This is a genomic window from Rhodanobacter sp. G2-10, from assembly GCF_055809185.1.
The window spans coordinates 172329-287671 of record NZ_CM147900.1 but is presented as its reverse complement, the minus strand read 5'-3'; the positions used below and the strand labels follow the sequence as shown (position 1 = coordinate 287671).

At 63.9% G+C, this 115343-nt stretch carries 98 protein-coding genes (1 of these 98 only partly in view); 45 read left to right on the top strand and 53 right to left on the bottom strand.

What is annotated here, in order from left to right; all coding sequences use genetic code 11:
• Nucleotides 1-138 precede the first annotated feature (138 nt).
• The 5 genes from prmA to AC0L58_RS01230 all read left to right on the top strand — a co-directional run bounded on the left by prmA (nucleotide 139) and on the right by AC0L58_RS01230 (nucleotide 5141).
• Nucleotides 139-1038, top strand: a complete 900-nt coding sequence (prmA, locus tag AC0L58_RS01250) for a 50S ribosomal protein L11 methyltransferase (protein WP_473685893.1) — start codon at nucleotides 139-141, stop codon at nucleotides 1036-1038.
• A gap of 109 nt (nucleotides 1039-1147) precedes the next feature.
• Nucleotides 1148-2005, top strand: coding sequence for a zinc-ribbon and DUF3426 domain-containing protein (locus AC0L58_RS01245; protein ID WP_473685891.1), 858 nt, complete (start codon nucleotides 1148-1150; stop codon nucleotides 2003-2005).
• Nucleotides 2006-2167: 162 nt separating this feature from the next.
• Nucleotides 2168-2464: a helix-turn-helix domain-containing protein gene (locus AC0L58_RS01240; RefSeq protein WP_473685889.1), complete on the top strand. Its 297-nt coding sequence runs from the start codon at nucleotides 2168-2170 to the stop codon at nucleotides 2462-2464.
• Between the two features lie 107 nt (nucleotides 2465-2571).
• Nucleotides 2572-4182 carry a bifunctional phosphoribosylaminoimidazolecarboxamide formyltransferase/IMP cyclohydrolase gene (gene purH, locus AC0L58_RS01235; RefSeq protein WP_473685887.1) on the top strand — a complete coding sequence of 537 codons (1611 nt, stop codon included), beginning with the start codon at nucleotides 2572-2574 and terminating at the stop codon, nucleotides 4180-4182.
• A gap of 248 nt (nucleotides 4183-4430) precedes the next feature.
• A complete protein-coding gene (locus tag AC0L58_RS01230; RefSeq protein WP_473685886.1) occupies nucleotides 4431-5141 on the top strand; it encodes a glutathione S-transferase in 711 nt (236 codons plus the stop codon).
• A 111-nt stretch (nucleotides 5142-5252) separates the two neighbouring features.
• Here AC0L58_RS01230 and AC0L58_RS01225 read toward each other — a convergent pair whose 3' ends face one another.
• Nucleotides 5253-5762: a DUF2782 domain-containing protein gene (locus AC0L58_RS01225; protein WP_473685884.1), complete on the bottom strand. Its 510-nt coding sequence runs from the start codon at nucleotides 5760-5762 to the stop codon at nucleotides 5253-5255.
• Between the two features lie 150 nt (nucleotides 5763-5912).
• On the opposite strand from AC0L58_RS01225, the gene polA reads away from it, so the two are divergent.
• From polA to AC0L58_RS01205, 4 genes are all read left to right on the top strand, one after another.
• Complete coding sequence (gene polA, locus AC0L58_RS01220) at nucleotides 5913-8666, top strand: DNA polymerase I (RefSeq protein ID WP_473685882.1); 2754 nt, start codon at nucleotides 5913-5915, stop codon at nucleotides 8664-8666.
• A 370-nt stretch (nucleotides 8667-9036) separates the two neighbouring features.
• Nucleotides 9037-9255, top strand: a complete 219-nt coding sequence (locus AC0L58_RS01215; RefSeq protein WP_473685880.1) for a hypothetical protein — start codon at nucleotides 9037-9039, stop codon at nucleotides 9253-9255.
• A 90-nt stretch (nucleotides 9256-9345) separates the two neighbouring features.
• A complete protein-coding gene (locus tag AC0L58_RS01210; RefSeq protein WP_473685878.1) occupies nucleotides 9346-11694 on the top strand; it encodes a 3'-5' exonuclease in 2349 nt (782 codons plus the stop codon).
• A gap of 172 nt (nucleotides 11695-11866) precedes the next feature.
• Nucleotides 11867-13891, top strand: a complete 2025-nt coding sequence (locus tag AC0L58_RS01205; RefSeq protein WP_473685876.1) for a S1 family peptidase — start codon at nucleotides 11867-11869, stop codon at nucleotides 13889-13891.
• A 171-nt stretch (nucleotides 13892-14062) separates the two neighbouring features.
• On the opposite strand, the gene AC0L58_RS01200 is transcribed toward AC0L58_RS01205, so the two are convergent.
• The 5 genes from AC0L58_RS01200 to AC0L58_RS01180 form a co-directional block, all read right to left on the bottom strand.
• Nucleotides 14063-14989: an alpha/beta fold hydrolase gene (locus AC0L58_RS01200; RefSeq protein WP_473685874.1), complete on the bottom strand. Its 927-nt coding sequence runs from the start codon at nucleotides 14987-14989 to the stop codon at nucleotides 14063-14065.
• Nucleotides 14990-15365: 376 nt separating this feature from the next.
• Nucleotides 15366-17384 carry a multicopper oxidase domain-containing protein gene (locus AC0L58_RS01195; RefSeq protein WP_473685872.1) on the bottom strand — a complete coding sequence of 673 codons (2019 nt, stop codon included), beginning with the start codon at nucleotides 17382-17384 and terminating at the stop codon, nucleotides 15366-15368.
• A 209-nt stretch (nucleotides 17385-17593) separates the two neighbouring features.
• On the bottom strand, nucleotides 17594-18850 hold the full coding sequence (locus AC0L58_RS01190; RefSeq protein ID WP_473685870.1) for a heme biosynthesis HemY N-terminal domain-containing protein: 1257 nt from the start codon (nucleotides 18848-18850) through the stop codon (nucleotides 17594-17596).
• Nucleotides 18847-20025, bottom strand: a complete 1179-nt coding sequence (locus tag AC0L58_RS01185) for a uroporphyrinogen-III C-methyltransferase (RefSeq protein ID WP_473685868.1) — start codon at nucleotides 20023-20025, stop codon at nucleotides 18847-18849. The genes AC0L58_RS01190 and AC0L58_RS01185 overlap by 4 nt, the downstream gene beginning before the upstream one ends.
• Before the next feature lie 95 nt (nucleotides 20026-20120).
• A complete protein-coding gene (locus AC0L58_RS01180; protein WP_473685866.1) occupies nucleotides 20121-20867 on the bottom strand; it encodes a uroporphyrinogen-III synthase in 747 nt (248 codons plus the stop codon).
• A 104-nt stretch (nucleotides 20868-20971) separates the two neighbouring features.
• Here AC0L58_RS01180 and AC0L58_RS01175 point away from each other — a divergent pair, with 104 nt between their 5' ends.
• From AC0L58_RS01175 to AC0L58_RS01165, 3 genes are all read left to right on the top strand, one after another.
• Nucleotides 20972-21469 carry a YiiD C-terminal domain-containing protein gene (locus AC0L58_RS01175; RefSeq protein ID WP_473685864.1) on the top strand — a complete coding sequence of 166 codons (498 nt, stop codon included), beginning with the start codon at nucleotides 20972-20974 and terminating at the stop codon, nucleotides 21467-21469.
• A gap of 41 nt (nucleotides 21470-21510) precedes the next feature.
• Entirely contained in the window at nucleotides 21511-21924 is a 414-nt protein-coding gene (locus AC0L58_RS01170) for a hypothetical protein (RefSeq protein WP_473685862.1), read from the top strand.
• A 93-nt stretch (nucleotides 21925-22017) separates the two neighbouring features.
• Nucleotides 22018-22464, top strand: a complete 447-nt coding sequence (locus tag AC0L58_RS01165; protein ID WP_473685860.1) for a rhodanese-like domain-containing protein — start codon at nucleotides 22018-22020, stop codon at nucleotides 22462-22464.
• A gap of 29 nt (nucleotides 22465-22493) precedes the next feature.
• Here AC0L58_RS01165 and AC0L58_RS01160 read toward each other — a convergent pair whose 3' ends face one another.
• A complete protein-coding gene (locus AC0L58_RS01160) occupies nucleotides 22494-23609 on the bottom strand; it encodes a 2Fe-2S iron-sulfur cluster-binding protein (protein ID WP_473685859.1) in 1116 nt (371 codons plus the stop codon).
• A 20-nt stretch (nucleotides 23610-23629) separates the two neighbouring features.
• On the opposite strand from AC0L58_RS01160, the gene AC0L58_RS01155 reads away from it, so the two are divergent.
• The 5 genes from AC0L58_RS01155 (at nucleotide 23630) to AC0L58_RS01135 (ending at nucleotide 28250) form a co-directional block, all read left to right on the top strand.
• Entirely contained in the window at nucleotides 23630-24070 is a 441-nt protein-coding gene (locus AC0L58_RS01155; protein WP_473685857.1) for a hotdog fold thioesterase, read from the top strand.
• A 70-nt stretch (nucleotides 24071-24140) separates the two neighbouring features.
• Nucleotides 24141-25091 (top strand): serine/threonine protein kinase, encoded by a 951-nt coding sequence (locus AC0L58_RS01150; protein WP_473685855.1) that lies wholly within the window; start codon nucleotides 24141-24143, stop codon nucleotides 25089-25091.
• Between the two features lie 107 nt (nucleotides 25092-25198).
• Nucleotides 25199-25636, top strand: coding sequence for a hypothetical protein (locus AC0L58_RS01145; RefSeq protein ID WP_473685853.1), 438 nt, complete (start codon nucleotides 25199-25201; stop codon nucleotides 25634-25636).
• Between the two features lie 179 nt (nucleotides 25637-25815).
• The gene (locus AC0L58_RS01140) at nucleotides 25816-26988 is read left to right on the top strand and encodes a class I SAM-dependent rRNA methyltransferase (protein ID WP_473685851.1); all 1173 of its coding nucleotides are present in this window, start codon (nucleotides 25816-25818) and stop codon (nucleotides 26986-26988) included.
• 152 nt (nucleotides 26989-27140) lie between these two features.
• Nucleotides 27141-28250, top strand: coding sequence for a DNA topoisomerase IB (locus tag AC0L58_RS01135; protein WP_473685849.1), 1110 nt, complete (start codon nucleotides 27141-27143; stop codon nucleotides 28248-28250).
• Nucleotides 28251-28263: 13 nt separating this feature from the next.
• Here the strand turns inward: AC0L58_RS01135 and AC0L58_RS01130 are convergent, their stop codons facing one another.
• Nucleotides 28264-29457, bottom strand: a complete 1194-nt coding sequence (locus AC0L58_RS01130; protein WP_473685847.1) for an NAD(P)/FAD-dependent oxidoreductase — start codon at nucleotides 29455-29457, stop codon at nucleotides 28264-28266.
• 125 nt (nucleotides 29458-29582) lie between these two features.
• Here AC0L58_RS01130 and AC0L58_RS01125 point away from each other — a divergent pair, with 125 nt between their 5' ends.
• The 3 genes from AC0L58_RS01125 (at nucleotide 29583) to AC0L58_RS01115 (ending at nucleotide 32193) form a co-directional block, all read left to right on the top strand.
• Nucleotides 29583-31028: a DNA recombination protein RmuC gene (locus AC0L58_RS01125; protein WP_473685845.1), complete on the top strand. Its 1446-nt coding sequence runs from the start codon at nucleotides 29583-29585 to the stop codon at nucleotides 31026-31028.
• A gap of 224 nt (nucleotides 31029-31252) precedes the next feature.
• The gene (gene folE / locus AC0L58_RS01120) at nucleotides 31253-31855 is read left to right on the top strand and encodes a GTP cyclohydrolase I FolE (protein WP_473685843.1); all 603 of its coding nucleotides are present in this window, start codon (nucleotides 31253-31255) and stop codon (nucleotides 31853-31855) included.
• Nucleotides 31856-31881: 26 nt separating this feature from the next.
• Nucleotides 31882-32193 carry an EF-hand domain-containing protein gene (locus AC0L58_RS01115; RefSeq protein WP_473685841.1) on the top strand — a complete coding sequence of 104 codons (312 nt, stop codon included), beginning with the start codon at nucleotides 31882-31884 and terminating at the stop codon, nucleotides 32191-32193.
• Between the two features lie 27 nt (nucleotides 32194-32220).
• Here the strand turns inward: AC0L58_RS01115 and AC0L58_RS01110 are convergent, their stop codons facing one another.
• The 6 genes from AC0L58_RS01110 to AC0L58_RS01085 are packed head-to-tail and all read right to left on the bottom strand — an operon-like array spanning nucleotide 32221 to nucleotide 37643.
• A complete protein-coding gene (locus tag AC0L58_RS01110) occupies nucleotides 32221-33426 on the bottom strand; it encodes an ABC transporter permease (RefSeq protein ID WP_473685839.1) in 1206 nt (401 codons plus the stop codon).
• Nucleotides 33423-34157 carry an ABC transporter ATP-binding protein gene (locus AC0L58_RS01105; RefSeq protein WP_473685837.1) on the bottom strand — a complete coding sequence of 245 codons (735 nt, stop codon included), beginning with the start codon at nucleotides 34155-34157 and terminating at the stop codon, nucleotides 33423-33425. Before AC0L58_RS01105 ends, AC0L58_RS01110 begins: the two co-directional genes overlap by 4 nt.
• Nucleotides 34154-35683 carry an alpha/beta hydrolase gene (locus AC0L58_RS01100; protein WP_473688520.1) on the bottom strand — a complete coding sequence of 510 codons (1530 nt, stop codon included), beginning with the start codon at nucleotides 35681-35683 and terminating at the stop codon, nucleotides 34154-34156. Before AC0L58_RS01100 ends, AC0L58_RS01105 begins: the two co-directional genes overlap by 4 nt.
• A gap of 51 nt (nucleotides 35684-35734) precedes the next feature.
• Nucleotides 35735-35932, bottom strand: coding sequence for a helix-turn-helix transcriptional regulator (locus AC0L58_RS01095; protein WP_473685835.1), 198 nt, complete (start codon nucleotides 35930-35932; stop codon nucleotides 35735-35737).
• Between the two features lie 50 nt (nucleotides 35933-35982).
• The gene (locus tag AC0L58_RS01090) at nucleotides 35983-36573 is read right to left on the bottom strand and encodes a hypothetical protein (RefSeq protein ID WP_473685833.1); all 591 of its coding nucleotides are present in this window, start codon (nucleotides 36571-36573) and stop codon (nucleotides 35983-35985) included.
• A gap of 59 nt (nucleotides 36574-36632) precedes the next feature.
• Nucleotides 36633-37643, bottom strand: a complete 1011-nt coding sequence (locus tag AC0L58_RS01085) for an alpha/beta fold hydrolase (RefSeq protein WP_473685831.1) — start codon at nucleotides 37641-37643, stop codon at nucleotides 36633-36635.
• A 386-nt stretch (nucleotides 37644-38029) separates the two neighbouring features.
• Here AC0L58_RS01085 and AC0L58_RS01080 point away from each other — a divergent pair, with 386 nt between their 5' ends.
• The 5 genes from AC0L58_RS01080 to AC0L58_RS01060 all read left to right on the top strand — a co-directional run bounded on the left by AC0L58_RS01080 (nucleotide 38030) and on the right by AC0L58_RS01060 (nucleotide 44292).
• Nucleotides 38030-38560, top strand: coding sequence for a fimbrial protein (locus AC0L58_RS01080; protein WP_473685829.1), 531 nt, complete (start codon nucleotides 38030-38032; stop codon nucleotides 38558-38560).
• Between the two features lie 92 nt (nucleotides 38561-38652).
• Nucleotides 38653-39396: a fimbrial biogenesis chaperone gene (locus tag AC0L58_RS01075; RefSeq protein WP_473685827.1), complete on the top strand. Its 744-nt coding sequence runs from the start codon at nucleotides 38653-38655 to the stop codon at nucleotides 39394-39396.
• Nucleotides 39393-42176 carry a fimbria/pilus outer membrane usher protein gene (locus tag AC0L58_RS01070; protein WP_473685825.1) on the top strand — a complete coding sequence of 928 codons (2784 nt, stop codon included), beginning with the start codon at nucleotides 39393-39395 and terminating at the stop codon, nucleotides 42174-42176. Before AC0L58_RS01075 ends, AC0L58_RS01070 begins: the two co-directional genes overlap by 4 nt.
• The gene (locus AC0L58_RS01065; RefSeq protein WP_473685823.1) at nucleotides 42169-43164 is read left to right on the top strand and encodes a fimbrial protein; all 996 of its coding nucleotides are present in this window, start codon (nucleotides 42169-42171) and stop codon (nucleotides 43162-43164) included. The genes AC0L58_RS01070 and AC0L58_RS01065 overlap by 8 nt, the downstream gene beginning before the upstream one ends.
• 195 nt (nucleotides 43165-43359) lie before the next feature.
• Nucleotides 43360-44292, top strand: coding sequence for a fimbrial protein (locus AC0L58_RS01060; protein ID WP_473685821.1), 933 nt, complete (start codon nucleotides 43360-43362; stop codon nucleotides 44290-44292).
• Nucleotides 44293-44307: 15 nt separating this feature from the next.
• Here the strand turns inward: AC0L58_RS01060 and AC0L58_RS01055 are convergent, their stop codons facing one another.
• Both AC0L58_RS01055 and AC0L58_RS01050 read right to left on the bottom strand, forming a co-directional pair.
• Entirely contained in the window at nucleotides 44308-44667 is a 360-nt protein-coding gene (locus tag AC0L58_RS01055) for a hypothetical protein (RefSeq protein WP_473685819.1), read from the bottom strand.
• A 262-nt stretch (nucleotides 44668-44929) separates the two neighbouring features.
• A complete protein-coding gene (locus AC0L58_RS01050) occupies nucleotides 44930-45691 on the bottom strand; it encodes a ferredoxin--NADP reductase (RefSeq protein ID WP_473685817.1) in 762 nt (253 codons plus the stop codon).
• A 91-nt stretch (nucleotides 45692-45782) separates the two neighbouring features.
• Between AC0L58_RS01050 and AC0L58_RS01045 the strand changes: the two genes are divergently transcribed.
• From AC0L58_RS01045 to AC0L58_RS01035, 3 genes are all read left to right on the top strand, one after another.
• A complete protein-coding gene (locus AC0L58_RS01045) occupies nucleotides 45783-46745 on the top strand; it encodes an ABC transporter ATP-binding protein (RefSeq protein WP_473685815.1) in 963 nt (320 codons plus the stop codon).
• Complete coding sequence (locus tag AC0L58_RS01040) at nucleotides 46745-47518, top strand: ABC transporter permease (protein WP_473688519.1); 774 nt, start codon at nucleotides 46745-46747, stop codon at nucleotides 47516-47518. The genes AC0L58_RS01045 and AC0L58_RS01040 overlap by 1 nt, the downstream gene beginning before the upstream one ends.
• 394 nt (nucleotides 47519-47912) lie before the next feature.
• Nucleotides 47913-48632, top strand: coding sequence for a pseudouridine synthase (locus AC0L58_RS01035; protein WP_473685813.1), 720 nt, complete (start codon nucleotides 47913-47915; stop codon nucleotides 48630-48632).
• Between the two features lie 7 nt (nucleotides 48633-48639).
• Here the strand turns inward: AC0L58_RS01035 and AC0L58_RS01030 are convergent, their stop codons facing one another.
• Together AC0L58_RS01030 and tsaD are read right to left on the bottom strand one after the other, a co-directional pair.
• Entirely contained in the window at nucleotides 48640-49347 is a 708-nt protein-coding gene (locus AC0L58_RS01030) for an MgtC/SapB family protein (RefSeq protein ID WP_473685811.1), read from the bottom strand.
• Between the two features lie 124 nt (nucleotides 49348-49471).
• The gene (gene tsaD / locus AC0L58_RS01025) at nucleotides 49472-50503 is read right to left on the bottom strand and encodes a tRNA (adenosine(37)-N6)-threonylcarbamoyltransferase complex transferase subunit TsaD (protein ID WP_473685809.1); all 1032 of its coding nucleotides are present in this window, start codon (nucleotides 50501-50503) and stop codon (nucleotides 49472-49474) included.
• Nucleotides 50504-50604: 101 nt separating this feature from the next.
• On the opposite strand from tsaD, the gene rpsU reads away from it, so the two are divergent.
• Nucleotides 50605-50820 carry a 30S ribosomal protein S21 gene (gene rpsU / locus AC0L58_RS01020; protein WP_007081639.1) on the top strand — a complete coding sequence of 72 codons (216 nt, stop codon included), beginning with the start codon at nucleotides 50605-50607 and terminating at the stop codon, nucleotides 50818-50820.
• Nucleotides 50821-51016: 196 nt separating this feature from the next.
• Nucleotides 51017-51463 (top strand): GatB/YqeY domain-containing protein, encoded by a 447-nt coding sequence (locus tag AC0L58_RS01015; RefSeq protein ID WP_473685805.1) that lies wholly within the window; start codon nucleotides 51017-51019, stop codon nucleotides 51461-51463.
• Between the two features lie 19 nt (nucleotides 51464-51482).
• Here AC0L58_RS01015 and AC0L58_RS01010 read toward each other — a convergent pair whose 3' ends face one another.
• Nucleotides 51483-51842 carry a hypothetical protein gene (locus AC0L58_RS01010; RefSeq protein WP_473685803.1) on the bottom strand — a complete coding sequence of 120 codons (360 nt, stop codon included), beginning with the start codon at nucleotides 51840-51842 and terminating at the stop codon, nucleotides 51483-51485.
• A gap of 75 nt (nucleotides 51843-51917) precedes the next feature.
• On the opposite strand from AC0L58_RS01010, the gene AC0L58_RS01005 reads away from it, so the two are divergent.
• The 4 genes from AC0L58_RS01005 to AC0L58_RS00990 all read left to right on the top strand — a co-directional run bounded on the left by AC0L58_RS01005 (nucleotide 51918) and on the right by AC0L58_RS00990 (nucleotide 55807).
• Nucleotides 51918-52079 carry a DUF1328 domain-containing protein gene (locus tag AC0L58_RS01005; protein WP_473685801.1) on the top strand — a complete coding sequence of 54 codons (162 nt, stop codon included), beginning with the start codon at nucleotides 51918-51920 and terminating at the stop codon, nucleotides 52077-52079.
• 233 nt (nucleotides 52080-52312) lie between these two features.
• A complete protein-coding gene (dnaG, locus tag AC0L58_RS01000) occupies nucleotides 52313-54046 on the top strand; it encodes a DNA primase (protein WP_473685799.1) in 1734 nt (577 codons plus the stop codon).
• A 130-nt stretch (nucleotides 54047-54176) separates the two neighbouring features.
• Nucleotides 54177-54797 carry a DedA family protein gene (locus AC0L58_RS00995; protein WP_473685797.1) on the top strand — a complete coding sequence of 207 codons (621 nt, stop codon included), beginning with the start codon at nucleotides 54177-54179 and terminating at the stop codon, nucleotides 54795-54797.
• An 8-nt stretch (nucleotides 54798-54805) separates the two neighbouring features.
• Nucleotides 54806-55807 (top strand): bile acid:sodium symporter family protein, encoded by a 1002-nt coding sequence (locus AC0L58_RS00990; protein WP_473685795.1) that lies wholly within the window; start codon nucleotides 54806-54808, stop codon nucleotides 55805-55807.
• A gap of 2087 nt (nucleotides 55808-57894) precedes the next feature.
• Here AC0L58_RS00990 and AC0L58_RS00985 read toward each other — a convergent pair.
• From AC0L58_RS00985 to AC0L58_RS00940, 10 genes are all read right to left on the bottom strand, one after another.
• Entirely contained in the window at nucleotides 57895-58602 is a 708-nt protein-coding gene (locus tag AC0L58_RS00985; protein WP_473685793.1) for a DUF4336 domain-containing protein, read from the bottom strand.
• A gap of 961 nt (nucleotides 58603-59563) precedes the next feature.
• Complete coding sequence (locus AC0L58_RS00980; protein WP_473685791.1) at nucleotides 59564-59803, bottom strand: hypothetical protein; 240 nt, start codon at nucleotides 59801-59803, stop codon at nucleotides 59564-59566.
• Nucleotides 59804-59876: 73 nt separating this feature from the next.
• Nucleotides 59877-60191 carry an energy transducer TonB gene (locus AC0L58_RS00975; protein WP_473685789.1) on the bottom strand — a complete coding sequence of 105 codons (315 nt, stop codon included), beginning with the start codon at nucleotides 60189-60191 and terminating at the stop codon, nucleotides 59877-59879.
• 905 nt (nucleotides 60192-61096) lie between these two features.
• Nucleotides 61097-63712 (bottom strand): magnesium-translocating P-type ATPase, encoded by a 2616-nt coding sequence (gene mgtA, locus AC0L58_RS00970; RefSeq protein ID WP_473688518.1) that lies wholly within the window; start codon nucleotides 63710-63712, stop codon nucleotides 61097-61099.
• 147 nt (nucleotides 63713-63859) lie between these two features.
• Entirely contained in the window at nucleotides 63860-64093 is a 234-nt protein-coding gene (locus tag AC0L58_RS00965) for a hypothetical protein (protein ID WP_473685787.1), read from the bottom strand.
• A gap of 53 nt (nucleotides 64094-64146) precedes the next feature.
• The gene (locus AC0L58_RS00960; protein WP_473685785.1) at nucleotides 64147-64272 is read right to left on the bottom strand and encodes a hypothetical protein; all 126 of its coding nucleotides are present in this window, start codon (nucleotides 64270-64272) and stop codon (nucleotides 64147-64149) included.
• 126 nt (nucleotides 64273-64398) lie between these two features.
• Nucleotides 64399-65301: a heme o synthase gene (gene cyoE / locus AC0L58_RS00955; protein WP_473685783.1), complete on the bottom strand. Its 903-nt coding sequence runs from the start codon at nucleotides 65299-65301 to the stop codon at nucleotides 64399-64401.
• Nucleotide 65302: 1 nt separating this feature from the next.
• The gene (locus AC0L58_RS00950) at nucleotides 65303-66466 is read right to left on the bottom strand and encodes a COX15/CtaA family protein (protein ID WP_473685781.1); all 1164 of its coding nucleotides are present in this window, start codon (nucleotides 66464-66466) and stop codon (nucleotides 65303-65305) included.
• Complete coding sequence (locus AC0L58_RS00945; protein WP_473685779.1) at nucleotides 66466-67038, bottom strand: hypothetical protein; 573 nt, start codon at nucleotides 67036-67038, stop codon at nucleotides 66466-66468. Before AC0L58_RS00945 ends, AC0L58_RS00950 begins: the two co-directional genes overlap by 1 nt.
• Before the next feature lie 32 nt (nucleotides 67039-67070).
• Nucleotides 67071-67802, bottom strand: coding sequence for an SURF1 family protein (locus AC0L58_RS00940; protein WP_473685777.1), 732 nt, complete (start codon nucleotides 67800-67802; stop codon nucleotides 67071-67073).
• A 59-nt stretch (nucleotides 67803-67861) separates the two neighbouring features.
• Between AC0L58_RS00940 and AC0L58_RS00935 the strand changes: the two genes are divergently transcribed.
• The gene (locus AC0L58_RS00935; protein ID WP_473685775.1) at nucleotides 67862-68077 is read left to right on the top strand and encodes a twin transmembrane helix small protein; all 216 of its coding nucleotides are present in this window, start codon (nucleotides 67862-67864) and stop codon (nucleotides 68075-68077) included.
• Between the two features lie 77 nt (nucleotides 68078-68154).
• Here the strand turns inward: AC0L58_RS00935 and AC0L58_RS00930 are convergent, their stop codons facing one another.
• Both AC0L58_RS00930 and tviB read right to left on the bottom strand, forming a co-directional pair.
• Nucleotides 68155-69171, bottom strand: coding sequence for an NAD-dependent epimerase (locus AC0L58_RS00930; protein ID WP_473685773.1), 1017 nt, complete (start codon nucleotides 69169-69171; stop codon nucleotides 68155-68157).
• Between the two features lie 178 nt (nucleotides 69172-69349).
• The gene (gene tviB / locus AC0L58_RS00925; protein ID WP_473685771.1) at nucleotides 69350-70660 is read right to left on the bottom strand and encodes a Vi polysaccharide biosynthesis UDP-N-acetylglucosamine C-6 dehydrogenase TviB; all 1311 of its coding nucleotides are present in this window, start codon (nucleotides 70658-70660) and stop codon (nucleotides 69350-69352) included.
• A gap of 489 nt (nucleotides 70661-71149) precedes the next feature.
• On the opposite strand from tviB, the gene AC0L58_RS00920 reads away from it, so the two are divergent.
• A complete protein-coding gene (locus AC0L58_RS00920; RefSeq protein ID WP_473685769.1) occupies nucleotides 71150-71773 on the top strand; it encodes a hypothetical protein in 624 nt (207 codons plus the stop codon).
• Nucleotides 71774-71816: 43 nt separating this feature from the next.
• Here the strand turns inward: AC0L58_RS00920 and AC0L58_RS00915 are convergent, their stop codons facing one another.
• The 3 genes from AC0L58_RS00915 to AC0L58_RS00905 form a co-directional block, all read right to left on the bottom strand.
• Complete coding sequence (locus AC0L58_RS00915; protein WP_473685767.1) at nucleotides 71817-72698, bottom strand: ThiF family adenylyltransferase; 882 nt, start codon at nucleotides 72696-72698, stop codon at nucleotides 71817-71819.
• Nucleotides 72699-73029: 331 nt separating this feature from the next.
• Nucleotides 73030-73842, bottom strand: coding sequence for a PEP-CTERM sorting domain-containing protein (locus AC0L58_RS00910; RefSeq protein ID WP_473685765.1), 813 nt, complete (start codon nucleotides 73840-73842; stop codon nucleotides 73030-73032).
• A 455-nt stretch (nucleotides 73843-74297) separates the two neighbouring features.
• Entirely contained in the window at nucleotides 74298-75353 is a 1056-nt protein-coding gene (locus AC0L58_RS00905) for a nitroreductase family protein (RefSeq protein WP_473685763.1), read from the bottom strand.
• Between the two features lie 497 nt (nucleotides 75354-75850).
• Here AC0L58_RS00905 and AC0L58_RS00900 point away from each other — a divergent pair, with 497 nt between their 5' ends.
• Nucleotides 75851-76666 (top strand): N-acyl amino acid synthase FeeM domain-containing protein, encoded by an 816-nt coding sequence (locus AC0L58_RS00900; RefSeq protein WP_473685761.1) that lies wholly within the window; start codon nucleotides 75851-75853, stop codon nucleotides 76664-76666.
• 150 nt (nucleotides 76667-76816) lie between these two features.
• On the opposite strand, the gene AC0L58_RS00895 is transcribed toward AC0L58_RS00900, so the two are convergent.
• Both AC0L58_RS00895 and AC0L58_RS00890 read right to left on the bottom strand, forming a co-directional pair.
• Nucleotides 76817-77674 carry a PEP-CTERM sorting domain-containing protein gene (locus AC0L58_RS00895; RefSeq protein ID WP_473685759.1) on the bottom strand — a complete coding sequence of 286 codons (858 nt, stop codon included), beginning with the start codon at nucleotides 77672-77674 and terminating at the stop codon, nucleotides 76817-76819.
• Between the two features lie 39 nt (nucleotides 77675-77713).
• Complete coding sequence (locus AC0L58_RS00890; protein ID WP_473685757.1) at nucleotides 77714-79546, bottom strand: hypothetical protein; 1833 nt, start codon at nucleotides 79544-79546, stop codon at nucleotides 77714-77716.
• A 205-nt stretch (nucleotides 79547-79751) separates the two neighbouring features.
• Between AC0L58_RS00890 and wecB the strand changes: the two genes are divergently transcribed.
• From wecB to AC0L58_RS00865, 5 genes are all read left to right on the top strand, one after another.
• Nucleotides 79752-80921, top strand: coding sequence for a non-hydrolyzing UDP-N-acetylglucosamine 2-epimerase (gene wecB, locus AC0L58_RS00885; protein ID WP_473685755.1), 1170 nt, complete (start codon nucleotides 79752-79754; stop codon nucleotides 80919-80921).
• 65 nt (nucleotides 80922-80986) lie between these two features.
• Nucleotides 80987-83068, top strand: coding sequence for an XrtA/PEP-CTERM system histidine kinase PrsK (gene prsK, locus AC0L58_RS00880; RefSeq protein ID WP_473685753.1), 2082 nt, complete (start codon nucleotides 80987-80989; stop codon nucleotides 83066-83068).
• Entirely contained in the window at nucleotides 83065-84429 is a 1365-nt protein-coding gene (gene prsR / locus AC0L58_RS00875) for a PEP-CTERM-box response regulator transcription factor (RefSeq protein ID WP_473685751.1), read from the top strand. The genes prsK and prsR overlap by 4 nt, the downstream gene beginning before the upstream one ends.
• A 40-nt stretch (nucleotides 84430-84469) precedes the next feature.
• Nucleotides 84470-87304 carry an XrtA/PEP-CTERM system TPR-repeat protein PrsT gene (gene prsT / locus AC0L58_RS00870; RefSeq protein ID WP_473685749.1) on the top strand — a complete coding sequence of 945 codons (2835 nt, stop codon included), beginning with the start codon at nucleotides 84470-84472 and terminating at the stop codon, nucleotides 87302-87304.
• 393 nt (nucleotides 87305-87697) lie between these two features.
• Nucleotides 87698-90445, top strand: coding sequence for a hypothetical protein (locus tag AC0L58_RS00865; RefSeq protein ID WP_473685747.1), 2748 nt, complete (start codon nucleotides 87698-87700; stop codon nucleotides 90443-90445).
• Nucleotides 90446-90450: 5 nt separating this feature from the next.
• On the opposite strand, the gene AC0L58_RS00860 is transcribed toward AC0L58_RS00865, so the two are convergent.
• Nucleotides 90451-90654 carry a hypothetical protein gene (locus AC0L58_RS00860; RefSeq protein ID WP_473685745.1) on the bottom strand — a complete coding sequence of 68 codons (204 nt, stop codon included), beginning with the start codon at nucleotides 90652-90654 and terminating at the stop codon, nucleotides 90451-90453.
• Nucleotides 90651-91340, bottom strand: coding sequence for a phosphatidylserine decarboxylase (locus tag AC0L58_RS00855; RefSeq protein ID WP_473685743.1), 690 nt, complete (start codon nucleotides 91338-91340; stop codon nucleotides 90651-90653). The genes AC0L58_RS00860 and AC0L58_RS00855 overlap by 4 nt, the downstream gene beginning before the upstream one ends.
• 283 nt (nucleotides 91341-91623) lie before the next feature.
• Here AC0L58_RS00855 and AC0L58_RS00850 point away from each other — a divergent pair, with 283 nt between their 5' ends.
• Entirely contained in the window at nucleotides 91624-93879 is a 2256-nt protein-coding gene (locus tag AC0L58_RS00850; protein ID WP_473685741.1) for a hypothetical protein, read from the top strand.
• A 45-nt stretch (nucleotides 93880-93924) separates the two neighbouring features.
• Here AC0L58_RS00850 and AC0L58_RS00845 read toward each other — a convergent pair whose 3' ends face one another.
• Entirely contained in the window at nucleotides 93925-94647 is a 723-nt protein-coding gene (locus AC0L58_RS00845; protein ID WP_473685739.1) for an FkbM family methyltransferase, read from the bottom strand.
• A gap of 277 nt (nucleotides 94648-94924) precedes the next feature.
• On the opposite strand from AC0L58_RS00845, the gene AC0L58_RS00840 reads away from it, so the two are divergent.
• The gene (locus tag AC0L58_RS00840) at nucleotides 94925-96979 is read left to right on the top strand and encodes an acyltransferase family protein (RefSeq protein WP_473685737.1); all 2055 of its coding nucleotides are present in this window, start codon (nucleotides 94925-94927) and stop codon (nucleotides 96977-96979) included.
• A 125-nt stretch (nucleotides 96980-97104) separates the two neighbouring features.
• Here AC0L58_RS00840 and AC0L58_RS00835 read toward each other — a convergent pair whose 3' ends face one another.
• From AC0L58_RS00835 to AC0L58_RS00790, 10 genes are all read right to left on the bottom strand, one after another.
• Nucleotides 97105-98847: an asparagine synthase gene (locus AC0L58_RS00835; protein WP_473685735.1), complete on the bottom strand. Its 1743-nt coding sequence runs from the start codon at nucleotides 98845-98847 to the stop codon at nucleotides 97105-97107.
• Between the two features lie 106 nt (nucleotides 98848-98953).
• Nucleotides 98954-99928 carry a phosphotransferase family protein gene (locus AC0L58_RS00830; RefSeq protein ID WP_473685733.1) on the bottom strand — a complete coding sequence of 325 codons (975 nt, stop codon included), beginning with the start codon at nucleotides 99926-99928 and terminating at the stop codon, nucleotides 98954-98956.
• Between the two features lie 3 nt (nucleotides 99929-99931).
• Nucleotides 99932-101416, bottom strand: coding sequence for a lipopolysaccharide biosynthesis protein (locus AC0L58_RS00825; protein WP_473685731.1), 1485 nt, complete (start codon nucleotides 101414-101416; stop codon nucleotides 99932-99934).
• Nucleotides 101413-102114 (bottom strand): class I SAM-dependent methyltransferase, encoded by a 702-nt coding sequence (locus AC0L58_RS00820; protein WP_473685729.1) that lies wholly within the window; start codon nucleotides 102112-102114, stop codon nucleotides 101413-101415. The genes AC0L58_RS00825 and AC0L58_RS00820 overlap by 4 nt, the downstream gene beginning before the upstream one ends.
• A 99-nt stretch (nucleotides 102115-102213) precedes the next feature.
• Nucleotides 102214-103449, bottom strand: coding sequence for a glycosyltransferase family protein (locus AC0L58_RS00815; RefSeq protein ID WP_473685727.1), 1236 nt, complete (start codon nucleotides 103447-103449; stop codon nucleotides 102214-102216).
• Nucleotides 103442-104776 carry a putative O-glycosylation ligase, exosortase A system-associated gene (locus AC0L58_RS00810; RefSeq protein ID WP_473685725.1) on the bottom strand — a complete coding sequence of 445 codons (1335 nt, stop codon included), beginning with the start codon at nucleotides 104774-104776 and terminating at the stop codon, nucleotides 103442-103444. Before AC0L58_RS00810 ends, AC0L58_RS00815 begins: the two co-directional genes overlap by 8 nt.
• A gap of 4 nt (nucleotides 104777-104780) precedes the next feature.
• Entirely contained in the window at nucleotides 104781-105893 is a 1113-nt protein-coding gene (locus tag AC0L58_RS00805) for a hypothetical protein (protein ID WP_473685723.1), read from the bottom strand.
• Nucleotides 105890-107095, bottom strand: a complete 1206-nt coding sequence (locus AC0L58_RS00800; RefSeq protein ID WP_473685721.1) for a carboxylate--amine ligase — start codon at nucleotides 107093-107095, stop codon at nucleotides 105890-105892. Before AC0L58_RS00800 ends, AC0L58_RS00805 begins: the two co-directional genes overlap by 4 nt.
• Nucleotides 107095-108387 carry a TIGR04063 family PEP-CTERM/XrtA system glycosyltransferase gene (locus AC0L58_RS00795; RefSeq protein WP_473685719.1) on the bottom strand — a complete coding sequence of 431 codons (1293 nt, stop codon included), beginning with the start codon at nucleotides 108385-108387 and terminating at the stop codon, nucleotides 107095-107097. Before AC0L58_RS00795 ends, AC0L58_RS00800 begins: the two co-directional genes overlap by 1 nt.
• Nucleotides 108384-109460 (bottom strand): glycosyltransferase, encoded by a 1077-nt coding sequence (locus tag AC0L58_RS00790; protein WP_473685717.1) that lies wholly within the window; start codon nucleotides 109458-109460, stop codon nucleotides 108384-108386. The genes AC0L58_RS00795 and AC0L58_RS00790 overlap by 4 nt, the downstream gene beginning before the upstream one ends.
• Nucleotides 109461-109523: 63 nt before the next feature.
• On the opposite strand from AC0L58_RS00790, the gene AC0L58_RS00785 reads away from it, so the two are divergent.
• Nucleotides 109524-109646, top strand: a complete 123-nt coding sequence (locus AC0L58_RS00785) for a hypothetical protein (protein ID WP_473685715.1) — start codon at nucleotides 109524-109526, stop codon at nucleotides 109644-109646.
• A 41-nt stretch (nucleotides 109647-109687) separates the two neighbouring features.
• Here the strand turns inward: AC0L58_RS00785 and AC0L58_RS00780 are convergent, their stop codons facing one another.
• The 4 genes in view from AC0L58_RS00780 to AC0L58_RS00765 are tightly spaced (at most 1 nt apart) and all read right to left on the bottom strand, a layout consistent with a single transcriptional unit that may run on beyond the window.
• Nucleotides 109688-111631, bottom strand: a complete 1944-nt coding sequence (locus AC0L58_RS00780) for an XrtA/PEP-CTERM system amidotransferase (RefSeq protein WP_473685713.1) — start codon at nucleotides 111629-111631, stop codon at nucleotides 109688-109690.
• A 1-nt stretch (nucleotide 111632) separates the two neighbouring features.
• Entirely contained in the window at nucleotides 111633-112823 is a 1191-nt protein-coding gene (locus AC0L58_RS00775; RefSeq protein ID WP_473685711.1) for a TIGR03088 family PEP-CTERM/XrtA system glycosyltransferase, read from the bottom strand.
• Nucleotides 112820-114388: an exosortase A gene (xrtA, locus tag AC0L58_RS00770; protein ID WP_473685709.1), complete on the bottom strand. Its 1569-nt coding sequence runs from the start codon at nucleotides 114386-114388 to the stop codon at nucleotides 112820-112822. The genes AC0L58_RS00775 and xrtA overlap by 4 nt, the downstream gene beginning before the upstream one ends.
• On the bottom strand, nucleotides 114388-115343 hold the 3' portion of the coding sequence (locus AC0L58_RS00765; protein ID WP_473685707.1) for a TIGR03087 family PEP-CTERM/XrtA system glycosyltransferase. It continues 292 nt past the right edge of the window; the window shows 956 of its 1248 coding nt (coding positions 293-1248); the start codon falls outside the window, past its right edge; the stop codon is at nucleotides 114388-114390. The genes xrtA and AC0L58_RS00765 overlap by 1 nt, the downstream gene beginning before the upstream one ends.

Here is a 115343-nt window from a genome sequence, read left to right as displayed (position 1 = left end):
CAGGAGTGAGGGAAGAGGAGTGAGGAGTGAGAGAGGGCCGGCGGTTCGGCTCGTCAGCCGAGCCCCCACTCCGCAAACCATTCCCCACGCTTCTGCTGTTCTCTCTCTACTCACTCCTCTCCCCTCACTACTCGCCTTATGCCTTTCCTCGAACTCTCCTTGATCGTCCGCACCGAACAGCAGCCGCGTGCGGAAGAGGCGCTGGAAGACCTCGGTGCAATTTCGATCACGCTGCAGGATGCGGACGCCCAGACGCCGGATGAACAGGCGATCTTCGAGCCGGGCGTGGGGGAGTTGCCGCTGTGGCCGACGATCACCCTGAAGGCGCTGTTCGAGGAACACGCGGATCGGCGCGGATTGGCCGAGGCGCTGGGTGAACTGCTGCCGTGGCTGGAGCCGGACCGGCTCGGCTTCCAGGAGGTCGCCGACCAGGACTGGGAACGTGCCTGGATGGATCAATTCAAGCCAATGCAGTTCGGCCGACGCTTGTGGATCTATCCGTGGAATATCGAGCCACCAGCGGAAGATGGCATGGTGGTGGTGCGACTCGACCCGGGTCTGGCCTTCGGCAGCGGCACCCATCCGACCACCGCGTTGTGCCTGGAGTGGCTGGACCGCCTCCACCTCGCCGGCAAGACGATCACCGACTACGGCTGCGGCTCGGGGATCCTGGCGATCGCCGCGCTGAAGCTTGGTGCCGCCAGCGCGATCGGCGTGGACAATGATCCACAGGCGCTCATCGCATCCGCCGACAACGCCCAACGCAATGGCATCGCCGAAGCGTTGACGCTGTTCCTGCCCCAGGATGCCGACAACGTGGCAACGGATGTCTTCATCGCCAATATTCTCGCCGGCCCGCTCGGCGAACTCGCGCCCACCTTCGCCGCCGCCGCCAAACCCGGCGCACCGTTCGCCATCTCGGGCATTCTCGACGGTCAACAGGACGAACTGCTGCAGCGCTATCACGAATGGTTCGACGAGTTGCGGGTGGATAGGCGCGAGGACTGGGTCCGCATCAGCGGCCGGCGGCGCGCCTGAAAACAGTCAACCGAAGGTCGCCTTCTCGTGTTGACCGATGGTCACCGCGACACGGGCTGGCGCGTGCAGGCTGCTAAGCTTGCCGCCATATCGATTGACAGCGGCCCGCATGTATACCCAGTGTCCTGAATGCCTGTCCGTCTTTTCGCTGGACGCGCAGATGCTTGCGCGAGCCCATGGCCACGTCATCTGCGGCCATTGCCACGCCAGCTTCGACAGCGTTGCCACCCTCACGGACCAACTGCCGCCCGAACCCTTCATCGAACTGCCGGTGAACGAGCCTGCGTTCGAGCCACCATGCGTCGACCTGGTGGTCTATCGCCCACCGCCTGAACCCGCGGTGGTGGTGACATCCGACGATGCGACGGCGCCCGTGGCGGCAGCCACCGATGATTTCTCGCAATTGGTGTTCGCACCACGCTTCGCCCGGGAACCGCGCCGAAAGCGCGCGCGCAAACAAGTGCGTGAACAGCCACGGCGCCCGCGCGCAGCGTCGGGCGAACGACAGTGGCCATGGGTGCTCGCCTGCGTGCTGCTCTCGTCGCTGCTGTTGTGTCAGCTGGGGTGGGCAAAGCGCGATGCCCTGATCCGCGACCCGGTCGTGGGTGGCTGGTTGCGCAGCAGCTGCGCGGTGCTGCGGTGCCAGCTGCCGCTGGTGGCAGCGCCGGGCAGACTGCGCCTGCTCGCCAGCAATGTGCAGGCGCACCCCAGCGTCTCCGATGCTCTGATGATCAGCGCCAGCGTGCGCAACGATGCCATCTTCGCCCAACCCTATCCGGTGCTGACCATCACCCTCCTCAACGCACAGGGGCAGCGGCTGGCCATGCGCCGCCTGCAGCCGGATGAATACCTGGACGACAGCGAGGTGCTGCAGCACGGCCTGGCCCCGGGGGATACCGCCGTGCTGCTGCTGGAGGTGGAGGACCCCGGCGACAAGGCAGTGGCGTTCGAATTCGGTTTTGAATGAACGCAATGCCACGGGGACTTAAAATCGTCGGCGCACACGGGTAGACTCGACCTCTCGCGCTGGATGCCTTGCGGTATCCGAATCATCCCGCGAGTACACACTGAATCATCACAATCGCAGCGGCCCATGTAGCCGCCGTATCGTAGGCGAGGGAAACTATCCGTGAATGCCGCAAGACTGCCTGCTACCGAGGCCGCCGTTTCGTCCTCGTCGCATGCTGCCGGCTCTCATAGTGCGTTGAGCGAATGCGTGACTCGCACGGTACGCCGCTACCTGGCGGACATTGGTGACACCGAATGCACCGAAGGCCTGCATGCGCTGGTGTTGCGCGAGGTTGAAATGCCCTTGCTGCGCGAGGTGCTGGCGTTCCACGACGGCAACCAGAGTCGCGCCGCCGTCGCGCTGGGCATCAATCGCGCCACCTTGCGCAAGAAGCTGGCCACGCACGGGTTGCTTTGAGAGCGGATTCGGGATTGGGGATTCGGGATTTGCAAGAGCCGAAACCGCCAGCTTGATCGCCGCGCCGCTGCAGCCACGAATTTCCCATCCCGAGTCCCGGAGCCAACATGTCCGCCCCTGCCGTCGTTCCCGTTCGCCGCGCGCTGCTCAGCGTTTCCGACAAGACGGGGTTGATCGAGTTGGCGCGGCGACTTGCCGCGAACGGGATTGAGCTGCTTTCCACTGGCGGCAGTGCGAAGGCGCTGCGCGAGGCGGGCATCGCGGTGACCGAGGTCAGCGACGTCACCGGCTTCCCGGAAATCATGGACGGTCGCGTCAAGACGCTGCACCCGAAGGTCCACGGCGGGTTGCTGGGTCGGCGCGGCATCGACGACGCGGTGATGACTGAACTGGGCATTGCGCCGATCGACCTGCTGGTGCTCAACCTCTACCCGTTCGAAGCCACCGTTGCCAAGCCGGACTGCACGCTCGAGGACGCCATCGAGAATATCGACATCGGCGGCCCGGCGATGCTGCGCTCGGCAGCGAAGAACTGGAATGACGTGGGCGTGCTGACCTCGCCCGATCAATACGAAGAGGCGCTGGCCGAGATCGAGCAGAACGGCGGACTGAGCCGCGCCACGCGCTTCAAGCTGGCGGTGAGCGCGTTCAATCGCGTGGCCAATTACGGTGGCGCGATCAGCGACTACCTGTCCGGCCTGGAACTCAACGACACGCACGACGCGATCGCCGGCCACGCCACGTTCCCGGCGCAGGTCAACGGCCGCTTCACCAAGCTGATGGACCTGCGCTACGGCGAGAATCCGCACCAACAGGCTGCGTTCTACCGCGACCTGTATCCGCATCCCGGCACGCTGGCCTGCTTCAACCAGTTGCAGGGCAAGGAGCTGTCGTTCAACAACATCGCCGATGCCGACGCCGCGTGGGAATGCGTTCGCAGCTTCGTCAAACCTGCCTGCGTGATCGTCAAGCATGCCAACCCGTGCGGCGTGGCGGTGAGCCTTGACGGTATCGGCAAGGCCTACGAGCTGGCCTTCCAGACCGATCCCACCTCGTCGTTCGGCGGCATCATCGCCTTCAATCGCGAGGTGGACGGCGCCACGGCGAAAGCCATCGTCGAGCGGCAATTCGTGGAAGTGGTGCTGGCGCCGGCCTATGCCGATGACGCGCTGAAGGCCTTCACCAAGAAGGGCAACGTGCGCGTCCTCGAGATCCCGCTGCCGGCCGATGGCAGTCTGGTCGATGCGCATCCCGGCAACCATTCCCGGCGCGTGGGTTCGGGGCTGCTGATCCAGACTGCCGACACCGGCATGATCACGGCCGCCGACCTCAAGGTGGTCACCCGCAAGGCACCGACCGAGGCGCAGATCCACGACCTGATCTTCGCCTGGAAGGTGGCCAAGTTCGTCAAGTCCAACGCCATCGTCTACGCACGCGATCGCCGCACCATCGGTATCGGCGCCGGCCAGATGAGCCGCGTCTACAGCGCAAAAATCGCCGGCATCAAGGCCGCCGACGAAAAACTCGAAGTACGCGGATCGGTGATGGCCAGTGACGCGTTCTTCCCGTTCCGCGATGGTATCGATGCCGCCGCAGCCGCGGGCATCAGCGCGGTGATCCAGCCGGGCGGTTCGATGCGCGACAGCGAGGTGATTGCCGCCGCCGACGAGCACGACATGGCGATGGTCTTCACCGGGATGCGCCACTTCCGTCACTGACGGATGTCCGTCCAGGCCCCTGCTCGCCACGCAAGCAAGAGGCTTTTCAACAACCGGAAGCTGATCAGGCTGGAATGGTTTTTCAGCAGATGACTGTCCGATCATCCCGCGTCTCAAACCATTGCGAAGGCACTGGATCCCGGCTTTCGCCGGGATGACGGCGTGGGATTGCGGCGTGTCCGGATCGTCATTGAGTCTCCACGCACACAGGCGCACGCTGGGCGTCCACCCGCACACGGGAGGCTGCCATGCACTATCACCTGTTCTACTGGACCGGCATCCAGGGCCGCGGCGAGTTTGTCCGGCTGGCACTCGAGGATGCTGGCGCCAGCTATGAAGACGTCGCCCGTGAACGGGGCAACGACGCGATGATGCAATACCTCGACGGCGTACACGAGGGCCCGCTGCCGTTTGCGCCGCCGTTCCTCAAGGCCGGCCGCCTGCTGATCGCACAGACGGCAAACATCCTGCAGTATCTCGGGCCGCCACTCGAACTGGTGCCGGCCAGCGAACAACGACGCCTGTATGCACACCAACTGCAACTGACCATCGCCGACCTGGTCGCCGAAGTGCACGACACCCATCACCCGATCGCCGGCAGTCTGTACTACGAGGATCAGCGCACCGAAGCGTGCCGCCGTGCCACCGGCCTGCGCGGAACACGACTGTCGAAATATCTCGACTACTTCGAGCAGTCCATCGAGCGCGCGGGAGGCCATCATGTCCTTCATGCGCATTCATACGTCGACCTGTCGTTGTTCCAGGTGATGAGTGGGCTGGAGTACGCATTCCCACGCGCCATGCAGCGGCTGGGGCGCGGCTTGCCGTTGCTGCAGACACTGAAGGAGCGCGTGGCACAACGACCACGCATCGCTGCCTACCTGGCATCGTCGCGACGCCTGCCATTCAACGAGAGCGGCATCTTCCGGCACTACCCGGAGCTGGATGATCCGGCCTGAATCAGGCTCGCAACAACGCGACGGCCAGCGCGGCCATGAGGTTCATGCCAACCGAAGGATCGGCTTCCACCAGGCCGGACCCGGCAGCCGGCAACCCGCCGTCAGCTCGACTCAACGACTGCTGCTGGACGCAGGCGCGTCGGACTCCGCCGCCGGCGGCCTGCTCTTGCCCCACTCCAGCACCTTGTAGAGTGTCGGTGTAGCGCGTCGCTGGCCGTGCTCGTCCACCAGTCGGCCTTGCGGATCGACCATGTAGGTCTGCTGCAGCCCGTGCTTGGGCGTGACCACCACCATGTAAACGCGTCCGTTGCGGCTGTATTCCTGCACAGTGTTTTCGCCTTGCTGCCGAATCTCCACCGTCGGTTCCGACGCCGGGCGTCCCATCCGGCTGTCACCGCTCTTCATCGCCGGCAAGGTCAACGGATGCAGGTCCGGCTTGGGCGTGGCCGCCGGCGCGGGTGCCGCGGCGCTGGCGGCGGGGGCGGTGGCCTGCACGCCCGGATCGTTCATTCCCGGCGGCGGCGGTGCCTGGCCCGGCGTATAGGCCTGGGCGTGGGCGACCGAGGCCATCATGGCGGCGGACGCGATGGTGACGGCAACCAGCAGATGGGCGGTTTTCATGGCGGCAACCTCGATCGGGAGTTCGAGCATAACAGGGGCATGCACCAGTCATTCGTGAAACGCGATGCGTTATCGCCCATGCGAGAATGTTCGGGGTGCGCGTACCACCCGTTCCCGGCGCAACCTGCTTCGCATAGGTCAACCCACTCCATGCCCAAACTCATCCTGATCGACGGCTCGTCCTATCTCTACCGTGCATTCCACGCGCTGCCGCCGCTGAGCAACGCCCGGGGTGAACCGACCGGTGCGCTGTTCGGCGTGGTCAACATGCTGCGCGCCACGCTGAAGGCCAAACCGGACTATCTGGCCTTCGTCAGCGATGCGCCAGGCCCGACCTTCCGCGATGAGCTGTATGACCAGTACAAGGCGAACCGCCCGCCGATGCCGGACGACCTGCGCGCCCAGGTCGAACCCATGCTTGCCATCGTCGGCGCGCTGGGCTTTCCGATCCTGCGCGTGGCGGGCGTCGAGGCCGATGACGTGATCGGCACCCTGGCGGTGCAGGCGCGCGAGCTGGGCATCGAGGTCGAGGTTTCCACCGGCGACAAGGACATGGCCCAACTGGTCGGCCCGCGCGTCACCCTGGTCAACACCATGAGCAACACGGTGATGGACAGCGCCGGCGTGATGGAAAAGTTTGGCGTGCGGCCGGAGCAGATCATCGACTTCCTCGCGCTCACCGGTGACACGGTGGACAACGTGCCGGGCGTGCCCAAGTGCGGCCCCAAGACCGCCGCCAAGTGGCTGGCCCAATTCGACACGCTCGATGGCGTGATGGCGAACGCCGACAAGATTGGCGGCAAGATCGGCGAGAGCCTGCGTGCCGCGCTGCCACAGCTGCCGCTGTCGCGCGAGCTGGTGACGATCAAGACCGACGTGGCGCTGGATGTCGGCCCCACCGGGCTGGCCCAGCGCGAGGCGGACGTGGAGCAGCTGCGCGAGTTGTATGCACGTTACGAGTTCAAGGCGGCGCTGAAGGAGTTGGATGGCGTTGAGCCGGGAACCGGGAACCGGGAATCGGGAATCGGGGCGACGTCGGCTGGCGCGCCAGTCAACGAGGCCACGGCCGGCGACACGCCCGATGCCGCGCTGGCTGCATCCGGCGAGTACGAGTTGATCGTCACCCAGCCAGCGTTGGACGGCTGGCTGAAAAAGTTGCGGGATGCACCGCTGATCGCCTTCGACACCGAGACCACCAGCATCGACGCGATGCGCGCCGACATTGTCGGCCTCAGCCTCGCAGTCGAGCCAGGCAAGGCTTGCTACATCCCGCTTGGCCACGACTATCCGGGGGTGCCGAAGCAGCTCGATCGGGATGCGGTGCTGGCTGCGCTGAAACCGATCTTCGAGGATCCGTCGCGGCCCAAGCTGGGCCAGCACGCGAAGTACGACATCAACATCCTGTCGCACTACGACATCGCGGTGCATGGACTTGCACACGATTCGATGCTGGAGTCCTACGTGTGGAACGCCACCGCCACGCGCCACGACATGGACTCGCTGGCCAAGATGTACCTGGGCTACGAAACCGTGAAGTACGCGGAAGTCGCCGGCAAGGGCGCCAGGCAGATTTCCTTCTCGCAGGTGGATCTCGACACCGCCTGCCGCTATGCCGCCGAGGATGCGGACGTCACCCTGCGCCTGCACCATGCGCTGTGGCCGAAACTGGAGGGCGTGCCGGCATTGCGCGACGTGTATCAGGACATCGAGATTCCGCTGGTGCCGGTACTGGCCGAGATGGAGCGTCGTGGCGTGCTGATCGATGGCGACGAGCTGCGTGCGCAGAGCCAGCAACTGGGCAAGCGGATGGTGGAGTTGCAGCAGCAGGCCTATGCGCTGGCCGGACACGAGTTCAACCTCGACTCGCCCAAGCAATTGCAGGCCGTGCTGTTCGATGAACTCGGCCTGGCGGCAAAACTGAAAACGCCCAAGGGCCAGCCCTCGACCAACGAAGAAGCCCTGGAGGCCATTGCCGACACCCACGAACTGCCGCGCCTGATCCTCGACTACCGCGGGCTGGCCAAGCTGCGTTCCACCTACACCGACAAGCTCTCCGGCATCGTCAATCCGCGCACCGGCCGCGTGCACACCAGTTACCACCAGGGCTCGGTCGCCACCGGACGGATCTCCTCCTCCGATCCGAACCTGCAGAACATCCCGGTGCGCACCGCGGAGGGCCGACGCATCCGCCAGGCCTTCATCGCGCCCGCCGGCTGGCGAGTGATGGCGGCGGACTATTCGCAGATCGAGCTGCGCATCATGGCGCACCTGTCCGGCGACGAAGGCTTGCTCAAGGCCTTCCACGAAGGCGGCGACATCCACCGCGCCACCGCCGCCGAAGTGTTCGGCCTGAAGCCCGAGGACGTCAGCGCCAACCAGCGGCGTGCCGCCAAGGCGATCAACTTCGGCCTCATGTACGGCATGAGCGCGTTCGGCCTGGCCAGACAACTGGGTGTGGACCGTGGCGAGGCCAGCGACTACATGGCGCGCTACTTCGCCCGCTATCCCGGCGTGCACGCGTTCATGGAGGCGACCCGCGAACAGGCGCATCGCGACGGCTATGTCGAGACCATCTTCGGTCGCCGGCTGTATCTGGAGAACCTCGATTCGCGCAACCACGGCCTGCGCCAGGGTGCCGAACGGGCGGCGGTGAATGCGCCGATGCAAGGCAGCGCGGCGGACATCATCAAGCGCGCGATGATCGCGGTGGCTGCGTGGCTGAAGGAGCGCGACGACGCCCACATGCTGATGCAGGTGCACGACGAACTGGTGTTCGAAGTGCGCGCGGACGCCGTCGATGCCATCCGTGCCGGCGTGATCGAACGGATGTCCGGGGCCGCGGAGCTGGCCGTGCCGTTGCTGGTCGACGTGGGCGTGGGTGCCAACTGGGACGAGGCGCATTGAGCCGGGGCGGGGCGGCTCCTTGCAAGTCAGGGCCGGCGACCCTTCGCCCGGATCTGAATGCGTCGTGAACTTTTTTGCCGGAGCCGGCAACTTTTCTCCGAAAGCGCGTTCCAATCCATCGGATGCACGCAACGGCATCCACGGCGGGTCCACCTCCCTGGACTGCCACGGTCGCGCACCACTCCCCTGGGTTCACGCGTCCGGCCCCGGCTCCGAAGGTTCCCCCTAACCTTCGGAGCCTTTTTTTGGCCGTCGATTCGGCATCGGTCACGCCGCAAAACCCCGGAAGACGCCGCACCGGCCCAATCTGTACATTTTGTGCACACCGGTTCGGGCCATACTTGGCGCACATTCACCCAGGGGGTACACCATGCGAGCAGGCTTGATCATCATTGGCATCATTTTGCTGGCCGCCGGCATCTGGATCGTGGCAGGCCATGCCTTCTACCAGGATACCGATACGCTGGTGCAGGTGGGCTCGGCCAAACTCACCGCCACCCATGACAAGGGCGTGCCGCAATGGATCGGCATCGTCGGCATCGTGGTAGGTGCGTTGCTGGCCATTGGCGGGTTCATGCGCAAGCGCTGAGCTACCCCGGCCACACCCGAAAACCGCCGCTTGCGGCGGTTTTCTCTTGTCCGACAGCCCGCTTGAGCCGCGCCCGCTACAATGGGTCGGATGGATGTCTCGTACCTGATCGATCCGCTCAATTCCGCCCAACGTGAAGCGGTCTGCGCTCCACCCGGCCACAATCTGGTGCTGGCCGGTGCCGGCTCCGGCAAGACCCGCGTGCTCACCCACCGGATCGGCTGGCTGACCCAGGCTGAAGGTGTGCCGCCCTGGGCGATTCTCGCCGTCACCTTCACCAACAAGGCCGCCGGCGAGATGCGCGCACGACTGGCGGCGCTGATTCCCGGCGGCACCCAGGGCCTCACCGTGGGCACCTTCCACGGCATCGCTCACCGCCTGTTGCGCCGTCACTGGCGCGAGGCCGGGCTGACCGAAACCTTCCAGATTCTTGATGCCGATGACCAGTTGCGCATGGTCAAGCGCGTGGTCGCCGGACTGGGGCTGGACGACGCGAAATTCCCGCCGCGCCAGGTCTGCTGGCAGATCAACCAGTGGAAGGACGAAGGCAAGCGTCCGGACAGCGTCGAACACCGCGACCATCCGGTCACCCACACCTTCGTCAACATCTACAAGGCTTACGAAGACGCCTGCCGCCGTGCCAGCCTGGTCGATTTCGCCGAGCTGCTGCTGCGCGCGCACGAGCTGTGGCTGAAGAATCCGGCCGTGCTGCAGCACTACCAGCAGCGCTGGCGCTATCTGCTGGTCGACGAGTTCCAGGACACCAACACTCTGCAGTACGCGTGGATTCGGGTGCTTTCCGGGGCGGGAGCCGGGAATCGGGAATCGGGAATCGCAAGCGCCGGGCATGCCAGCTCCGAAATGCCGGGCGCTTCTCCCATTGCCGATTCCCGATTCCCTGCTCCCGCCCAAGTCTTCGTCGTGGGCGACGACGATCAGGCGATCTACGGCTGGCGTGGCGCCAAGGTGGAGAACGTGCAGCAATTCCTGCGCGACTTTCCCGGCGCCAAGACGATCAAGCTCGAACAGAACTACCGCTCCACCTCGACCATCCTCAAAGCCGCCAATCACGTGATCCAGCGCAACGGCAGCCGCCTCGGCAAGGAGTTGTGGACCGCCGGCGACGACGGCGAGCGCATCGCGTTGTACGCGGCGTACAACGAGCAGGACGAGGCGCGCTTCGTGATCGAGCGCATCCGCGAATACATCGACGAACACGGCAACGCACGCGATTGCGCGATCCTGTATCGCTCCAACGCACAATCGCGCAACTTCGAGGAACAACTCGTGCAGCGCCGTATCGGCTACCGCGTCTACGGCGGCCAGCGCTTCTTCGAGCGCGCCGAGGTGAAGGACGCGCTGGCCTATCTTCGCCTCACCGCCAACCGCCACGACGACGCCGCCTTCGAGCGCGCGGTGAACACCCCGCCGCGCGGGATCGGCGACCGCACCCTGGACGTGCTGCGCCGTCGCGCCCGACTCGACAACGTCTCGATGTGGGAAGCGGCACTGGCGGAGCTCACCGGCAGCGAACTGGCCGGGCGGGCGAAGAACGCGGTGAAGGCGTTCCTGGCGCTGGTGGACGGCATGGCGCGGGGCTTCGCGGGCATCGGGACTCGGGACTCGGGAATCGAAGCAGCGGAGGCAGGCGCGACGCCACACACCGACGCCCCCCTCCATCCCGCCCTCACTCTCGCCGAACAGATCGACCACGCCATCACCCACACCGGCTTGCGCGACTTCTACGAGAAGGACAGTCGCGGCAACGCCGAGACGCGGGTGGAAAACCTGGACGAACTGGTCAACGTGGCAAGCCGCTTCGAGCGCAGCCAGGAGGACATCGACGCCGGCCTGAGCGAACTCAACGCTTTCCTCTCCAACGCGGCACTGGAAGCAGGCGAGAACCAGGGCGAGGAAGGCGACGACTGCGTGCAATTGATGACCTTGCACTCGGCCAAGGGGCTGGAGTTTCCGGTGGTATTCCTGGTCGGCATGGAGGAAGGCCTGTTCCCGAGCCAGCGCTCGGTCAACGACGAAGGCCGCCTGGAAGAGGAGCGCCGGCTGGCCTACGTCGGCATCACCCGCGCCCGCGAGCGGCTGTTTCTGAGCCACGCCGAATCACGCCGCATGCACGGCACCGAAATGCTGGCGCGTCCTTCACGCTTCCTCGCCGAGATGCCCGCCGAACTGATCGATGAAGTCCGTCCGCGCGTGCACGTCACGCGTCCGCTGTACGCCGGCCGCCCCGCGCAGGCCTCCGCGTCGCTGGAAGAGAGCTTGCCGGTGAAGCTCGGCCAGCGCGTCAGCCACCCCAAGTTCGGCGAAGGCGTGGTGCTCAGCGCCGAAGGTAGCGGTGCCCATGCGCGGCTGCAGGTCAATTTCGAGGAAGCAGGCAGCAAGTGGCTGGTGGCGGCCTACGCCAACCTGACGACGCTCTGAAAGACGCTATCGAGCGTCCTGCTCATCCTCGCTGCCACCCGCGGGAAGCAGCGATTTCCCGCAACGTCGGCACAATGCAAACCCGCCCACCTCATGGCACTATCGGCGGCAGCAGTGCCGATCAGCGTTCATGGGGCATACTCAGGTAGCGGTGCCGAACCCAGGGGAATCTATGTACAGCAAGCACGGAGTGGCTCGCCGGATTGGCGCCAGCGGGAAAATCATCGCACGCTGGATTCTTGTCTTCGCTATCGCCCAGGGTGGTCTGACGATCGCACAGGCTGCCACCCTGGACCCGGCCACGCTCCCGAAGATCGAATCGGCGACCTTCGAGGTGGTGCAGGCCAAGCCGACTACCGATCCGTTGACTTACGAAAAGCCGCTGCCGCTGGAACTGCTGCCGTACCAGGAACGCACCGACAAGTACTACTCGATCGGTACCGCGTTTGCGATCGGTCACAACCGCTACGTCACCGCAGGTCACGTGCTGCTCGCCGGGATGGACAGCCTGTGGGGCGCGCCCGAACTGCGCGACGCCAAAGGCCATGTCTACGCGATCGACAAGATCGAGAAGTTCTCGCTGCGCAAGGACTTCGTGGTGTTCTCGCTGGTCTCTCCACCGCGCGGAAGCATGCTGGTGCCGAATACCCGTCCCGCCTTGAACCAGGTGGTGTACGCCGTCGGCAACGCGCTGGGTACCGGCATCGTGATCCGCGACGGCCTGTATACCTCCGACACCCCCGAGCAGCAGGATGGCCGCTGGAAGTGGATGCGTTTCTCCGCCGCCGCCTCGCCCGGCAACAGTGGTGGTCCGCTGCTGGATGCCAGCGGCAAGCTCATCGGCGTGGTGCTGATGAAGTCCGCCAACGAGAATCTCAATTACGCGCTGCCGATCAGCCTGGTCCTGGACGCCCCCGACAATCAGGCCATCATCGATACCCGTTCGGCTTATCAGCTCGATATCTTTGACGCACGCCAGAATGGTCACTTCAAGGCTCAGTTCAGCCTGCCGATGACGCTCGGCGATTTCTATCAAAACCTGCAACAGCGCGCCCAAGCAAACTCCACGGCCGAGCTGAAGGCACTGCTGTCCAGGGAATCAGCCGACCTGTTCCCCAACGGCGATGGTTCCTTGCGTTTGCTGTACCAGCAGACACGACTCGATGGGTTTCCCACGCTGATCGTGCGCGGCAGCAACGGCGAATGGAACCGCGTTGGCAACCGTTCGAAACACTACTCACTCGGTGGCAACGGTTATGTCGATGTCGGCGCCGTGGGTCGCAATGGCCTGGCTCACCTGCGCCGGCCGGACGACATCGATGCCGCCAGATTTTATGGCGATGCCAGGACGCGGATGGATCTGCTCGCGCAAACCGGCACGTTCCAGCGCCAGGTTGCCGGAGAAAAGATCAAGATCACCTCACTGGGCAAGCCGACCCTCGACACCGTGCACATCGACCGCTGGCAACGCTCATGGCACGTCGAGGTCTGGGCGTTGCCCTACGCCAACCGGCTCGGGGTGGTGTATTCGCTCCCGGTACCCGATGGCAGCGTGATCCTGACCCGGATGACGGCCCCCTCGGGCCTGCACGACACCAAGCTGGACATGGACGAGCTCAGCAGCTTCATTCACGTGACCTACGAAGGAACCTTGCAGCAGTGGACCGACTATCTGAAGTTGTCCGCGCTGCAACCGGCCGCGTTCAAGCGTATCCATCTCGACTTCGACTATGGGCGCCGCTTCAGTTACGCATCGAACCGAGTCTCCTTCTCCTACGGCCCCAAAGTGCAGAAGATCACGCCGGACAACCTGTTGTGGCTTGGCTTCCGGTTTTTCATGGACAACGGGAAAGCGGTGTGGGACGTCAGCGATATCGACATCTGGAAGGACTCGACGTCCAGCAACCGCGACAACGTCAACATCCAGCGCTACGCGGCGCCGCCGCCCGGGCTCGACAAGGACTTGAGCAGCCACTGGCAGCAACTGGCGCAACGCCAGTTTCCCTACAACGGCGTGGCGCGCCCGGATGGTGACCTGATGAAAATCGATGCCGTGGCGACACCGGCTCACGTTGACGGCAAGACGCCCACGGTGTTGTACACCGCGTTCTACGGTTCCACCGGTACGCACACGCAGGCCGAGATGAAACGCAAGCTTGGCTTGCTGATGAAGGACCTGCAGGTCAGGGAGCCTTGACGACGCCTCGGGTCACGCAGGTCTTGTCGGTATGCGCTCTGCGCTGACGGGCCGTTGCGTCGCTGGTTGCTGGCAGGGATCTGCCTGCCGTGATTGCGACACGATGATCACTCGTGATGCATGGCGCCGATCCTCTGCGCCTACGCGATGGCGAGGCAACGGTCGCGGCGATCAACCGCGAGCGGGCGCCAGTTCCTTCAGCACCTGCATGACCGCATCGACTACCGCGCGGGGTTGGTCCAGTTCGATGTCGTGCGAGGACTCGGCCACCGTTCGCAGCAGGCCGCGACTGGAAGTCTCCACGATGCGCCGCTGGGTCGCGTCACGTGCTGCTTCCAGTTGCTTGCGCACGTTGGCCGGAGCGTCGGCATAGGTGCCTTCAGCCTTCAGCACGACCAACGGCATGTCGCCATGCGATTCGCTCGCCGGTACCGCTAGCGCGAACACGCCCGCGTTCTGCGCCAGTTCCGAGCGCAGGGTGTGCCAGAACGCCGGATGCAGCTTGCGTGCGTGATTGGCGGCAGCCACCGCCTCACTCTCCCACGGCGGCGCCCCGCCGATGCACTGCGCAAGTTCCGGCGAGGGCTTGGCCAGGTCGCCGTGCTCGGCGGCCTGCTCGCAGCGCCCGATGAATGCATCGCGTTGCGTGGTCAGCTTCGCGTCGTCCTTCATCCATGAAGCGGGCAGATAGCGAGCCAGATCCTGCGCGGGCGGGTCGACCAGGACCATCCCCGCAACGTCGCCGGGATGGTCGCTGGCATAGCGACGCACGATGTTGGTGCCCAACGAATGACCCACAAGAACCAACGGCCTGCGCAAGCCGGCCGCCTCGATCAGCGCGTGCAAGTCGGACACGTCGGCATCGAGCCCACGCGGCAGCGGTCCTTCGTCGCTGAAACCGTAGCCCGCACGGTCATAGGAGCAAACCCGCGCGCGCGCCGACAGCAACGGCTGCACCCGGAACCAGCTGCCTGAATCGGCATGCGAGCCGGACTCCAGCAGCACGGTCATCGGCCCACTGCCGCTGCAGCGCAAGTTCAGATGGCGACCGGCGCCGATGGCCACGAGCTCGCCCGGCTTCGCATAACTGTCCGGCATGGTCGCCGGGGGCGGCGGTGACGCCGTCGCCACCGCTGTCACTGCAAAAAAAAGCCCCACGCCGACTATGCCAAAAATTCCACACTGCCTCGCTTCCATGCTCGTCTCCGGCTCGGATTCGTGCTTGGACAACGGCTCGAATCTTCAAGTTCAAGCGCGGATCGTCCGGACCATCACGCGATCGATCCGGCAACTCCGGTGTCGCGTGCCGGATGGCTCGACGCTACCGTATCGCCCCCTTGCCGTGAATTCCCGAGACGAGCGGGATGCAGCAACCGCATAGTTGGAACGATGCAAAGGGAACGTTTCGCCGCAACGCAATCCGCCGAAAAGACGATCCTTGTCGATTCTCGGCGAGTTGTCTGCGCGAGACCACTCAATGAGTGGCGCCCGCGGAGCTGGCGGCCCGTCGCGCCTTCACGTCGCTGGCCGCGATCTGCTTGCTGTGATTGCCCCACGAGGAGCGCTCGTGGTTGATGATGTCGGCGATTTCCGCATCATTGAGCACGCTGCCAAACGGAGGCATGGGGGTGGCATAGACGGTACCCGCGATGGTCTCACCCTGCAGACCGTTGAGCACCACGTCGATCTGTTTGGTGGGGTCGGCATCGAGTACCGCGGGATTGTCTTTCAGCGGCGGAAACGCCCCGGCGATGCCCATCCCGGTGGGTTGGTGGCACGCGGCGCAAGTGGTGTTGTACAGCTCGGTGCCTTTGGCCGCGTCCACGTGGTACGGACCCAGCGCCGCGGAGGCAGCCGCCATGTCGGCGGCAGGCGCCGCAGAGGCTGGCGGCGGCGTGGCGGTGGCCTCCACCGGTACCTCGCCATCCTTGCCGCGCACCTGAAGCACACCGATCGCACCGACCGTGGCGTGCGCCATGTCGTGGTCCACGAACGGGTAATCGCCCGCCTCGGGCAGGATCAGATCGAACACCGCTCCCGCTCCCGGCCCGATCGAATAAGTGGAAACGCCGCTCTGCGCATGCGCGGCATCACCGTCGGGATAGACCTTGTCGAAGATGCCGCCGATGACGTGGAACGAGCTCCACAGATCCGGGCCGGCATCGACCACGTACAGGCGCACGCGCTTGCCGGCGTGGGCGATCAACGGATGATCGCGATACTGGAAGGCCGAGCCGTTGAACACCACCTCGTCGGGGCGCTCTTCCTTCATGCGCTCGAAGTTCGGCCCCATCAGATGATCGGCAACCTGTTGCGTGTACCACTCGCTCTGCACGATCACATAGCTGTCCGCCGCGGGCGGCAACGGCTTGGCCGGGTCCACGATCAAGGCACCGAACATGCCGTTGGCGATGTGCAGCAATACCGGCGGCGTGCCGCAGTGATAGAGGAACGCGCCGGGCACGTTGGCGACGAAGGAGAACTTGATCGACTTGCCGGGCTGGACTTCCACGTAGTGCATGCTGGGCGGCGTGATCGCCGCATGGAAGTCGATCGAGTGCTGCATGGTGCCGTGGTTGGTGAAGGTCACGTTGACCGTCTGCCCCTGGCGCACATGGATGATCGGCGCGGGCACCGTGCCGCCGAAGGTCCAGGCCTGGTAGTCGACGCCGCTGGCGATGCTCACCTTCTCGTCCGAGGCCACCAGATTCACCTCGACGCTGTCACCGGTGCCGATCAGTGGCGGCAGCCGCGCATCACGCGGCTGTTCGACCGGGGTGCTGGCGGCCAGCGAAAGTGGCGACACCGCGGCAGCCGCCGCGGCAGGCGACGGTGATTTGACATCCAGTGAGCTGTGCAGACCGCCGACCAGCAGGATCACCAGCACCGCGACGCCGATCATGGCCGGGATCTGCACGCCCAGCGGCAACCGTTGTGGCTCCTGCGCAAGCGTGTCCCTGGCGCCCCACTCGGCGACGTGTCGCCAGCGTGGCCAGCGCTTCTCGATGAAATAGTCGAGGCTGTAGGGGCTGCGACCGCCGCGAACGTTGATCGCGATCAGCGCCACGAAGATCAGCACATAGGTGATCGCCGTGCCCATGTTGTTGGCGCCGACGGTGTACGGCCCGCCAAAACCCTCGGCGGTGCTCCACACCAGCAAGCTGAAGAGCGCGCCGGCCACGTACACCGTCTTGCGCGCAAAACCGGTAAGCAAGGCCAGCGCAATCGTGGTCTCGATGATGCGCGTGAGCCAGGTGAACAACATCGCATGCGGGGTCACCAGCGCGATCCACATCGCGAACCAGCCCTGCAACCATGCCGGCTGACCCTGCGCCGCGTTGTGCAGGTAACCCACGTAATGGACCGCAAAATCCGATTGCCAGGTGAGGGCCGCGCCGACCGCCCAGATGACACCAAAAGCGACACGCAGAGCGGCCGCCGCCACCGCCGGCCAAGCCTTCACGGCTGGGGCGTTGTCCTGGATTCGTGACATGGAGTGATCCTTGCTGATTGATTCGGATCCACCACCCGAATCGTCGGCGGCAGTTTATGCCGGTGACCGCGAGCCGGGTTGTGGTGTGGTGTCGCACTCGGCTGGTGGTCGCCGCGTGTCATGTTGGCATGCGGCAAGAGCCGTCCTTCGCCGGCACCCGTCTGCAAGGCCGTCGATGCGTGGCGATCCCCGGTGCAGGTGTCCGAGGCTTACTCGCGCAAGCGCGGCATGCCGTGCGCGTCGCGCTCCTCGACAGCTATCGGGTGCGTATCCGGCTGGCCGGCTTGCGCACGCTGCGCCAACGGCACGATGGCGTCGCCGCGGCCGAAGGCCAGCGCGTTGCGGTAGCAGCGCTGCGCCTGGGCAGCGTCGCCCTCGCCCGCAAACGCATCGCCCAGCGACTCCCAGGCGGCGGCGCTGGGCACAAGTGCCAGCGAGCGCCGCAGGTATTGGTGGGCCTTGCCCCATATCTTCAGGCGCACGCACATGCGGCCCAGTGTGAGCAGCAGGTTGGCGTCATTCGGGTGCGCGTCGAGCCAGCCTTCGGCGCGGCGCAGGCGCGCCTCCACGTCATTGCCGGGGAGGCTGCCGTAAGTCTCGATCAACCGCGGCGACCATTCGCGGCGCAACGCGGATTCCACCTCGTCCATCGCGGGCAGGACCAGGCCAAACCCGGACGCGCGGCGGGCATAGGCATCGATCACGTCGGGAACCCGGCGCTGCGCCTTGGGCAGTTGCGACCACAAGGTGTTGAGAGCCACGCCATCCGGTGCGGCACGGAGCGCCGCGGCCAGCACCCGTGCCTCCAGCACGGCGTAGGCACGACTGCCCAGCGCGCCGCTTTTGTGCAGCGGTTCGAGCGCGCCGCGCGCGCGGCCAGGATCGCCGCTTTCCAACGCCGCCTGCACCAGCTCACGCCAGCCACCGGGGGTGAGCGTGCCCTTGTCCGATTCAGGCGCCAGCAAGGCCAATGCTTCGTCAGGCTTGCCTTCACGCCGCAACAGGCGCGCGCGAAGCACGCGTGCGGCGCGCGGCGCCGACTGCGAGGCCTGATCCAGGGATTCCAGCGCGCGACCATACTCGCCGCGGCGTGATGCCGCCTCGGCCGAGGCCAGCAGTGCCGGGCCACGCAGGCTGGCCAGCCGCGCGGCCCGATTGAGGTCGCGCTCGGCATCGCCGTGACGGCCTTCGATCAGGGCGACCAGGCCTTCGCCCAGACGCTGCTGGCTGAGCCGCCGATGTCGCCGCGACAGTGCGCCGAAGGGCCAGCGCAGCAAACGCCAGAGCAGGGTAAGCAGTGCCCAGCCCAGCAGCAGGATCACGATGGCGGCCACCACCGTCGTCTCGACCCGCCAGCCGCGCAGGCGCAGCAGCACATAGCCCGGGTCTTCCGCCACCCAATGCCAACCAAACGCGGCAAGCGCCGCCACGATCACCAGCAGCAACAGCCAGCGCCACAGCTTCATGACCGGGCTCCGTCCTTGCGCGACGCCGTGCTGGACGCCGCAGCCGGACCCGACGATCCCGTCGGCGCGAGTGCATGCACCGCGCGCAGATTGCGCAGCTCGCTCAAGGCGGCACCCAACTGCACCGGCGCCGTCGCCGGCAGCTGGCTCTCCAGTTGCTTCAGGCTGGCACGCGCCTGCTGCACGGACTCGGCACTTTCGTCGAACTGACTGGTCAGGCCCGCGTCCACGCGTTTGAGCGCTGCCGCATAGCCGTCAACATCATGCGCGAGCAGGGCCGCCTGGGCCTGTGCCAGATCCAGCGCCGCCAATTCACGGGCGAAGCGTGCGTCGGCCACCGCCAACGGGGCGCCGTTGTCGCGCCGCACGCTGACCACGCTGGCCAGCGCACGACGGATACGCGACCACGCATCGGTGGCCTGCCCGGCCGCTGGAACATCGAGGGGTTTCAGCGGCAGTTCGGCCATCGCTGCACGCAGCTGCTGCAACTGTTGCAGCACAGTGGCCTGGCTGGCCGGCTGGCTCTTCAGCAAGGCCTCACGCTCGGCCTGGATGCTCTGGCGCACTCCGCTGAATGCACCGTCGTTGACCGCAGCGAGCGTCTGGTCAGCCAGCCCGTAGGCTGCGGCGGCGCCCTGCGCGTCATGGAAAAGCGTGTAGCGTTCGGCGCCCATGCGCAGCAGCGAGTCGGTTTCATCCAGCAGCATGGCGTCATGTCCGGACAGGCTCTTTTCCGCCAGCTTGGCCACGGCATCTTCCAGATTGCGGATGCGCTCGCCCTGGCCCAGCAGTTCCTCGCGCAACGAGCGGTTGACCGACGCCGCGTCATCCAGTCGCTGATCGAGGCTGGCACGCTGATCGCTCAGACCGCCCAGCCGGGTTTCCAGCGTGTCCACGCGCTGTTGCAGGCTGGCCACGCCCTGACTCTCCGCCACACTGCCACGCTGCTGCTGCCATTGCTGAAAACCCACATAGCCTGCCGCCGCCAGCGCCACCAACGACAGCAGCAAGGCAAGCGCCAGGCTGCCACCGCCGCGTGGTCGGGGTGCGGGGCGAGTTGTGGCGGGACGCGCCGACCGGGTCGGCGCCGGATCGACCACCACGGGGTCGGGGCGCGCGTCCGCAGACGGATCTGGTGCTTTCGGCTGCTCAGCCGGCTGGTCTGGATGGCTCATAGCCTCATGCTAGCAGCCTGTCGGACCTTGGTGGTCGAGGCGGGAAGGCGGCCATGCGCCTGCGTGGGAAGCACGTGGGCGTGAAAAAGGCCGGGTCAGCGCGCGGCGGCGGCCAGCAAATCATCGGCCAACGCCGACGAAGCCAGTGCGACCTGCCGGAAACCGGCATCGCGCGCCGCCGTGGCAAGCCGTTCGCTGCTGACCACGGCGACCGCCGCACACAGCCGCGTCAGCGCCGACGGTGGCAGCAGCCGACACAGGTTCTGCAGCGCCTCGTTGCTGGACAGCAGCACCCGCGCCGAGCCGGGCAAGCCGAGCGCCGCCTCGACGTGGCGCCGGTCCAGTCGTGGCGGCACCCGGCGATATACATGGACTTCGCCCAGCCGGGCGCCGCGCGCAACCAACTGGCTGCGCAGCACACCGCGCCCGCCGGGCGCGCCGACCAGGGTCACCTGGCGATGGCGCAAGTCCTTCAACATCGGGTGATCCAGCAGACCTTCGCTGTCCTGCCGGTGGGGTGCCAAGGGTTCCGCCACACCGTGCCGGCGCAAGGCGTGCGCGGTTCCCCGGCCTACCGCCAGCACGATCGCATTAGTATCCAGCTGACTGAGCGCCGCGGCATGGCGTACGGCTGCCGGGCTTGTGAAGATCACCAGGTCTGCGGCCAGGCCCTGGCGCAGCGCTGCGCGTGCCGCCGCGGCATCATCCGGCCCGCGCAGGGCCAATCCCGGCAGCAAAACGGGGGTGCCACCGAGCGTACGCACCCGTCTTGCCAGTGCACCCGCCGTGCCCACCGGACGGGTAATCACCAGCACGCGTCCACGCAGGGCGCCTGCGCGCATTGATGGATTTCGTTGCATCTGCCTACCACGTTCAGCCACCCGGCATGGCCCCAGTGTAGCGTCCGCCCTACACTGTGGAGTTTCCCCGACTATTGCCGAGCCTCGTGAGCACCATTGACGACAACCTGCTTGCCAGCGACCAGGCGAGACGACTGATCCAGTTCATCCGCAACGAGATACCGCTGGCCAAGGCCATGGACCTGCAACTGGGCGCCTACGACGGTGACATGCTGAGCCTGCGGGCACCGCTGCCGCCGAACGTCAACGACAAGGGCTGCGCCTTCGGCGGCAGTCTGGTCAGCCTGATGACACTCAGCGGCTGGGCACTGGTGGAAATGGCCTTGCGACTGGAAGGTCTCGATTGCGACGTGTTCGTGGCCGAATCCGGCGTGCGTTACCTGACGCCGGTATGGATGGACTTCCGCAGCGAGGCGCGACTGGCCGACGGCGCCAGTTGGAGCACGTTCTTCGCCACCCTGGCCGCGCGTGGCCGCGCCCGGATCAACGTGGAGTGCGTGGTGCCGGGCGAGGACGGGCAGCCCGCTGCCGTCGTCAGCGCGCGCTTCGTGGCCAAGCGACGCGGGCGGACCCCGGCGGCGTGATTGAGGCAGAATGGCCCGGTACCCGTCGAGGAGGAACGCCCATGCGCCGTATTCCGAGCATTGCGCTGATGCTGTTGATCCTGCTGCTGGCCGCTTGCGCCACGCAGGAGCGCAGCAATTCGCTGACCACCACGCTGTCGGCCTATGGCGGCGTCTTGCGCTGGGGTGACTTCGCCAGTGCGGTGCAATTCATCGATCCGGAAGAGCGCGCGAAGCATCCGATCTCCGACCTGGACCTTGCCCGCTACAAGCAGGTGCGGGTCACCGAGTATGACGACGGCGCCGGTCCCGTGCCGATCAGTCCGACCGAGGTGCAGCAGACCGTGAAGATCAGCCTGGTCAATATCCACACCCAGGCCGAACGCAGTGTCATCGATCGCCAGACCTGGCATTACGATGAAAAAGCCAAACACTGGTGGCTTACCAGCGGATTGCCGGACATCACCCGGGAATGATCCCCGCGGGAAGCGGTCACGCGATGGCTGCGCTACCCGTATAATCACGGGTTTACCCGGATCGGCGCGCGCGGCGTGCGAAGTGGACTTGAGATGAATGATTTCCTGCACAAGCTGCCACAATTCGTCGGCAATCATGGTGCCTTGTCGGCGCTGTTCGCCATTCTGCTGGTGGCGTTGATCGTCACCCAGGCCAGGATGATGTTCAGCAAGATCAAGGAACTGAGCCCGGCCGGCCTGACCGCGCTGATCAACCGCGACAATCCCTTGCTGATCGACCTCTCCGCGTTGTCCGATTTCGAGAAGATGCACGTCCCCGGCGCGAAACACGTGGCAATGAGCCAGTTCGACCCGGAGAAGAAGGACCTGGCCAAGGCCAAATCCCTGCCCGTGGTTTTGATGGACAAGGACGGCCGGGGCAACTCGGCCAAGGCAGCGCAGCGCCTGCTGAAGGCGGGCTTCGAGAAGGTCTACACGCTGGGCGGCGGGGTGCTGGGTTGGCAGGCAGCACAATTGCCGGTGGCCAAAGGCAACCGCTGAGAAGCAGGCGCCATGGCTGAAGCGGGTTTTCACTCGCCGCCACTCACCTCCACTCGCTCGTGAATGCCGGCGCGACCGGCGATGATCTGGGCCAGCACGTCCGGTGCGTACTCGAACGAGTCGTAGTACAGGCGATCTTCCGGCAAGCCGCGTTGCAGGAACGCCTGCAGCGCCACGTCAACCATGGCGGGTGGCCCGCTCATGTAAACATCGTGACCGGACAGATCAGGATGGTCGGCCAGCACGGCGTCGTGGACCAGGCCCCGACGCAGACCCGCAGTCCCGTCCGGCTCCATCACCACTGCCTGGAACTTCAGATGCGGCAGCTCGCGCACCCACAGTTCCGCCAGCTCGCGCAAATACAGATCCGACGCACGGCGCGCGCCCCAGTACAAATCGATCGGACGACGCGTGCCCAGGGCAATGAAGTGCTCGGTGATCGCCTTGATCGGGGCAAATCCGGTACCCCCGGCCATGAAGATCATCGGACGCTCCGAATCCTCCCGCGGCACAAAGGTTCCCAGCGGACCCTCGATCCGCAGATGATCGCCCGGCTGCAAGACATCGCTGACCCGCGACGTGAAGCCGCCGCCGGTGACGTGGCGCACGTGCATTTCGATCATGCCGTCGGCCTGCGGGCTGTTGGCGATCGAGAACGGACGCCGCTTGCCGTCTTCCAGCAGCACGTCTACATACTGGCCGGGCAGGCGTTTCAGACGACGCTCGCCGCGCGCCGGCAGCAGACGCAAGCCGGTGACATCCTGCGCCAGCGGCCACTTCTCGGTCACCACCATCGCCAACTGGCGGCGGGCAATGTCCTCCACCGAGGTGACTTCACGCGCTTCCAGCAACAGGTCACTGGTTGGCACTGCCTGGCACAGCAGCACGGCATGATGCGCCTGTTCGTTGGCGTCCAACGCCAATGGCGGGTTGCGCGGATACTCGCAACGCCCGTCCAGCAAGCTGGCCTTGCAGCTGCCGCAGACGCCGGCGCGGCACGAGTAGGGCAAGGCGACGCCGGCCCGCTGCGCCGCCTCCAGCACGGTTTCGCCTGCAGCCACCGAAAACTGGCGGCCGGAAGTTTTGAGGGTAACGTTGAACACCCATGCATTGTCGCTGCGAAAACCACGGACGACAATGCGCACTCGACACACCGGAATCGACGATGAGCATCTGGCAGCAACCGACCGACCTGGCCCGCATCAACGGCTGGAGCAAGAACACCATGATGGAGACGCTGGGCATCCGCGTCACGGCGATCGGCGAGGACTGGCTGCAGGGAACGATGCCAGTCGACCACCGCACCCACCAGCCTTACGGCCTGCTGCACGGCGGGGCTTCGGTGGTGCTTGCCGAGACGCTGGGCAGCACGGCGGCGATGCTGACGCTCGACCCTGAAAAGGAACTCGCGGTCGGCCTGGACATCAACGCCAACCACATCCGCGGCGTGCGCGGCGGCACGGTCACCGGCACCGCCAGGATGCTGCACCTGGGCCGTAACACCCAGGTGTGGGAGATCCGCATCGAGAACGACGAGGGTGCCCTGGTCTGCATTTCACGCATCACCATGGCGGTGGTGCCGGCGCGCGTCGTGGGAGCACGTTGAGCGTGATCCGCCTGGCTCCAACCCTCTCCACCTGCCCTCTTTCCAGACGAGAGAGGGTGGCGGCGGCGTCATGACATCGGTCGGGAAGCCGTATGAGCGATTGAGTCCGGACCTGGTGCTGGATGCCGTGGGCGCATGCGGCCTGTGGCCGGATGGCCGGCTGCTGGCACTGAACAGCTACGAGAACCGGGTGTGGCAGATCGGGCTGGAAGACGCCGCACCGGTGATCGCCAAGTTCTACCGCCCGGGTCGCTGGTCGGACGCGGCCATCGTCGAGGAACACCGCTTTGCGCGGGAACTGGCCGATGCCGAGCTGCCGGTGGTCGCGCCGCTGGCGTTCGAGGGTCACACGCTGCTGCGGCACGAGGGCTTTCGTTACTCGCTGTCACCGCGCCACGGCGGACGTGCGCCGGAACTCGAGGCGATCGACCAACTGCAGTGGCTGGGCCGGCTGATTGCGCGCATGCATCTGATCGGTGCACGCCAGCCCTTCGCGCATCGCACGCGACTTGATCGCGACACGATGGTGCAGCAGCCGATGCAAGCCGTTCTCGATTCGTCGCTGCTGCCGGACACGCTGCAAACCAACTATCGCGCTGCGGCCACGCGGCTCGACGTTGCCATCGCCGCACGCCTCGACGCGGTCGGCCCGGTACATCAGCTGCGTCTGCATGGCGACTGCCATCCCGGCAACGTGCTGTGGACGGACGCCGGCCCGCATTTCGTCGACCTCGACGATGCACGCACTGGTCCGGCGGTACAGGATTTGTGGATGCTGGCCAACGACGATCGCGCGATGAAGGCCGTACTGGAGGGCTATCAGCAATTTCGCGACTTCGACTACGCCGAGCTGGCGCTGATCCCCGCCCTGCGCGCGATGCGCCAGCTGCACTACGCCGGCTGGATTGCCGCACGCTGGCGCGATCCCGCCTTCCCCGCCGCCTTCCCCTTCGCCGCCGAATCACGCTGGTGGGCGCAACACATCGCCGACCTGCACGAACTCTCCGACGAACTGGAATAAGCCCCCCAACCACGCATCACCGAACACCGAACACCGAACACTGAACACCGAAAACCGAAAACCAGCTTTTCCACCCCCGCCCGTCACCGTTCCCCCCGGAGTCCTCCATGCGCACCATCCTGTTCCGCCTGATCGGCGTCTTCGAAGTGGCCGGCGGCCTGTACGGCGTCGCCGCGATGCTGCGCCGCCTGCTGCCGCTGGGCTCGACCCAGGACAGCGTGGTCGCGCTGATCGGGCTGGCGCTGTTCGGCTTCGTGCTGGCTGCCGGCGTGCAATTGATCGATGGCAGCGAGCGCGGCATCCGCATGTCGCGGTGGGCGCAGTTGCTGCAAGTGCCGCTAATCGCCACGCCGGTGTTCAGCTACGCACTGCACAGTGGCGCCTTCGTCAACGTGTTCGCCATCCTGCACAGCACGCCGCGACTTGGCATCGACTGGCGCCTGGGTAGCCAGGGCTTCGTGCTGGCAGTGGCCGGCCCGTCCGTGTCGCGGCTGGGCATCAACCTGTTGGCGCTGTTGTCATGGCTGGTGTTGCGATTCCGCTAGGCTGCCGCAAATGCGGCGGGCAAAGCCCGCCCTGCACCCGATGACCGTAACGGTCTCACCAACCGCGTAGGGCGGGCTCTGCCCGCCGGCTGTTGCCTTTTTCGCTAACACCGGAGGCGGGCAGAGCCCGCCCTACAAATGCAGGAGGGAAAGTCATCGTCAGCAGCTATCATGCGCGGATGAATTCACCCGCCGAGCTACCCGTCATCCGCCTGAAGTCTGACCGCAGCCCCGGCCACCCGTGGGTATGGTCGGCGCAGATCCACAAGCCGGAATCGAAGCTGCCGCCCGGCAGCGTGGTCGAGGTGCAGGATGCCAGGGGCCGTTTCGTGGGTCGCGCGTTCTGGAATGGCCATGCGCGGATCGCGCTGCGCCTGCTCGACACGCACCCGGATGCCAGCATCGACGCGGGCTGGATCGCGGCGCGCATCGGTCGCGCGGTGCAGCTGCGCCGTGCCTGGCTGCAATTGGACCAGGTCAGCGATGCGTGGCGCGTGGTGCACAGCGAAGGCGATGACCTGTCCGGCTTGATCGTCGATCGCTATGCCAACACCCTGGTGATCGAGTACTTTGCCGCCGGCATGTGGAAGTTCCGCGACGCCATCCATGCCGCGCTGCTCGACCATTTTCCCGGTGCGCAGCTGTACTGGTTTGCCGAATCGCACGTGCAGAAGCAGGAATCCTTCGACTGCCGCAGCCCCGACGTGCCGGCTGCGTTCGAGGTGCGCGAGCATGGTCTGCGCTTTCACGCCGCGCCGGGTTCCGGTCACAAGACCGGCTTCTTCGCCGACCAGCGTGACAACCGCAAGCGCTTCGCCGAACTGGCCAAGGGCCGTCGTGTGCTCGACCTGTGCTGCAACGCTGGCGGTTTCGCCGTGCATGCGATGGCGGCTGGCGCGAGCGAGGCGGTCGGCGTGGATCTCGATGCGGGAATCCTTGAAGTGGCCCGCGCCAACGCCGCCGCCAACAACGTGGAAGTCAACTTCGAGCAAGCCGACATCTTCGACTGGGTGCGCGCGGCGGTGGCGCGCGGGGAACGCTACGACGCCGTGGTCCTCGACCCCGCCAAGCTCACCCGCGATCGCAACCGGGTCATGGATGCACTGAAGAAATACTTCGCGATGAACCGCATGGCGCTGGACATCATCCCGCCCGGCGGCCTGCTGCTGACCTGCTCGTGCACCGGCCTGGTCGGTGAGGGCGAGTTCCTGGAAATGTTGCGCCGGGTCGCCCTGAACGCGGGCCGCGCCATCCAGGTGCTGGAAGTGCGCGGCGCGGGCGCTGATCACCCGTTCCGCACCGACGTATCGGAAGGGCGCTATCTCAAGGCAGTGTTCTGTCGCGTCGAATAAGGCGCTGCCGGTAGCCGGTCGAAGCGTTCGGGCGACGGCACGTCTGCCGATGGGTTGGGCGCGCATGCGTTCCGTCCCCGTGACCGCACGGCACCAAGCCCGTGCGGTGCCATGCACGCGTCCTTGACCCCGGATCGGCACACTGCGAGGCCATGCCCTCACGCCGTTCGCCAACCGCCCCTGCAGCTGCCGTTGCGGCGCCAGATCCGGAGCCGTCACTGCGCGCCAGCCTGCGCACAGCCGGCTTGGTCTATGTCAGCGACGACCAACCCGGCATCCGCCGGCGCCGGCATGGCAAGGGGTTCAGCTACCACGACGCGGACAACCACCGCATCGCCGACAAGCCGGAACTGCAACACATCCGGGCGCTGGCTATTCCGCCGGCTTATGTGGACGTCTGGATCTGCGCCCGGAGCAACGGCCATCTGCAAGCTACTGGCTATGACGCGCGCAGGCGCAAGCAATATCGCTACCATCCCGACTGGCGCGTGGTACGGGACAGCGGAAAATTCGATCACGTCATCGAATTTGGTGCGGCGCTGCCGCGACTGCGTCGGCGGGTCCGCCACGACCTGGCACGCAAGGGGCTGCCGCAGGCCAAGGTGTTGGCCTTGCTCGTGCGCCTGCTCGATGAAACCCTGATACGCATCGGCCACGACGTGTACACGCGCGACAATCGCAGCTACGGCCTGACCACCCTGCGCTCACGCCACGTCCGGGCACAGCGTGACCGCCTGCGTTTCACCTTTCGCGGCAAGAGCGGGCAGGAGCGCGAGGTGGAACTGAGCGACAAGCGACTGGCCCGGATAGTGCGCAAGGTGCAGCAACTGCCAGGCCAGCGCCTGTTCCAGTACATCGATGACGAAGGGAAGCGCCAACCGGTCGACTCGGAGATGGTGAACGGCTATCTGCGCGATCGCGACGAGGACGCGGCCATCTTCACTGCCAAGGACTTTCGCACCTGGGGCGGCACCGTGCGTGCCGCGAGCGTGCTCTGCGCGACACCACTGCCAGAAAGCGGCGGCGAACGCGCGATTCGCAGCGCCCTGGCCGGTGCCATCAAGCAGGTGGCTGCGGCGCTGGGCAACACGCCAGCCGTGTGCCGCGCTTCCTATATTCATCCTGCCATTATCCAGGGGTGGCAGGACGGCAGCCTGCAGCGCGCCATCCCGGCCACGGCAGCGTCACACCGCCGCCAGATGGAGCAGCTCACATTGCGTTACCTGCGAAAGCAGCCGCTGGCAACGCGACGCCGCAAATGAACTTGACCTGGAATCAGGATGTCGCAGGCAGCCGTCCGCGCAGACTGGCGGCATCGAACGGTCCCGCTTCGGCGATCAGTGCGCGCGCCGCGTCCACCTGGTCCCAGACGTTCCACAACAGCACGCCACGCACCCTTCCACCTTCCAGGTAATACACGACACCTTCGCGATACGGTTCGGTCCAGTCCTCGACCACCTCAAGCCGGGTGTCGAGCAGCCCGACCGCCTCGTAACCCAGGTCGAACAGATCGGAGTAGAAATACGGCAACTCTGCGTAATCGCCCGCCATGCCGGCCATCGAACGTCCCGCATGCCGGCCCATGCTGAGGGCAGCATCTTCGTGTTCCACGCGCAGACGACGATCCAGCGCCGGATTGTGAAAATTGGCGACGTCGCCTGCTGCCCAGATGTCCGCGTCGCTGCTGCGCAGCTGCGCGTCGACCACGATGCCGTTGTCCACCGCCAGGCCCGCCTGTTCGGCCAGCGCCGTGTTCGGCGTCACGCCCAGACCGGCCACTGCGGCCTGCAATTGCATCAGCTTGCCGCCGGGCAACTCGAGTTTCACGCCGTCCTCGGTGGGGCGGCTGCCCTCGACCCGCACGCCGCTGCGCACATCCACGCCGTGCCTGCGAAAGTAGTCGTCGAGATAGCGAGCCAGGCCCTCCGGATAGCGGCCGGCGCCAATCGTCTCGCCCGGGAACAACAGGGTCACGTTGCAGCCCAGCGTGGCCAGCGATGCCGCCAGTTCGCACCCGATGAAGCCGCCGCCGATGACGCCGATGTAGGCTCCCGGCTGGGCGAAGCCATGCAAGGCCTGGTAATCGGCCACGGTGCGGTAGTGGATGATCCGCTCACCACCCTCGGACGGCAGCCGCCGGGGCGCAGCGCCAGTGGCCAGCAAGAGCCGGCGGTAGCGGTAACTGTCGCCGCGGTCGTCGCGCGCCAGATGTGCTGCCCGATCCAGCGATGCGATCCGCCGACCCAGATGCAGGGTTGCTCCCGTCGCGGCAGTCCCAAGGTCGATGTCTGCCGGCGATTTGTCGCCCTTCCACAAGCCCTTGCTCAACGGCGGACGCTGGTACGGCGCCGAGGTTTCCTCGCCCACGATGCCGATGTCCGCGTCGGATTTCACCTCCCGGATGGCCTTGGCAGCGGCATCCGCTGCCATCCCCGCGCCGATGATCAGGTAATCGTGCTTGTGTTCCATGCCGTTCTCCCGAGCTGACGTATCGCGCCATCATGCACGAGCCCGGCTATGGCAACGTGAAATCGCGGCGCAACCCATGAGACGGCACGACGTACACTGGTCGCCAGTCTCCGGGAAAGCGTTTCATGGCACTCAATCAACTGTTGCTGATCATTCTCGTCGCACTCGCCGTGCTGGTGCTGATGCTGCAGCTGGCCACGCTGCTGCGTCGGCGCGATGACCCTTCCCTCGCAGCAAAGCTGGATGCGCTCAAGGAAGACAGCGCACGCGTGGAACGCATCCTGCGCGAAGAGCAGCGCGCCGGACGCGAGGAACTTCAGCAGGGCTTCGATCGCTTCCGCAGCCTGCTCGGCGAACAGCTCGATGGCATGTCGAAACAGCAGGCCGAGCGCATCGACGGCTTCGGCCAGCGCCTGGCCTTGCTGACCGAACGTACCGACGCCGGTTTGCAGTCGCTGGCGCGACAATTGACCGAGGATGCGCGCAAGAGTCGGGAGGAAACGACGCTGGCGCTGGGTCGCTTCGGCGAGCAGCAACAGCAGCGCCTGGCCGCCCTCGGCGCCGAGCACGAAAAACGCATGGGCGAAGTGCGCGCCACTCTGGAAGCCAAGCTCGGCGCGATCCAGCAGGACAACGCCGCCAAGCTCGAACAGATGCGCGCCACCGTCGACGAGAAGCTGCACGCCACCCTGGAAACGCGTCTGGGCGAGTCGTTCAAGCTGGTCTCCGAGCGACTCGAGGCGGTGCAGCGCGGCTTGGGCGAAATGCAGAACCTCGCCACCGGCGTAGGCGACCTGAAACGCGTGCTGACCAACGTGAAGAAGCGCGGCATCTTCGGCGAGGTTCAGCTTGGCGCGCTGCTGGAGGACATGCTTACCGCCGAGCAGTACCACTCCAACGTGATTACCGTGCCTGGCAGCAACGAGCGCGTGGAATTCGCCATCCGCATGCCCGGCCAGGAAGAGGGCGAGCAGGTCTACCTGCCGATCGACGCCAAGTTCCCGGTGGAGGACTACCAGCGCCTGCTCGACGCCCAGGAATCGGCCGATGCCGAGGCTGCCCATGCCGCCGGCCGCGCGCTGGAAGTTCGCGTGCGGGAGGAAGCCAAGCGCATCCACGGCAAATACGTGGCGCCGCCGCACACCACCGATTTCGCGGTGCTGTACCTGCCCACCGAAGGCCTGTACGCGGAAGTGATCCGCCGCCCCGGCCTGTTCGAGACGCTGCAGCGCGAGCACCGCGTCACCGTGGCCGGCCCGACCACGCTGAGCGCCCTGCTCAACAGCCTGCAGATGGGCTTCCGCACCTTGGCCATCGCCAAGCGCTCGAGCGAGGTATGGAAGATCCTCGGCGCGGTGAAGAGCGAGTTCGGCAAGTTCGGCCTGGTGCTGGACAAGACCCGCAAGCAATTGGACGCCGCACGCAACAGCATCGACAGCGCCGGCGTGCGCACCCGCGCGATCGAGCGCAAGCTGCGCGACGTCGAATCCTTGTCCGGCGAGGCCAGCTCGCTGCTGCTCGACGATGTGCCGGCGCTCGATGACGACACCGACGAGAGCAGCGAAACGTAGGGCGGGCTCTGCCCGCCGTCGATGCCCAAGGCCAACAGCCGGCGGGCAGAGCCCGCCCTACGCAACATGACGCCGCGTCGTGATGTGGTTCTTGCATCCGGATTGCACGGTTGGCCATAAACAGGATTCGATGACGAGCTGCGAGGCTCGCCTCCCTGCCCCGATCAACCAGTCCGAGGCGGGTTGCGGGTAGACTTTCAGTTTGATCAAACCGAGGACCCGGCATGAGCAACGATGCCCAGCGACCCGAAGTCACGCGCGAACAGGCCGAGGAGGCCGTGCGCACTCTCCTGCGCTGGGCTGGCGACGACCCGGCACGCGAAGGCCTGATTGACACCCCCAAGCGGGTGGTGAAGGCGTATGGCGACTGGTTCTCCGGCTATGAATCCGACCCGGCGGATTTCCTGCGCCGGACCTTCGAGGAAGTCGCCGGCTACGACCAGATGGTGGTGTTGCGCGATATCCAGTTCGAAAGTCACTGCGAGCATCACCTGGCGCCGATCATCGGCCGTGCGCACGTCGGCTACATGCCGACCAACCGCGTGGTCGGCATCAGCAAGCTGGCCCGCGTGGTCGACGGCTTTGCGCGCCGCCTGCAAGTGCAGGAGAAGCTCACCGCGCAAATCGCCCACTGCATTCAGGAAACCCTGCAGCCAGCGGGCGTGGCGGTGGTGATCGACGCCAGCCACGAATGCATGACGACGCGTGGCGTGCACAAGCGCGGCGTGTCGATGGTGACCAGCCAGATGCTGGGCAGTTTCCGCGACGACGCGCGCACGCGCACCGAGTTCCTGCAGTTCATCGGCATCCAGGGTGGTCACCGCTGAGCGCGCGTCCGCACGGTTGGATTCTGGTGCTGCCCTGGCTGCTTGCCGCGCCCATGCTGCATGCGCAGGCCACGCGGGCGGACTACCTCGATCAGTTCGACCGCGATGGTGACGGCAAGGTCAGCCAGACCGAGTACGTGATCTACATGAGCCGCGGCTTCGAGCGCATGGACCGGAACGGCGACGGCGTGATTTCGGTCGATGAGCTCCCCGGTGGTCGCGGCCAGCCGATCACGCTGAAGGCATTCCAGCGCAACCTGCGCATCCAGTTCCGGCGGCACGACCGCAATCACGACGGCTATCTCGACGCACGCGAGCTGACCGCGCCGCCCGGTTGACTGGCGCGCACTGAGCACGCTACCGGATCAGGCCAAGATCGCCAGCTTCTCCGAGCGATACAGCTGGATCGTCGCCAGCACCGCCAGCAGCGCTGCCGCGCTGCCGCCGGCCAGACACAAGCCCAATTGTCCAGCGGTGACGCCGTCGCCGCGCAACAGCTGCATGATGCCCAGATTCTGGCCCAGCAAGGGGACGGCATACATCCACGCCTGCGCCTTGACCGGCATGAACGACAGCAGCGCCGTGGGGATGAGCGGCACCAGCATCAGCAGCGAGATGTAGGTCTGCGCCTCGCGGTAGCTCTTGGCGAATGCCGCCACCATCGACTGCAAGGCAGCCAGCAGCAGCACCAGCGGCAACATCAGCAGCAGCACGAAGGACGCGAAGTGCAGACCCAGGTCCAGTTCCATGCCGATCTTCCCGGCAGGAATGAATCGGCCGACCACGGCAAACGCCAACAAGGCAATCAGCAGGCTGGCGATCGAGAACAGGCAGATCGCGGCCAGCTTGCCGCACAGGATCTGCCAGCGCGGCACCGGGTTGGCGAACAGCGGCTCCAGCGACTGGCGTTCGCGCTCGCCTGCCGTCAGGTCGATCGCCAGATACATGCCGCCCATGAACAAGGTGATCACCAGGAAGTACGGCAACATCGCGAACAGCAGCACGGCACGCGACTGCGGAGTGGCCTGATCGCGTCGCGCCACCCGCAGCGGCCACGCGGTAGCTGGCGACAGCCCGCGTGCCAGCAGGCGCATCGCGCCTTGTTGTCTCGCGTATGCCTCGACCAGTGTGCTGATCCGCTCCACCGCGGCGCCGGTGTCGCGGCGCGAGGAGTCATAGAACAACTCCACCTGCACCGGTTCGCCGCGTCGCCACGCCTTGCCGTAGCCGGGAGCGATGCGCAGCACCACATCGGCATCCTGCTGCCGCACGCTCTGCTGCGGATCGGCGACTGCCGGGCCGGGCACCACGCCGCCGGCCTTGAGCGCGTTCACCAGGTTCGGTGCGTAGGAAGCGCCGATCACGGGCACCGCCAGTGGCTTGTCAGCCTTGTCCAGATCGCGGTTGAGCGTGGTGCTGATCAACATCGCGAACAGCAACGGCCCGAGCAGCGGACCGACAAGAAAGGCACTGATCAGGGTGCGGCGATCGCGCAGGTTCTCCTTCACCTCTTTCAGGAACACCGTCAGGAAGGCGCGCCGGTGTCGGATGGCGGTCTGCGATCCTTTCATGCGGCCAGCCCCTCTTCGCTGCCGATGATCTTCACGAAGGCATCCTCCAGGTTCGCTTCGCCGGTCTGCTCGCGCAGCGCCTGCGGCGTTTCGGCGGCCACCACGCGGCCGCAGGCGATCACCACGATGCGGTCACACAGCGCAGCGACCTCCTGCATGATGTGGCTGGAGAACAGCACGCAGCGACCCTCGGCCTTCAACCTGGTCATGAACTGGCGCAGCGCGCGGGTAGCCATCACATCCAGTCCGTTGGTGGGTTCGTCGAGAATCACATGGCGCGGGTCGTGCACCAGCGCCCGTGCAATCGCCGTCTTCACCCGCTGCCCCTGCGAGAAGCCTTCGGCGCGACGATCGGCGATGTCACCCATCTCCAGCGCGGTGATCAGGGTTTCGCGGCGGTGCTGCAGAAGGTCTTCAGGCAGACCCTGCAGTCGGCCGAAATAGTCGATGTTCTCGCGCGCGGTAAGCCGCTTGTACAGGCCACGAGCATCGGGCAGCACGCCCAGCTGCCGGCGCACCGCCAGTGGCTCGACTGCCGCGTCGACCCCGTCGACCAGGACCTGGCCGCGGTCAGGTGCCATCAGCGTGTACAGCATGCGCAGCGTGGTGGTCTTGCCGGCGCCATTGGGGCCGAGCAGACCGGTGATCTCGCCGTCGCGCGCCACGAAGCTCACGCCGTCGACAGCCCTCACCGCGCCGAACGCCTTGTGCAAATCCCTCACCTCGATCATGGCGTGGCTCCGTTGAAATCGATGAAGATCGGCGTGGGTTGCAGGCGGTCGAGGCAACCGGCATCCAGCGCCTTGGGATCGAGCGTGTCGACGAATTGCCGGACCAGCTGCGGCGTGCAGCCGACCGCCATCTCGCCATGCGCCTGCCCTTTCAGCACCAGCACGCGGGAGTTCGGCAGGTGTCTGGCCACTGCTCGCGCATAGCGTGGCGGCGTCACCGGATCGTACTGGCCCGCCAGCAGCAGGACCGGCTTGGTGGATTTCAACGGCTGATGGAAATCCGCCGGCCGCATGCCCTTCGGCCACACCGAGCAGACCGCCTTGAGCGCGTCGATCATGCGCGTGCCGAGAATGGTGTCGGCATCCTGCGGGCGCGGCGTGAGCAGGTCGGCGTCCTCGCTGCAGATCACCGAGTACTGCATGCCACTGCCGGCCAGTTCGGACAGCTCGCCGGAAAGTATCTTCGCCTGGCCCAGCAAGGGACCGACATCCCCATGCGCCGCCGCGTCGATCGACAGCGGAAGCAGTGCAGCGGTCTGCGGGGTATAGGCAAACATGCGCACCACGCTGGCCAACGCGTTCTCGTTCAACACCCGGGTGACGGTCTGCCAGCTCTGCGGGTCGCGAAAGCTGACCTGGTGCGGATTGGCGCGCAGCGCATCGCGCAGCTGATACAGGGTCTGGCCCGGATCACCGAATTGCTTCCTGCAGGCCGGCTCGGCGGTGCAGCGGGCGAACTGCGCCTTGAGCGCATCATGCAGGTTGCGCGCGAAATCCTCGCCCAGCACCAGGGTGTTCGGGACCACGCTGTCCAACACCACGCTGCGCACCGCATCCGGATAATGCATCAGGTACTGCTGCGCCACCCGCGTGCCGTAGGAAACCCCGAGCAGATCGAAGCGGGGCGAGCCGAGCGCCTTGCGTATGTCCTCCAGGTCCTGCACCGCGATGCTGGTGGTGTAGTAGCGCGGGTCGGCGCGCGTGGCCAATTGCTTGAGGCAGTCCGAGGCGTCCCGACGCACCTGATCGACATCGAGGCTGCTGTCATCGTCGCCGGGGCGCGGCTGGTCCGCATTCTTGCAGGTCAGTGCATTCGAACCACCGGTGCCGCGCTGGTCCACCAGCAACACGTTGCGATGGGCGCGCAGGGCGTCGAGCGCGGGCATCACCGTGCTCGCCGATTCAGTCGCCGCCTGGCCGGGGCCGCCGGCAAGGAAGACCGCCATGTCCTTGTCCGCCACTTGCGCAGGCGAGCGCAGGACGGCGAGTTTCAGCTGGATGACGCGGCCGTGCGGATCGGCGCGGTTCTCGGGCACCGGGAACATGGCACACCAGGCCGGGTCACTCAGATCGCTGTTCGGACGGCCCAGTGCGCACGGCGTCAGCGTTATCTTGCCAAGTTTCCACTGCGGCGGGGCAGCTGGCGATTGGGGCGTAGCCGCCGTGGCGACTGCGGCAGCGGCGGGCACTGCCGTCGCTGTCGATGCAGGGCGAATCTGGCTCCCCGCCACCACGCCAGGCACCATCAAGACCAGCCCCAGACTGAGCGCCACGGCAGTTTTCAGAGCCACGCGGATTTACTCCTCACCCGGTACGAAGATGGCCTCGATCGAGCGCCCGAACAGGCGGGCAATCTTGAAGGCCAGCGGCAAGCTCGGATCGTACTTGCCGGTTTCGATTGCATTGACGGTTTGCCGCGAAACATCCAGGCGCTCGGCGAGGTCGGCTTGCGACCAGCCCTGATCGCCACGCAGGTCACGCAGGTGGTTGTTCATCGTTCCGGGATCCGCGGCAAGTGCAGGATTCTCATCTTCGCAACTCCTGCCTACTCATCGCGAAACCGCCGTCGCACCCACCAGTTCGCGACCCCGTAGGTGCCGAACAATGCTGGGAGCACCAGCATCAGGCCATTGTTGATCGGCAGCAGACCGGCATTGCGCAAGAATGCCGCGGCGAAGCTGAGCAGGCCCACGGTGATGCTGGCAATCGAGATCGCTTCCAGTTGCAGGCGGCGTTCCAGCTCGTCACTGGCCAGCACCAGACGCACCATCGCGCGCACCACGAACCCGATCGGCAGCACCGGCAACAGCACGAGGATTACGGTCAATGGCACCGCATGCACATGCTTCAGCAAGGTCTGCGAGATGTACAGGAGCGCCACATAGGCTCCCATCGCCGGCAGGAACTCGCGCATGTAGCGACGCCTCTCGGCGCGCATCGGTTCATCGGGCATGGAGCGCGCGCAGATCAGCCAGATCAGACCGACCACCAGCGCGGAGATGCCGCCCCAGAGCATGGCGCGATGCCCTTCCCAGGCGCCCGCGCCGGCCAGGATGACGCCCAGGACCAGTGCGAGGCCGCCGAGGGTGATCAATGCACGGCGCATGCTCATCGGCCTTGCGGAATGGTCGTTCATGTTCGTCTTTCCTTGCATGCAGGGGTGCCTGGCTGCGTACTCGACTTCCGACACGGCAGTCATCGGGACGGTCCGACACGGGTGAGAAACCCATCCAGTACCCGCTGGAATTTCGCGGGCTGGTCAAGCATCACGTAATGCCGCGCCGGTGAAATCGATATCACCTTCGCATCCGGCGCGTTCGACAACAGGGACTGGTAGTACGCGGTCTTCTGCGCCTCGCTCATCACCATCGGCGGCGTGCTGAAGTCCGGCTCGAAATACGGCGAGATTTCCAGAATCGGCACGGTCGCGTTCTTCAGGGCCGGACGCAAGTCGGACGCGACGTCCTCGGCCATGTACTGCGCGGTGGCCTTGATGTCGCTGCGCGCGTTCATCGGTGCGTAGTGTGCGGCGAGTTTCTGATCGACCAGGCCAATGTGCTGCATGTATTGCAGCGACTGCGCCTTGAACTGTTCCGGCGTGGATGCTGCGATCCTGTGTTGCATCTGCGCTGCCATCGTCGTGCGCTGCTCGGCGCTCACGCGGTCCATACCCGGAAAGATCGGCAGGCCGTCTACCGCCAGCACGCCTGCAATCAGTCCGGCATGCTCGCTGGCAAAGCGCAGCGAGAGCGTGGCACCGATGCTGTGTCCGACCAGCACCGGCTTGTCGATCTTGCGCTGTCTGATCAGCCGCAGCAGCGAGGCATCGGCGCGGTCGAACAGGTTGCCGCCATCGGTCGGCGCCGGCACCCCGTCAAAACCAGCCAGCGTGACCGCATACACCTTGTGCTCCTTGCGCAGGTTCGAGATGGTCTGTTGCCAGACCCACGGTCCGCCCTCCAGACCGGGGATGAGAATGACGGCCCCACCGTGATTGCCGTACTGCTCCACGGTCAGCGTTCCAACCGTATACGCAGCCGGCCGGGCCATGAGCGGAGCGCAGCTGGCCAGCAGCAGAAGGGTGGGGGCCCACAGTCGCAAGATCATTCGGATCAAACGGGGAAACCGACTCATGACAAGTTCTCCAGGCGGGCTGAATGTCAAGTAAGCTTGACAAGGAGAGCCTAAAGCCCCCCGCCAGGTCATGTCAAGTATGCTTGACACACATTCATCAACAAGATGAACTGGACTGCCGTAGTGGGTAATATTTGGTCGTGCGTGTGACGCAATTGGCACTTTGCGTGACATAATTTGTAGGGCAAATCCGACAGCCAAGCGTCAAAATATTGACGCGTGACGGGAAAATCGCGGTGAAGTCTGCCTCGGGCTCGGAATTGCTTTCGATCAGGATAGTTGGCACGACGGTTGCTTTACCCCGCTCAAGCCACAACGGATTCCGTGGTCTGCATCAGTTCCAGGGGGGATCGATCCAAGACACCAGCAGGCGGCAACGAGCACGTTGCTGCCACCACGAACCTCTTGTGCCGCACAACCAAGCCTTCATTACATTCATCACGAGGAAGATCCACACCATGAAGAAGACCCTGCTTTCCACTGCGCTGGTCGCCGTCATTGCCGCCGCCGCTTTCGTGCCCACTGCCCAGGCCGCCAACAGCGGCACCATCAACTTCACCGGCAAGGTGCTCGCCGATACCTGCACTGTCGCCGTCAATGGCGGCGCGACCGTGGCCCTGCCGTCGGTCATGACCGGCGCGTTCAGCGGTGTGGGCAGTGTGGCTGGTGCCACCCCGTTCACGATCGGGCTGAGTGGCTGCGATACCAACACCACGAAAGCGAACATGGCCTTCACGGCCGGCACCAACGTCGACACCACCACCGGCAACCTGAAGAACGCCACGTCGGGCGGCTCGAACGTGCAGATCCAGTTGCTGAACAGCTCCAACGCGGTGATCAATACCTCCACCAATGCGAATGCGCCGGTCATCACCGTCGCTTCCGGCTCGGGTTCCACCCAGCTCACGGCGCAGTACGTCGCGACCAACGCCGCGACCTCGGCCGGCCTGGTGACCTCGTCGGTCAGCTTCACCTTGACCTATCTGTAAGCAGCAACCGGGACGCCGCAGCCAGGTGCTGACTGCGGCGTCCCACCTGCCGCGGCGCGCGGCAGCCAGCATTCCCTGAACGGAGTACCCCGATGAAGAGCCTGCTCTGCGCGATGGGCGCAGCCTTGATAGCGCTTTGCACCGTCGTCGGTACTGCCCAGGCCAGCGTGGTGATCGCCGGTACCCGCGTGGTGTTTCCCGCCGCCAACGGCGAAGTCACCGTGCGCCTGAACAACGACGGCAGCACCCCCGCCCTGGTCGAAGCGTGGATCGACAGCGGCAATCCGGATTCCACGCCCGACACCGCCAAGGTGCCATTCCTGATCACCCCCCCGCTGGTGCGCATGAACCCCGCCAAGGGGCAAAGCCTGCGCATCGTCTACACCGGCAAGCCGTTGCCGAAGGATCGCGAATCGCTGTTCTGGCTCAACGTGCTGGAAATCCCGCCCAAGCCCGTGGCCAAACCGGGTGAGGAGCAGAACACCTTGCAGTTCGCCGTGCGCTCGCGGCTGAAGCTGTTTTTCCGTCCGGCCAAGCTGACCGGCGACGCAGGCACGGCACCCGAACGGATCACCTGGTCGGTCGTCGCCGATGGCGCGGGCTTCGCACTGGAGGCACACAACCCCACGCCGTACTACATCACCTTCAGCCAGGTGTCGTTCAACGCGGACAAGACCGCGTACGCACTCGGCAGCGGCATGGTGGCGCCGATGGCTTCCCTGCGCCTGCCGATCAAGAACCTGGGCCACGCACCCGCGACCGGTACGGTGATCGACTACACCACGATCAATGATTTCGGCGCCGCCAAGTCCTACAAGGGCGCCGTCGCGCCGTGAGTCCTCGGCGCGCCCGCGCTGCGCATCCTGCCGCGGGGGTGCCCGCGGCGCGTCGTCATCTGTTGGCGGCGCTGATCGGCATGGCGCTGTGCAGCTGGGGCGGCCATGCACTGGCCGCCGCTGGCGCCGGCGCAGGCGCGGATGCCGCCAGCGGCGATGCGGCCGACGCCACCTTCGATCGCAGCATGCTTTCCGGGGCTGGCCAGAACACCACCGACCTGTCGCGCTTCGAACGTGGCAATTTCGTGCTGCCGGGCAGCTACAGCGTCGACATCTTTCTCAATGAGTTCCCGATCGGCCGCACTGACGTGCGTTTCGCCGCACCCTCGGACGATGTCAGCGCGACACCTTGCGTGACCCGCGCCCTGCTCGACAAGCTCGGCCTGCACCCGGCCGACCTGTCCGACCAGGTCACGGCGGCGCTGAGCGATGACAGCGCCTGCGTCGACATCGCCAACGTGATCCCCGGCGCCAGCATGACCTTCGATGTGGCCGACCTGCGCCTGGACGTGAGCGTGCCGCAGGCCTACATGGGTCTGCGCGCACGCGGTTACGTGGACCCGAAATACTGGGATTCCGGCGTGAACGCCGGTCTGCTCAACTACAACTTCAACAGCTACCACACGCGCAGCGGCGGCGTGGCACAGACCTCCTCGTACCTGGGCCTGAATGCCGGCCTGAACCTGGGTCGCTGGCATCTGCGCCACGACTCGTCGCTGAGCTGGCAGTCGGCGTTGGCCGGCGCCGGCTCGACCCATCGCTGGCAGGACATCGCCACCTATGCCCGGCGCGGCCTGCCCGGAATGCGGGCGCAGCTTACCCTGGGCGATTCGTTCACCAGTGGCGAAATTTTCGACAGCTTCGGTGTGCGCGGCGTGCAGTTGGCCACCGACGACCGCATGCTGCCGCAATCGCTGCGGGGCTATGCGCCCACCGTGCGCGGCGTGGCCGACACCAACGCCAAGGTCACCGTGCGCCAGAACGGCATGGTGATCTACCAGACCACGGTGGCGCCCGGCCCGTTCACCATCAACGACCTGTACGCCACCGGTTACGGCGGCGATCTCGAGGTCAGCGTGTCGGAGGCGAATGGCCGCGTGCACACGTTCTCGGTGCCGTACGCTTCCGTGCCGCAACTGCTGCGTCCGGGCGTCACCCGTTTCAGCGTCGCAGCGGGCCAGTTGCGCGACGAGTCGATCCGGCACAAGCCGGACGTGGTGCAAGCCACGATGCAGCGCGGCTTCACCAACATGCTTACCGGCTACGCCGGCATCGAGGGCTCGCAAGGTTATGGCGCGATATTGCTGGGCAGCGCGCTGAACACCAGCTATGGCGCCTTCGCGATGGATATCACCGCCGCGCGCACGCGGATTCCGGGCATGGATACGCTGTCCGGCCAGAGCCTGCGCGTGAGCTACAGCAAGATCATGGCGCAGACCGGCACCTCGTTGACGGTGGCCGCCTATCGCTACTCCACCAGCGGCTACCTCAGCCTGGGCAATGCGGTGCGGGCGCGCGATTACGCGCGCCGCGGCCTGCCGGTGTTTTCCAGCGGCATCAACCAGCCGATCCTGATCAATGGCGTGCCGGTCTCCGGCCTGCTCACGCCGGCACAGCAAGCGGCCCTGGCCGGCCTCAATCTGGCCGATCTGGTGATACCCACCGGGGTGGATCGCCAGCGCAACAACTTCACGCTCACCCTCAGCCAGCGGCTGGGTGCGCGCGGCGGCTCGTTCTACGTCAACGGTTCGGCGCGCGACTACTGGAATCGCGGCGGTACCGACACGCAATTCCAGCTTGGCTACAACAACGCGATCGGGCGGGTGAACTACAACCTGTCGGCCAGCCGCGAGCGCGACCTGTTCGGGCGCAGCGACAACCGCTACATGGTCAACGTCACGATTCCGCTGGGCAATGGCGCACACACACCGCTGCTTACCGGCGGACTGACCCGCGACAGTCACGGCAGCATGCAGGAGCAGGCCACGCTCAGCGGCACCGCCGGCGTCGACGATCGCTACAGCTACGGCGCCACCGCCACCCACGACAGCGGCCGGGATGTCGGCTCGGTCGGCAGCACCGGCAGTATCAACGGTGGCTATCGTGGCGCGCACGTCCAGCTCAACGCCGGCTTTGGCGTGGGCAGCGGCTACTCGCAGTCGTCGCTGAGCGTGGCCGGCGGCATCGTGGCGCATCCCGGCGGCATTACCTTCGGTCAGCCGCTGGGTGACACCGTGGGTATCGTGGAGGCTCCGGACGCGGCTGGCGCGCGCATCGGCAACGCGGCCGGCGTGCGGGTGGGCAAGTCCGGCTACGCGCTCGTGCCCTACCTCATGCCCTACCAGCTCGACACGGTCACCATCGATCCCGCCGGCCTGCCGCTGGACGTGCAACTGGACAACACCAGCACCCAGGTGGCGCCACGCGCCGGCGCCGTGGTGATGCTGAAGTTCAAGAGCGAAAGCGGCCGCTTCGTGCTGATCCAGGCGCAGCTTGCCGATGGCAAGGCCTTGCCGTTCGGCGCGGAAGTGATGGACGAGCAAGGACATCCGGTGGGAGTGGTAGGCCAGGCTGGCCAGATCATGGTGCGCGTGGCGAAGCCGGCAGGGCATCTCAACGTGCAATGGCAAGACGCGGAAGGCAGCGCGCGTAGCTGCACCTTTGACTATCATGCACCCGCCCCGACCACCGGCGAAGGCGCCAACCGCTACATCGCGCAAGATGCCGTTTGCCGCGACCCTGCCGTCGCAACGGCCTCCGAGGGCAGCCATCATGAGTAACGATTTCGCGCGCCGACCCGTCTTGCGCTCGGCGATCGCGCGGCTTGCCCAGGGTGCTGTGGCGCTCGCGGCCCTGGGGCTGGCGGTGCTGGTACCGGGACAAGCCCGAGCCGGTTGCAGTTTCGACAAGGGAAACTCGCAAGGCACCTATCTGGTGTCGGTGCCGGCGACCATCGTGAACGACCCGAACATTCCCGTTGGCAGCGTGCTTTATACCTCGGCAGCCACCGGAATCAGCCAGCGGGTCAACTTCGGCTGCAAGGGCAACGGCAATGGATGGGGTCTGGTAAGCAGCACTGGCGCCCTGCTTCCGGCCGGCCAGAGTGTTTTCCCTACCAACACCACTGGTGTCGGCTTCCGCTTGTCGCAGAAGAGCGACTACATTTATGCGTATCCCTATTTCAGCCTGGATGGCAGCAAATCCTGGTACGAAAGCGACGCGGTAACCATCGAACTGGTGAAGACCGGAGCGATTGTCGACGGCAGTTCCTTGCAAGGCCCGCTGGTCAGCTTCAAGGCCGGTACATCGAGTGACTACATCATCGACGCCGTGGTCAATCTGGCCAGCCGTCTCACGTTCACGGCGCCTGCCTGCCAGGTCAACACCACCAATATCACGGTAGTCTTGCCCACGGTCACCAGCGGCTCGTTCAGCGGCGCGGGCTCGGTGGCTGGCGCCACGCCGTTCCAGATCGGGTTGACCTGTTCCAGTGGCGCGGTCGTGCGCATCACGCTGGATACGGCAACGCCCGTAGCCGGAAAGCCCGGCGTGATCGCGCCATCAAGCGGTGGCACCAGCGGCGTTGGCGTGCAGGTTCTGGATTCCTCGGGAAACACGCCGGTGCAGTTCGGTGTGGCCAAGACGATCGGAGCCACGCCGAACGGTGCGCTCTCGGTGAACTACTACGCACGCTACTACCAGACCGGAAGTGCAGTCAGCGCAGGCCTGCTTGGTGCCACCGCAACGTTCACGCTGTCATACCAATGAGCCATGTCGCGACATCGCAGGCATGAACGATGGCTTCGGTCCCTGGACTTGAAGCTGGAAACCAGCAGGAATCGGGGGGGCGCGCGTGGGTGCGGTGGTGATGATGAAGATCAAGAGCGAGAGCAGTCGCTTCGAGCTGATCCACACGTCCTGCACACCATCCCCAGACAGGGCGCCCGACGCCAGGAGTGGAACATGACGCGCGCAAACATGCTGTGGACGACGCTGTTGCTGCTGGCGCTGCTGCCGCTGGGAGCCCACGCGAAGTGTCGCTTCACATCGGGCGGCAATACCTCGGTGACGTTCAGTGTGCCTCCGAGCATCAGCATCCCTGCGAACATGTCTGACGGCACCGTCCTGCTCTCCACGGCACAGGTCTCCCCGGCCAATCCGCCAGACATTACCTGCTCCGGATGGTTTGGCGAATACGTGAGCTACGGTGTGGTCAATGCCCGCGGCGGATATCTAGCGGACAACTTTACCTATGAGACTGGAATCCCCGGCGTCGGCTATCGCATCACCCATCCAAGCGATTACCTGACGGCCTACCCGCTCAATAGTCAGTGGCTGGCGACTTCGACATTCAGCGTGACCTCCGGCCTGGAACTGGTCAAGACCGGCCCGATCACCTCCGGCGGCGTGCTGGCTGCCGGCAAACTCGGCGACTGGCAGTGGGACTCGCTGATTCCCGAGACATTCATGCTGGCCAACTCGATCACCTTCACCACGCCCAGCTGCACCATCGTCACCAATCCGATCAATGTCACCCTGCCGACGGTGACCACCAGCGCGTTTACCGGCGTGGGCTCGGTCTCCGGCAAGACGCCGTTCCAGATCCAGCTCTCATGCCCGCCGGCAACGGCGGTGGCGAAGATCACCATGCACACGACCACGCCGGACAGCCATCCGGGCGTGGTCAAGCCTGCCGGCGCGGGCTATGCCGCCGGCATCGGTGTGCAGGTGCTGGACGCCAATTCAAACCCGATGGTCTTCGAGACGCAGACCGTGGTCACGCCGCCCAACGCGACGACCTCGATCCCGTACTTCGCGCAGTATTTCCAGACCGCGTCGGCGGTCTCCGGGGGCAACGTCAAGGCGACCGTCACTTTCGACATCTACTACCAGTGATGGCGGCGGCGCCTGTCAATCGTAGATGTTGACTATGACTTTCACGGGGGCATGGTCAGCTGCCCCGGGGTCGGCGTAGCTGGCAAAGTAAGCCAGCAACCGATCGTGCTCCAGATCAGCAGCCGTCACATGGGTGACCTTGCGCGAATAGGATCGGCCGGGATCGGTGGCGGTACGGCCGCAGCTGAGGCGGGTGGTGGTGGAGTCGACGAAGGTCGACGAAGCAGGATTGGCGGACAGGGTGTGCGTGGAGCAGGTCGGTTCGACCACTGCGCCTGAGAAAAGGATGCGGCCGGTTGCTGCCTGCACGGTCGAAATGCCTATTGCGGCGATCAAGGCGAAGCCCGCCAACTTGCTGCCAAGGGATGTTGCCATGCCGTCACCTCATGAGGTGGTACTCCGCCACTGCGGGACCTCATGAAGGCTGTCGGCCGGCAACGCGCGACCTTGATGGCAGAAAACGACCCGTCACACCGAAATGTGAGGTGCATCACATTTTTCGGTCGTCGGCGGTCCGGGGGGCCGACCGCCCCCGCCGGTACCGTGGGTCCAGACCTGCCGGGTCGATCAATCAGATGATTCCGGCAGGCGTCCGACTGGCGCTGCCTGTTCATCGGCGCGGACGCGCCAAACTTGATCAACGCGATGAAATGTACTTCTCGCGCCGTATCTGCTTCACCGGCAAGCCGAACTCCTGCAGCGCGGCGTAGGCGGCATCGACCATGTTCGGATTGCCACACAGGTAGGCGATGTCGCGCTCGGCACTGGGGCCGAGTTCGGCCAGCACGTTCTGCACGTGGCCGCTGCGATCGGTGGAGCGCGGCACCGCACGCGCCTGGCGGCTCAGGCAACCATGGAAGATGAAGCCGGGGTGGGTCGCCGCAAAGGCCTCGAACTCCTCGCCGTAGAGCAGCTCCTGCTCGTTGCGCGCGCCGTACAGCAGGACCACCTCGCGATCACCTGCGGCCAGCAGCTGCTCGATCTGCGGCAACATCGCACGGTACGGCGTGACGCCGGTGCCGGTGGCCAACAGCAGGTAGCGTGGATGGGTGTCGGCCTGCTGCAGGCAGAAGCGACCATACGGCCCGCTCGCATCGATGACGCCACCGATGGGCAGGTCCCCCAGCAAACGGGTGGCGGCGCCGCCTTCCACGTAACTCACCGCAATCTCGATGCGCTCGACCTGGCCCGCCGTGCCCGGCGTGTTGCTGGCACCGACCGTGGCCACCGAATAGCTGCGCTTGGTCGCCGTACCGTCCTCGTAGTGGAAATGCACCTGCAGGAACTGGCCGGGCTGGAACAGCAGCGGCTGGCCGTCCACGCGCTCGAACACGAGGTGGCGCACGGTGGGCGCAAGCATGTGGTCGTCGACGAGACGAAGCTGGAAATGGTCGGCCATGGAGTTTCCGAAACGGTGCGTGCGCCGGGCGGGCCCGGACGACAGGAGTCAGCCCCGTATAATAAGCGGCTTCACCCCTCTGGCGCAGCCCATGTCCGTACAGCCCCTCGATTCGCCTCCCGCGCTGGTCGTCGACAACCTGCGCAAGACCTATCGGAATGGCGTCGAAGCGCTCAAGGGCGTGAGCCTGACCGTGCAGCCGGGCGACTTCTTCGCCCTGCTCGGCCCCAACGGCGCCGGCAAGTCGACCCTGATCGGCATCCTGTCCTCGCTGGTCAACGCCACCGGCGGGGATGCCCAGGTCTTCGGCAAATCGGTGACCCGGCAGCGCAGCGAAGCCATGCGACTGATCGGCCTGGTGCCGCAGGAGATCAACTTCAACCAGTTCGAGAAGCCGTTCGACATCTGCGTCAACGAGGCCGGTTTCTACGGCATCCCGCGCAAGCTCGCCGCCCAGCGCGCCGAGAAATACCTGAAGGAACTGCGCCTGTGGGACAAGGCCTTCCACCAGTCGCGCGAGATGTCCGGCGGCATGAAGCGTCGCCTCATGATCGCCCGCGCGATGATGAACGAGCCGAAACTGCTGATCCTGGACGAGCCCACCGCCGGCGTCGACATCGAGATCCGTCGCTCGATGTGGCATTTCGTCAAGGGCATCAACGCCGCCGGCACCACGGTGATCCTCACCACGCATTACCTGGAGGAAGCCGAGCAGTTGTGCCGCAACATCGCCATCATCGACCACGGCAGCATCGTGGAGAACACCGACATGAAGCACCTGCTTTCCACGCTGGACGTGGAAACCTTCGTACTGGATGTCGACAGGGCACCCGACGAGCTGCCGCGCCTGAGCGGCATCGATTTCCGGCGCATCGACGACTCCACGCTGGAGGCGGAGATGGCGCGCAAGCAGGATCTCAACTCGCTGTTTGCGGCACTCACCGACAGCGGAATCAAGGTCAATTCGATGCGAACCAAGTCCAACCGACTGGAGGAGCTGTTCGTGCGCCTGGTCGAACACGGCCGCGAGCCGGGCAAGGAGGCAGCCGCGTGATGGCATCCACCAACCTCATCGCGCTGTACACCGTGGCGCGCCGCGAAATCATCCGGATCATGCGCATCTGGACCCAGACGCTGATCCCGCCGATCATCACGATGACCCTGTATTTCATCATCTTCGGCAAGCTGATCGGCAGCCGCATCGGCAAGATCGAGGGCGATTTCAGCTACATGCAGTACATCGTGCCCGGGTTGGTGATGATGACCATCATCAACAACAGCTACATGAACATTTCCAGCTCGTTCTACGGCGCGAAGTTCCAGCGTTCGGTGGAAGAGATGCTGGTGGCGCCGATGGCGAACTGGGCGATTCTCGCCGGCTACGTGATCGGCGCGGTCGCGCGTGGCCTGGTCGTGGGCGCACTGGTGCTGGTGGTGGCGCTGTTCTTCACCTCGCTGCACGTGGCACACCCGTTCGTCGCGCTGGCCGCGGTCACCCTGGGCGCGGTGATCTTCGCGCTGGCCGGTTTCATCAACGCCATATTCGCCAGCAAGTTCGACGACATCGCGCTGGTACCGACCTTCGTGATCACCCCGTTGACCTATCTGGGCGGCGTGTTCTATTCGATCAACATGCTCGGCGAGCCGTGGCGGGCGATCTCGCACGCCAACCCGATCCTGTACATGGTCAACGCGTTTCGCTACGGCATCCTGGGCATCAGCGACGTCTCGGTAGGCTGGGCCTTCGCCGTGATGCTGGTGTTCATCGCCGGACTGACCATTGCGGCCATCCAGTTGCTCAGGCGCGGGGTGGGGTTGAGGTCGTGAGGCGAGGAGTGAGGGAAGAGGAGTGAGGAGTGAGAGAAAGTCAGGGCCTGTCCCGCACCCTCACTCCTCACCGCTCACTCCTGATCTTGTGGTTGGTCAAGCGTGGGGTGGGGCTGTGGTCGTGAGGCGAGGAGTGAGGGAAGAGGAGTGAGGAGTGAGAGAAAGTCAGGGCCTGTCCCGCACCCTCACTCCTCACCGCTCACTCCTGATCTTGTGGTTGGTCAAGCGTGGGGTGGGGCTGTGGTCGTGAGGCGAGGAGTGAGGGAAGAGGAGTGAGAAGTGAGAGAAAGTCACCGCCTGTCTTGTACCCTCGCCTCTCACTCCTCACTCCTCACTCCTCACTCCTCACTCCTCTTTCTTCTTCCCTCACTCCTCTTCCCTCACTCCTGACCTTATGCGCGTAAACAAATACATCAGCGAAGCCGGACTCTGCTCGCGTCGCGAGGCGGATGAGTGGCTGTTGGCCGGGCGCGTCAGCATCAACGGCGAAGTGGTCAGCACCGGCGCCAAGGCGCTGGAGGGTGACGAGGTGCGGGTGGATGGCGAGCTCGTGCAGATGCGCGTGCTGGCCGCCACGCCGGCGTCGAAGAAGGCGATCTACATCGCCCTGAACAAGCCGGTCGGGGTCACCTGCACCACCGACCAGAGCGTGGCCGGCAACATCACCGACTTCGTCGATCACCCGCAGCGGATCTTCCCGATCGGCCGGCTGGACAAGGACTCCGAAGGCTTGATTTTGCTCACCAGCAACGGCGACATCGTCAACGAGATCCTGCGTGCGGAAAACCACCACGAGAAGGAATACCTGGTCGGCGTGAACAAGGCGGTCACGGATGACTTCCTCGCCGGCATGAGCCGCGGCGTGCGCATTCACGGCCAGATGACCCAGCGTTGCCGCGTGCGCCGGATCGCCAGGTTCGGCTTCGCGATCGTGCTGACCCAGGGCCTGAATCGCCAGATCCGCTTGATGGCGGCCGCGTTCGGTTACCGCGTGACCCAGCTGCGCCGCGTGCGCATCGACAACGTCAAACTGGGGCACCTGAAAGTCGGCCAGTGGCGCAACCTCACCGAGGCGGAACTCAAGGGCCTGCTGCCCGGCCGCACGCAGTGGTGATCGTCGTTCAGCGCGGCGGGATACGCGATTCGCCGGGCACCACGTAGGAAACCGAACGCAAGCCCTCGACCGCGCGCAAGCTGTCCACGAGGCCGGCCAGCTGCTCGGTGCGCACGGTACGGTCGAACAGGATGTCGACCACGTCCTCGCCACTGTCGTGGCGGCGCAGGATGATCTTGAACATCGCCAGGTGATGTCGCGAAAGCACGTCCTCGATCGCCGCCAGCGCAGGCACGTCACCCAGGCGCGCTGTCACGCGCGGGCGACGATTGCGGGTCTGGATGAAACGCCGCTCGATCGGCTTGAGCAAGGCCAGGATCACCCAGATCACCAGGGTGGCCGCGGTCGCCGCGAAGAACATGCCGCTGCCGGCCGCCAGGCCGATCGCCGACACCGCCCACAGCCCCGCCGCCGTGGTCAGCCCGCGAATCACCTGCTCGCGCTGCAGGAACAGGATCGTGCCCGCACCGAGAAAGCCGACGCCGCTGATCACCTGCGCCGCGATGCGCGAGGGGTCGAGCACGATATCGGGCCGCTTGAGCACGTCGGCAAAGCCGAACGCCGAGACGATCATCGCCAGCGCCGCGCCCACGCTGACCAGCATGTGCGTGCGCAAGCCTGCCGCCCATTCGAGCCGCCCACGGTTGACACCGATCACGGCGCCCAGCACGGCCGCCAGCAGCAGTCGAATCAGGATTTCATGAAGCGGGATCATGCAACAACGCCCCGGCAGCCGCGCAAGGCACCCATGGTACCAACCCCGCCGCCAAGCCGTAGGGCGGGCTCTGCCCGCCGGCTTCTGCGCGAGGTTCGGAACTCGACGGCGGGCAGAGCCCGCCCTACGCAGCCGGCAGGGTTTGCAGGTCCCAGCGCGGGCGCACCTGCACGGTTTCGTCCTGATGCTGGCCGCTGGCCAGCCGGATCGCCCCGGCCAAGGCAATCATCGCCCCGTTGTCGGTGCAGAAAACCAGCCGCGGGAAATACACGCGGAATCCGTCCTGTTCCCCGGCAGCGGCCAGGTCGGCCCGCAAGCGGCGGTTGGCGCCGACGCCCCCGGCGATGATCAGCCGCTGCGCCCCGCAGGCTTCCAGCGCCCGCCGGCACTTGATGATCAAGGTGTCGACAATCGCTTCCTCGAAGGCGAGCGCGATATCGGCGCGGGTCTGCTCGCTCTGGTCGGATTTCTGCCAGGCCAGCAGCACCTGGGTTTTCAGGCCCGAGAAACTGAAATCCAGCCCCGGCCGGTTGGTCATCGGCCGGGAGAAGCGGAACTGGCCGGAGCGCCCCTGTTCGGCGAGCTTGGCCAGCGCCGGTCCGCCGGGATAAGGCAGCCCCATCAACTTGGCAGTCTTGTCGAAGGCCTCGCCGGCCGCATCATCCAGCGTGTCGCCCAGGATCGTGTACTGGCCGATCGCTTTCACCTCCACCAGCAGCGAATGCCCACCGGACACCAGCAAGGCAACGAACGGGGGTTCGGGCGGGTCCTCTTCCAGCAACGGCGCCAGCAGGTGACCCTCCATGTGGTGCACGCCGATCGCCGGCACGCCCAGCGCCCAGGCCAGCGCACGCCCCACCGACGCCCCCACCAGCAAGGCGCCGACCAGGCCCGGTCCGGCGGTATAGGCCACCCCGCCCAGATCCTGCACGCCCAAACCCGCCTGCGACAGCGCCTCGCGGATCAGCGGCAGCAGTTTACGCACGTGGTCGCGACTGGCCAGTTCCGGTACCACGCCGCCGTAATTCGCATGCAGCTTGATCTGGCTGTACAGCGTATGGGCCAGCAGGCCGCGGCCGGGCGCGTCCGGTTCCCAGCGCAACAGCGCCACGCCGGTCTCGTCGCAGGAGGTCTCGATACCCAGAATCGGTTTCATTACGTCAGGCTTTGAAAAATTTCTGTTATCCACGGTATAATTCGCGGCTCACCACATTCCACTGTCCTGCAAGAGCAGGCAGATTACCACCCGGAGTTTCCATGCCCAACGTAAAAGTTCGCGAGAACGAGCCGTTCGAGATCGCTCTGCGTCGTTTCAAGCGTACCTGCGAAAAGGCCGGCGTGCTGGCCGAAACGCGCAAGCGTGAGTTCTACGAGAAGCCGACCCAGGAGCGCAAGCGCAAGCGCGCTGCTGCGGTGAAGCGCCACCTGCGTCGCCTGTCGCGTGACGTTTCGCGCAAAGTCCGCCTGTACTGAGTTTCCCGATCCGCCGCCTGAGCGGTGGGTCCTGCGACGCTGCGGCGTCGCACATCCGAGGAAACCGGCCGGCGCGGGAACTCGCAGCCGCCGCAAGCACAGCAGATGAGACCTGGCCGGTGTTGTCCACGCGACAACGCCGGCTTTGTCGTTTTCGCCGTACAGCTCCGCTCACCCTTCCGCCGAGGCCATCGCCATGACCCTGAAACAGCAGATCACCGAAGACATGAAGACCGCCATGCGCAGTGGCGACAAGCAGCGCCTGGGCGTGATCAGGCTGATGCTGGCCGCGCTCAAGCAGCGTGAGGTGGACGAGCGCATCGAGCTGGACGACAGCCAGGTGCTGGCCACGCTGGAAAAGATGCTCAAGCAACGGCGCGACTCGGTCAGCCAGTTCGATGCCGCCGGCCGCGACGACCTGTCGACCATCGAGCGCGCCGAGATGGCGGTGATCGAGACTTACCTGCCGACCAAGCTGGACGACGCCGAAATCGACGCGTTGATCAGCGCCGCCATCGACGAGACCGGCGCCAACTCACCACGCGACATGGGCAAGGTGGTCGCGGCCGTGAAAGCCAAGGCCGCCGGTCGCGCCGACATGGCCGTGGTCTCCGGCAAGATCAAGGCCCGCCTCGCGGGCTGAACGTCCAAACCGCGCGGACTCAACGCGCCACGCTGGCCAGCAAGACCAGGGCCAGACCGATCAGCAGCGCGACGACCACCACGAAAGCCAGGTGACGACGGCGGCGGCGCAGGCGCTGCCAGCTCGCCACATCCAGAAAGTAGCGCCCCTCGCCCGGGCAGCGCAGCACCGCATGGCCCACCAGATGGTGCCAGGCCATACCGGTTTTCAGACCCATCTGCCCGGCCGTGCGCGCCGCCTCCGCGCTGGTCACGCCGGCCCGTTCGAACGCGCGCACGATCGTGTGCTGCCTGTGCATCATCAGCGAGGTGATCACCACGGTGGCATCTCCCAGAGCAGCCGGACCGCACAGCTTGCCGCGTGCCGATGGCTGCGGCAAGCACCACCATGCATGGCCTTCACGCCTTCCCCGCTACAAAGCATAGACACCCCTCGCACCTTGCAGGAGAACCTCATGCTGAAGTGGGCCATCATTCTTGGCATCGTCTCGTTGATTTCCGGCTGGCTCGGCTTCAGCGGCATATCCGGCGTCACCGGCACCATCGCCAAGATCCTGTTCTTCATCTTCGTCATTCTTTTCGTGTTGGCGATGCTGGCCTTGTTCGCCATCATCTGACCGTCACGAGAAACGCACGGTCTGCCCGTCATTGCATGCGGTGGCGATCAGGATCCAGGGTGCGCACGCTGGCGCGTCGTGAACGGCGCCCGTTGTCCACCTGACGCACCGCCAGCGCAGGCGACGCACGTCCGGCCAGGGATGGTCGTCACGTGGTGCCGCGAGCCTCGTCCGGGGAGGTCTGCGCCAGCCGTGCCACGATTCGGGCGGCAAGCGACTAAACTAGGCCGCTTATGCGCGGCCTTATTCCCGACAGTTTCATTGATGAATTGCTTGCTCGCGTCGACATCGTCGCAGTGATCGAGCAGCGGGTGCCGTTGAAGAAGGCCGGGCGCGAGTGGACCGCCTGTTGCCCGTTCCACAACGAGCGTTCGCCTTCGTTCACGGTCAGCCCGACCAAGCAGTTTTTCCACTGCTTCGGCTGCGGCGTGCACGGCAGCGCGATCAAGTTCCTGATGGACTACGACCGGCTGGAGTTCCCCGATGCGGTCGAGGAGCTGGCCCAGACGGTGGGCCTCACCGTACCGCGCGAGGGCGGCCGCGACGCGCGCCCGCGCGAGGACAAGACCGACCTGTACGATCTGCTTGACGCCGCCGCGCTCTGGTACGAGAACCAGCTGCCCGGCAACGCCGACGCGCAGGCCTACTGCAAGAAGCGCGGGCTGGATGCCGAGACGATCAAGCGCTTCCGTCTGGGCTGGGCGCCCGCCGGCTACGACGGCGTGATGAAACAGCTGGGCACCAATGACCGGCGCAGGGCCTTGCTCGACGAAGCGGGCATGATCGCCACCGGCGATCGGGGCAAGTACGACCGTTTCCGTGAACGGCTGATGTTTCCGATCCTGGATCGGCGCGGACGCGTGATCGCCTTCGGCGGGCGCGTCCTGAGTGCGGACAAGTCTCCCAAGTACCTCAACTCGCCGGAGACCCCGCTGTTCCACAAGGGCCGCGAGTTGTTCGCGCTGTGGCAAGTGAAGCAGGCCAACCAGAGCCTGACCCGGATCATGGTGGTCGAGGGCTACATGGATGTGATCGCCCTGCACCAGGCCGGCCTGCCGATCGCGGTGGCCACCCTGGGCACGGCGACCACACCCGAACACACCGAGCTGCTGTTCCGCGCCGCGCCGGATGTGGTGTTCTGTTTCGACGGCGATCGCGCCGGGCGCGCCGCGGCATGGAAGGCGCTGGAATCGGCACTGCCGCGCTTGCGGGACGGTCGCCAGGCGTACTTCTTGTTCCTGCCGGACGGCGAGGACCCGGATTCGCTGGTGCGCAAGGAGGGCAAGGACGGCCTGGAGAAGCGCATCAAGGAGGCGATGCCGCTCTCGGACTATTTCTTCAACGAGCTTTCGCAAGACGTCGACATGGCCAGCCTCGACGGCCGCGCCCGGCTGGCCGAGCGCGCCCGACCGCTGCTCGCCAAGCTGCCCGACGGTGCATTCCGCGACCTGATGGCGCAGGAACTGGAGAAACGCAGCGGCGCCCGCGCGATGCTGCAAGCCGACCCCGCCACGCACCGCGCGATGCAACGCCCGATGGCAGTGCAGCGCAGTCTGGTACGCAGCGCGATTTCGCTGCTGCTGACCCAGCCCGGCCTGGCCGACCAGGTCGAGAAGCCCTACCGCTTCCTGCGCCTGGACAAGCCGGGGGTGGAATTGCTGGCCGAATTGCTGGACGTGGCGCGGGCGCGACCCGGCATCAATCCGGCGATGCTGGTCGAGCATTTCGCCGAACGCACCGAATACCCCTCGTTGCAAAAGCTGATGGCCGCCACCGTGGTGGGCGAGCCCGAAGCGCAGGCCGCCGAGTTTTTCGACGCCTTGGGCCGGATGGAGGAGCAGGCGGTCACCCAGCGTCGCGACGCGCTCACCGCCAAGAGCCGCGAAGGCGCGCTGGACAGCGCGGAAAAGGCCGAGCTGCGCGAACTGCTGGCGGCACGGGTGCCGCCGCCGGCCGCTTCGGCATGAGTCCCGTGGCCTTGCCCGAGCCACGCCCCGCGCTGTGGCACGCCGTCCCACCCCGCTACCGCAGGCGCACGGCTGTGGGATCATCCAGGGTCGCAACCGGAGAGCTGCCGCACGAGGCGCAAGGACACTGATGGATCTGCTGCAGCAACTGGTCACGATTTTTGCCGAGAACGGCTATCTGGCGGTGTTCATCGCGCTGATGATCTGCGGCGCCGGCCTGCCGTTGCCGGAAGACATCACCCTGGTTGCCGGCGGCGTGATCGCCGGGCTGGGCTATGCGAACGTGCATGCAATGTTCGCGCTGGCGATGTTCGGCGTGCTGCTTGGTGATTGCGCGATTTTCCTGCTGGGTTACCGCTTCGGCGCGCGCATCCTGCAGTGGCGCTTCGTAGCCCGCATCCTCACCCCGTCGCGCTACGCCAAGGTGCAGGAAAAATTCCACCGCTACGGCAACCGCGTGCTGTTCATCGCGCGCTTCCTGCCCGGCATGCGCACCACCGTCTACCTCACCGCCGGCATGACCCACCGGGTCTCGTTCCTGCGCTTCCTGCTGCTCGACGGTGCCGCCGCGCTGATCAGCGTGCCGTTCTGGGTCTACCTGGGCTATTTCGGCGCCGACAATCACCAATGGCTGCTGACCTGGATGCACCGCGGCCAGGCCAGCCTTTGGATCATCCTCGGCATCCTGCTGTTGGTGCTGCTGATTGCCTGGTGGCGACACCGGCGCCGCTCGGACTGCGCACAGGACTGAACGGCTACATGCAGCGGCGGCGATCCTTCCCCGACAACTTCACCCTGGCCCTGCTCGCCACGGTGCTGCTGGCCTCGCTGCTGCCCTGCCGCGGCGAGACGGCCCGCGTTTTCAACCTCGTGACCGACATCGCGATCGCGCTGCTGTTTTTCCTGCATGGCGCCAAGTTGCCGCGCCAGGCGATCGTGCAGGGCATGACCCACTGGCGACTGCACCTGACCGTGCTCGCCAGCACCTTCATTTTGTTCCCCGTGCTCGGCTTGTTGCTGCGGCCATTTGCGCACATGCTGCTTACGCCCGACCTGACCATGGGCCTGCTTTTCGTGTGCCTGCTGCCATCGACCGTGCAATCGTCGATCGCGTTCACCTCGATCGCCGGCGGCAACGTGCCGGCCGCGGTGGTGAGTGCCTCGATGTCGAACCTGATCGGCATCGCGCTGACGCCGTTGCTGGTCGGACTGCTGCTGGAAAGCCACGGTGCAGGCGTTTCCTGGCGCGGCGTGCTCGACATCGTGTTGCTCCTGCTGTTGCCCTTCACGCTGGGCCATCTGGCCAGACACTGGATCGGACGCTTCATCGATCGCCACAAACCGCTGATCGGATTCACCGACCAGGGCACGATCCTGTTGGTGGTCTACACCGCCTTCAGCGCCGCGGTGGTGGAGGGGCTCTGGCGCGAAACGCCGCTATCGGCCCTGCTGGCCACCCTGGTCGCGTGCGCCCTGCTGCTGGCGCTGGTGATGCCGATCGTCACCTGGAGCGCACGTCGACTGGGATTCTCCCGCGAAGACGAAATCACCATCGTGTTCTGCGGCTCCAAGAAAAGCATGGCCAGCGGCATTCCGATGGCAAAGATCCTCTTCGCCGGTCAGCTCGGCGGCCTCGGCGCGCTGGTGCTGCCGTTGATGATCTTCCACCAGCTGCAGCTGATGGTGTGCGCGGTGGTCGCTAGGCGGTATGCGGCGCGCGGGGTGCAACTCGTTGTCGAGGATGATCGCGAGGCGGATTGATTGTTGCGGCTGTCGCGATAGTCGCCTGGACGACAAACCACTGTAGGAGCGCACCCTGTGCGCGATGCTCTTGTGGCATTCAGAGCCAAGAGCTTTCGTGCGCCTTCGGCGCCCGAGTTACCTTCTCTTTTGCGTGCTCAAAAAGAAAGATAACCAAAGAGAAAGAGCACCCCGCTTGGCGCTTGCCGGGCATCGGGCAACCGCTCCTGCGTTGCCTCAACTCGGGTATCCATGTCCTCGCCATGCCCAACAAGTCCGTGAGCCGGGGCCCGGCTTTTCGTACGGGCATCGGCCAACCGCTCCTGCGTTGCTTCAACTCCGGCATCCATGCCGTCGCCTGCCCGTGCGAAAAGGCATCGACATCCTTGTCGATGCCCGCTGCGCGGCCTGTCGTCCCCGTCTTACCGCCGCACAGGGGCCCCGGACAGAGCAGTGGGCCATCCTGGCCCGCACTCGGTGCGCAACCGCGTTGCGGTTGCGAAAGGCGAAGAACGACTCGACGCAGTCAATGCCCCGATGTACTGCTTCAGTAGATGCGAAACAATCGTATGCCGCCAACTTTCGGCCAAAAAGAGACGGTCGCGTTCCCCAAATTCATGCCGCAAAGCTTCAGTTCAACATCGATGCTACGCGGCCCGACTAGCAACCGACATCGCCAGCTGCACGTACAGTCTGTTGCTTGGAACCCTTCGACACGTTGAATGATACGGTGAATCTTGTGACCTCACAGGAGTCATCATCTTTTGGACAAGCCCAGGTAACCCGGTATTTGGCCTTGACCAACACGTCGTGGCTTTTGAACGTTCGCTCCATGACATCTCCGACTTTTTCGAGTGTTCCGTGCTCCGAGGCAAGAGCAAGCTCTACGTCCGAGCCGTCTATATTCATGAGTGAACGGGAGTCGTCGACTTCCACTAGAAATACAAAGCCAGGCCCGACGGTTCGCGCGGATGCGCTCCAAGCGCATCCGTCAATCGCATGTTGATCCTTCAACGGCGCCACCAAATGACCGGGGGTCGCCGACCAAACGCGACTAGTAGCCCCCAGGAGAACAAGCAAAACAGCAGAGGATTTGATTAGCCGCACGGTGAGCCACCTAACGCTTGAGTTGAGCGGCGGCGTGGCCGTGAGACTCGAATGAGTGGTTAGGTGCACCTGCCACTATGCACCTGGGGAAACCACGATTGCACCGGTTTCCCGGTCTATGGTGACAAACACGGCACAGCCCGGAGCAGGCCTCTTGCAAACGAGTAAGAAGAACCATTTCTTTCCGTCATGACTCATATCACCATCGAAGGAGAGCAGCGAAAAGTCTTGTAGGTTACAACCTTGCGTGGTTGCCGCCGGGCGAGCCACCTGCAAAGCTTCATCATGATTCATCTCGCCAGAAGTGGGAGGCGCGTGACTGCATCCCTGCACCAAGCAGAGAGAGGCCGCGAAGGAAATTGTGCGAAGACAAGTTGACACCGTTGGACCTGATGCTGGAGTGAAGTGACGCGCGGTACTCGTGTCCGCTTGGACATGTGGCTAGGTGGTTTACCACGTGGCGAGATGTCCCAACCGCAGTCGCTGTAACCGCCACCACTTGATCTTGACTTGGTGGGCCACACGTCTAGCGTGATCCTCTTCTTCGTCTTGAGGCTTGAATGAAGAGGCAGCGACCTGCACTCCTGCTTTCTGGAAACGCTCGGAGCATCGCCGATTGGATCGAAGAACCGGTTGGAACTGACTAGGACTGTAAAGGCCCCGGGCGCAACGGAGATGCACACGGCTTGGCCACTAGACAGCGCCATGCAGTAAGCAGGGATGGAGCCATTGAAGTTGGTGAAAACGCCGACGGTGCTGGGATGGCCACTCATTGAGCCCTCGTCCTCGGGGTGCTCGAAACACAACTTGGACGCCAAGCCCGGAAGGCTCGCATATGGCGTTGAAATCGATTGGCGCGCAGCCAGAGACGCTACCGCCACTGCGACAATTGACGGTGCGAGCATCGCGCGCTCCTCCACACCTGACGCTTGAGCTCAGCCTCCTGCAACCCGCTTAGCGGCATGAAGGTCGGCTTCAGCGAATGGTTATACCCGAAACGCTCATGCCTTGGTCTCGAGCGGCGGAGTCCAAGCCTGGCGTGCCTTGTCTTTTGCATTTTGTACGATATTGTCACCATGGGACAAAATGATTTTGTCAAAGTCCCATTCTAGAATACTGCCTAGCGAGGCCCGCGCAGCGCGTTTGTCTCTCCAGCCGAACTGATACTCCGGGGCGGGCCTAGGTTTGTTCCACATCCGGAGCACAAGCTTCCACAAAGTCTTGAGTGGCCAATTGACACCGGCGGTCTTATCCGTGATGTACTCGATCGAATCGACGAGCAAAAGTGTTTTACTTGGTCTGTGCAACATCGCCACTTCCCACACATACCTGCTGCCTCGAATCAGTATCTGATTCATTGTGTTGCACCATGCCGCGGGAGCGCGGGACCCCAATATCCAATCAAAATACAGACTCGGATTCCTGCGTTCGATACCCGGACAAATGTACGTTTCTGCATGCGGGAATCGAGCTTGTGCTTGCGCCACGTACATATGATGCAACAGCCCAGGAGCAACGATATAGCACACCTCTCCCAGTCCATTGATGACTGCCGTCACAGCGTCATCAATTGGTCCTGGAGAGTGCAACAGCAATTTATTGTCGGCAAGGCGGACAATGCTCATCCGCGCATTAAAAGCGATACCAGCGATCTTGATCGGATAATCCATAGTCCAGATCCAGTCTTCGCAAAACGTGGTCAGCTGCATCGGTGTGCCTGAAGTGTCTTGTAGGTATAACGCTGGAATGAAGCGGCGCGCGTTACGTGCGTCCGCCTGGACGAGTGGTTAGGCATCACCGTGAGATATGCCTAGTACCCAAACAACACCCTTGCTGCTATTAAGCGCGAAAAGCGGAAAGCACGCCACCACTTACTTTGGCCGCCGTCAGGTTAGCGAATAGAAGCCCTGACTCAACCCCACTTGATACCGCGTTGACGAGCCTACGCTCAATCTCGATAGCGGAAATACTGCACTGCTTCTCGTGTCCCGGAAAGACGAAACTCACTTGGTCTCCGACCGTGACGCAAGCACAGACCACCCAACCTTGCAGTACAGTGCCTTTCTCATCCACAGGATAGATCCGCTTCACATCCAGTAGAAATGCTGCGGTCATATGGCCTAGCGCTGGAGTTGAGCGCTGGCGGGGTCGTTCGCCTCGAACGGATGGTTAGGCCTATTCGCGCTTTGAAGAAGCGGGCTGCGCCCCATCTCTAGCGAGGATTTCAGCAAGCGTTGGCTCGCACATTTGCTGTCGACGGAGGTTTCCCCGATGAAGCAAGTATTGCCCGGCTCCAGGAGCAACGGCGAGTGCGAGCAGCGCGAAGGCGACAAGAGCGGGGACCATCTTCCCCTCGCCTCGGATCTCGGCAAAGACAAGAAGTAGGATTAGCGCCGTTGCGAGGAAGCAAAGGGTTGAATACACAATGAGAAAGCGTGCGCTTGTAAATAGGCGAAGCGCACAGAATGCGAAGGCCACCAGCAGAAGGGCTAGTGCTGCTACAGGTGAATAGACGACGAACAAGAGCGGCAATAGACCACTGAAATCCGACGCCAGAGCAGATAATGGGAGCACTAGAAGTAGCAAGGCAAGAAGGGGCGTCTTCGCTTTCATAGGCCTCACGCTGGAATTGAGCTGCGCGCGTTTTCGCGCGTCCGCTTGGACGACGGGTTAGGCGACGTTGCCGCCGGACGTGGCGAGCGAGACGTTGCCGGAAATGGCACGGTGAACCCGATAGACACCACGAGCGCCAAAGCCGAGGAAGGCAAAACCAACTATGGCCAGCGTCTCGACGAACAGGGTGGGATTGCTGAACGTGAGTGGACGTGGAAAAAATCCGAGTGAGATGGCGCTGAACGTGAGCAACGCGGTACCGACGACCATAAGCAATGCAGATTCGATGACCTTCATGTGCAAATCCCCTTTTGCAGTTGAGTTGAGCGGCGGCACGACCGTCCGCCTGGGACGAATGGTTAGCTGCCGCTCAGTGGGCGGGACAAGTGTAGCCCTGCACTTGCTTGATGACTTTGATTGGCGACGTGCGGGATGCGTAACGCCATTTGGCCACACCATGCTTCACGGCCACGTCGCAAGCGCGATCGCGCGAAGACTCTTTGATTGATACGTCAGAAACGCTGCCGTCAGACAGCACGTTGAACACCACCGTTGCAACACAAACCCCAGATCTCGACCAGCACGCATCCGCGGGAGTGCGAATGGCCGGCGCAGCGATGGGCACTGGCTCAGTGCCTGACGTGCAACCGATGAATACGAACAACAGAATGCCGATGATTTCCATAGACGGCTAACGCTAGGTAGTGCCTCGATTCGGCAAGATGCGTGGGCTGTTCAGTTTCTCGTGCGCCCCTGGAGCGTCTTGAATCCTACACGAGATCAAATCGTTGTCGGTTGCTCCCCGAGTTGGCGTCGTCGTTTTGCTACGACGCAAGACATTTTATCTGCGGGGTTGGGTTGTATCCATCACCGTCTGCCGGAGTATCTTCGTCCGTCGCACCTTGACCGTTCCACCTCGGCTCGGGAGGGTCGCCAACCCATGGGCGTCAGACGAGGCATTTTGCGCCTGGGAGACGTCGTCATCAGGTGGGCCCTCGGTTCATCATGTGCGACGCCAGGCACCACTCGCGAGATGATGAGCCAGTTGTCACAGGAGCAACGCATTTGAGGGATCGGGTCCACTCGCTTGGTCAAGTGTGATTTGGCGATTACTTTCAGGTGATATCACGCGGCAATCTGCCGCGACTCCCTTGGCTGTTGGCTCGGCTCTTCTGAGGAGTGCGGGCCAGGATGGCCCGCTGCTCTACCCGGGCCCCTGTGCGGCGGCGAGGCGGGGTCGACAGGCCGCGCAGCGGGAGTCGACAGGCGAGGGCATGGATGCCCGAGTTGAGGCAACGCAGGAGCGGTTGCCCGAGGTCGACTCCTTTTCGCCAGCACAAGGATGTGCTGTCAAAAAACCCGGCCCCCGCTCACGGACTTGCCGCCCATGGATGGGCGGCAAGCGCCAAGTGGGGTGTCGTTTTCTCTTGGGTACTTCTCTTTTGGACAAGCAAAAAAGAAGTACCTCGGCTGCCAAAGGCAGACGAAATCTCTTGCTTTAGACGCACAACAAGAGCATCGCGCACGACCGAAGGAAGTCCCTTGCGGACAGGCTGCGCTCCCACGAAGGACGGAAGAAGCCGGCAGCGATCAGAGCCAGCGTCCGTACCTGCGGATGTAGATCAGTTTCATCAACTGGGTCAGCACGCAATAGCTGACCAAGGTCAGCGCCAGCCATGCGAAATACATCGGTGGCAAGGGCGACATGCCGATGTGTGCGCCCAACGTCGAGAACGGTATCAGCATGCCGAGGACGATGATCGCCAGGGTCAATCCCAGCACCGGCGCGGCGGCAACGCTCTGCACGAACGGGATACGGCGGGTGCGGATCATGTGCACGATCAGGGTCTGCGAGAGCAGGCCCTCGATGAACCAGCCGGACTGGAACAGCGACTGGTGCTCCGGCGCGTTGGCGCCGAACACGTGCCACATCAGCCAGAACGTGGTGATGTCGAAAATCGAGCTGACCGGCCCGATCCACACCATGAATCGCCCGATGTCGCCGGCATCCCACTTGCGTGGCTTGCTCAGGTATTCCTCGTCCATGCGGTCGAACGGGATCGACAACTGCGATATGTCGTACAGCAGGTTCTGCACCAGGATCTGCAGCGGCAACATCGGCAGGAACGGCAGGAACGCGCTGGCCACCAGCACGCTGAACACGTTTCCGAAGTTCGAACTGGCGGTCATCTTGATGTACTTCATGATGTTGCCGAAGGTAATGCGGCCTTCCAGCACGCCCTCCTCCAGCACCATCAGGTTCTTTTCCAGCAGGATGATGTCGGCTGATTCCTTGGCGATGTCGGTGGCGGTATCCACCGAGATGCCGACGTCGGCATCGTGCAGGGCCGGCGCGTCGTTGATGCCGTCGCCGAGAAAGCCGACCGTGTGGCCCAGTCGCTGCAGCGAACGCACCACCCGCGCCTTCTGCAGCGGCGACATCTTGGCGAACACGGTGACCCGGGCGACCAGCGCGTCCAGCGCGCGGTCATCCAGCGGTTCGATCTCCCTGCCCTCGACCGAGTGCTCGACATCGAGGCCGACTTCGCGACAGATCTTGCGGGTCACCGCCTCGTTGTCGCCGGTGACCACTTTCACCGCGACGCCGTGCTGATGCAGCGCGCGGATCGCGGTGGCGGCCGAGTCCTTCGGTGGATCGAGGAAGGCCAGCAGGCCGATGGCGACCAGTCCGCTCTCGTCGGCAACGCCGTACGCACAGGAGCGGGCCGGTTCCCGTCGTACCGCCACCACCAATACGCGCAGGCCATCCTGGTTGAGCCGGTGGGTGATCTGCTTGATCGAATCGCGGCGCGCGTCGGTCATCGCTTCGGTGACCTCGCCGACCCGCGCGTGGGCGCAGATCGACAGCATTTCCTCGACCGCGCCCTTGCAGATCAGCAGGTGTTCCCCACCACCGTCGGTGACCACCACCGACATGCGCCGGCGCTGGAAGTCGAACGGGATCTCATCGACCACCCGAAAGCGCGCGGCCACGGACTCCAGATCCCGGTGCGCCAGCACCGCCTTGTCCAGCAGGTTCTTCAGGCCGGTCTGGAAATGGCTGTTGAGATAGCCGTATTCCAGCGCCTCGCCGGATTCCTCGCCTTCGAGGTCGAGATGGCGTTCCAGCACGATCTTGTCCAGCGTCAACGTGCCGGTCTTGTCGGTGCACAGCACATCCATCGCGCCAAAGTTCTGGATCGCATTGAGCTGTTTCACCACCACCTTGCGCCGCGACATCGCCAGCGCGCCCTTGGACAGGTTGGCGGTCACGATCAGCGGCAGCATTTCCGGGGTCAGCCCGACCGCGATCGACAGCGCAAACAGGAAGGCCTCGGTCCAGTCGTGCTTGTCCAGTCCGTTGATCAGGAACACGATCGGCACCATCACCGCCATGAAGCGGATCAGCAGCCAGCTCACCGAACGGATGCCGCGATCGAAGCTGGTCTGCACGCGCTGGCCGCTCATGCTGTGGGCCAGCGAGCCGAGATAACTGCGCGCACCGGTGGCCAGCACCACGGCGGTCGCGGTGCCGCTGACCACGTTGGTGCCCATGTAGCAGATGCTGGTGAGCTCCAGCGGATTGCCCACCGCGTCGCCGTCCGACGTCGACGGCAGCGGCGCAGCCTTCTCCACCGGCAGCGACTCGCCGGTGAGAATCGCCTGGCTGATGAAAAGGTCCTTGGCGCCGAGCAGGCGCAAGTCGGCCGGCACCATGTCGCCGGCAGACAGCTGCACGATGTCGCCGACAACCAGCTCGCGCACCGGCACTTCGATCCGCTCGCTGTGCCCGTCCGAGGCACGGCGCAGCACGGCGGCGGTATTGCGCACCATTGCCTTGAGCTGCTCGGCCGCGCGCGACGAACGGTATTCCTGGGTGAAGCTCAGGACCACGCTGATGCCCACCATCACCGCGATGATGACCGGCCCCGTCAGGTCGCCGCGGTCGCTGAACAGCTGCACGCCGGCCAGCACCAGCAGTACCACGATGAACGGATTCTTGAACGCACGCAGCAGCTGCAGGGTCCAGTGTGGCGGCTTCTCGCGCGATACCTCGTTGAGGCCGTCGCGGTGCAGCCGCTCATTGATCTGCACTTCGTCAAGGCCGTGATGGCTGGTCTCCAGCATGTCCAGCAGTGAAGCGGTATCGCGTACGGCGTGCTGAGTCACAGTGCGATCTGCGGACCACGCGGCGCCGCCACCCATGGCTTCGCCGGCAGGCGCGGTGAATTGCTTGCTCATGACTCGCGTCCATGTGCGGAAATACTGGGGAGAGGTACGCCGCCGGCGCCACCCGGGCGACAACCTGGGCCGGGCACGGGGTCACCCTTGGGTCCTGCGAAGGAGGCGAGCTCAGCGGCGCCCGCTGCCGAGCCGCAGGTGGCGCGAAGAACGCAGGAAAGAGGCCGGTTCACGCCGCGGTGCGCTGGTCCGCGGCAACTCGACCGGCACCGGCCTGGCTGCCGCTTGCTCGGCCAACGGCGCGGGTACGGTCACACTGAAGTCATGCGGCAGCGACGCCGGACGGCTTGGGGCCGTGCGGACGCCGGCAAGGCGCAGGTGAAAGAAATCGCGAAGGAGCTTCATTAGCCCATCTCCTCATGACGACGCCCTCGGCGTCGTCTCCGGAGGGGCTGCGCCTAACCCTGGATCAGGAAGGCACCAGCCGACCGCAGGCGGTCGCCACAGGCGTTCAACAGGTTGTTGTGCGGCGCCGGCACCCGAAGCGAGCGGGTGTCGACGTTGCGACTAGGGTAGACGTCCATATGCCTTGGTTTGTCAGAACTGGGAACCAACCGACGCAGCGCGCCGGAGGGCGCGCGCATTGTCGTGCTGCGCCGCGAATGTGTCAATCTCGACAGCAGCGAAAGTTTCTGCGGCGGGAGCCTGCTTCAGACCACCCGATGCAGCGACAGGCCGTGCCGGACCAGCGGATCCACCAGCCAGTGATCGAGCAGCAGGAAGGCAAACAGCGCCATCAGGTACACGATCGAATACTTGAATACCTTCATCGCGAACAGCTCGTCCGGCGGGTTGAGCAGGCGGATCGCGTAGTACAGGAAGCCGAGATCGAGCACCACCGCACCCGCCAGGTAGATCATCCCGCTCATGCCGGTGATCGCCGGCAACAGGGTCACCAGGGTCAGCAGCACGGTGTAGAAAAACACCTGCCAGCGCGTGTAACGGACGCCGTGGGTCACCGGCAGCATCGGCACGCCGGCGCGTGCGTAATCGTCGCGGCGGAAGATGGCCAGCGCCCAGAAATGCGGCGGCGTCCACACGAAGATGATCAGGCACAGCTGCAGCGCGAACGCGTGCAGCTCACCGGTCACGGCGGTCCAGCCCAGCACCGGCGGAATCGCGCCGGCGAGGCCACCGATCACGATGTTCTGCGGGGTCGCGCGCTTCAGATAGCGGGTGTAGACGAGCGCATAGCCGATCAATCCGGCAAAAGTCAGCACCGCGGTCAGCGTGTTGACCAGCAGGGCCAGCACCACCATCGAGGCAATCCCCATCAGCACCGCGAACACCAGCGCCTGGTGCGCCGTGAGTTTGCCGGTGGCCAGGGGTCGACGGGCGGTGCGCGCCATCAGCTTGTCGATCCGCTCGTCGATCAGGTGGTTGAACGCCGCCGCCGAGCCGGAAGCCAGCCAGATGCCGAAGGTGCCGAACACCAGCGCCCGCCACGGCGGAATGCCCGGCACCGCCAGGAACATGCCGATCACGGCACAGAACACCAGCAACGCGACGATGCGTGGCTTGGTCAGTTGCAGATATTCGCGAATCAACTCCATCTCAACCTGACTCCCCTGACATCGGCGCAGCATCCTGCGTGCGCGCCAGTGTCGCCAACAAAGTGAACAACAGCAGCGCCGCCATGCCATTGTGCGCCGTGGCCACCGCCAGCGGCAGGCCGAAATAGACATTGCTGATGCCCAGCAGCACCTGGCACAGCAACGCCGCCGCGATCGTGATGGCATAGCCACGCAGCCCACGCCGCGCGGCCTTGAACGCCAGCCAGCCCAGATAGCAGAACACCACCAGCGCACCGATCCGGTGCGCGATCTGGATGGCGCTGCGCGCGGCCATGTCGAGCACGCCGCCCTCGTAGTTCACGCCGATGCCGCGCCACAGCACGAAACCCTGGTGAAAATCGGTCGGCGGCGCCCACTGGCCAAGACACTCCGGAAACGATCCGGGACCGTAGCCGCAAGCCAGTGCCGCATAGTTCGACGAGGTCCAGCCGCCCAGCGCGATCTGGCACGCCAGCAACACCACGCCGATCACCACGAATGTGCGGAACCCATCGAGTTGCCCGTCGGGCGCTGCCACACCGGCAAAGCGCAGCGCCACGTACGACAACAGGCCGAACGTGAGCATGCCGCCGAGCAGGTGGCTGGTCACCACGATCGGCTTGAGCAGCAGGGTCACGGTCCACATGCCCAACATCGCCTGGAAGATGATGACCGCCAGCGCCAGCACGCAGATCTTCCAGGCAGGCGGCCGCGGCAAGCGAAACGTCGCGAACAGCGGCAGCGCGATGGCACAAGCCGCCAGCAGCGACGACCATCGATGCTCACCGCTCATGTACAAGACCACCCCGACCGCCGCGAAGACCGAGCCGGCAATCACCGCGAGCAGCGCGCCACGTCGGCGCCAGCTGGCCAGCAGCGCAAGTCCCAGCACCATCACACCCAGGGTACCGGCAAGAAACCGGTGCACCTGCTCGCGCCAGGCCTTGTGCGCCTCGTACGGCCGCCCCGGAAATTCGGCGTCCGCGTGCGCCACCGCCTGCGCATGTTGCGGCCAGGTGACCTGGCCGTAGCAGGTCGGCCAATCCGGGCACGACAGCCCGGCATTGGACAGGCGCACGAACGCGCCGAACATCACCAGGCCGAAGGCAAACAACGCCGCCAGCAGGGACAGGCCGCGCAGGATCCGGATTCGACGCGTCGCCATCACTTGATCACCTTGCGCACGTCACGCAGGAGGCCCGCCGCATCGAAGCCGGCGGGATAGAACGACAACGCCGTGCCGTTGGATTCCACCAGCAGCGCGCTGACGCTGTCCGGCGTTTCGGGCCGGAAACTGGCCAGTTTGCCGTCGACATCCGTGCCGATGCTCCAGTAGGCAAGCATGGCCTGGCGCGCACTGGTGTCGGCCGGAGGCGTTCCCACATAGAGCAGCCGCAGGCGCGACTTGTTGCGATTGAGCATGAGCTGCGCCTTGGCCATCGCGGTCAGCACATCGAGGCATTGCGCAGCGCAATCCGGGCCAGCCAGCGCCACCAGGGTCATGCGCGGCTCGCTGTCACGCCAGGCCCAGTGGCCACCATCGGCCGTCTGCACCTGCAGCTGTTCCGTCACGAAATTGCGTTGCGGCGTAATCGGTTGGCCCGTGCTCTTGGTGCCGGGCTGCCAGCCACCCACGGTGAGCAGGCCCGCCACGATCATCGGGCCGGCAAACACCAGGCCGATCAAAAGCAGGTAGATGCGGCTCTTGCGCTGGGACTTCGGGTCAACAGGTTTCATCGGGGCAGTCATGATGTGGGTTCACGAGGTTTCTATCGGGGTTTGCGCGGCCGACGCTTGCGATGCAGCACCAGCAAGATCACCACGGCGGCAAGCGCGAACGAGAACCACTGGAACGCGTAGGCGCGGTGCCGGATCGGCGGCATGGTCAGATCGAGCGTGTGTCGCCGGACGTAGATCGACGCGCTGTCCGCGTCCAGCGCCAGCACGCGTGGATACAGTGGCCGGTCAAGATCGCGCGCGACTTGCGCCGGGGCCAGGTAGATGCTGCTTTTCGGCCAGCGGGTCTGCCGCGCCAGCGCATCACCGCCCATCTTGAAGCCGGTCGGTGGCGGCGGCACGTACAGGCCGTGCAAGTCGACCTCAGCGGTCGACAATGGCGGAAGTTGCGGGGTCTTGCCGTTGCCGTTGCCGGGCAGGAAACCCAGGTCGACCAGCAACAGCCGGTGCTGATCGCCAATCTGCAGTGGCGCGAATACCTCGACCCCGCCAAGCTCGTCGTGCCGGGGGTTGTCCAGCAGATACAGTCGATCGGTCAGATAACGCCCGCGCACCTGCACCCGCGGAAAACTGTCGGCGGGCGGGTTGGCCGCGACCGCAGCAAAATCCTGCAGCGGCGCGGTCTGCGCCGCGGCATAGCGACGCAGCAGCGATTCCTTGAAGTCGGCGCGATGCAGCTGCCAGACGCCCAGGCGTATGAAAAACAGGGCTCCGGCGACAGTCAGCAACAATGCCCACCACGACGGACGGCGAAATCCGATCATGCGGACGGACCGTCGCTGGTGGCTATACTGCCGCTGTCGAAAAACATCAGGTCTGTCACGTGGAAACCGTCTACAAAATTGCGCTGGTGGTGGTCTTGCTGGTGGTGATCTTCAACCTCGGCCAGGCGCTGTACTTCATGATGACCGACAAGGATGACGACAGACGTACGGTCTGGGCGCTGACCCGCCGTATCGGCTTGTCGCTGGTGTTGATCGCCATGGTTGCCCTCGGTATCTGGATGGGCTGGTTGCATCCGCACGGCGTCGGCCAGTGATTGTAGCGGTTGCGCCCCCGCGGCGCCGCTGCTGCGACGATCAGGGCACTTGCCAGCGGGCGCAGAACCAGTCCTGACTAGCTCGGCACCCGGTAATAGTCCCGATACCAGCGCACGAAACTGGCCACACCCTGCTCCACCGACACGCCGGGGTTGTAGCCCACGGCCCCCGCCAGCGCCGACATGTCGGCCTCGGTATCGGGCACATCGCCAGCCTGCAGCGGCAGCATCTGCATCTGCGCCTTGCGACCCAGGCATTGCTCCAGCACCTCGATGTAGCGCATCAGCTCCACCGGCTGCTCGTTGCCGATGTTGTAGATGCGGTACGGCGCGACGCCGCTGCTGGCCGGGTCCGGCGCCTTGCCGTCCCAGTCGGGATTCCTGCCCGGCACCGTGTCCAGGATGCGCACAACACCTTCGACGATATCGTCGATGTAGGTGAAGCTGCGCTTGTGGTGGCCGTGGTTGAACACCTTGATCGGCTCGCCAGCCAGGATCGCACGGGTAAACAGGAACAGCGCCATGTCCGGCCGCCCCCAGGGTCCGTAGACGGTGAAAAAGCGCAGCCCCGTGCAAGGCAATCCGTACAGATGGGCATAGCTGTGCGCCATCATCTCATTGGCCTTCTTCGAGGCCGCGTACAGGGTCAGCGGATGTTCGGTCGACTGATGCTCGGAAAACGGCATGTGCGTGTCCGCGCCGTACACCGAGCTGGTCGAGGCGTACACCAGATGCTCGACATCGTGATGCCGGCACCCTTCGATGACATGCAAAAAGCCGGTGACATTGGTCGAGACGTAAATGTGCGGGTTCTCGGCCGCGTAGCGCACGCCGGCCTGCGCGGCCAGGTTGATCACGCGCTGCGGCTTGTGACGCGCAAACACGGCTTCCATCGCGGTGCGATCCGCAAGGTCGACGGCTTCATGTCGATAGCGCGGATGATCACTGAATCGCGCCAGGCGCGCCTTCTTGAGCACGACGTCGTAGTAGTCGCTGAGATTGTCGATGCCGATCACTTCGTCACCACGCTCGAGCAGACGCATGGCCACGTGGGAGCCGATGAAGCCGGCAGTGCCGGTGACGAGAATTTTCATGGATTCGAGGATTTGAGTTGAGGGCGGGGTTCAGTGTTCAGTGTTGATTTTAACGGGCAGCTTTTTGCCTGGATGTCCCTGGAGGAGGAGTGGAGCGCGGCGGAGGCTTGTTTGAGATCGCGGATCAACTGGCGCTTTCCAGACACCGAAAACTGAAAACCGAACACCGAAAACCGCCCTACAACCTCCCATCCACGCTCTCACGCGGCAACACATACTTCACGTCATAGAGCACGCTCGACGGCTTGCCGAACGCGCGCACGCCCGTGCTGCCCAGTTCCGCGAACTCGCGATGACCGACGGCCACGATGACGGCGTCGTAGCTGGCCGGTGACGGCGCATCGATCAGATCCAGCCCGTACTCATGCCGCGCCTCGGCCGCGTCGACCCACGGATCGAAGATGTCGACTTCGGTGCTGTAGCCGCGCAAGGCCTCGACGATATCCACCACCCGCGTATTGCGCAGGTCCGGACAGTTCTCCTTGAACGCGAGCCCCAGCACCAGGATGCGTGCGCGCACCGGATTGATGCCCTTGCGCACCATCAACCGGATCACCTCGCCGGCGATGTACTCGCCCATGCTGTCGTTGGTGCGCCGGCCTGCCAGGATCACGTCGGGGTGATGCCCCACCTCCTGGGCCTTGTGGGTGAGGTAGTACGGATCGACGCTGATGCAGTGGCCACCGACCAGGCCGGGCCGGAACGGCAGAAAATTCCATTTGGTGCCCGCCGCTTCCAGCACCTCGAGCGTATCGATGCCGAGCCGATTGAACAGCTTGGCCAGGTCGTTGACCAGGGCGATGTTGAGGTCGCGCTGGGTGTTCTCGATGACCTTGGCCGCCTCGGCCACTTTGATCGAGCTGGCCTTGTGCGTGCCGGCGGTGATCACCGAGCCGTACAGGCGATCCACGAAATCGGCCACTTCGGGAGTGGAGCCGGATGTGACCTTGAGGATGTTGGTCACGCGGTGCTGCTTGTCGCCGGGATTGATCCGCTCCGGGCTGTAGCCGCAGGAGAAGGAGTTCGGTGTTCGGTGTTCGGTGTTCGGTGTGGTGGTGTCGTAGGTGAGGCCTGAGAGGCGCTCGAGGATCGGGACGCAGACTTCTTCGGTGCAGCCGGGGTAAACAGTCGATTCGTAGATCACCACGTCACCGGGCTTGATCACGCTGCCCAGTGCTTCGCTGGCCTTGATCAGCGGGGTCAGGTCCGGGCGCTTGGCGCTGTCGATCGGCGTAGGTACGGTAACGATGTAGACGTTGCAGCCGCGGATGTCGTCCAGCTGCGAACTGAACCGCAGACGTGTCGCCGATGCCAGCTCGGTCGCATCGACTTCCAGCGTGTGATCGCGCCCGCGGCGCAATTCCTCCACCCTGCCGGCGCGGATGTCGAAACCGGTCGTGTCGTATTGCTTGCCGAACTCCACCGCCAGTGGCAGGCCGACATAGCCCAGCCCGACAATGGCGATCTTCGTATTTTCAAGCGATTGCATGTGGCGCTTCCATGGTGATTTCCATTGACGGGTTGCTCTTTCAATACGGGGACAGGGCCGGAAGCATCGTTCCGGCAATCCGGTGATCGGTCAGGCAGGAGAACAAGAGCTGATTGGCGGGTTGTCAAAGCCGCACGATAACCAAGCATCCTCGGCCCGTAGCCACGCATGTCAGCGCGAAAACGATAGCACCATCCATGTCCGTCCGGACATGCACGAACAGCTGATGCTGGGGATCGTTCGATCGCACGGGTACCGAATGAGCCTCCGATTGGCCGGGACGGAATCCCCGATCGGCGAAAGGGCGGAGCTGGTCGTCTGCCGAGGACATACCTCGTCGGCCTGGCCGCAGCGATATTCGGTTTGACAGTGATGTCCAGTTCATGGCCGCTGGCCCATGCTTGCGTTGAATCCCCAGCTGGCTGGGGCAACTGCGCTTCTCCCGTGGCCAAGCCGCGGATCTTCGGCCGCAACAAGCAATGGTCTGATATGACGATGCTCCGTGTCTGGCACGCGTTGGTGTACCTCGGCGATGGCGCCGTGCTGATTCCGTGTGCCGCGCTGCTTTTCGTGTGGCTGATCGCAGCGCCGATGACACGCCGCAGCGGATGGTGGTGGCTGCTGGCCATGCTGCTGGTGAGTGCAGGTGTGGCGTTGAGCAAGATGCTGTACATGGTGACGGGATGGTCGCCGTCGGGGTGGAACTTCACTGGCCTGAGCGGGCATGCGGCGTTGTCGTTCCTGTTTTTCCCGGTGGCAGCCGCATTCGTCGGCAGCAACGCCAGAACGGCGCTTCGCATCGTACTGCTCGTTCTGGGCGCAAGTGTGGCTTCCGCCATTTCGGTCGCCAGCTGGATGCTACGCGAGCACTCCCTGATTGAGCTGGTGCTGGGTGCGTTGTGGGGCGCACTGGCCGCGGCGATCTTCCTGACCATCACCTGGCGCCACGCGGCGCATACCCCGGTGCTGCGCGGGTGGATGATCGTGGGCCTGCTGGTGTTGGCCACTGTCACATACAAGCGCGAATTTCCGTCCACCAAGGTTCTGAGCTGGATCGCCGTGCATATGAGCGATGACTCGTCCATCCATACGCGGACCGACTCGGGCTCCTGAGCATGTGTCGGACTTGGGCGGTCCTGCCTGGTTGAGCGCGCGCTTACTTGCGCATGAAGCGGCGGCGCGCCAGGGAGAGAATCAACCGTTGCAGCGGATTGCGGTTTCCGCCCGGGCGCCACGTGCGTACCAGTTTGTTCCGATAGGCATCGAAGTGCATGCCGTGGGGCGCGGCTATGACCTTGCCCCGGCCAAGCAGGATCTTCAACGCCTGGGTGCCCGCTATCCCGGCGCAGATTTCGCATGCCATGGGCGTCGACGGCCCGCGCTGATTGATCAGATCCACCGCGGAGGGTTCCACCAGATAGCCCTGATGCAGCACGGCAGGCGCCAAACCCACCATGAAGCGCAGCAACTGCTCATTCCTGGGCTGGCCATCCAGCCGGAAATACTCCTCGAAGGTCATCTGCCCTGGCAGGAATGCCAGCACGGCGGCTCCCATGCCCAGCGGCGCCGCGGTGATTGCGGGAATCCCGCGTTCGGCACACAGGGCGAACAGTCTGGCGCGGATATCGAGGACGAAAAAATCCAGCCCGTCGACATACAGGTCCACGCCGGAAAGAAACTCGTCCATGTTGTCGAAGGTGACCCCGTCCGGAAATTTCCTGATGTCCAGGTCCGGGTTGATGTCCCGCGCCATGCGTGAGACGACGTCGATCTTCGGCTGCCCCACCGTCGACTGGAACGCCCCGGCCTGCCGGTTGAAATTTTCCACCCCGAAACGGTCGAGATCCGCGAGATTGAACGCCTGGACGCCGAGTCGGGTCAAGGTCAACAGGTGACTGCCGCCCACGCCTCCGAGTCCCGCAATTGCGACCCGGCTCGAACGGAGCGCTGCCTGCTCGACTGCGGTGATCCAGCCGATAGTCCGACTGAAAGCCGTTGCGTAGTCAAACGGTTCAGTCGTCGCGCTTGCATCAGACATCATGAGGCACCTGCGCTGCGGTGTATGACGTGAAGCTGTTGTGTAGCGAGCACCGTACCATCCGCTCGTGACGGCCTACAACGCCGCCCACCCGGGGCGTGTCTGGACCGCAGAGTTCGCCGATCCACGAAACGTGCGCTCGGTGACCCGCGAATGGCGGCGTACCCGGCTTGATGAATTCGAGGCGCATGCTCGAGCGTGGAATGCCATCGATCCGGGGTAATGCAGGATTCCAGCCTGGCGCGCCCGCTGCGCAACGAAAGCAGTCCATGAAAAAATGGCGCCGCTTGAGAAAGCGGCGCCATTGATCGTCAAACCACGAGACACCTGCTTACGCGAGGTCGTCCGAGTCCTTGCGGCGCCGGCGCAGAGCCAAGCCCAGGAAGCCCAAGCCAAGGCCCAGCATTCCGATTGTGCCCGGTTCGGGTACAGTCAACGACCTGCCAGTCAGCGTGCCAGTACCCACGATCGGATAGTGGCAGATGCTGGTCTCATCGCCCGAAACAGTTTCACACTGTTTGTACGGCTGTGTCGAAAACGCCGAACTTAGGTCAAAGTCCGCGCCGTCTGCCCTGGTGTTCGTGTCCATCCAGTACGCTGCCGGGCCTCCGGTCGCATCCAGCAACCCGAATCCAGCGGACAGTGAACCTGGCGCAGAAATGGGACCGTTGATGTTGGAATACAGGTCGCCCACTGCCGTGAAGCCGGTAAACGGAGCGGTATGGCCCGTCAAAGTGAGCCAGTACGTGCCCACGCCAGCGGTCGTGGGATCCTGGACATCGAAGGTGCCGCCAGCGTCAACGTAAAAATTGAGGGACCCGCCCGTGAAAATCACCTTCGGATTCGTTGCCGTGCCCTCAATCGCCGACAGCGTGTACTCGAACTTGAAGGTGAGGCTGCAACCCGAGCAGAAGGTGCCGCTTCCGTTTATCGACCCAATCTGCCCGTAACCGGTCAATTTGTCGCCTATGCCGGCAACGGACGACTCACGGAAGTTGAGTGCCTGGACGGTCAGATCCGTCCCGTTATCCGGATCCCAGGTGATACCCCCCACGGTAATGGGTGTTGCGAGCGCAGCTCCGCTCCATGCACCCAGCGCCAGGGCGCAAGCGAGTGCAGCTCCAATGGTTTTCTTCTTCCACATGACTTTATCTCCTTGAGAGAATCAGTACAGAACAACTTCGGCAGGCAGCGACATCAGGTGACATTGCCCTCGGTAGTTTGGAAGCAAGAAGCAGGCCAGAGTGGTAACGTACTGTTTTTATTGAATTTGTATGCTTGACGTTGGTCGATCCACTCAATATCCGTAAGGTTTCCCGACACCATGCAGCGGCGCAGACTGTTCATTCGCCCACCATGGCCATGTAGGTTATTGTTTTAGCTTAGGTTTATTTCAAGAAACGCGTCGATCGGCGGCGTAAAGGATTCCGGCGTGGTGGAAATCACCTGCTCTTCACGTTTGCGCGGTAAAACCGCAGGCAGGACCGAGAGGGGCGCGAAGCGCACGTCTCAGCGGGCTCCTCGCACGGAAGATCGCGTCCCGTGCGGCGCACAGGCATCGGGTAGCGCGAACGCAAAGATACAGCACATCCGGGGCCACTATGGGGCCGCGCCAAAGCTCTCTGGCGCTCGTCGGCCACTGCGATCACGCAGTCGGGAACGCACGCGCCCAAGCCGCAGGAACACCAGCCCGCAGCCCGACCCGCTCACGTCATTCAGGGCAGCCCTGAGATGCAACAGCTGCTGCCTGAACCGCGGCTCGATCGGCACGAACCCCAGGCTGAGCACTCCAGCGGCGGCGTATGGTTGAACCGAGAGTCCCTCCAGCGTGGCCTGAAGCCAGACACGCTGCAGAGCGCGCCCACCCGCGACCACATCCGATCGCGCAGCGGACGGCACCACCAGCAGACACAGGCCGGGCGACAGCCGGATCGGCAGGTAGGCCGAGCGCCACCCGAGCATCGACGCTGCGCCAAGCCGATTGAGTGTGGCCATCACGGCGGGACGCCGCATCATCTGGAAGGCCGGGCGCATCGGCGGCTCCACGGCAAGCGTCGCCGGGGCCAGACCTTCTTCGCAGGCGCCGTGCCAGCCTGCGTCAAAGCGGACGCTCGAAAACAGTTCCGCGTGCAACGTAGGACTCTTGAATCGCAGCGTTTCGGCTTGCCGGATGACCTTGAGCGCGGCTTTTCTCTCATCCGCAGACGGCGGCCAATACAGCCGCAGCCCGGAAATCGACCCGGCCTGGGCGTTCATTCGTGCCTGCGAATCGGCGGTGATCGGGCCGCGCCAGGGAAAGCGGCGATCGGTATGACGCAGCTCGATCGCAGCGGCCAATGGCTCGGTCGGATTCAAGCCGGGGTCACGACGCCAACCGATGCGGGCGACCCACAACTCGTCTTCCGAGTCCGGAAAGGTCTGCACATGCGCCACGTAACCCAGCGAGCGGGCGTGGATGACCATGTTTTCAAGGCACGCTCCGGCAGCCAGATCGCTCAGAACATATCGGGTATCGGAAACGCGGCCGCTACGGCCCGCATCGATCCGCAGGTCCAGCTCGTCGCCGCTCCACGCGAACCGCCACGGCTGCGAGTTGTCCGCCGAGGGCGCGGCAATACCTGCGCCGAGAATGCCTGCTTTTGTTTGCTCGTCCACGGTACGTCCCGATCAGATCATCTGATTGCTGTCACTGACCCTTGCAGCCTGCCTTCCAAGCGTACCCCTTCCACGATCGCCGACGCGCCTCCCTGAGGCCAGATCGTCCATCCGTCCGCTGCCAATGGAAGAGGCCACCGACCCAACGACCGCAGGTCGCGGCTCAACGCTGCAGTTCGATGCGCTGGCCTTTCGCGCCTGTTTCAAGCTTCAAATCGCGTGATTGCGCAGTGCTCCGCATGGCCTCTCACCGCTGGCAAGCTGGCATTCATGTATATGAAATCGCGTCGTAGCGCGCGTTTTTGGAGATTCCAGCCATTATTTGCCTGTTTTTCCTGCATTTCCTAACGCGCATCACACAAATGAGGGGCTTTCATCGCATAGACTTCACGCCACCATCGCACGACGTACACGCCCAAGAGGGGCACCGGTCGCCTGTGAAACGGCCACAGGCAGGAAGCGACTCGCGGTGACACGTGACCAGGTGTTGATGTCCCATGATGAACGCTTCCCTCAACTCGCCATCCGCTGGCGTGACGACGACCTATCCCTCCCGCTCGGCGATGCGCGGCACTGAACCGCAGTGCGCATGTGCGAACAGCCTCGCGCAAGTCGAGGCTGCGTGGCAGCTGGTGTACCAGCGCTACTCGGAGATGGGCTTGATCAACGAGAACCCGTTCGGCATCCACGCCGTGCCCGGTGCCGTGGGTGAACACGCCTGCGTGGTCTGGGGACCTGACGGGGCCGATGTCGGCTACACCATGACCCTGTTTCGCGACAGCCCGATGGGCCTGGCGTTGGACAGCGTCTATGCTCATGAGCTCGACCAACTGCGCCACAAGGGACGGCGCCTGCTCGAGGTGGGCATGCTGGCCGATCGTCGCCAATCCGCCTCGCGCGGCGTCGGTGCGCTGTTCAGCATGATGCGCTGGGCGGTGCACTACGCCCTGCATGCCGATTTGACGGATATCGTTATCGGCGTGCATCCGCGGCACGCCCAGTTCTACACGCGTTGCTATGGTTTCGAGGAATTCGCCGAGCCGACCAGCTATCCCCTGGTGCGCAACAACCCGGTGGTTCCCCTGCGTCTGCGGCTTCGCGAGTGCCTGGCAAAAGACGTGTTGCCGCGGGGACTTGCCGATGCGCGTGACAATCCGGTGCCCGCCAGTGCGTTTTCGAATCGCTTCGCATTCGAGCCCGAGCAACTGCGGGGCTCACTGATCGCGGACTTCCTGAAAGAGCGGTTCTGCATCGATCCCAGCCTGCGGCCTGTTCCGGCCTCGGCGGACTACTGCCTCGCTCAGTCGGCGTAGGCTCCGCAGCGGACTCGCCGGGCAGCTGCGCCCCAGTGGCTGCTGTCCAGCGACGACGCAACATCCCGGGGCCATGCCCGTCGCCAGGGATGGCCCGGAATCGTGTCGCATGGTGGTCGACCGGACGATTCGCGAACCCGGTTTTGCGAATCACCGCGTCCCGTTCATGCCCGGCCGCTGGCGCCGCCTCTGCAAGCTGTAAGCTGCACCGATGGCCAGCAACCCCAGCCCGAACAGGCCAAGCTCGCCGGGCTCGGGTACGGATGTCGCAGACAGGGTAACGCCAGCACTTCCGGGATCAGTTTCAAAGTCGGTCAGCAGGTAAAAATCCCTGCCGTCACCCAGCGCGGGGGTGCTGAGGAACGTCATCCCGAAAGAGCTGCCATCGGCTGGCAGGAACGAGGGGCATTGAATCGCAACCAGCGTATTCGGGTCGTCACTGTCGCATTGAAGCTGAGCACCGCCTGCTCCGGTGGGAACCGTCAGGTCGAAATCAATTTGACTGGCGCCAGCGCCCGTCTTGTTGTTCAACCAGAGGCAAAAACTGAAGCCGGCTGTATCCACGGCGGGATTGATGGGACCGGCAGGCGGATGCAAACAGCTGACAAAGCCGGGATGATAGGTAGTTCCGAAATAGTAGATGTTGCACGGGGTACTGCTGACGCAATCCGGGAAAGGGTTGGAGGTAGTCAGCGAACCGGGCGGATCTACCACCCTGACTCGTACGGCAAACGCACTCGGAGCGGCGAGAGCGAGAGCAAATGCGACAAGTGCCACAGCCAGATACCGTTTCATCGCTGGATCCTCTGAATAGGACGACGCATTTGCGGCGGTGCCGCAATCACCGGGCGATTCCATCCGGCCGTTTGCCCAATGCATAGCCAATGCCAGCGTCCAAGCCATTGATTTCATTGAGAGCGAATCGGGGCGGTCTGTCGAATTCGTAAACGTTTTCGACATCGGATTTACGTTTTCGGGCTTGCACGCACCCGGCACCATCTTGCGCATGCCGGTTGACCATGTCGGGCAGGGCGCGAGCCGCGGCGGTCAACGCTTCCTGGCGTCGGTCGAGGCAGTGGACGGCAACTGGTCCGGCACGGGCAGCCCGGCCGTCCGGCACAAGGCGGCAAAACGGGGATCGCTGCGATACGCAAGCACGAACGGATCGGTCAGCAAGTTGATACTGGGATCACTCTGCTTCCAGGCGCGGTGCAACCATTCGAACATTTCATCGGGTTGCCGGCGCAGCGCATAAAGGTCGGCAATGAGATAGGGCTGGTCCTTGCCGTTCTTGCTCACATAGTCGCGCAGCGCGGCGTCCGCTCGTTTTTTGTCGGGATCGATTTGTAGCGCCATGGTCTGTATCCACGGGGCGTACAGCGGATCGGTTTCCTGCTTGGCATTGCGCTGCGCGGCAGCAGCATTGCCGCGCAGGATGTCGACGGTGGCCAGGAGCGTGTAGGCAACCGGATAACCCGGTTGCCGGCCCAGCGTTTGACGAATGGCGAGCTCGGCCGCGTCGAGATCGTGCTGGCCCAGCAGGACGCTCGCAAGGTTGACGTAGAAGCCGGGGCGCAGCGGATCGGTGGCGATGGCCCTGCGCAGCAAATCGACTGCAGGCTGCAACTGTCCCACAGCCGCCAATCCATTGGCGAGGAAATTCATCGTGGTGGCATCGTTGGGCGCGAGCGCATGCGCCCGCTTGAATTGCAACAGCGCACCGGCCTGGTCGTTGTCGGCCACGGACAGCAGGTAGCCACGGTCTGCGTGCGTAAAGGAAGCATCAGGCGCCAGGGCCTGCTCCCGGTCAACGGCGGCACGCGCCTCCCTGTAGGCCTGCTGGCGCGCATCACCGGTCAGGAAAGCTTGTCCCTGGATGACCAGGGCGTTGGAAAGCAGCCCCCAGGTGAACGCGTAATCGGGATCGAGCTTCAGTGCCTTCCGAAACAGCACGACTGCCTGGCGCGTTTCCTCCTCGCCGCCCGTGCGCGCCAGCGCCCGACCCTGCAACATGAGCTGGTACGCCTCGACACTGCCGCCGGGCGGCTTGTCGCTTGCCACCAGGGACTTCCCCAGCAACTTGACCCTGAGCGCTGCCGCCACCGCCTGGCCAATCCGGGACTGGATGGCGAACACATCCTTGAGTTCTTCGTCGTAACTGTGTGACCAGACGCTGGTGCCGTCTGCGGCGCGGATCATGCTCACCGTGACCCGGATCTTGTTGCCTTGCTGGAACACCGAACCCTGAATCAGGTTGGCCACCTGCAGCGCCGCGCCGATCTGGGCCGGGCTGCTGGTGGAATCGCGAAACTTGAAGCTGGAGTACTTGCCGATGACCTTGAGCCCGGTGACCTGGGTCAGTTCGGAGATGAGTTCCTCGGACAGGCCGTCGGAGAAATACTGTTGCTTCGGATCGCCGCTTTCGTTGGTAAGCGGCAACACGGCAACCGACTGTATGGGAATTTTTGCCAGCGCCGCGGCAAGCGCCGTGGCATCGACCTGTTCCGCCTGGCTACTGACATCACGACGCAATACGAACTGGTTGGTCACCAGCAGCACCACGGCCACACCCAGTACCGCGATGATCCAGCGGTCCGCCCTTCTGGCGGTATGCTCCTGGATGGAGTGTTCGGGAGGAACCTCGCTCTCGAGCTTCAGGCCGGTCGGGGTGAATTCGTAGAACCAGGCGATCAGCACCCAGAACGGGAAGCCGATGATGCAGGCCACCACGAACCACTTCGTGACCCAGTTGGGGGCATTGAACACCGGCAGCAGTTGCGCCAGCCCCTGCGACAGCGCCCACGCGGCCGCGATGTAAAACGTGCCCGCCCGCAGCACGTTGCGGCGCTTGAGTTCCCCGAAAAATGCCGCTGGCTTCAAGCCACCGCCCCTCGAGTCGGGTTATTGTGATCCACGTCACAGATTGTACTGCTGCAGCCGGACATGCAAGCTGGCATCGGCGGCGGGGTTCCCGACGGGAGCGGTGGCGCCGAGAACGGGGCGGGAGGTTGCCACGCCGGGACTCCGGACCGGTAACGCCGCTGGTACACTCAATTGTCATATGGATTTCGGGGAGTTACCTGCGATGCAGCGGCTCAGGATTGATTTGATCGCGGCCGCCCGGCCGAACTTCATGAAGGTCGCGCCGCTGTTCCATGCGTTGAGCGACCAACCATGGTGCCGCCTGCGTCTGGTGCACACGGGCCAGCACTACGACAAGAACATGTCGGACGCCTTCTTCAGCGACCTCGGGCTGCCATCGCCAGATCTGCATCTTGGCGTGGGCAGCGGCAGCCATGCCGAACAGACCGCCAACGTGATGATCGCCTATGAACGCGCCTGCGAAGCGGATCGACCGGACCTGCTCGTGGTGGTCGGGGACGTCAATTCGACCGTGGCGTGCGCCCTGGTCGGCACGAAGCTGCATGTTCCGGTCGCGCATCTGGAGGCCGGTTTGCGCAGTGGCGACCGCCGCATGCCCGAGGAGATCAATCGCCTGGTGACCGACGCCATCGCGGACATCCTGTGGACGCCGTCGCCGGATGCCGACGAGAATCTCGCGGCCGAAGGCGTTCCGGCCGACAAGATCACCCGCGTCGGCAACATCATGATCGACTCCTACGAACTGATGCGCGACCGCATCGAGGCCAGCGGGGAACGGCGCAAGCTTGGACTGGACGACCACGGCTACGGGGTGGTCACCTTGCACCGTCCGTCCAACGTGGATATCGCGGAACCACTCACGGAGCTGGTGGCGCAACTGACCGCCATCGCCGCCACGCTGCCGCTGGTGTTTCCGGTCCACCCGCGCACGCGCAAGAATCTGGAATCCTTCGGTCTGTGGGAGACTCTCGCCAACGCACCCGGCCTGCAAGTGGTCGACCCGCTGGGCTACGTCGACTTCATGAACCTGGTGTGCGGCGCAACACTGGCAATCACGGATTCGGGCGGCATCCAGGAGGAGACCACCTACCTCGGCATTCCCTGCCTGACGTTGCGCACGACCACCGAGCGGCCGATCACCATCACCCAGGGCAGCAATCGATTGGTGACTGCCGGCGAACTGGCGCCCGCCGTGGCCGAAATCCTTGGCGGCAACTGGGCACATGGACGCAAACCCGAACTCTGGGACGGCCATACCGCGGCGCGCGTCGCAGCCGACATCCGCCACCGCCTGCAGGGCGTGCCATCCACGGTCGGCGACGGCACGGCAGCAACCGGACGCTCCGGCCAGCACGCGCTCGACAATGCGTGAATCCTGAAACGCGCTAGTCGAGATGAGCGCCGACCATTGCGTCGTGCGCGGGGGACGTTCCGACCATGCATGACATTGTCATATCCAGCTACCTGATCGCCGCTGCCGCCTTCCTCGTGGGCACGGCACTGTTGGCCGTGAGTTGGCGCGGTCAGCGTACCGGCGCCCTGCTGCTGCTGGCCACGGCGACTTCGGTCGCATGGGGCGCGTTTCTGGCGTACGCCGAATGGCAGGGCACCCTGTCGGTCAACTGGGTATTGCTGGCCGAGGTTCTGCGCTACGGCGCATGGCTGATCTTCGTGAGCGCCCTGTTCGGTGCATGGCCGATGTCCGGCCTCCTTCGCGGCTTGCGGGCGGTGGCGCACGTTTTCTGGATCGCGCTCGCGCTTTATTGCCTGTGGCCGGCAACCGGGCTGGCTTCATCGTCTTCGCTGGCGTTCAGCATCAATCCGCTGCTGATTGGCGTGCTGATTCTGGCCCTCGTCGGCGTAATGTTTCTCGAACAGATTTACCGCAACGTCGAGGCGGAACAGCGCTGGGCACTGAAATTCCTGGTGATCGCGCTTGGCCTGTTGTTCGCCTACGACATCTTTCTGTATTCCTACGCGGTGCTGTACCGGCAGTTCAATCTCAGCGCATGGGCGGCGCGCGGCTTCATCAACGCGTTGCTGGTGCCGCTGTTGCTGGTTGCCGCGGTGCGCAACCCGGAGTGGTCACTGCGGGTCGGGATTTCGCGTCGTGCGGTGTTCTATTCCACGAGCCTGATGGCCGTTGCGTTCTACATCCTCGCCACGGCGATCGGCGGCTACTACGTGCGCCTGTACGGCGGCAGTTGGGGTCGGGTCGCTGAAATCACGTTCGTCTGCTTCGCGCTGCTGGGCGCAGTGTCAATCGGATTCTCCGGCCAGGCACGTTCACACCTGAGGGTGTTCCTGCACAAGAACTTCTTCAGTTTTCGCCATGATTACCGCGAGGAATGGCTGCGCCTGACCGCCACCTTGTCGACCGGGGAGACGGAGCTGCCGCTGCGCGCGCTGCGCGCCATGGCGCAAACCATGGACAGCCCGGCTGGCGCATTGTTCATGCGCGGCGATAGCGGTGACTTCCTGCTGGAAGCACGCCTGAACATGCCCGCGCCGCCCGGACTCAGGTTCCCGGCAGACGCGCCTGCATTGAAGTTCATGCGTGAACGCCGCTGGATTTACGATCTGGATCAACCGGCGCCACTGGGCGATGAACGGTTGCGGGCACCGTCGGAACTGAGCGAACTGCCTCACGCGTGGCTGATCGTGCCGCTGATGCTGGAAGACCGGCTCATCGGCTTTACGGTGCTGGCACGTGCACGCGCGCGACGCGCGTTCGACTGGGAGGACATCGACTTGCTGCGGGCCGCCGGCAGCCAGGTTGCCAGCACACTCGCGCAGGCGGTCGACGCGCAGCGCCTGGCCGAGGCGCGCCAGTTCGAGGGTTTCAACCAGCTCACCGCCTTCCTGATGCACGACCTCAAGAATGTCGCGGGCCAACAATCGTTGCTGCTGCAAAACGCCGAGCGTCACAAGCACAACCCGGCGTTCGTGGACGACATGCTCAAGACCGTGGCCAATTCGGTGCAGCGCATCTCCCTGCTGCTCGAACAGTTGCGCGGTGACGCCGCGCCCCGCCGACGCGGTCGCGTGCAGTTGGCGGGGGTCATCGACAGGACACTTGGCGAGTGCCGCGCGCAGTCGCCGCAACCAAAATACCTGGCGGCAACGGAGGAGCTATGGGTGCGCGCAGACGCCGAACAGCTTGCCACCGTACTGGGGCACGTCGTCCGCAACGCCCAGGACGCGGCGCAGGCCGAGGGCCATGTTACGCTGCGGGTGAATCGCGCGGCGGGCGAAGCCGTGATCGAGATCGAGGACGACGGTGCGGGAATGGACGAGGAATTCATCCGTGACCGGCTGTTCAAGCCGTTTTTCACCACCAAGGCAAGCAAGGGAATGGGCATCGGCGCTTACCAGGCCCGCGAGTATGTGCGATCGCTGGGCGGAACCATGAACGTACGCAGCACGCCGGGCCAAGGCACGCTGTTCGTCATCCGCCTCCCGTTGGCCGACCCGGCCGGCGATGCATCTGCGACAAGCCAACAGAGGGGAGCATCATGAGCGAGAGGCCGCGCTGCCTTTTGATCGTCGAGGACGATGCCGGCATGCAGAGCCAGCTGCGCTGGAGCTTCGAGGACTACGACGTGATCGTGGCCGGCGACCGCCCTGCAGCGCTTGAACTGATGCGCACTCACGAACCCGCCGTGGTACTGCAGGATCTCGGCCTGCCGCCGGACCCGGCAGGCACCAGCGAGGGCTTCGCCTCGATCACCGATATCCTGCAGCTGGCGCCCGACACCAAGGTCATCGTGGTCACCGGCAACGGCGACCGCGACAACGCGGTGAAGTCGATCGGATGCGGCGCCTACGATTTCTGCTCCAAGCCGCTGGACCTGGAAATTCTGCGCATGATCGTGGATCGCGCCTTCCGCGTTCACGAACTCGAAGCGGAAAACCGCAAGCTCAAGAGCCAGTCGCCGTCGAAACTGGACGGCATCATCGGCAACAGTGAGGTGATGCGCGACGCCTGCCGGCTGGTGGAGAAGGTGAGCCCTTCCAACGCCACTGTGCTGCTGCTCGGCGAGACCGGCACCGGCAAGGAGTTGTTTGCGCGCGCCGTGCACCGGTTGAGCACGCGCCGGGACGGGCCCTTCGTGGCGATCAACTGCGCAGCGATCCCCGAACCGCTGCTGGAAGCCGAGTTGTTCGGCTACGAGAAGGGTGCCTACACCGGTGCGCACAAGCAGACCAAGGGCAAGATCGAGTTGGCGGGCGACGGCACCCTGCTGCTCGACGAGATCGGCGACATGCCGGTCGCGCTGCAAGCCAAGCTGCTGCGTTTTTTCCAGGAGCGGGTGATCGAGCGAATCGGAGGGCGCGAGCTGATCCCGGTCGACGTACGCGTCGTCTGCGCCACGCATCAGGACCTGCGAAGCCTGATCAGCGCGGGCCGCTTCCGCGAGGACCTCTTCTACCGCGTCAGCGAGGTGAGCATCGTGCTTCCGCCGCTGCGCGACCGGACCGGCGACGCGGCGTTGCTGGCGCGGCACTTTCTCGAACAGGCGGCCAGCCGCCACGGGCGGAAGGTCAACGGCTTTACGGCCAAAGCACTCAAGGCGATCGAAGCCTATCCATGGCGCGGCAACGTGCGCGAGCTGGAAAATGCGATCAACAGCGCCGTGATCATGGCAGATCGCAAGCAGATCGGGATCGAGGATCTGCATCTGGGCGCGACCGGCGGCGGGGATGCGCTGAGCTTGCACGAGGTACGGGCCGCGGCCGAGAAGCGCGCCATCGAAAGGGCCATGACGCAGGCGGGCGGCAACCTCACGCGGGTGGCCAGCCTGCTCGGCATCAGCCGACCGACACTCTATGATCTACTCGACAAGTATGATTTGAAAAAAACCACCGAAGCAGACTGACCCTGCGCTCGGCGCGGCCGTAACTCCAGGGGGTAAAGACATGCGCGTGACCAAGCTGAACGTTCGGGCCATCCGCCAGGGTTTGGCCCTTGTTTGCATCACATTCCTGTTGGGCAGCTGTGGCCTGGGGAAAAGTCATGGCGACCTGAACACGGGGGCCAAGTACCAGGCCAGCGGCCAGTACCGCGCGGCCTACATCGAGGCCAAGAAGGTCCTCCAGCGCGACAGCAAGAACGGCGAGGCATGGCTGCTTCTCGGGCAGGCATCGCTGATGCTGGGGAATACAAATGATGCCTTGAGCGAACTGGAAAAGGCGAAGGCGAACGGGGTGCCGGCGGCAAGCTGGGCGGTGCCGATGGGACGCACGTTGTTGGCAACGCAAAAATACGACGAAGTCCTCAAGACCCTGCCTGCCAATCAGTCGTTCGAACCCGAAACCCAGGCGCGGGTGGACGCGCTCCGGGGCGACGCATATCGCGCCCTCAAGCAAAATGATCAGGCGGAAAAATCGTACAAGAGTGCGCTGGCCCTGAACCCGAAGGATCCGCAAGCGCTGGTCGGGCTCGGCAAACTGGCCGCGATCGACCAGGATCAGGCAGCGGCGGCAAAATACCTGCAGCAGGCGTTGTTCGCTTCGCCGGAGAATCCGCAAGCATGGATCGCCAAGGGCGATCTGGCGTTCAGCAAGGGAGACCTTGCCGACGCCGAAGCCGACTACCAGAAAGTGCTGGGCTTCCAGGACGCCGACTGGCTGCCGCAGGAGCGGTTTTACGCGCTTTCACGGCTGGCCAATGCCGAGGCTCGACAAAACCACCTGGACAAGGCCCTGGCCAGCATCCAGGAGCTGGAAAAGATGGCGCCGCAGCACCCGTATCCGCACTATCTGCGTGCCGTCGTGCTGTACAGGCAAGGGCATCTGGACGATGCACTTTCCGAATTGCAGCAAGTGCTCAAGGCGGCACCTGACAATGCCGAGGCACAGATGCTCATGGGCGCGGTCAGCTACGCGCAGGGCAACTACGGCCAGGCGGAAATGTACCTCAGCAATGTCATGGGCGCAGACCGGCAGAATGTCGAAGCGCGCAAGATGCTTGCGCTGACCTACTATCGCGAGGGGCGCTCGCGCCAGGCGCTGGACATGCTCCGTCCGGTCGCGCCGGGCAAGCCAACCGATACCGAGCTGATGGCGCTGCTGCAGCGGGCTGCCTCCAAGAGCACCAGCGCGGCGGCGGCTTCGACGGGCGGCGCGGAAGGAGCAATGCTGGTAGGTCACGTCCCGGCGAAGAGCGGGGCATCCGATCCGCAATTCGAGCCGGCCAGCAAGGCGCTCGACAACGGCAATGTGTCCGAAGCGATTCGCCTGCTACGACAGATTCCAGAGGGTAATGCCACCACTGAAGCGCGACGCGCCACGCTGCTGGCCATGGCCTATGTGCGTGCCAAGCGCCCGGATGACGCAGTCAAAACGGCTGCCGCGCATGCCGACAAGAATCCCGGCGACAGCGCCGCGCACCTGTTGTATGGAACGGCGCTGGTCGCCGCCGGCAAGCGCCCCGAGGCGCGTGCCCAGTACTCGCAGGCGCTCAAGCTGGATCCGAAGAACGTTCAGGCACTGTTGAACCTCGGTAGCCTGGATTTGCTCGAGGGCCACTACAAGGACGCCGCCGACCGCTATGAAGCGGTTCTCAAGCAGGATCCGCGGAATGTCGCCGCCATGACAGCGCTCGGCAGGCTTGCGACGACCCAGAAGGACAAGGCCAATGCCGTCAAGTGGCTCAAACGCGCCATTGCCACCGAACCGAAGGCTGCCGCGGCGTACGCAGGCCTGGTCATGCTGTACAGCGAAGGGGGGCAATTCGATGAAGCCGCGAGCGTTGCCAGGCAGTTTGCCGACGCCGATCCCGACAATCCCGCGGCGCTCAACGCGCTTGGTGTGGCTGAATTGAATGCCGGTCATCACGAGAAAGCTCTCAGTCCCCTGAAGAAAGCCGTGAGCCTCGCGCCGCAGGTGCCGTTGTTCCGCACCAACCTGGCGCGCGCGCAGATTCTGGACAAGGACACCTCCGCCGCCGCGGAAAATCTGGACAAGGTCATCAAGGCGGATCCTGAGCAGGTCACGGCGGTGACGCTGCGATCGTTCATGAAACTGCAGAATCATGACCTGCCAGGCGCCGTTGCGCTGGCGAAATCGCTGCAGACGCGAGCCGCCACGAAGGTCGCAGGCTTCGCTCTCGAAGGCGACCTGTACATGACCGACAAGGCCTGGAGCAAGGCCGCAAACGCCTACCAGCAAGGGTTGAAAATCAGCTACGAGCGGCCGCTGGTGATCAAGAATTTCCAGGCCCTCAGTCAGACCGACGCCAAGGAACCGGAAGCCGCCCTGCGCGACTGGCTCGCCAAACACTCGGACGATACGGCGGCACGCTTGCTGTTGGCGCAGTACTACCTTGACCACGAGCAAAAGACGCTGGCTACCAGCCAGTACGAGCTGGTGTTGAAGGCATACCCGGAGAACGTCGTCGCGCTCAACAACCTCGCCTGGCTTTATGCCGAACAGGGCAACCCCAAGGGTCTCGACCTGGCCAAACGCGCCTACACACTCGCTCCCGAGTCGCCCGGCGTGGCGGACACCTACGGTTGGGCGCTGATCGGCGCTGACCAGCCCAAGACCGCCTTTCCGATCCTGGTGAAGGCTGCCAAGGCAGCGCCGAATGTGGCGGCCATCCAGTACCACCTGGCCGTAGCCCAGGCGCGGACTGGCGACAAAGCCGGCGCCCGCGCAACGCTGGATGCGCTGCTAAAAACAGGCGCCGTCTTTCAAGACAAGCAAGCAGCGGAAAAGCTGCATCAGGAATTGGGCAAGAGCGGGAAATAGATTGCGCGCCTGCAAGCGACGCTCGATTGCGTACCCTGACGAAGGCCGACGGGCAATGCCCGTCGGCCTTTCTTCTGCGTGGCCGACCCGAATACGGCAATGAACACCATGCGCTTTCGCCAACTACGCCACGTGGACGGTTCGCCGTCGACAGGGCCCGCCACTGCCCAGCGCGTGACTGGCTTCACAGCCCCCGTAAATCGCAGCGTATACGCTATCTTCACGGCTACAGGAGGTGGAAACGGTGCCAGCGCCTTTCCAACACGATGCCGAAGGAACCGAACGACGCCTGCCACCCATCGCACGTCCCGAAGGGGTGGTACCCGCGCAACCGGACATCACATCGGGTGAATTTTCCCGGTCATTCATTCGATGCGCGCAAGAGAAACCGCCATGAACAATCACTGTCAACCACGGCTGTCCTGCCGGAAAGATCACTTTCTTCAGGCGATCTGCAAGCTGGCGAGCACAGCCGTTGGCTGCGCGTTGCTCCTGGCGGCAACGCACGCGCACGCCGCAGCAGTCACGGATACCATCGTCAGTCAGTCCACGCAAACACAAGTCAATGTACCGGTGACTTTCGGCCAAGTCTTCAAGAATGGCGACGTTCCCCGGAATGCGACGGTTACGGCCACACTCAATGGCAAGCCCGTGACCCTGCAGGTGGATGCCAAGGCGACCAATCCTGACGGCAGTCTGCGGCATGCCGTATTGACCATGATGGTCCCTTCGCTGGCCGGCAGCAGCCAGATCCCGCTCGTGCTGACCGCAGAACCAGCACCGCCTGAAACAGACACGCCCATCACGACCTCGCGACTGCTCGCGACGTCCTACGATGCCTGGATCTCACTCGATATTGCCGGCAAGACCTATAAAGCCAACGCGCGCGCGTTGTTGCAGGCGGCAGACCGTTCCGGCGCGTGCGCGCCGTGGGGCAAGCAGTGCAACCTTTGGCTGTCGGGCCCCCTGGCCAGCGAGTGGGTCGTCAATGGTCCGCTGACCGCACCCGATGGTACGACCGACCCGAATCTTCGGGTGTATTTCGCGGTGCGTGCCTATGCGGGCACCACGCCCGGCTCGGTAGCTCATGTGCGCACCGATGTCATTGTGGAAAACACCTCGGCCTTCGCGCCGCAGGCACAACCGCAATACACGGCGACCCTGACCTCGGGCACCGCCACCTACACCAGTCCCGCGCTCACCCAATACGCCTACACCCGCTGGCACAAGGTGTTGTGGTGGAATGACGCCGAGCCCAAGGTCTACCTGCAGCAGGACACGCAATACATCCAGACCAGCAAGGCCGTGTCGCGCTACATGTCGCTGACACCCGACGAGTCGTTCCTGGCCAGCCTGCGCCAGGCCTGCGCGCCACTGGACCATTGCGACCAGACCCAGAAGATGCACATGACCGGTGCCCAGCCGGCGATTGGCCCGCTACCTCGCTGGACCAGCGTGTACATCATCGATCCGGATGTGAGGGCCTACCACTGGATGTTGGCCAACACCGATGCGCTGGGGGCGTATGACATCCACTATCGGGATGCAGCGACGGGCTGGCCGGTCAGCATTCAAGACCATCCCAACATAACCACGGCGGCATGGGTTTATGCCAATGGCGTTGCACAGCAGAAAATGACAGGCTCTGCAGCCAACCAGGCCAAGATCGCTGCCTACCGACGTGACTTGTTGCCGAATTGCGTGAACAACGCCGTCGTGTCGGGATGTTCGTCGGCCTGGTATGGCACAGGAAGCCCGACCCTGTGGGATAACGCGCATCAACCGGCACAATCCTATGTGCCGTACATGGTGACGGGTTCGTACTATTACATGTCGGAGCTGGCGTTTTCGGCATCGCGCAACCAGATTGCGCCGAATCCCGTATACCGTGGCTACTCGCAGGGATTGATCGACGAAAGCTACAGCCAGGTGCGCGGCAAAGCCTGGGTTCTGCGCGAGATGGCCGACGCAGCATGGTTGCTGCCTGATGCCTATCCCCTGAAGGCCGAGTTCAACGCGAGCGTCAACAATTCGCTGGCGGACTGGAGTCAGAAATACACGAACAACCCGAACGCCAATCCGCTGGGCCTGGTGGATAGCGGCCACAGCTACGGCATGAACGGCGGCAGCAAGAATGCGATGGCGCCGTGGATGCACAATTTTTTCACCTGGTCGGCGGGGCATGCAGCCGAACTGGGCTTTGCCGGTGCCGCAGAGCTGCGTGACTGGCTGGCCAGGTTCGAGATTGGGTTGATGACCGACTGGCAAACCAACCCAAACAACGGATATTGCTGGTTGGAGGCTTCGGCCTACACGCTGGTGGTTACCGAACCCACGGGGAATACGTACCTGCCATCGTACGGCGCCATGTACGCGGCTACGTTCCCGACTTTGGCCGGACTTGCCTGCAATTCTCCGGCGATGGTGACTGCCATGGGCGAGCTGGAAAAGCAGCCGTGGCAAGCCGGCAAAATGCATGGATATCCGCACTCGGCAACAGGATACCCGGCCAATCTCCAGATTGGTCTGGCTGCCGCCGCCGACAGTACCTTGGCCAACGCACACCAGGCATGGAGTCTTTTTGAATCGCGCAGCGTGAAACCCCAGGGGACGACCGCCTACAACAACTATCCCAATTTCGCCGTGATACCACGCTCGGTGCCGTATACGCCCGATCCATCCCCGCCGTCCAAGCCCACATCGAAACCACCGCCGCCCGCAACTCCTCCCGTGTCGCCGGCGAAAAACTGGCGGCGCCCTGGTTCGGAAGAGCAAAGCAGCTTGAACGTTCTGGATGGCGTATTTTCGTACACCGAGGTACTGCCGATCCGCCTGCCATACGCACTTGTCGTGGCCATCCAGTCATTCGGGTCTCACATAAGGGCCAGTTCGCAGGCCGCGCCCGAACCGACCATCCCTGTCCAACATGCAGCGGCAGGTCAACCGACACCGCCCGCAAGCGGCCTGTCCGCCGGTGAGGGCGCTCGCGTCGCGGACTGCCACAATTGCGTGATCGTGATACCGCACACCGCCACACGGCTGGACGCGGCAGCGGAGTGTGCGAGAAACGAACCAGTCCTTGGCCGGGGAATTTCACGGATTGCCGACAGGAAGTGCAGGGAGATTCAACGCCGGCGCTGACCAGGCTACCGATTGCAAAGATAGAACCCCAGAAGAATCAGCCCCGCCCCGACAATCCAGCCAATCGACATCGCAACGGCAAGTTTGCCGATCCGGACGTTTCTCAATCGCCAAACCAGATCAGAGAAGAGCCCCCACAGCGCCGTGAACACGACGAGCGCAAAAACGCCCCAACCCAGATGACCGGAGGCCCAGAAGAATTCGTTCATGACGCAACCAGGGTTTCGGCAACAGCGGTTTCACCCGCCCAGACACGGTCGCCCGTGCGCACCAACAACTTTGCGGCAGCGGGCATTTCCAGCACCACCGTGCTGCCCAACAGGATCCTGCCAATCCTCTGACCGCGCTCGATCTTCTCTCCCGCGCGGACCCACGTTTCAATGCGGCGCGCCGCGATACTGGTAATCAGGCGCACCGCAACCTGCCCGGTCTGCGTCGCAATCACGACGCGCTTTTGCACCGGACAGGACTTCTCCCGCAGAAACGCAAACTCCCGCCCTTCCCCGTCCATGAAGTCGTCGCCATGCGACCCCACGCTGAGCACGCTTCCTGCCAGCGGACTTCGTTGTACATGCATGTCCCAGAAACTTAGCGCGATCACCAGATAGCGCACGTCATCGCGCACGTCCGCGCTGGTCACCAGACCATCGGCCGGCGCAAGCATGCTGTCGCCGGGAGGGGCTACCCGCTCCGGGTCGCTGTAAAAATGGCGCAGAAACGCGCGCTGAAACTCCCCCCGCCGCAACCACATTCGGATCTGTGACTCCGGCCACCGCTTGCGCGGCGCAAGCCATCGCCGAATCAGAGGCGAGGGATACGGAAAATAAACTGCCCAAAGCACGATGGCCCCGGCCAGCAGACACAAGATCACGATTTGCAGAACGAGCACCATCATTTCACTTGTGGTTCCAAAAGGTGTCGGGTACCGAGCGCAGAAGCACTCCCCTGCGAACCTTGCGACGTCGATACGCATGGCTTGTCCGCAGCACGAGCTGCTCCAAGCCGTTCGGCAATCGAGACAGAGTACGGCATAGGGTGGTGAACCCGAAAGTATCCCATCAAACCGCCTGCCCCAAATGCCGAGCACCAGGAACGTACCCCCGTTGCTCGCCCCCTCTTGCATGTGCCGGTACTAACGGAGTTTACTGGCCGGCCTGCGGCACTGATCAGGAGTTTCCATGAAACAGGTCCCGATGAAAGTGTCATGCGGGCTCGCGAGCTGCGTGTTGCTGCTCGCTTCCCTGCAGGCGCAAGCGAAACCCGTAGTGACGGATTACGTGATCAGCCAGACCAGGCAGACGCAAAATAACGTACCAGTCACTTTCGGCCAGGTCTTCAAGGTCGGCGACGTCCCTCGGGGCGCAACTGTTACCGCCACTCTCAACGGTCATCCGGTCGTGCTGCAAGTGGATGGCAAAGCGACCCATCCTGACGGAAGCTTGCGCCACGCTGTTCTGACCACGATGGTTGCATCGTTGCCAGGCAATGCGAAGCTGCCGTTGACCCTTTCTGCGGCCCCCGCGTCAAGCACGGCAGGTCCGAACGAGCCTGTCAGCTTGTCGCAGCTGCTTGCCACCAGTTACAACGCCGAGGTCTCGCTCGATATCGGCGGGGCGGAGTACACCGCGGACGCCCGCTCGCTGCTGCAGGCTGCCAACGCCGCGAATGCGTGCAAGCCGTGGGACCGCAGGTGCAACGTGTGGCTGTCCGGCCCGCAGACCAGCGAGTGGGTCGTGAATGGCCCGGTGACCAAGGCGGATGGCACCTCCAACCCGGACCTGCAGATTTACTTCGCGGTGCGCGCCTACGCGGGTGTCGTGCCCGGCACGGTAGGCGAGGTACGCACTGATGTCATCGTGGAAAACACCTCCGCCTTCGCGCCGCAGGCCCAACCGCAATACACCGCGACATTGACTTCCGGGACCGCGACCTATGCCAGCCCGGCACTCACGCAGTACACAGCCACCCGTTGGCACAAGGTGTTGTGGTGGAATCTGGCCAAGCCTGATGTCTATTTGCAACAGGACACGCAATATATCCAGGCGAGCAAGGCCGTATCCCGCTACATGCAGCTCAAGCCCGACGAGAAATTTCTGGCGGGCTTGCGGCAGTCCTGCGCGCCGCTGGATCATTGCGACCAGACCCAGAAAATGCATATGGCCGGGGCACAGGCAGCGATCGGTCCCCTGCCGCGCTGGACCAGCGTGTACATCATCGATCCGGACGTGCGGGCCTACCACTGGATGCTGGCCAATACCGACGCGCTCGGCGCCTATGACATCCACTACCGGGATGCCGCGACCGGATGGCCTGTCAGTATTCAAGACCATCCCTACATCACCACGGCGGCCTGGGCTGCTGCGAACAGCATTGCGCACCGGCCAGTGACCGGATCTGCCGCCAACCAGGCAAAAATTACCGCCTACCGGCGTGATCTGCTGCCCAATTGTGTGAACAATGCCGTCGTCAACGGATGCAAGCCGGGCTGGTACGGCACGGGGAGCCCCACGCTGTGGGACAACGCGCATCAGCCCTCGCAGGCGTATGTGCCGTACATGGTGACCGGCTCTTACTACTACATGTCCGAGCTGGCCTTCGCCGCGTCGCGCAACCAGCTCGCGCCGAATCCGACCTACCGTGATTTCGACAAGGGACTGATTGACGCGAGTTACAGCCAGGTTCGCGGCAAGGCCTGGGTGCTGCGCGAAATGGCCGATGCAGCCTGGTTGCTGCCCGATCACTACCCGCTGAAAGCCGAGTTCAATGCGAGCGTCAACAACTCGCTGGCGGACTGGAACACCCGGTACACCGACAAGTCCGGCACCAATCCGCTGCAACTGATGGACAGTGGTGCCACCTATCCGGTGAAAGACGCCGCAGGCAAGCCCACCGGCGAAAAAGGCATGGCACCGTGGATGCACGACTTCTTCACCTGGTCGGCAGGGCACGCCGCCGACCTGGGATTTGCCGGGGCCGCACCGCTACGCGACTGGTTGTCCCGGATGAACATCGAAATCATGACCGGGTGGCAATCGGACCCCACCCACGGATTCTGCTGGCTGGAGGCATCCGGCTATATATTTGTGGTGAAGGATGCAAACGGGAACTGGTTGCCTGACTACAAGGCTGTCTACGCCGCGACCTTTCCCAACCTCGTGGGTCTGGAGTGCAACTCGCCAGCCATGGTGGCGGCGATGTCAAAACAGGAAAAGCAGCCATGGAAGGCGGGGCAAATGTCGGGCTATGCCCATTCGCCAACGGGATTCCCCGCCAACCTTCAAATTGGGCTGGCGGCGGCGGCCGACAGTGGTCTACCCAGGGCGCTCGAGGCGTGGAGGATCTTCGAGTCGCGCAGTGTGCGGCCAGAGCCACCACAGTACGGCTACAACAACTACCCCAACTTTGCGGTCCTGCCGCGCTCTACGCCGCCCTGACCCATCGTGTTCGCTTCCGGCCACACCTTGGAGCATGCGCCCGGATCACAGCTCCTTGGCCCGCGCGAATGCGACATCCACGTAGAGGAGGGGGCCACCTCGTGCCTGCTGGGTAAGTACGGGAAAATCAATCAGGCGAAAACCATGGTCCTTCATGAACGTCCCGATCTCGATCAAATCCGGCTCCTCCTCCTGCCTTTTCGAGATCGCGACTTCCATGAGAACGACTTCGGTTTGTTCCAGTACCTTTGCGGCACCTCGCAACACCTCGAGCTCGAAGCCCTCGGTATCGATCTTGACGAAAAACGGGCCCGGCTGCCCGCAATAGGTATCCAGCGGGACAACATGCAACTCGCCGGATTTTTCCGACGCGCCCCATCGTTCTTCCGTGTCTGCGTTCGGCGGCAAGAACGACGATCCCGTAGGACTGCTCAGCAGGCGGTAAATCGGGAGGCGTTGCTCCTTGCTGCCGACGCCTACAAGATGGTATTCGGCGTCAATGCGCTGACAAATCTCCCGCAGGACCGGCTCAAACTCCTTTTGCGGCTCGATCAAGATGAAATGTGCTTGCGGAAACGCGGCATAAAGCCAGGGCGTTCCATTTCCCACCCCGATGTCAAACACGGTCCGCGGACGGACCCCGGATTGCACAAGACGATGGAGAAAGCTCTCGTACCCGGAGGGCGGCGAGCCAACAATTTTCAGCTCATAACCAAAGCGCGCGACCAGTCGCTCCACAGCCGCGCGCGATATCGCTCTGATGCTCATCGATCCACCTGTGACGTCTCGCGAAGTTTCCTTGCTCAGCCCGCCTGGCGCATGGGCGCCACGACTAATTAGACGATGCGATAGCCGGACTCTAGCAGAACCTGCCAGCCCGACGTTGCGATGTTTGACCAACCCATCCCACGTTTTGCGGGCTCATGGGATCGGTCCGGGACAAGCGGCCGCACTTGCTATGTCGTGCCGTACCGCACCCGGGCAACCCTTCTCCTGGAACCTGCAAGGTACACTCCCCCCCTACTGCCCAGGCACGGGTCTGTCGATGGCCACCCGAGACTTCTTCAACATTGTGCAGCCCAAAGGGTTCTATCGGCCCGACATCGACGGCGTACGTGCATTGGCAGTGCTGGCAGTGCTCGTCTACCACTTTTCACCAGCGAATCTCCCGGGTGGCTTCATAGGTGTCGACGTCTTCTTCGTCATCAGCGGCTACCTGATTACGGGAATTCTGGTCAAGGCCATCGAGGACAACGAGTTCCTCACCTTTGGCGGCCTGCTTTCGGACTTCTACCAGCGCCGCATACGCCGGATTTTCCCCTCGCTCATTCTTGTGTTGAGTGTTTGCCTCGTCGTCGGCTGGTTGGTTTTGTTCTCCTCGGAATACGAGCGCCTTGGAAAATACATCGCGGCGGGTGCCGGCTATGTTGAAAACTTTGTCTTGTGGAACGAGGCCGGTTATTTCGATCACGCATCCATCGACAAAACGCTCTTGCATCTGTGGAGTTTGGCAGTCGAAGAGCAGTTCTACATTGCGTGGCCGCTGCTTCTGTGGGTGATCACCCATCGCCGCTGGTCCCTGCTGAGGTCTATTGGCCTGATCGCGGTCGTGACCTTCGTGTTCAATGTGTCGCTTGTCCTGAACGGCCATTCGACACACGCATTCTTTTCGCCGATCCCCCGCACCTGGGAACTGATGGTGGGCGCATGGCTCGCAGTAGCACACCGTCATGGGGTGCCCTGGCTGTCGAGGTGGGGCCCAGCTCAGTCCTGGGGAGGGTTCGCCCTCATCGTTGCAGGACTCGTGCTGATCGGGCCGACCAGTAAATTCCCTGGTTTCTGGGCCTTGCTTCCCGTACTCGGGACGGCGTTGATCGTCAACGCAGGGCCGAATACGTTTTTGAACAGACGCTTGCTGAGTTGGCGGCCTGCGGTATGGGTGGGACTGATCAGCTACCCGCTGTACATGTGGCACTGGGCGCTGCTCTCGCTGGTGGTCATCGTGTTCGGCGACAACGACCCGACATTTCGCCGCGCATCCCGCCTAGTGCTGGCGGTCGTGTCGATCCTGCTGGCGTGGCTTACTTATCGTTACTTCGAGGATCCGGTACGCCGGAGCCGCCGACGCTCCACCTCGGTCGGGCTCACGGCTGCCGTTGCGATTTTGGGTGTGGCGGGCCTGGGTGTTTATGCAGCGTCAGGATTACCCGATCGGCCGCTCAGCTTTGTCTCGGCCAAGGCCGAGCGGTATGTCGATTCCATGAAGCTTGGCTCGCTCGCCACGTCCCAGGACTGCTTCAACCCCCAGACCAGGATGACGTTTCTGCAAAAGCAGGCCCGTGATTCGTACCTGCCAGATGAGTGGTACTGCGAGATGGGCGACACGGGCTCCCACACGGTAGTGCTGGCCTACGGCGACAGCCATGCCAGGGCCATGATCCCGACCCTGGACAAGTACGGCAAGGCTACGAACACAAGGATCGTCTTCTCCTCCATCGGGAGCTGCCTGCCACTGAAAGGCGTCATCGTGCAGACCGACTATTCGGATGCATGCCGAGAATTGGGCGACAAGACAATCCAATTCGCCAGCAAGATGCGACCGAAAGCAGTGGTCCTGATCGAATCGTGGACAAGCTATATGGGTCCGGGCAAGATTCGTGTCCAACAGCACTCTGTTACCGGCGAACCGGCGCTTCGCCTGGCGCTGGCTGAAACGCTTGGCGTGTATCAGAAGCTGGGAGTCCCTGTGGTGCTCATGGAGGACAATCCGCACCAACGCACACCGGTCCCCAAAGCAAGCATACGATTTGCGGTCGATCCATCAGACGACCAACTGAACATCAATGCGGTGACGCGATCTGAGTATGAGCATCGGCAGGCGCAAGCCAATTCCGTACTCGAAGCGGCCGCGGCGCAGTACTCGCTGGCGTCGGTGCTGAAGGTCGCCAATGCACTTTGCAATGCGGATATATGTCCCTGGGCAACGGGGCATGAGTTTCTCTACTACGACTCGGGTCACCTGAGCGCGACGGGATCGCTCAAGGTCTACCCGCTGTTTGCCGCCCACATGAATGCGGTACTGGGCGACCACGGGAAGTGAAAGGGGATGTCCACGCACTTTTGGCTTGATCCTGAAGCAACTGGCGGCGGGCTGCGCGTGCAGCCCATCGAACCACTATCTCAGCCCAGGTGCGAGACCATCACGCAGATCATCCACCTCCGAGCTCAATTGACCGGCGGCTGGAGTAGCCGCCGAAACACGACTTCAATCGCGACCGCGCGCCCCAGGGCCGCAGCATCGTTCAACTGCGCAAGATCGAGTAGCGAATCCATCTGCCATTCGCCCGGCATGAGTTTTCTGTACCGATGCAGCAGCTCTGGATCGACCCTTGCGCGGCCAACGCGCCGCCGCGTCGCATTGATGAGCGGACGCAGCCGCACTGGCCGGGCGCACGTCATCCATTCGGACAGACGTGCCTTCCAATCCGGCCCCACTCCAAAGTTAAACCCGTAAGCGGAGGGCTGAGCGGCAATGTCACCGTCCAGCGCAGCGATCAGGCGGCTCTGCAACGTGCCTGCATTCTTCCAGCTCAACGGCACCCGCAGAGCGAGGCGTACAGACGCCAGATCCACCAGCGGCGTCGCATAGTAGCCGTGGCGCACCGCCACGCTGTTGTTGACACCCATCCAGTAGTGGCAGCGAAACAGGGGATAGAGGAGCTCGACCTGCTCGCGCGTGAGGCGTTTGTCATCAGTCCCGGGCATGCCTGCGATGTCCCCTATGGACGCAACAAGCCGCGCTTCATAACTCGCCAAGCCGTCTGAGTCGCGAAAGACATCTCGACTGAACCCTCGGTAGAAGGTTCTCACGATATCCCTTGCGGTAAAGCTCCGGTCGGGAAGGTGGAAGAAGTTGCGGAAAATCTCGCCACCGCCGCCATTGAGCGCAATGCGTCCGTCGGCGGTCTGCTGCAAACGGGTGCGACGGTCGGCTCCCGGATCGTCAATGCCGTCGCTGGGCAGGCCATCGAAGAACAGCGCGCTCTGTTCCAGCGCGTCCATGTCCGGCACTGGCAGACCACGATTGATTTCCCGTTTGTCGATCGAATCGAGTGACAGGCCCCTCGCCGCAGCCACGGTCCTCGCTATCGCTGCATCTGCGGAACCGGGATCGCCGTATACGAACAGCTGTGGCTTCAGGCCGGCCGCAAGCAGCCCCGCGACGATCAAACGTGAGTCGAATCCACCTGACAAAGCCGTATTGACCCGGCCTGGAAAGGCCGAAGCCACCTCGGTCGAAACCGTGCGCAAATGTCCGGCGATCGCATCTACAGCTTCATCCAACGAGCCGAACTTGGGGGGCATCGAATCAAAATCGCTGGGAAGACGCTGCCACGTACATCGCCGTTTCAAATCCACGGCCCGGCCAAGAGGCAACAACTCGACTCCCCGCGCCACCGAATGCCGCGAATGTGCCGCGCCCAGGAGCACGTATTCAATCGCGGAAGCAGCATCAAGTTCCTCGCACCCCAGATAAGCGCAGGTGGCGAGCCAACTGGTGCTGTAGAACAATCCGTCCACGCTTGCATAGATGCGGACGAATCCCAATGGGTCGTTTAGTAGTAGGCAGTCTTCGGGTGTGCGCAGAAACAACGCGAAGTTGCCTCGCAACTGCGTTTGATCCGGACGCGAGCCCGCCTCGCACTCATCCAGCATTTGGCTCAACGCCGCTTTTCCGAAATACCCGCGGTACCAAAGTGGTCCTATGCAGGCAGCCTCACCCTTGGGCGTTCGCACGTCAGTATTCGCGACGTCTCTTTGACTCGGGAATACCCAGGTTCGTAGCCTGGTACGTTGGCAATCGATGGTTGGTCCTGAGACAAAGCCCTGGCGCTGCATTGAAACCGCCGCCCGATCGACACCCTCCTTGCGGGCGCCGTCGAGGGCAACAAAAAGCGCGTTGAGCATGCTTCGCTCCCCTATCGATCGAACTTGTACCGGCGGGATGCGAAATCGTCTTGTGCCCACGCATCGGAAAGTGCGCCCACGACAAGACTGTGTGGAACAGAGATATTCACGCATTCTCCCAAAGCTGACTTTCCAGCCACTTTATCAGTGGCCAGATCCTCCAGTTTGCGTAAATCGAACTCAAGCCGCCGCGTTGGCGATAACCACCAAGGTGACACAATGCAAAGTAGAGTTGCGCCCAGCGCAACGTTCGTGTCGCGGGGACTGCTTCGCCGTATCCGGCCAGAAGCGCCGCCTCCGCCTGCAAATAACGCATGTTGGCATTTAAGCCTTTCCTGCCAGCTTCAGCGAGCCATAGGTGATTCAGGAACGGCGCAAAGTCATAGACCGCGGCGCCGACCACCTGCCAGTGGATATCCAGTCCGACGCAACGTGCGCCACCATACAGCACATTCTGTGGCTTGAAGTCGCCGTGGATTCGAACAGGTCGCACAGCCAAACCCTCAAGGCTGCGTCCTACGTTGGTGAATAGCTCGTACGCCTTCCACGCTTTTGGTTGTGCGCGTAGAACCTCGCCGTAAGTGAGCGATAGAGCCTCAATTTTTTCTGTCACACCCATCGGCCGGAACGGCCGATCTTTATGGTCTGCATTATGCAACTTGAACAACCACGTTCCTGCCAGCCTGAAGGGTCGCTCAAGCGCACGCGTCTCCGAACGGCGTGCATAGTGTGCGAGGTCCGTGCCCCTGAACCAGTGTGTGACAAGAATTCCACGCCCCGCCACCTCGATGTAGCCCAGCGGTCTGAGGATCCCTACGTTTTCCCCTTCGGGAAAAGCAGATCGTAGGTTGCGCAAGGTGGCGTATTCGTTCTGCAGTTGAAGCCGGTCGTTGTCGCGCTGCCGCGTTCCACCGCCCACCTTCGCGACTATGCGATCGCCGCACTGTCTGCAGCGAATCTGATGAATCACGGAATTTTGTCGAGCCATCGGTCGCGCCGTCACAGCCCAATTGCCGCTCGAATGGCAGCAGGAGCACGACAAATTTGTGTTTAGCGCCGGGATGACGTCAAATTTCTGCATGGCCTATCCGAAGACTATTCGGCTCGTTCGGGGCAGGATTCGTGAACCTGCACGGCGCAGCTCGTTCAACAATGGATGGCGTACCACGCGGACACAAATCAGCCACCCGGCGCACCCGCCTGAAACTGCAATGAGCAATCCGGCAACCATATGTTGCTCCAACAAATTTGGCCAAAATGTCACTGTAGCAGGGACCACGGAGGTCGCTACGGCAACGAGCGCACTCGTACGCAACGCCTTTGTGCACTTGCCAATGGCCAGCGCGTCGAAACGCTGCAGCTCACGATAGTAAAGGGCTGCTGCGACCACGTAGACGACAACCTGAACCGCGGCCACAGCTACGAGACTGTAAAGCGCAGCGCCAATAGTGATGGCTACACGTATAACTTGATATTGAACCTCGATCCGGGTCACCGTGCGGACGTGACCAAGTGCAACCAGGAATGAATTGCACTGATAGGTCAGGACGCCGACCATTGCGGCACCGCACAACCAACGCATCAGAGGCACGGCAGCCTCCCATTGTTCACCGAACAAGATGCGGATTAGGGGAGACGCGAGCAATATCCCGGCGGCGAAGAAGGGCCAGGTTATTCCGGTGAGATACACCAGTGATTTCAAGAACAGATCTGGTGCCGTGCCGCTTTCGCGGTGCTCTCGAGCAAACGCCGGAAACGCAACACTGCCAATGGCACCCAAAACATTGGCGTTGTACATGTTGACGATCCCGTAACCTCGGGAGTACATGCCTGTTGCGGCCAGGCCGAGCATGCGTCCGATAACCAGATTTGCAGACTGATCACCAACCTGCCGTGCAATGTCCGCGATCGTTCGATTGGACCCAAAATGCAGGACGCGCTTCCAGTGCTCCAGACTCAATCCCTTCACCCGGTATTGCCAACCCCAGAGCACACAACCCAGCACCATCACAAGAGCACCAACGACTGACGACCAAGCCATGCTCATGTAACTGAAACCGGAGTACGCCAGTGCCACAGTAGCGCAACTACGCGTGATGCTCTCGCCCAAGCGTATCTTCAAAAGTTTCCCGAACTCGAGCTCGCGCTTCATCAGCGTCTGGCTGATGACTCCAAAGGGCAACAACATGAACACGATGCTGACCACCCGCAGTACCTGGGATACACCGGGGTCGCCGTAGAATCTTCCTGCAGCCCCACTGAACAAAATCAACGCCAATCCGAGCGTCCACGCAATCGCCAGGTTGATCGTAAAAACTGTCCTGATTTTCCGCTCATCAAGGTCCCGCTCCTGGATGAGAAATTCGCTGACCCCAAAGTCGCGCAACATCTGCACGAGCGCCACCAAGCCTGCTGCTACGGAGTAGATGCCGATTTCCCGCGGCGTCAACAGGCGGCTGATTATGACTATCCCGCCAAACGTGAATATCAGACTGACAAAGGTCTGGATAAAGGAGAGCGACAGAGCCTTGCGCAGGCTCTTGCCGGGTTTGCCATTGCTGGTCGTCACAATGCAGAGGTTGCCTGCGCTGTGCTGGGCTGCATCGTTGGCTTGGCAGGCACAGAAATGCGCTCTGCGACGATGTAGACGGCTTCGCTGACCAGCGACAACAGGCGAAAACGGCGCACCTCACGCAATCCCGATTTCTGCAAGAGCTCCTTGATCTCGGCATTGCTCACCGGGTGATTTACCGACGGCTGATGACCCAGCCAGTGCTTCACCTGTCTGCGCAGGCGTTGGTAAGCTGAATCAAGGCTGTGGTTGATAACCACGATGGACCGACTGAGTTTGGCCACTCCTGTCAGGAACTCAATTTGTTGATCAAGCGGAAAGTGCATCAGGACCCGTGCGCAGAGCGCAGCGTCGTACATTGGCTCGGGCGGTCGCGAGGTCTTGACATCAACAACCTCGCACGAAAACTTGTCCGGAAACCCGCGCAGGCGACGCCTCGCCACGTCCAGCATTTCTTGAGAAATATCGATCCCGTGCACGCGGTATCCAGCGACTAGCAACGGCTCGGCGAGCCGGCCAGTCCCGCAGGGTGCGTCGGCGATGATGCTACCTGCCGGCAATGACGCAAAGCATTTCGTTATAGTCCGCTTTTCGAGGTTATTGAAAACCCGCCCCGCGGGGCTTGAAAATCGCTTCCGATCGTATTCGTCAGCTACTGCTTGGCTCTTGTAGTGCTCGTCGGGATTCCAGTTCATCGGCATTCCATGGGATTGTTTAGGGGGCGTATCATCCTGCGGGAAATATCAACGAGGATGAGGTCGCGGACGCAGCTTATTCAACATGTATTTACCGTCTTACATGATCTTGTCCAGCATGGCTGCAAGTGTCGCAGCGCCTTCGCTTCGCGCATAGCTGGCGATGACTTCGGGGCGTGCCGCCGGCATGCAGCCGTCTCGCAAGCCTCGGATAAATCCTGGGAGTTGCGCCGCAATGGCTTCGATATCGTCCATTGAAATGACGGTCCCGCCGCCCGCCTGGTGGAGAACCTCGGCGGTATCTCCGTCCCGATCGACCAGCGCCAGGATGGGGCGTCCAATACGCAGATATTCATACACTTTGGCCGGTATTTGCCGGTTGAAGCGGGATCCCTGAAACAGCAGCAGACCGTCCGCGCGGGCTTGCTCCTCCAACGCCTGTCGGTTGGATACAGGCGGTGCGAGCGTTACGAAACCTTCAATGCCGAGGCGTTTGATTTCTCCAGCATAAATTGCCTCTGAGCCACTGGCCCGCAGCACGATGTGGACATCTGCCGGGCTCAAGACGCCGGCTCTGGCGAGGCGGGCAATCGCCTCGAAAAATGGAAGCGGGCTGCGACCATCGGAATAGAGTATGCCACTGTGGACGAGTACCAGCGGCCGCCCAAGGCGTGGCGCAGGTTCAGGTAAATCTACGAAGGCTTGTTCTTCGTAGCCATTCTCGATCAGCACAAGACGACCCTGCTCTTGCACTTCGGGATAGGCTTTCGCGTAGCCTCGCAAGGCCCCTGATGTTGTCAGCACGATGCGCGCAGCATCGTCAAACACTCGTTTTTCCCAGCGATGTTGGGACGCGAACGAAATCGGGTTGCCTGGCTCTACGGACGTGGACACTGGGTCCCGGAAGTCGCTGATCCATGGCAGGTTGGCGAGTCGACTCAGGGTATACGCAACGCAATGGGCGGTCATGATCGGATAGGTGGACCAGATAGCCTTTACGTTATGACGCCGGATCAGCCGCAAGCCGGCAACAACCGCCGCGGGCCACCAGGATGACCAGCGATCGGGTTGGGCCAGAAAACCCGGGTACTTGCCGCCGATGGCAAAATGACGACTGGCGTCCAGCGCAAAAGCGCGATGCACGGAACAACCTTCCGGGACCACGCCTTCAGCAACAGGGGTCGTACGTGGGTAGGCTAGTGCGCGCGCGGAGAGCAGAACTGGCTTCCAGCCCAATGCCGGAAGATGCCGCGCGAAGCCAAGGGTACGCAAATGCCCACTGCTCATAGCGGCAGGCGGAAAGTGGAATGCGATCATCAGAACAGCTTTATCCATTGGCAAAACCTCGCAAGGAGGCGCTGCGGGCGCCTCTTACACGCGCTCGCGCGTTACCCAATGGGGCAAAACTTTCAGTGTTATGTCCCGCGACTTGCCTTAATACCACTCCTCCAAGAACCGCAGAAAGCGCCATCAACTGGTATGCAAGATCAAAATAAGGCATGGGCAAAAACGCACCGGATGCCATGAACGCCAGCAGGCTCACCTGCAGCATGGATGCAAGATCAAACGCCCAGCTCTGTTCCGGGTCACCTCGTGTTCGCCTGCGTACTTTGACGCAGTTGCGCCAGGTCGCGAACAGCAACCCGAGAAACAGCAGCAGGCCCAGAAATCCTTGTTCGCCCAAGGTACGGAAGTAGATGCTGTGAATGGCCCGTTGGGTCGATCCTTCAGGCGCGTAAGCCAACCACAAAGGCGTGCTTTCATAGACATCAAATCCGCCAGCGGTCAGCGGTCGATGGATGGCCACGTTGGTGGCGAATTTCCAGGACTGGATACGGGTCTCGCCCGAATCCGTCTGCCGTGCATCCTGCAGCGTATTCATGCGCGCGGTCCACTCTGCCGGCATGAACTGAATCGCGGTGACGCCAATGATCGCGGCCGCGACCAGAATGGTGAACTTGTGTCGGCTTTTCACCAGAAGCGCCAGGCCCACAATCGCCAGGCCGATCAGTCCACCACGCGAATAGGTGCCCAACACCCCAACGGCGGTGAGCGCCATGCCGACACCGAGACCGATCCTCACAACTTTCCGGGTGGAGTGGAGTTGCAAGTAGCGCATGAATGGCAAGGTCATGCACAGCGCCAGCGCCAATGCATTGTTGTCGCTGATGAAACTGCCTGGCGGTCCAAGCACGTGGTTGGAACCACCGTGGGTGAGCGTGAACAGGCCTCCCTTGATGCCATAGAACCCCAGCGAAACCACGATCATCCACACCAGCCAATGCATGCGCTCGCGCGTATTGACCATGATCAAGGTGACGAACACCATGATCATGACCTTGGCAAATTCTTGCCACTTGGTCCACGCCGAATCCGGAACGGCAGCGGTCAACGTGGTCAATCCCGTCCACAACAGGAACATCAGCAGCAGCACACTGACCGCCGACCATGGAATCTTCTTGCTTTCCTTGCTGAACATCAGGCTCGCCAGGGTGACGATGGCTATCAGCTGCACCCACGGAAAGCTGACCGCAAAGCCGTAGCACAGGCGGTGCGGGTTCATGTAGCCAAGCCACGACCAGACCAGCAGGCCCACGTAGGGTCGCATCAAGATGTACGGAATCGTTCCGAAGATCAGCAGGGCGAGGGCGATATCGCGCATGGCGCTAGCTCGCGTCCAGTTGCAGCATGACTGCGTCCATGAAGAACTTGGCCGCCCAGTTGGGGTAGCGATGCTTCATGTAGCCACCGGATCGCGGGTGCGAGCCGGGCATGCCGCCACGTATTCCCATGTCGGCCGCAGTCAAATCCTGGATCGACAGATTGAAGCGGATGGCGTTCTCTGCCGCGGCCTTGCAGGCATGGTCCCCGACTTCCGTGGCCAACCGCTGCCAGATGATGGCCATTTGTGCGTTGCCGGTCACGCAGGTCCAGCGGCTCGCCGCACGCCAGGCAGCATCCAGTCGCCCGGGCAATGCACCGTCGCGACGCTGGCTTTGGGCTACGGCTCGCGCCATCCGTCCCGCCACATCCACGAAGCCGCTGTTGCCGGCGAGCAGCCCCACTTCGAGGATGCCGCGCGTGGCATACGCGATGGTGTGCGTGAGCGGCCGATCGTTGTCTTCCAGATCGTTGTTCTCAAGCCAGCCATTGGGGCGCGCTTGGGTGAGCGCCCACTGCACGTTGCGCACCGCTGCATCGATATAGCGCGGCTCCTGCAGCGCACGGCCTGCCTGGGCGAGCGCGAAGGCGACGCGGGTGTTGTAGGTATTCAGGGTATGCGTGGCGAACGGCGAAGCGAAACGTCGCCAGGCTCCATCGGCATCCTGCGCTGCAACCAGCCACTCCGCCGCACGTATCGCCGAGTCGCGGAAGCGCGCATCCTGCGTCTGCTGCCAGGCGGAAATCCAGCCGAACAACACCTGGCCTGTGTTGAAGATGGTCGGCACGATCTGCGGCGCGTCCAGCGTACCGGCGCGCACGCCACCGTCGGGCAGCTGGATGTCGGACTCCCATGCCGCCATGCGCACGGCCCGCTCGCGGTATTCGTCGTTGCCCGAGAACTGCGCATAACGGAAAAACGTGGGAATGATGTAGCCGGTGGTTTCCGGATACGCGCCTGTCCAGATCCGCTTTTGCACATCGTAGGCAGCACTGACACCACCGCAACCGCTGGCGTCCTGGGCACGCGCCAGCCATTCGGCTGCCGCCTTCAGTCCCGTGCGCGGGTCCGGCGCCTGTGTCTGACGCCTTGAGAAAAATCTGGAAACTGCACTCACGACTTGCTCCCGACCTCTGGTGTTACGCCCATCTTCCTGGAGATACGCCGGCGAAGCGCACCACTCGCATGCCGCAAACTTCCCACCATGCCGGGCATCGGATCGGACCAACGCCACAGTGCATCGGCCACGCGGCTGCCATTTGGATACCCATCTGCCGTCGTCTGGCCTTGCGCCGCCGCGGACTGCTCGTCCTCGGACCGCACTCGCCACACGACGGGTCGCCCGTGCGCGGTGGGTGTCGGCAGGGGCAAATCCAGCTCGGCGCACCACGCCGCATGGGGCAGATTCACACCATTCAAGGTGGCCACTTCTTCCTGGTAGTCCGTCCGGCCCACGGTGGGCTCCACCATCCGGAACTCACCCGTGCGCGAATCGCGTTTGTACTCCATGCTGGCCATGCCGATCACGCCTGCCGCATGGAAAAATTTCGTGGTCATCGCGGAGAGCTCCTCGTGGACTTCCGGTGCCGCGACGCAGCTGGCCGTGCCTCCGACCTGCGGTGGCCAGGAGCGGATCTTGCGGCCGGAGAACGAAGCTGCGGTGCGGCCTTGCCGATCAACATATTGCAGGCAGAAATAGATGCTGGAGTCCGGCCCCTCGATCCACTCCTGCACCACGATGTCCGACATCACCGGCAGGATGCGGCGGACCAGTTCGGCGCCCGCCACGGCGTCCTCCACCCGATACGCCTTCTTGAACTGCTTTCCGTATTCGACGCTGCGCTCGCCGGGTTTGACGACCACCGGATAGCGCAAGGCTTCAATCGCCGGCAGGTTCGCCAGCGAGCGTACGTGAACCAATGGCGGAATCGGGCTGCCCAGTCGTTCGGCAACGGCCTGGAAGCCCTGCTTGTGGAGCAAGGCATCCGTCATTTCCACGCTCGGCATGCTGAAGCGGTAGAGCGTGGCAAGCTGGTCGCGATGTTGCGATACGGCCTTGACGCTTTCCTCCTGGGTCAGGAACAACACCGGGCGCAAGCCGGCGAATCGTGCCCGCGCCAAACGCACCAGCTCTTCAATCAAGAGCTCGCCTTGCAATGAGCGCACCGCCACGCGATTCACGGCCCGGGTCCGCATCTCCGGGCGTTGCGCATCGACATCAAGCAGCCACACCGGCACATGCGCGCGCACCAGGCTGCGCGCCACGCCGAGACCGTTGATTCCCGCACCGAGGACGACGGCGGGCGTGTCAGCGGCCATCAGCCTGCTCCTGCATGCGGTCGGGCGCGAGCAAGCGCGGCGGCATAAACATCGCGGTAGCGAGCCACACTGGCCTTCCAGGTGCGCTCGGATGCCACGTACTCGTGTCCACGAGCGATCACGCCGTTCCAGCTTTCCGGAACCCGCAACAGATCGGTCAGACAACCGGCGAGGGCCTCGCTCGAGCCCGCCTTGAACAAATGACCATTGTCGCCAGCGCGTATCAGTTCGCGGTGCCCGCCGATATCCGACGCCACCACCAGCTTGCCCATGGCCATGGCCTCGAGCGGCTTCAGCGGCGTGACCAACTCGGTCAGTCGCCGCGAGATCCGGGGATAGACCATGACATCCATGGCGTCGTAATAGCGGCTCATTTCACCGTGCGGCACCCGCCCCGTGAAATGCACCACCTGATCAAGACCGAGGTCGGCGGCCAATGAGCGCAGTTCGGCGTCTTGGGGTCCACCCCCGAGGAGCATCAAGCGCACCTCGGGCATGGCTCGCACCACGGCAGGCAGCGCCCGGAGCAGGACATCCAGCCCTTCATACGCATAGAAGGAGCCGGCGAACCCCAGTGTCTTCCCGCGGGTGAGCCCATACTGCGCGAGCAAGCCGCTGTCCGGGCTTGCGGTGTCATGGAACTGGGACAGGTCGACCGCATTGGGGATCACGGTGATCTTGTGGGCGGCAATGCCTCGCTCCAGCATGTCCCCGCGCAAGCCTTCGCAAATGGTGGTCACTGCATCGGCCTGGCGCAGCGCCCGCGTTTCCATCGCGCGAGTCAATCGGTAGCGCGGGCCCCATTCGCGCGCCGTGCCCTGGTCGACCGCGGCATCTTCCCAGAACGCGCGCACTTCATAGACCACCGGAATGCCGGTGGCGCGGCCAACCGCCAGCGCGGGAAATGCGTTCAGCACGGGTGAGTGCGCGTGAATGATGTCCGGGCGCACGGCCTCAACCACTTCAGCGAGTCGGTCCTGCAGCGCGCGCATCAGGGCGCGGTACTCCAGAAGCGGAAGCTTTGCGGCCAGGCCGACCGCCGGCGGGGTGCGGTGGAACAGCCAGTCGTCGATCTGTTCCTCGCGATGCTGCCCACTGCCCTGTTTGGGGCCGGTCAGCTGGAACGTCTCCCACCCCGACGCACGCTGCTCGCCGAGAATGGAAAGCGTGCGGAAGGTATACCCGCTATGCAGGGGCAACGAGTGGTCTAGCACGTGCAGGATGCGCAGCGGCCGGTCAGTCGGCCATGCGCGGGGAGATGGGCTCCGCGTGGCATTCAATGTCGCGCTCAAGTCGCCGCCTCCATTGCCGTAGCGGCCGAACGCACGCGCGCATACAGCGCGCACTGCGCCGCGACCACGGGCTCCCAGCCCAGGGATTCCGCGAACTTCCGGGTCGTGCATCGATCGGGGTTGCGCGCTCGCAACGCGTTCCACGCATTCGCGAGGGCTTCCGGACATCGTTCCCGCATGAGTTCTCCTGCCTCGGGAGCGGTGATCAGTTCAGGTGTGCCGCCGACATGCGTGGCCAGTACCGGTGTACCGCAAGCCAGGGACTCCAGCACCACGTTGGGCATGCCTTCCCGGCTCGATGCGAGGACCATTGCGTCGGCGACGTTGTAATAGTCGCATAACTCGGCGTTGGGAATGGCACCCAGAAAGCGCACGCGCTCGTGCAAACCGAGTCGGTCCACGAGGCGGCGCAAGGTGCGCTCCTGCGGACCGTTGCCCGCGATCAGCAGCGTCACATCGGGCACCCGCGTCAGCGCCACGATGGCGATGTCGACGCCCTTCAGTTCGACCAGATGGCTTACCGTCAGCCACACGGGGCCGTCGAGCCCCAGGCTCGCGCGCAACGGGGCGCGGTCACGTGGCCCGAAACGCTCCAGATCGACCCCGTTGCGCAGCACCGTAACCTTGCCGGGATCCACGCCAAGCGCGACGAGACTGTCTTTCAAGGCCTGCGACACGGTCACCAGGGCGGCGGCGCTCTTTGCGGCCCGGCGGATTTGCCGTCGGGCCCGTCGGTAGCGCGGTATCCATGTCACGTCGGTACCGCGGGCACTGATCACCACCGGCTTGCCGATCGCGGCGCCAAGCCGAGCTGCCGCCACGCCGTCGGGGTAGAAATAGTGCGCGTCAATCAGATCGAAATCGGCGCCACCTGCATTCAGTTTTCGCAACACCGGCAAAAGCGCGCGATACATGAGCCACGGAGCGATGCTCATGCCCAGCTTCGGGATCACCGGATAGCGCGGATGCAAAATCCTGATGCCGTGACGCGTCTCCTGCCTGGGCACCGCAGCAAATTTGGCATAGCTGCCAAACATCGCGCTGCGGAATGGAAACCACGGCACCGGCGCCACCACCGTTGCCGACACCCGGCCGGAGTCCACGAGGTGGCGCAACCGTCCTTCGACAAACAGCCCATGACCCGGCTGCGCGGCATTCGGATACAGGCTGGTGAAGACCAGCAGGCGGATCTTGCGTTCGCCACCTGCGCCGACGCGACCGTCGGCGTCTTGCCGAGCCATGCCGACTGCAGCGACTGACGGCATGGCGTCGACGGCAGCACCGTGGGCGGAGGCCTTCGTCATGGCATGGCCCCCGGCACCGCCGCGAGCTGCACGCCAGAAGTCGTGGCAGCGGGCTCCTGCGTCTGGCGCAAAAAAGCGTCCAGCATCAGCAGGCTCCACAGCGTCGTGCTGTGATCGGCACGGCCCGCCACATGTTCACGCAGCAGTCGATCGAGCATCGACAAATCGAAGTATCCGCACTCGGCCACAGCCCCGCCAAGCAGTGCCTCGCGAGCGCGCTGCGCCAGCGGGCCGCGCAACCAGACAGCCAGGGGTACGCTGAAACCCATCTTGGTCCGGTACAGCACGTCGTGGGGCAAATCCGATTCGAGCGCCTTCTTGAGGATGTACTTGCCATTGCTGCCCCTGAGCTTCAACTCGGGCGGCAAGGATGAGGCCCACTCGATCAGGCGATGGTCGAGCAGCGGCACGCGCACTTCCAGGCTGTGCGCCATGCTGGCGCGGTCCACCTTGGTCAGGATGTCGCCGGGAAGCCAGATCTTGAGATCGAGGTACTGCGCCAACAAGAGCGGGTGATCGGTGGGCGCGTGCTTGGCATGCGAGCGAAATACCTCCAGCGCGGTGTAGCCCTGCAACTCGCGTTTGAAGCTCGCGCTGTAGAGGCGCTGACGCATGGCCAGGGAGGTGGTGCTGACGGTATGGAAATAGGCTTCCACGTCATCGCGGGCGAGGGCTTGCAGGGTGGTCTTGGCGCGCAGCGGGCGCGGCGCCCAGTCGGCCTTCGGATAGATGCCGCCCAAGAGTCCGAAGACCGGCTTGCGCACGCCCGAGGGCAGGCGCGCGCGCAGGCTGCTTTCCCACGCATGCCAACGGTAACGCCGGTAACCTGCAAAATTCTCGTCCCCACCGTCGCCCGACAGCGCGACCGTCACCTGGGTACGCGCCAGTTCGCACACGCGGTAAGTCGGCAGCGCCGAGCTGTCGGAAAACGGTTCGTCATACACCGCTGCGAGCGTGTCGAGCAGTGCGTAATCATCCGCACTCACGCGCCGCTCGAAGTGCTGCGTACCCAGATGGCGGGCCACCTGCCGCGCATACACCGTCTCGTCGAAACCGTCATGGTCGAAACCGATGGAGCAGGTGCGCACCGGTTGGCGCGATACGCGGCTCATGCTGGCCGCCACGGCGCTCGAATCCACGCCACCGGAAAGAAACGCGCCCAGTGGCACGTCGGCAACCATCTGGCTTTCCACGGCGCCATCGAGCAATGCGCGAAGCTTGGTCACGGCCTCGTCCGAACTCAGGTCGATGTCGCGATTGAAAGGCACATCCCAGTATTGGCGAAGCGCCGGCTCGGGTTCGCCGGCGCGCCACGTCAGCCAATGGCCGGGCGGCAATTTGCGAATCCCGCGATAGATGCTCTTGGGGTCCGGCACGTAGCCGAGAGCCAGATAGTCTTCCAGCGCCTGCGGATCCAGATCGCGCGGGACATCCGGGTGTGCCAGCAGCCCCTTGAGTTCGGAAGCGAACACCAGGTCGCCGGAGCGGGTGAATCCGTAGTAAAGCGGCTTGATGCCGATATGATCTCGCGCCAGGAAAACACGCTGCGCGCGCATGTCCCACAACGCGAACGCAAACATGCCGACCAGGCGCGACAAGCACGCTTCGCCCCAATGTTGCCAGGCGCGCAGCAGGACCTCGGTGTCACTGTGGCTGGTGAACGCGGTGCCCAGCGCTTCCAGCTCGGTCCTGAGCGCCTTGAAGTTGTACAACTCGCCGTTGTAGATCAGCGCCAGCCCGGCGGCTTCATCCACCATCGGTTGCTGGCCGTGACTCAGGTCGATGATGGAGAGACGACGATGACCGAGTGCCACGCCACGACCCATGTAGATCCCGGCCTCATCCGGCCCACGGTGACTCTGCGCATCACGCATCGCCAACAGCACCCGTTCATCCGGGCGGCCTTGCTGCGACGACACGATTCCGGCCAGTCCACACATCTCAGTGCTCCTTGCGTCCGGCCAGGCCAGACATCGTGCGTGGCATGACGGTGCGGGTCGACCGACCCAGCAGCGTGTCGTACAGCGTGACGTACGCCGTCACCATGGCGCTCAAACTGAATCGCTCGGCGACGCGGGCGCACCCCGCCGCACCATGTTGACGTCGCAGCGCTTCATTCACGACGTAGGCACGCAGTGCCTCTGCCATGGCGTGCGGATCACCGGCCGGTACCAGCGTGCCGGTCACGCCAGCCTCCACCACCAGGGCCACACCACCGACGTCGGTGGCAACCACCGGAAGTCTGGCGGCCATCGCTTCCAGCAGGGTGACGGGCATGCCCTCGGCAATGGATGACAAGGCGAACACGTCGCACTCGGCCAGCAGTTCCGCCACGTCCTCACGACTGCCGAGAAGTCGCACCGTTCCGCTCAGGCCAAGCTCCGCGATGCGGCGTTCCAGTTCATCCCTTTGCGGTCCCTCGCCAGCGAGGATCAGCCGGACTTCGGTGGGTCCGCATGCTTCGCGCAGAAGCCTGAATGCCGAGAGCAGACCCGCCTGATCCTTGACCTTGTCCAGACGCGCCACATGGCCGATCAACACGCTACCGGGCGGCGCAAAGTCACCCAGAAGCCTGCGCGGCGCCGACTGCGCGCGCGACAGGTCGAACGCCGCGGCATCGATGCCGTTGGCGATGTACGCCACCTTGGCGCGTGGAATGCCTGCGCGTTCGACAAGCCAGCGTTGCAAGTCGGGAGCTACCGCGACGTATCGATCGATGAGCGGCGCCATCCAACGCCGCAACCGCAGATATTTGCGGCTCTCACCTTGCGGGTCCGCCGCGTCACGCCCGTGTTCGGCGTGAACCAGGCGGCGCACGCCGGCAAGCTTCACGATCGGTGCCAGGTCGAGGGTTCCGATATTGTAGGTTTGCACCAGATCCGGCTTGAGCGCGCGCAACGCGCGCCAGAGTCGCCCATAGCAGGGCCAATCCTTGCCGGGCTTCTTTTCCAGCGACACGCACACGGTGGCCACGTCGTCGATTTCAGCGCGGAGATCACCGAAACCCGCCAGGGCAATCACCGCGTGCCGGTATCGGTCACGGGTCGCATGGATCAGCGATACGACGATACGTTCCATGCCACCGGTATCCAGCCGGTAGAGTACGTGCACGATCAAGGGCTTCTCGTTCACTGGTCATCCCCGGAAGCGGCATGTTCGCGGTGCACGCGCACGTCGTTCAGGGCACCCGCCGGAAGCGCCCGCGCAAATGCGCTCAGATCGGCCCGTGCCTGGTCGATGCCTCCGCTGGGAACCGGCGCCGACAATGCCCACACCGAGGATTGCGGCTCCTTGCCACTCAGCACGTCGCGAGCCTGCAGCAACTTGGTCAGCATCGGTGAACGGGTGCAACGGCCATCCACGCAATACCAGTACCACACGAGGCGGGAGCCAGTCGTACCGCTGAGCTGCAGTTCTCCAGCCGTGAGGCTACGGCCACCGATGAGCATGAGCGGCCGGCTGTCACTGCTCAGCAGCTGCATGTGCTCCGCATCGAACAGGCGATTTCCGAAAGTGATCAACGTATGGCCACGACGCGGCTTGCCGGTGTAGATGGCATGAAACAATTCGACCACTCCACTGTCGGCATTCAGACGATAAACCGCCTTCACTTGCCCGGCAGCCCCGCTGAAGCTCGGCTCCCAAGTGGTGGCAATGGTTCGGGGCCCACTCCAATTCTCGATCGTCGGTGCCACCAGTTGCACGCGTTGTACCGGTGTCGGTGACGAAAGCGCGGCGGCCATCGCCGGACCGGCGAGCAACAGCACGATCACCAGCGGCCAAGCCAGCATGCGCATGCCGGAAGGAATGTTGTCATTTGCGGGGAGCTTCTGAGGCACGACCGGAGGGTCACGGAAAAACCATCCGATCAACAGCAACAGCAGCAGCACCGTGCCGAAGAACTGCCAGCCAAAAATCATGTGGTCGACACCGGTGGCGTATTCCAGTCCCCAGGTATCGCCAATCAGGATGGTGAAGTAAACGCGCAAGCCGTTCGCAATGATCGGCACCACGGCTGCCATGGCCACGAACAACAACCGCTTTCGCCAGCGCTGGTACATCAGATAGGCATACAGGCAGCCGAGCGCGCTGCAGGCGATGAAAAACTTCACGCCGCTGCAGGCATCGGCAACCATCCACACCGCCGCGGGCGTGATGATCTCCCGCCCATTCATCAGGACCGGGCTACCGGTCAATTCCAGCGCGCTCACCGCAAAATGTGCAGTGATGTCCTGCAACGGACCTACCAGTCCGTCACCCCACGGAATCGCGAACACCACCAGATAGCCCAGTGGAAATGCCAATACCCACAGCGTGCGCCATCCCCAGCAGGCCAGTACCAGGGCCGGAACCAGGCATACCAGGGCGACATGCTGCACGAGGTTGACATCGATCAGGACGCCGACATACCAGAGGAATGCCAATCCGGCCACCGCCAGCAATCCCCACGCGCTCGGTACCGGCGGGTTCGCGCGTACTTCCTGGCGCAGATTGAACGCCAGCCACAAGCTCAACGGAGGGATCAGAAACGCGTACTGATAGGTTCCGTCGTGATCCCAGACCCACACCAGCGATTCCACCGTGGGCCAATAACCGATCAACAGGACAACTGCCGCAAGCCCAAACGCGATCGTGGCCAGAGTCCAGCCGGAAACGCGCGAAAGAAACCGGGTCCGGACCTCCACTATCCTCGTCATCAACACGCCCCCCGCCCGGCCGCACGCTCGCTACGATCGGCGCCTGCATCGAATAGTGCGGTGCCGAGCACGCTTTCGTAGATGTCGAGGTTGCGCACCCAGTCAAAGCGCGACAGCACCATGGCGCGTGCCGCCGGTACGCGTGCGGCTTGCGATACATCCAGCCAACGCAGAGCTTCGCTGGCCATGACCTCGGGCGAATCACTGATGCAGCCTTGACGACCGGGGAAGTCCTCGATGCCCTCCCAGGCTTCCGGGGTGGCCAGCATCACCTTCTCCATGGCCAGCGCTTCCAGCACCTTGTTCTGGATCCCCCGCGCGATGCGCAAAGGGGCCGCCACGGCGTGAGCGTGCGCCAGATACGGTCGCACGTCTTCCACGCGTCCCGTGACAACAATGCCGGCAAGCTGACCCAGGGCGTGGACGGCGGCGGTCGGGTTGCTGCCCACGACATAGAAGCGCGCCTGCGGGCAGCCGGCGAAAATCCGCGGCCAGACTTCGCGCGCGAACCATTGCGCGGCATGCACATTGGCGCGGTAGTCCATGGCGCCCACGAACACCACGGCGCGCTCATCCGCTTGATAGGGACTGGCACAGGTCCGCTGCGGGTCCCAATACAGGCCGTCCACGCCGTTGGGAATGCCGTGCACCTTGTCGGCCGCTGCCGGCACCTGCTGACGAAAGAACGCCGCTTCCGATTCGGACACGAGCACGCTGGCGTCGAATTGTGCGGCAATCGTGCGTTCGAACTCCCGCAGTCGATCCGCTTCGCGCTGGTAGATCAGGCGTTTCAGGCCGCGATGGGCCTGCGCGTACTGGCGCCACTTGTCGGAATCCACATCCACGAAATCCATCACCCGTCGCAGCTGCGGATGCGCGATGACGAACGGTGCCACGCCGGACGAATAGCAAACGACCAGGTCCAGCTTGTGCGCGGCCAGCAGCCCGTCGATCC

Bases quoted from the DNA above. Each gene is read 5' to 3' on its own strand.
- AC0L58_RS01205 (WP_473685876.1), top strand. From the start codon at position 11,867: ATGTACAGCAAGCACGGAGTGGCTCGCCGGATTGGCGCCAGCGGGAAA.
- AC0L58_RS00945 (WP_473685779.1), bottom strand. From the start codon at position 67,038: ATGAAACCTGTTGACCCGAAGTCCCAGCGCAAGAGCCGCATCTACCTG.
- cyoE (WP_473685783.1), bottom strand. From the start codon at position 65,301: ATGGAGTTGATTCGCGAATATCTGCAACTGACCAAGCCACGCATCGTC.
- AC0L58_RS00940 (WP_473685777.1), bottom strand. From the start codon at position 67,802: ATGATCGGATTTCGCCGTCCGTCGTGGTGGGCATTGTTGCTGACTGTC.
- AC0L58_RS01125 (WP_473685845.1), top strand. From the start codon at position 29,583: ATGGCACTCAATCAACTGTTGCTGATCATTCTCGTCGCACTCGCCGTG.
- AC0L58_RS01230 (WP_473685886.1), top strand. From the start codon at position 4,431: ATGCACTATCACCTGTTCTACTGGACCGGCATCCAGGGCCGCGGCGAG.
- AC0L58_RS00780 (WP_473685713.1), bottom strand. From the start codon at position 111,631: ATGTGTGGACTGGCCGGAATCGTGTCGTCGCAGCAAGGCCGCCCGGAT.
- AC0L58_RS01095 (WP_473685835.1), bottom strand. From the start codon at position 35,932: ATGAACAACCACCTGCGTGACCTGCGTGGCGATCAGGGCTGGTCGCAA.
- AC0L58_RS01170 (WP_473685862.1), top strand. From the start codon at position 21,511: ATGCGCCGTATTCCGAGCATTGCGCTGATGCTGTTGATCCTGCTGCTG.
- AC0L58_RS01045 (WP_473685815.1), top strand. From the start codon at position 45,783: ATGTCCGTACAGCCCCTCGATTCGCCTCCCGCGCTGGTCGTCGACAAC.
- AC0L58_RS01030 (WP_473685811.1), bottom strand. From the start codon at position 49,347: ATGATCCCGCTTCATGAAATCCTGATTCGACTGCTGCTGGCGGCCGTG.
- AC0L58_RS00980 (WP_473685791.1), bottom strand. From the start codon at position 59,803: ATGAAGGTCATCGAATCTGCATTGCTTATGGTCGTCGGTACCGCGTTG.
- AC0L58_RS00995 (WP_473685797.1), top strand. From the start codon at position 54,177: ATGGATCTGCTGCAGCAACTGGTCACGATTTTTGCCGAGAACGGCTAT.
- AC0L58_RS01110 (WP_473685839.1), bottom strand. From the start codon at position 33,426: ATGAAAGGATCGCAGACCGCCATCCGACACCGGCGCGCCTTCCTGACG.
- AC0L58_RS01065 (WP_473685823.1), top strand. From the start codon at position 42,169: ATGAGTAACGATTTCGCGCGCCGACCCGTCTTGCGCTCGGCGATCGCG.
- AC0L58_RS01035 (WP_473685813.1), top strand. From the start codon at position 47,913: ATGCGCGTAAACAAATACATCAGCGAAGCCGGACTCTGCTCGCGTCGC.
- AC0L58_RS01090 (WP_473685833.1), bottom strand. From the start codon at position 36,573: ATGAACGACCATTCCGCAAGGCCGATGAGCATGCGCCGTGCATTGATC.
- AC0L58_RS01100 (WP_473688520.1), bottom strand. From the start codon at position 35,683: ATGGTGCCTGGCGTGGTGGCGGGGAGCCAGATTCGCCCTGCATCGACA.
- AC0L58_RS01200 (WP_473685874.1), bottom strand. From the start codon at position 14,989: ATGCCGGACAGTTATGCGAAGCCGGGCGAGCTCGTGGCCATCGGCGCC.
- AC0L58_RS00965 (WP_473685787.1), bottom strand. From the start codon at position 64,093: ATGAAGCTCCTTCGCGATTTCTTTCACCTGCGCCTTGCCGGCGTCCGC.
- AC0L58_RS00865 (WP_473685747.1), top strand. From the start codon at position 87,698: ATGAACAATCACTGTCAACCACGGCTGTCCTGCCGGAAAGATCACTTT.
- AC0L58_RS01015 (WP_473685805.1), top strand. From the start codon at position 51,017: ATGACCCTGAAACAGCAGATCACCGAAGACATGAAGACCGCCATGCGC.
- tsaD (WP_473685809.1), bottom strand. From the start codon at position 50,503: ATGAAACCGATTCTGGGTATCGAGACCTCCTGCGACGAGACCGGCGTG.
- AC0L58_RS01130 (WP_473685847.1), bottom strand. From the start codon at position 29,457: ATGGAACACAAGCACGATTACCTGATCATCGGCGCGGGGATGGCAGCG.
- purH (WP_473685887.1), top strand. From the start codon at position 2,572: ATGTCCGCCCCTGCCGTCGTTCCCGTTCGCCGCGCGCTGCTCAGCGTT.
- AC0L58_RS01060 (WP_473685821.1), top strand. From the start codon at position 43,360: ATGACGCGCGCAAACATGCTGTGGACGACGCTGTTGCTGCTGGCGCTG.
- AC0L58_RS01150 (WP_473685855.1), top strand. From the start codon at position 24,141: ATGACATCGGTCGGGAAGCCGTATGAGCGATTGAGTCCGGACCTGGTG.
- AC0L58_RS01050 (WP_473685817.1), bottom strand. From the start codon at position 45,691: ATGGCCGACCATTTCCAGCTTCGTCTCGTCGACGACCACATGCTTGCG.
- AC0L58_RS01195 (WP_473685872.1), bottom strand. From the start codon at position 17,384: ATGTCACGAATCCAGGACAACGCCCCAGCCGTGAAGGCTTGGCCGGCG.
- wecB (WP_473685755.1), top strand. From the start codon at position 79,752: ATGCAGCGGCTCAGGATTGATTTGATCGCGGCCGCCCGGCCGAACTTC.
- AC0L58_RS00920 (WP_473685769.1), top strand. From the start codon at position 71,150: ATGACGATGCTCCGTGTCTGGCACGCGTTGGTGTACCTCGGCGATGGC.
- AC0L58_RS01055 (WP_473685819.1), bottom strand. From the start codon at position 44,667: ATGGCAACATCCCTTGGCAGCAAGTTGGCGGGCTTCGCCTTGATCGCC.
- mgtA (WP_473688518.1), bottom strand. From the start codon at position 63,712: ATGGGTGGCGGCGCCGCGTGGTCCGCAGATCGCACTGTGACTCAGCAC.
- AC0L58_RS00895 (WP_473685759.1), bottom strand. From the start codon at position 77,674: ATGCGCAAGATGGTGCCGGGTGCGTGCAAGCCCGAAAACGTAAATCCG.
- AC0L58_RS01190 (WP_473685870.1), bottom strand. From the start codon at position 18,850: ATGAAGCTGTGGCGCTGGCTGTTGCTGCTGGTGATCGTGGCGGCGCTT.
- AC0L58_RS01140 (WP_473685851.1), top strand. From the start codon at position 25,816: ATGAATTCACCCGCCGAGCTACCCGTCATCCGCCTGAAGTCTGACCGC.
- AC0L58_RS00815 (WP_473685727.1), bottom strand. From the start codon at position 103,449: ATGGATAAAGCTGTTCTGATGATCGCATTCCACTTTCCGCCTGCCGCT.
- AC0L58_RS01245 (WP_473685891.1), top strand. From the start codon at position 1,148: ATGTATACCCAGTGTCCTGAATGCCTGTCCGTCTTTTCGCTGGACGCG.
- AC0L58_RS00830 (WP_473685733.1), bottom strand. From the start codon at position 99,928: ATGCAGAAATTTGACGTCATCCCGGCGCTAAACACAAATTTGTCGTGC.
- AC0L58_RS00950 (WP_473685781.1), bottom strand. From the start codon at position 66,466: ATGGCGACGCGTCGAATCCGGATCCTGCGCGGCCTGTCCCTGCTGGCG.
- xrtA (WP_473685709.1), bottom strand. From the start codon at position 114,388: ATGACGAGGATAGTGGAGGTCCGGACCCGGTTTCTTTCGCGCGTTTCC.
- AC0L58_RS01080 (WP_473685829.1), top strand. From the start codon at position 38,030: ATGAAGAAGACCCTGCTTTCCACTGCGCTGGTCGCCGTCATTGCCGCC.
- AC0L58_RS01155 (WP_473685857.1), top strand. From the start codon at position 23,630: ATGAGCATCTGGCAGCAACCGACCGACCTGGCCCGCATCAACGGCTGG.
- AC0L58_RS01185 (WP_473685868.1), bottom strand. From the start codon at position 20,025: ATGAGCCATCCAGACCAGCCGGCTGAGCAGCCGAAAGCACCAGATCCG.
- AC0L58_RS01005 (WP_473685801.1), top strand. From the start codon at position 51,918: ATGCTGAAGTGGGCCATCATTCTTGGCATCGTCTCGTTGATTTCCGGC.
- rpsU (WP_007081639.1), top strand. From the start codon at position 50,605: ATGCCCAACGTAAAAGTTCGCGAGAACGAGCCGTTCGAGATCGCTCTG.
- AC0L58_RS00820 (WP_473685729.1), bottom strand. From the start codon at position 102,114: ATGAACTGGAATCCCGACGAGCACTACAAGAGCCAAGCAGTAGCTGAC.
- AC0L58_RS00810 (WP_473685725.1), bottom strand. From the start codon at position 104,776: ATGCGCGATATCGCCCTCGCCCTGCTGATCTTCGGAACGATTCCGTAC.
- AC0L58_RS00990 (WP_473685795.1), top strand. From the start codon at position 54,806: ATGCAGCGGCGGCGATCCTTCCCCGACAACTTCACCCTGGCCCTGCTC.
- polA (WP_473685882.1), top strand. From the start codon at position 5,913: ATGCCCAAACTCATCCTGATCGACGGCTCGTCCTATCTCTACCGTGCA.
- AC0L58_RS00840 (WP_473685737.1), top strand. From the start codon at position 94,925: ATGGCCACCCGAGACTTCTTCAACATTGTGCAGCCCAAAGGGTTCTAT.
- AC0L58_RS01135 (WP_473685849.1), top strand. From the start codon at position 27,141: ATGCCCTCACGCCGTTCGCCAACCGCCCCTGCAGCTGCCGTTGCGGCG.
- AC0L58_RS01215 (WP_473685880.1), top strand. From the start codon at position 9,037: ATGCGAGCAGGCTTGATCATCATTGGCATCATTTTGCTGGCCGCCGGC.
- prmA (WP_473685893.1), top strand. From the start codon at position 139: ATGCCTTTCCTCGAACTCTCCTTGATCGTCCGCACCGAACAGCAGCCG.
- AC0L58_RS01145 (WP_473685853.1), top strand. From the start codon at position 25,199: ATGCGCACCATCCTGTTCCGCCTGATCGGCGTCTTCGAAGTGGCCGGC.
- AC0L58_RS00930 (WP_473685773.1), bottom strand. From the start codon at position 69,171: ATGAAAATTCTCGTCACCGGCACTGCCGGCTTCATCGGCTCCCACGTG.
- AC0L58_RS01165 (WP_473685860.1), top strand. From the start codon at position 22,018: ATGAATGATTTCCTGCACAAGCTGCCACAATTCGTCGGCAATCATGGT.
- AC0L58_RS00960 (WP_473685785.1), bottom strand. From the start codon at position 64,272: ATGGACGTCTACCCTAGTCGCAACGTCGACACCCGCTCGCTTCGGGTG.
- AC0L58_RS01075 (WP_473685827.1), top strand. From the start codon at position 38,653: ATGAAGAGCCTGCTCTGCGCGATGGGCGCAGCCTTGATAGCGCTTTGC.
- AC0L58_RS01225 (WP_473685884.1), bottom strand. From the start codon at position 5,762: ATGAAAACCGCCCATCTGCTGGTTGCCGTCACCATCGCGTCCGCCGCC.
- AC0L58_RS01085 (WP_473685831.1), bottom strand. From the start codon at position 37,643: ATGACCTGGCGGGGGGCTTTAGGCTCTCCTTGTCAAGCTTACTTGACA.
- prsT (WP_473685749.1), top strand. From the start codon at position 84,470: ATGCGCGTGACCAAGCTGAACGTTCGGGCCATCCGCCAGGGTTTGGCC.
- AC0L58_RS01210 (WP_473685878.1), top strand. From the start codon at position 9,346: ATGGATGTCTCGTACCTGATCGATCCGCTCAATTCCGCCCAACGTGAA.
- AC0L58_RS00910 (WP_473685765.1), bottom strand. From the start codon at position 73,842: ATGTGGAAGAAGAAAACCATTGGAGCTGCACTCGCTTGCGCCCTGGCG.
- AC0L58_RS00800 (WP_473685721.1), bottom strand. From the start codon at position 107,095: ATGGCCGCTGACACGCCCGCCGTCGTCCTCGGTGCGGGAATCAACGGT.
- AC0L58_RS00845 (WP_473685739.1), bottom strand. From the start codon at position 94,647: ATGAGCATCAGAGCGATATCGCGCGCGGCTGTGGAGCGACTGGTCGCG.
- AC0L58_RS00785 (WP_473685715.1), top strand. From the start codon at position 109,524: ATGACCCGGCTGCGCGGCATTCGGATACAGGCTGGTGAAGACCAGCAG.
- AC0L58_RS01105 (WP_473685837.1), bottom strand. From the start codon at position 34,157: ATGATCGAGGTGAGGGATTTGCACAAGGCGTTCGGCGCGGTGAGGGCT.
- tviB (WP_473685771.1), bottom strand. From the start codon at position 70,660: ATGCAATCGCTTGAAAATACGAAGATCGCCATTGTCGGGCTGGGCTAT.
- AC0L58_RS01040 (WP_473688519.1), top strand. From the start codon at position 46,745: ATGGCATCCACCAACCTCATCGCGCTGTACACCGTGGCGCGCCGCGAA.
- dnaG (WP_473685799.1), top strand. From the start codon at position 52,313: ATGCGCGGCCTTATTCCCGACAGTTTCATTGATGAATTGCTTGCTCGC.
- AC0L58_RS00855 (WP_473685743.1), bottom strand. From the start codon at position 91,340: ATGATGGTGCTCGTTCTGCAAATCGTGATCTTGTGTCTGCTGGCCGGG.
- AC0L58_RS00860 (WP_473685745.1), bottom strand. From the start codon at position 90,654: ATGAACGAATTCTTCTGGGCCTCCGGTCATCTGGGTTGGGGCGTTTTT.
- prsK (WP_473685753.1), top strand. From the start codon at position 80,987: ATGCATGACATTGTCATATCCAGCTACCTGATCGCCGCTGCCGCCTTC.
- AC0L58_RS01180 (WP_473685866.1), bottom strand. From the start codon at position 20,867: ATGCGCGCAGGCGCCCTGCGTGGACGCGTGCTGGTGATTACCCGTCCG.
- prsR (WP_473685751.1), top strand. From the start codon at position 83,065: ATGAGCGAGAGGCCGCGCTGCCTTTTGATCGTCGAGGACGATGCCGGC.
- AC0L58_RS00985 (WP_473685793.1), bottom strand. From the start codon at position 58,602: ATGCAGCTGACCACGTTTTGCGAAGACTGGATCTGGACTATGGATTAT.
- AC0L58_RS00835 (WP_473685735.1), bottom strand. From the start codon at position 98,847: ATGCTCAACGCGCTTTTTGTTGCCCTCGACGGCGCCCGCAAGGAGGGT.
- AC0L58_RS00900 (WP_473685761.1), top strand. From the start codon at position 75,851: ATGATGAACGCTTCCCTCAACTCGCCATCCGCTGGCGTGACGACGACC.
- AC0L58_RS00975 (WP_473685789.1), bottom strand. From the start codon at position 60,191: ATGGAAATCATCGGCATTCTGTTGTTCGTATTCATCGGTTGCACGTCA.
- AC0L58_RS00915 (WP_473685767.1), bottom strand. From the start codon at position 72,698: ATGTCTGATGCAAGCGCGACGACTGAACCGTTTGACTACGCAACGGCT.
- AC0L58_RS00850 (WP_473685741.1), top strand. From the start codon at position 91,624: ATGAAACAGGTCCCGATGAAAGTGTCATGCGGGCTCGCGAGCTGCGTG.
- folE (WP_473685843.1), top strand. From the start codon at position 31,253: ATGAGCAACGATGCCCAGCGACCCGAAGTCACGCGCGAACAGGCCGAG.